The organism is Maricaulis sp. (genome assembly GCF_015665295.1).
GTDB lineage: Bacteria > Pseudomonadota > Alphaproteobacteria > Caulobacterales > Maricaulaceae > Maricaulis.
The window spans coordinates 112,692-228,034 of the sequence record NZ_JADFAJ010000003.1 but is presented as its reverse complement, the minus strand read 5'-3'; the positions used below and the strand labels follow the sequence as shown (position 1 = coordinate 228,034).

Genomic DNA, 115,343 nt, shown 5'->3' with positions numbered 1-115,343 from the left:
GGGCGCCGAACACCTCCTTGATCTTGCGGACCAGTTCCGGAGCCGACGGTGCGCCGCCATAGGCGATCGCCTCGAGCGAGGAGAGATCATACTTGGTGCGATCCGGGTGCTCGATGAGCTGCCAGGCGATGGTCGGCACTCCGCCGGTCGTGTTGACCTTCTCGCGCTCGATGATCCGGAAAGCCTTCACGACATCCCATTTCGGCATGAAGACCATGGCGTGCCCGGCAAAGACCGCGCCCATCAGGCCGGCATTGCAGGCGGTGACGTGAAACAGCGGGATCACCGTCAGCATGACTTTCGGGGAGGGCGCAGGCGGCATCTCGCCGCGTCGCAGGCAGGCGCGCGCGCCCGAGAAGGCCGAGGACAGGATATTGGTCAGGATGTTGCGGTGGGTGCCCAGCGCGCCCTTCGGGTTGCCGGTGGTTCCACTGGTGTAGAAAATCGTCGCCGGGTCGTCGGGCGCAATATCGGCATCCGGCAGGTCGCCTTCGGGCAGGCCGGCATAGCGGTCCGGCGTGCCGATCAGGTCTTCCAGCCGGCGCGCCGGCGTGTCCGGAGCGGTGTCGCCGCGGCTGACGAGGACGTGTTTCAGGTCGGGCAGGCTATCGGCCTCCGGGCTGATCCGCTGCCAGCGCTCTGCATCGCAGACAAGCGCCTTGGCACCGGAATCCTTCAGCCCGTAGGCGAGTTCGGACCCGGTCCACCAGGCATTCAGCGGAACAATGATCGCGCCCAGGCTGGTGACCGCAAAAAAGGCGACCGGCCATTCCGGCAGGTTTCGCATGGCCAGACCGACGCGGTCGCCCTTGCCGATGCCCATCGCCGCGAGTTCGGCGGCGAGGGCGCGGGTGGCGCGGAACCAGGCCTCATAGCTGACCCGCTCGTCCTCATGGATGGTGAAGAGCTGGTCGCCATGCTTGCGGGCGTGCCGCGCCAGCTCGGCCAGGCTGCCCAGCGCGTGTTTCCAGACCCGGGTCGGGACCCCGCGAATGGTCAGGGTCTCCATTTCGAACCCGGCGTCCGGTGCGCATAACAGGGCTTGTGCCTGCTCGATCGTGCAGGCGGGCCAGTCGCCCGGCAGCGGGAGGCCGGCAACCGTTTCGCTTGCCTGAGTCTGATTTTCCATACCCAACGAAATCCTGTTTCGGGTTTGCTGATATAATTGTTGGATCGACGATAAGGTCGAACAATATTTATCACAAGGCCTCACTATAAGGCCCGGCCACCCTGCCTGGTTGCCTAATATATCGAATGCAGGGTATGCAGCATTGCAAAGGTGTCTATCGACCGCTAGCGGTTATCAGACGATGGGATCAATGGCCCCGCAGCGGGCCCGGAAACAGGAGACGGGGATGTCGGTCATCAGCACGCGCAAGGACGGGGACGTACTCGTCGTCACCTCGAACAATCCGCCGGTCAACGCACTCGGCCAGGCGGTGCGCGCCGGGCTCGCCGCCGCGATGGCAGAGGCGGCTGCGGACGATGCCATCAAGGCCGTTGTCATCACCTGCGAAGGTCGCACCTTCTTCGCCGGGGCCGACATTACCGAATTCGGCAAGCCGCCGGTCGGGCCCTCCCTGCCTGAAGTGATCGACGCCATTGAGGCGAGCCCGAAACCGGTGGTCGCTGCAATTCATGGTACGGCGCTGGGCGGTGGGCTGGAAGTCGCGCTGGGTTGCCACTACCGCATTGCGGCGGCTTCCGCGAAACTGGGTCTGCCGGAAGTGAAACTCGGCATCCTGCCAGGCGCGGGCGGCACGCAGCGCCTGCCGCGCGTGGTCGGCGTCGAGGCGGCCCTGCCTATGATCGTGAAGGGCGATCCGATCCCGGCTGCCGCAGCCGAACGGATCGGCCTGGTCGACAAGCTGGTTGCCGATGACGGTCTCGCCGAGAGCGGCGTGGAGTTTGCCCGCAGCGTTATCGGTGCGGCCAGCCACCCGGTGTCCAGTGCCCGCACCGACAAGCTCGATACCAGCCTGGGTGACGCCTTCTTTGACGAATTCCGCAAGACCGAACTGCGTCGCCTGAAAGGCTTTGAAGCGCCGGAGGCCTGTATCCAGGCCGTCCGCGCAGCCATCGAGCTGCCTTTTGCCGAAGGCGTGAAGAAGGAGCGCGAACTGTTCGGCAAGCTGGTCAGCGGCACCCAGTCGCGTGCCCTGCGTCATGTCTTCTTTGCCGAGCGCGCGGCCAGCAAGATCGATGATATTCCCGCCGACACGCCGGTTCTGCCGATCGCCAAGGTCGGCATTCTGGGTGCCGGCACGATGGGCGGCGGCATTGCAATGAATTTCCTGACGGCCGGCATCCCGGTCACGATCCTCGAGCGCGAACAGGCCGCGCTGGATCGCGGCGTCGCGATCATCCGCAAGAATTACGAGCGCTCCGCCGCGCGCGGCAAATTCACCGCCGAACAGGTCGAGCAATGCATGGCGCGCCTGACGCCGACGCTGGAGATGACCGATCTCGCCGATTGTGATCTGGTGATCGAGGCCGTGTTCGAGAATATGGAGGTGAAGAAAGAGGTCTTCACCAAGCTCGACGCGATCGTGAAGCCGGGCGCCATTCTCGCCTCCAATACTTCCTATCTCAATATCGACGAGATGGCGGCCGTGACCAAGCGCCCGGAAGCCGTGCTCGGCCTGCATTTCTTCTCGCCGGCCAATGTGATGCGCCTGCTGGAAATCGTGCGCGCCGCCAGGACTGCACCGGCCGTGCTGAAAACCGCGATGGCCCTGTCGAAGAAGATCGGCAAGGTCGCGGTGGTCTCCGGGGTCTGCCACGGCTTTATCGGAAACCGCATGCTGTCGCCACGCCAGCAGGCTGCCAATGCCATGTTGATGCAGGGGATTACCCCGTGGGCCATTGATGACGCGCTCACCGATTTCGGCATGCCGATGGGGCCGTTCCAGATGTCGGACCTCGCCGGGCTGGATCTCGGCTGGGACAAGGACAGTTCGAAGGGCGAGACCATTCGAGACGTGCTCTGCGAGCGCGATCGTCGTGGCCAGAAGACCGGCAAGGGCTTCTATGATTACGACGAGAACCGGCGCCGGACCCCGTCCGCCGAGGTCGAGGCGATCATCGCCGGCTTCGTCGCCAAATCTGGTCAGGCCGCGCAATCCTTCTCATCCGAGGAAATCCGCAACCGCCTGCTTTTCCCGATGGTGAAAGAGGGCGCGAAGATTCTCGCTGAGGGCATGGCGCAGCGGGCGTCCGACATCGATACGGTCTGGATCAACGGCTATGGCTGGCCAGCCTACACCGGCGGTCCCATGTTCTGGGCGGACACGATCGGACTGGATGTCGTGGTCGAGGGGCTGAAGGCTTTCGGACATGAGGTTTCGCCCTATCTCGCCGACAAGGCCGCCAAGGGCGAGCGTTTCAACGGATAGGATTGGCGCCGCCAGCCCGCTGACCAGGGCGAGCGGGCCCTATGCCGCCCCGGGCCCGTTCCACCCCTTTGCACGCAGTTCCGCTTTCACGGCTTCGGTGTGCTCGCCATGCCCCGGCGCCCGTGTGGTAGCCCCGGTCTCGCTGTCCGACATGCGGATCGGTGAACGCAGGCCCGCAATGCCGTCCGAGGAAATCGCCAGACCCCGCTCGATCACCTGCGGGTCGGCGAAGGCTTCCGCGATCGTGTTGATGGCACTGCCCGGCACGCCGTTGGCTTCCAGCATGGCCAGCGCGTCCGCGCGGGTCATCGCGGCCAGTCGCTCCGACATCAGGCCGGCCAGCTCGCCACGATTGCCGACACGCCGGGCATTGGTACGGTTGGCGTCCAGCACGGCGTCGCCGAGGTCGAGCGCGTGGGCGAGACGCGCAAACTGGCCGTCATTGCCGCAGGCAATGATGATGTGGCCGTCGATGCAGGCGAATTCCTGGTAGGGCACGATCGAGGGATGGGCATTGCCGATCCGGCGCGGCGGCGTCCCGGTGGCGAAGAAATTCATCGCCTGATTGCCCAGCACGCCGATCATCGAGTCGAGCAGGGCCATGTCGATATGCTGGCCGCGTCCGGTCCGCTCGCGCTGGGCGAGGGCGGCCTGGATGGCGATGGTCGCGTAGAGCCCGGTGAAGACATCCGCGAAGGCGACGCCGAGGCGCTGCGGCGGGCCATCGGCCTCGCCGGTGATATCCATAACCCCGCTCATGCCCTGGATGGCCAGGTCATAGCCGGCGCGGTGGGCATAGGGACCGGTCTGCCCGAAACCGGTAATCGAGCAATAGACAAGGCGCGGATGATCAGCGGCGAGGCTGGCATGATCGAGCCCGTATTTGGCGAGGCCGCCAACCTTGAAATTCTCGATCACCACATCGGCGTCGGCGATCAGGGCGCGAACGAAGTCGAGATCCTCCGGCTTGCGGAAATCTGCGGTCACCGAACGCTTGCCGCGATTGCAGGAATGGTAATAGGCGGCCGCGCGACCGCTTTCATGCTCGACCCAGGGCGGGCCCCAGCTCCGGGTGTCGTCGCCGGCCGGGCTTTCCACCTTGATCACATCGGCGCCAAGATCGGCGAGTGTCTGGCCGACCCAGGGACCGGCCAGGATGCGCGCCAGCTCGACGACTTTCAGCCCCGTCAGGGCGCGTGTCGCCGGTTCGGTCATTCGGTGATTTCGCCGGTATCGAGGAAGGGGGAGGCGTCCAGCTTCTCGGCGTCCATCAGCTCGGCGATACGCTGCAGCGAGGCGATCAGCATGTTCTGCTCCCAGGACTGAAGTTCGCGAAAGGCGCGCAGGAAACCGGCCTGCAGGAGTTCCGGCGCATTCTCGCCGGCCGCCCGGCCTGTGTCGGTGAGGCGCGCCATGATCACGCGCTTGTCTGTGTCGCTCTTGACCCGTTCAACCAGGCCGGCCTGGGTGAGGCGGTCGAGGATGGAGGTGATCGTCGCCTGGCTGAGCGACACGGCGCGGGCAATCGCGCTGGGCGACAGGTCGCCCTGCTTGCGCAGCGTGTCGATGACGACCAGCTGGGGGGCGGTGAGGCCGGTCGCTTTGACCAGGCGTTTGGATTGGAGGTCGATGGCCCGGGTAATACGCCGCAGGGCAACAAGGATTTCGTCGTGATCGCTCATTCGGCTCGCCGATTCAGGGTGCCAGACTCATGTACCCGCAGCCTTCGGGCATTCCAAATGGATTCGGCGGACGGTCGGACGTCACTTTTTTTTCGATTTCGAAGAATATTGTGCTGCCACCTTGTCTGTTGTGCGAATGATAACTTCATCAACATCTGTCACATTCATGTAACGGTGCTGATTTTAACTCTATTTTACAGCTACTAACATGAATTTTAGTCGATCGCGCAGCGCGCGACTCGCTTCGTGCTGAAAGTTTCAACTCAAAGCATGCTGGTCAGCGCGTACCGGAAACTCTACACAGCCCTTTGAACCGTAACGCCACAAGGGACTGTCACCACGTCATGCTGAAGCAACGGGCACTTTCAACGACCATTCTGACCGCCGCCACCCTGTCGCTCGCCGGCGCCGGCCTCGCCGCCGCCCAGGTCGACGTCATCACCGTGACCGCGACCAAGCGCGAGCAAAGCACCCAGGATATTCCGCTTGCCGTGAATGCGATGAATGAAGAGACGCTGGACGAGCTCGGCGTCGATGTCTTCACCGACTATCTGCAACAGCTGCCGGGGGTCACCGCCGGTGGTTCCGGGCCCGGGCAGGCGACGATCTATATCCGCGGCCTCGCCTCGACGACTCCGAACCTCACCACCGCGGGTGTGGCCGGCCTGGCGCCCAACGTCGCCCTTTATCTCGACGAGCAGCCGGTGTCGCAGCCGGGCCGTAACCTGGACGTTTACGCAGCCGACCTGGCGCGGGTCGAGGTTCTGCCGGGGCCGCAGGGTACGCTGTACGGCGCTTCCTCTCAGGCCGGTACGGTCCGTCTGATCACCAACCGCCCGGACCCGTCCGGCTTCTCCGCCTCGTCGAATTTCGCGGTCTCCTTCACCGAGGGCGGCGAGATGTCCAACAAGGTCGAAGCCGTCGTCAACGTGCCCGTGGCCGACAATTTCGCCATCCGAGGCGTGGTCTATGTCGACCAGCAGGGCGGCTATATCGACAATGTGCCGGGCACGCGCAACGCGTCGGAATCGGCGCGCTTCCGCCCCGCCGGCACGATGCGTGACAATGGCGTTCCGGTCAGCACGACGCGCGAGGGTTTCCAGGCCACGGACGATCTCTCGAACGTCAATTTCCTCGACGCCAACAATTCGGACCTGCTGGAAAAGGACTTCAACGACACGACCTATTCCGGTTTCCGTCTGAGCGCCCTGTATGATTTCAATGCGGACTGGTCGCTGACCGTCATGCACATGCAGCAGCAGCTCGACTCCGAAGGCGTGTTCTTCATGGACCCGAGCCTCGACGATCTGGAAATCCAGCGCTTCGAGGAAGACGAGCTGGATGATTATTTCCACAATACGAGCTGGACGCTGGAAGGCCGTCTCGGCGCCCTGGAAATGGTCTATACTGGCGCTTACACGGATCGGAACACCGATCAGCGCGTCGACTATTCCGACTATCTCTTCGTCGGCCAGTACCTGCCCAATTATATCTGTGACGGTTCCGTGTCCTATCCGGGTGCGGGTGGCCCGAGCGGAACCTGCCAGCCGCCCAACCTGTTCGTGCAGTCGAATACACGCACCAAGGTCTTCACCCAGGAATTGCGCTTCAACACGCCCGAAGATCGCCGCATCCGCGCGACCTTTGGTGGCTTCTATTCCGATATGGAAGTCGCCGAGCGCAATGACTTCACCTATCCGGGCTCGGTCAATGCGATCTCCTTTGACGGTGTAACCACCGGCTTTGCCCCGAATTACCCGCTGACCAATACGGCAGTCACGGGAGAGATCGGTGCCGCCTCGCCGGGCTATTTTTCCGATCCGGGGCCTTTCCCGACCGGCGTCATCTTCCGCAATGACGTCCTGCGCACCGACGAGCAATATGGTATTTTCGGTGAGACGACCTTCGATCTGACCGAGCAGTTCTCGATCACGCTGGGCGCTCGCTATTACGATATCGAAGTCGACCTGGTGGGCAGTGCGAACGGCTCCTTCTTCAATTTCGGCCAGACCGATGATGCCCAGGTCTTCGGTACCAATATCTCGGCTCTCTATGCACCGGATAACCCGTTCGGGAATCCGGATGTCGCCGCAACAGACGGGTTCATTTTCAAGGGGACGCTGGAATGGCGTCCGACCGCCGGCGCGCTCTTCTATGCGACCGTTTCGGAAGGTTTCCGTCCGGGTCTCCTGAACCGTCCGGGCGGCGCAGCCGGCCCTGGTGGCTACACCGTGCCCTTCGCCCTCGATACCGATGAAGTGGTCAATTACGAGTTCGGCTGGAAAACCGATCTTTTTGACAACCAGGTCCGCTTCAACGGCAACGCCTTCATGGTCGAGATCGAGAATCTCCAGACGACGATCTTCGACCCGTCCATCACCAATCTCTTCTTCTCGGACAACGCCGCCAACGCGGAAATCCGCGGCATCGAGGGCGAGGTCACCTGGGCGCCGGCTGATATCCAGGGCCTGACTGTTGTCGGCGCCTTCTCGCTGCTCGATACCGAAATCACGGAAGTGCTGGTTCCGACCAATGATGTCCTCGTCGGTTCCGAACTGGCCTTCGCGCCCAGCTATCAGGCCAATCTCCGTGCCCGCTACGAGTGGCCCTTGGATAACGGCATGATGGCGCATGTCATGCCGCAGCTCACGATCACCGATGACAGCGTTTCCGACGTCATCGAGATCAACAAGGCGGACGTCGAGGGTTATGCCTCGCTGAACTTCACGACCGGTCTGACCGGTGAGAGCTGGTCGGTCGAACTGTTTGCCAACAATCTCACCGATGAACGCGGTGAGATTGCGAACAACTTCGTCTTCGACCGCGAGCGCGTGACGGTGATCCGTCCGCGTACGATCGGCGTTCGGGTCGGGGTGCAGTACTAGGCTCCGACATGGCGTTGGTCCGAGACCACTATGGAAAGCGTCCCCCGCGGGGGACGCTTTCTGCGTTCTGAAAGACTGCTGGAGGCCCTTGCGTGGCGGAAGAGACGGACATCCATGTCCAGGCGCTGACCACAGCGCAGAAGCAGATGTATGACAGCCGTTTCGATGCGGCTCTGGCGACGATACAGCCCGTTCTGGATGCGGCGCCGGAGCATACCGATGCGCTCTACGTGCAGGCGGTCTGCGCCCGTTATCTCAAGCGCCATGACCAAGCGCGCGAGGCGCTGGAGCGGATCAAGCGCACCGCGCCGGATTTCGGTCGTGCCTTCCAGGAGGAGGGGCATCTCCTGCGTGCACGCGGTGACAACGACCGCGCGCTGCTCGCCTATCAGCGCGCCTGCCGGTTCAATCCGGCCCTGCTTGCCAGCTGGCAGGCCCAGGCGGAATTGCTGCAGGCGGCCGGGCGGCCGGCAGAGGCGCGCAATGCGACCGCCCAGGCGGAGCGGATCCGCGCCTTGCCGCGCGACCTGGTTTCGGTCACGCATCTCCTGCACGAGGGCAAGCTCCTCAAGGCCGAGCAATTGTGCCGGGCCTTCCTCCGGAAGGCGCCCCACCATGTCGAGGCGATGCGGCTTCTGGCCGAACTGGGCAATCGTTTCGGGGTTCTCGAAGACGCGGAATTCCTGCTTGAGAGCGCGATCGAGTTCGAGCCCGACAATACGCAATTGCGTCTCGATCATATCCAGGTCCTGCGCAAGCGGCAGAAATTCACGGCGGCGCTCGAACAGGCAAGATTCCTGCACGAAGGTGATCCCGACAATCCGGTGTTCAAATCGCACTATGCGATCGAGTGCATGCAGACCGGCAGCTATGACGAAGCGCTGCGCCTGTTCGATGAAATTCTCGACCGGCTTCCCGACGATCCGGCGACCCTGACTTCGCGGGGGCACGCGCTCAAGACGCTGGGCCGCCAGGATGAGGCGATAGCCAGCTATCGGGCCGCCTTCGCCAGCAAGCCGGATCATGGCGATGCCTGGTATGGCCTGGCCAATCTGAAGACCTACCGCTTCACCGATGACGAGATCGCCGCCATGCAGGCGCTGGACGCCGGGCCGGATCTCGCCTTCCAGGACCGGGTCCATATCAGTTTCGCCCTGGCCAAGGCCTTCGAGGATCGTGACGCGATCGCGCAATCCTTCGGCTTTTACGAAAAGGGCAATACGCTCAAGCGGATCCAGACGCGCTACACGACCGCGCAGATGGAAGAAGAGTTGCAGGCCCAGGCGGAGATTTGCACCGCCGAGCTGTTCGGGGCGCAGGCCGGGAAAGGCTGCGATGCGGCCGATCCGATCTTCATTGTCGGCCTGCCGCGCGCCGGATCGACCCTGCTGGAACAGATCCTCGCCTCGCACAGCCAGGTCGACGGCACGCTGGAACTGCCCAATATCCTCGCCCTGTCACACCGGCTTCGCGGCCGCCAGCGGCTGTCCGACAAGACCCGCTATCCGCGCATCCTGCATGAGCTGACCGCCGACCAGCTGCAGGCGCTGGGCCAGGACTATATCGACAATACCCGCATCCATCGCGCCGGTGCGCCGCGCTTCACTGACAAGATGCCCAACAATTTCAGGCATATCGGCCTGATCAAACTGATCCTGCCGAATGCTCGCATCATCGATGCGCGGCGGCACCCGCTGGCCTGCTGCTTCTCGGGCTTCAAGCAACTCTTCGCCGAAGGCCAGGAGTTTACTTATGGCCTTGAAGAGATCGGGCACTACTATCGAAACTATGTCGCGCTGATGAAGCATTGGGACCAGGTTCTGCCCGGTCAGATCCTGCGCGTGAACTATGAGGACGTGGTTGCTGATCTCGACGGTCAGGTGCGCCGCCTTCTCGATTTTTGCGGTCTGCCCTTCGAGCCGGCCTGCCTCGACTTCCATGCCACCGAGCGTGCGGTTCGCACCGCAAGCTCGGAACAGGTCCGCCAGCCGATTTTCGACAGCGGCGTGGCCCAGTGGAAGAAATTCGAACCCCATCTCGCCCCGCTCAAGCAGGCGCTCGGCGAGGAACTCCTGGCCGAAGCCAGACAAGGGACATCATGACCAGACGCTTTTACAAGACCGACTATGAGACCGGGCAGGACAATATCTCCTTGCTCGGACTGGATGTTCACAATCCGGTTTTCTTTATTTCCGCGGTAGCGATGGTGGCATTCGTCTCGACCGCGCTGATTGCGCCGGAAACGGTCGCGAACGCGATGTTCGCGGCCCGGGACTGGGTCCTTGACACGTTTGACTGGTTCTTTGTGCTTGGCGTCAATCTGGTCTTCGTTTTCTGCCTCGTGGTGATGGTCTCGCCGCTGGGCCGCCTGCGCATCGGCGGCAGCGACGCCAAGCCGGATTTCTCGACCAAATCCTGGCTTGCCATGCTGTTCTCCGCCGGGATCGGGATCGGGCTGATGTTCTGGGGGGCAGCCGAGCCGCTGGCCTATCACACCGACTGGTTCGGCACGCCACTCGGCGTCGAGCCGGGCACACCGGAATCGGCCCGTCTGGCGATGAGTGCAACCATGTTCCACTGGGGTCTCAATGCCTGGTCAATCTATGCCGTACTCGGATTGGCGCTGGCCTATTTCACCTTCTCCAAGGGCCTGCCGCTCACGGTCCGGTCGGCCTTCTATCCCCTGCTGGGCGAGCGCATCTGGGGGTGGCCGGGGCATCTCATCGATCTGCTGGCGGTCGTGGCGACCCTTTTCGGCCTGGCGACATCACTCGGGCTGGGCGCCCAGCAAGTCGCCAGCGGCCTGGACTTCCTGTTCGGTATCGATCCCGGCATCGTCACCCAGATCATTGTCATTGCCTGCATCACCTCGGTCGCCATCATCTCGGTGGTGCGCGGGCTGGATGGCGGGGTGAAGGTCCTCTCCAACATCAACATGATCATGGCCGGCGTCTTCTTGCTGTTTGTCTTCATCGTTGGGCCGACTTTGATCATTGCCAACGGCTTCTGGGACAATACGGTTAATTATTTCAGGAACTTCCTGCCCCTGTCCAACTGGGTCGGGCGCGATGATACCGCGTGGTTCCACGGCTGGACGGTCTTCTACTGGGCCTGGTGGATATCCTGGTCGCCGTTTGTCGGCATGTTCATCGCACGCGTGTCCAAGGGGCGCACGGTGCGCGAATTCCTCGTGGCCGTGATCTTCGTCCCGATGCTGATCACAATCGCCTGGTTCTCGACTTTCGGCGAGACAGCGATTTTCCAGCACGAGACCGGCATTGGCGAGCTGGCGGACGGGGTCGGCGAGGTGTCGCTGGTGCTGTTCCAGATGCTCGACCATCTGCCCTTCGCTGCGATCACGTCCGGTATCGCGATTGTCTTGGTCTTCGTGTTCTTCGTTACCTCCTCGGATTCAGGCTCGCTGGTCATCGACTCGATCACCGCCGGCGGCAAGCTGCACGCGCCGGTCCCGCAGCGGATATTCTGGGCCTCGATCGAGGGTCTCGTGGCCGCCGTCCTGCTCTACGGCGGCGGTGCCCAGGCGCTGCAGGGCCTGCAGGCGGGTGCCATCACCGTGGGATTGCCGTTTACCGTGGTCCTGCTGGTGTGTTGCTACAGCCTGTGGAAGGGGTTGTGGTCGGATCTGCGCGCCCTGCGCGCTATCGAGGCCGCCCGCGCTATCGCGCTCAGCGCCGCGAAGGTCGACTGACCCGGCTTGCCCTGTCCGGGTCGGCTAGAGCCATTTCATCAGCCGGAAAATCCAGATCTGGAGGGCGCTGATGCCGGCCAGAAGGACGAGGAATATCCAGAAGGCGCTGGGCAGGTCCGCGCCGGGTATGCCGCCGACATTGATCCCGAGCAGCCCGGTCAGGAAGCCGAGCGGCAGGAAGATCGCGGCGACCAGCGACAATACGTAGAGATTCTTGTTCATCCGGTCGGCCAGCGCATTGGCCAGCTCGTCCTTCACGATCTGGGCCCGCTCGCGAATGGCGTCGAGGTCTTCCAGATAGCGCGTGATGCGGTCGAGATTTTCCTGCAGGCGACGGCGATGACCGGTGTTGAGCCAGTCCAGCTCGCTTGTGCGCAGATAGGCGATCACGTCACGCTGGGGCGCGAAATAGCGCCGGAAGATGATGGCCTGTTTACGCAGGGCCGTGATCTCCTGGCGCTCGGCGATTGACGGAACTTCCATGACCCGTTCCTCGACCTCGTCGAGCCGCTCATGCAGTTCGGTCATGACCGGTTCCATGCGTTCGAACAGGCGGGCGGAGAGCTGGCCGATGAACTCGCCGGCATCCTTGGGACCATTGCCGGCCGCCAGCTTGTCCTGGATGTCGCGCACCGCTTTGAGGGGCCGGCGCTGGACCGAGATGATGCGGGACGGATCGACCCAGACGCGCACCGAGACCATGTCCTCGGGCTGCGCATCCGCATTCAGATTGACCCCGCGCAGGATCATCATGGCGCCGTTCTCGAATTCCAGCAGGCGCGGCCGGGTCTCGTCCGCGAGCAGGGCGTCGATGATCAGCGGGTCGAGGTAATCGAGCTCGTTCTCGAGCCATTCGCGGCTGGCCTCGTGGCGGCCATCGAGATGGACCCAGGCCAGGGCGTCATCCTCGATCTCATGCGCGACCGCCTCTCCGCTCAGTGTGACGGCGCGGCCGTCGCCTGTGATCGAGGCGGCGTAGAGAATGCCGGCGGTATCGTCCATTTAGCCCTCCGTGGGAGATGGCGATGACTTGATGTGCAGGTCGCGTTGCGGGAAGGGGATCTCGATCCCGGCCGCGCGGAATTTGCGCCAGATCGAGAACATGACCTCGCTTTGCGGTGCCCAGCGTCCCTTCACCACATCGGCGATCCAGAACAGCAGGGTGAAATCGACCGAGCTGTCGCCAAAATTGCGCAGGAAGCATTGCGGCGCCGGGTCCTCGATTGTGGACGGGTGTTCGCGCGCGGCTTCCAGGATCAGAGCCTGGGCCTGTTCCAGGTCGGCCCCGTAGGACACGCCAATGCCGATCTCGATCCGGCCACGCGTATTGGTCAGGGTCCAGTTGGTGACCCGGTTGGTGATCAGGTCCTCATTGGGAACCAGGATTTCCTTGCCGTCGAGCGTCTCGATCAGCGTGTAGCGTGCGCTCGAGCGGCGCACGAAACCGGACACCCCGTCCGGCAGCTCGATCAGGTCGTCCTGCTCGACCGACCGCTCGAGAAGAAGGATCAGGCCGGAGATGAAGTTTGACGAGATTTTCTGCAGGCCGAAACCGAGTCCGATACCGAGCGCCCCCGAGAAGACGGTCAGCGTCGTCAGGTCGAGGCCCATCAGGTCCATCGTGACCAGGAAGGCCGCGACGTAGAGCGCAATCTGGAACACTTTGGTGATCAGGATGCGGGTCGTCGAACGCAGGCCCGTCAGCTTGCGGAGTCGCCCCTCGACCAGCGCCGAGATGATCGCCGTGGACCAGAATACCAGGGCCAGGACCAGAATGCCGCGAACCAGGTCGTAGGCGGTGATCGCAAGGTTGCCGACAGCAAAGGTCAGCATGGGCGTGCTGAGATAGTCGCGGATCATGTCGAGATGCCCGCTAGTACCGGCGACGACGACAGCCACCAGGGTCGCGAACAGCAAAATGCCGGCCCAGGCGCCGTTTGGCTTGATCAGCGACAACAGGAAAGACTTCATTCTGGCGAGACCCCGTTTCCTAGCGTGCGTGGCCGCACATGCGATCAGGCGTACTCCGCGTCCCGCCAGGAGGCAAGCGCTTGTCCAGGCTCAATAATCGCGTCGCCAGCGGATGGCGACGCTGGCATCGGTGTCGGCTGAGACCCGGGACAGCACGCTGAGATCGGGTGTCAGCGACCACTCGATCAGGGCTTCGTTGATCGCTGCGGCGCCCGTGCTGCCAATCTCGACATACACATTGTCGCCAAAGCGGCGGCCACCCACGACGGACAACTCGCCATTCGCGTCGGTCGAGATGTCGAGCCGGTCGATCCCGGCCAGGTTGCGCAACTGCCCCACCACATCGAGCAGGCTCTGGCCCGAGAGCTGGGCGGCCAGCTGGGCGGCCTCGAACGCACCCAGCTCATTGACCGACTGGTCGAAGAGGAGCCGCGCAATGATCTCGTCCTCCGGCAGGGACGGGTCACTGCTGAGCGTGATCCTCGGTTCCTGGATCGAGCCCTCGACCCGGGCCGCAGCCCGGAAACCGGTTCGGCTGTGGATGGCGGTCAGATCAACCCGGGCATCGTCCGGCGCACCGTCGAAGGTCACGGTACCATCGGCCAGGGTGAAGCGGCGATTGAACACGAAAGCCGAGCCGCCTGCCAGAGTCGCGGTTCCATAGAGCGACGGCTTGGCTTCCGGGCCCGTGACGTGCAGGTCGACGCCCCATTCGGAGGTGAAGGCGCGGGACGAGACATATATCCCGTTCTGCGCCCGGACCCGATAGTCAAGCCGGACGGGTATGCGGGCTTCGCCGGCAGCGCGCCGATCCTTGGGAAGATTGATTTCGATTACCTGCAGCTGCGGGATGGATGCGGCGCCATTGAGGGTCGGCTCGGTCCGCAACTGGTCGATCCGCGATTCACCGCCGACCAGGAGCCCGTCAGGATCGAGGATCAGGTCGACATCGCCGCTCGCCTGCAGCGTCAGGGCCGGGCGGCGCACGGCGACGAAGCGCTGGAACTCGATGTGTCCCGAGCCCGATGGCGTCCCGCCCCCGTCGAGCTCGACCCGGCCACTGCCCGACATCCGGCCTTCCCGACCATCGCTCGCAGACAGGCGGGTCAGGGCGAGGCTGGTCTCGGTCAGGGCAAGGTCTAGCTCGATATCGGTCACGAGGCTGCCGGCGGTGGTCGCGTTCAACCGACCTTCGCGCAGCGAGACCGTACCGTTGAGACGCGGCGTGCCGACCGTGCCCGACACATTGACGCGGCTGTCGACACGGCCGGCCTCCAGCAGAATGTCAGAGGGCAGGAGCAGGGCGGCCAGGGCGGCCAGTTCACCGCGTGCTTCGATCAGCCCGGTCAACGCCGCGTCAGTATCGCCGTGGGGACGTGCGATGTTGGTCGTCGGCCCGGTCCGGTGGACTTCACCGCGTGCCTCCAGCCCGCCGCCCGTGAGCTGCAGGGTGGCATTGGCATTGTCGTCCAGGGACGCCGTGGCATGAAGATCAAGCTCGGGCATGTCGGGCAGGTCGCCGGCCAGCAGCCCGGTCGCGTCGAGCCGGGCGGCGCCGCGCCAGACCCCTTCGCTTTCGCGCAGCTCGGCAGACCCCGACACCGTTCCCCGGGTGGCCGGCATGGCCGTGATGTCGGCGAGCACTCCGACGGGCAGACTGTCGATTGTGAGGTTGGCGACGGGGCTGAGGCCGGAGGTTCTCAGGTCGAGATCGAGACGGCCGCCACCGAGTGTGAACTCGGCCGAGGCCGTCACACCGTCAGGCCCGGTGGCGAAACGGATCGGCGACTGGGTCGCCCAGTTGTGCGCCGCCCACTTGCCGGATGGCGACAGGCTGATCTCGACGCCACTCTGCGTCAGCGCGAACGCCCCGGTTGCGGCGAGGTCGAAATTGCTGCGCATACGCCCTTCGACACGCGTGGTCAGGGCCAGGCCGGACAGCGGTCCTGCCAAAGTCAGGCTGCCCATGTTGAGGTCGGCGCCACCGAGGCGTTGCGGTTCCAGCGTCAGCTCGGCGTCGAGGGTTCCGCCGCGTACATCATCCATCCCGGCCACAAAACCGGCCGTCAAGGTCATCAGCTCGTCGCGTTCCGCTTCGAGCGCGATGGTCACCCGGTCATCAAACAGTCGGGCCGAACCCGACAATGTGATGTCGCTGACCTGGCCATGGGCAATGGTCAGTTCGGTGTCCCCGCCGGCGCTGTGCAAGGCGCCGTCCAGCGCTATCCCGCCGTTTTCGCGCGCAGCCGTGAATACCCATTCCAGGGCAATGCCCTCGCGCTCGCCGGAGCCTGCCAACTGCCCGCGCACGCCGAGGCGGGGCGCCGCCAGCCGGATCGGCCCGGCCTGCAATTGCCGCGTCGTTGTCACGGCGCGGAGCCGCAGCGCTTCGTGATCCCGGACCAGCCGGAAGGCCGTGGCCAGACCTCCGTCGACTTCCAGCGACGCGACCGGCAGCGCCCCTGACAGGGCGAGGTCTCCGCCCGCCTGCCAGTCATGCGTGCCGTCGAAATAGCCGCTCAGGCTGAGATCGACCGCCGGGCTGCGGGCATTCATCGTGATGATATCCCAGCCTGTCGCGGACGGGGCCAGCCGGGCCGTCGCGGTCAGCCCGTCGAGCAGGCCCTGGACGTCTGCGGGCCAGCGGGCCTCGCTTGCATCGGCGTCAAGGCGAATGCCCCGGTCGGCGGCGAGTTCAATATTGGCGGAGGCCGGACCGGCAAGCCCGGCGTGGATGAGCGAGAGCTCGGCGAGTTCTATCGAGGCTGAACCAACGGGCCAGTCCGCGCCCGGCGGCAGGTGTGCCTCTGCCATCACGCGCACGGCGTCCGAGCGGACTGTGAAACCGGGCTCAATCACCCACCCGGCCACCTCACCGCCATCGGACAGCGTGCCGATGATCCTCACCCGTTCGCCAGCAAGCGCGTCGGCCATGTCGGTGCCGGTGCGAAGACCGTCGAGGTTCAGGTCCATGGCGAGGCGGGGACGTGCCAGCAGAAAGGTCAGGTCGAGCGTGCCGCTCACCGCTTCCACCCGCCCGCCGGGCAGGATGAGGCCGGTGATGACCGGCTCGATCTGCGCGGCCATGCCGGACGACCGGTCAATCCGGGCACGACCTGTCAGGCTGTCGACGCGTGCATTTTGCCCGGACAGCCGGTTGAGCATTGGCGGGCTGATGTCGAAATCAGCGGTCAGGGTCGAGCCGGTGATATCAGTGAGGACGAGGTGGCTGCCAGCTGTTTCGAGCCGCACCGTGCCGATACCCGGTCCGTCGGTGCGCATACCGTCGATGCGGGCGTGCACGTTGGTGAATTCCGCAGCCAGAGGATCAGGCAGCAATTGCCACCGGTCCAGCTCGATGTCGGCCACGGCCTGCCAGCTGGACAGGTCCCAGCTCAGCGCGGCCACGGCCCAGCTCTCGCTGTCACCGGTCAGGTCGAGCTGGCCGGTGCCGGCCGACATGTCGCCATTGACCTGCCCGTCCAGTCGCACAGCCCGGCCCGGCATGCGCAGGAGGTTTGCCAGAACACTGTCGGGCTCGCCGATGGCAGAGAGGCTGCCACTGACGCCGGCCGGGTCGAGAACCAGCTCGGCGATGAGCCGGTCGCCCGGCGCGTCGAGTCGCTGTGCATTCAGGCTGAGCCGGCTGGCGGCCCGCCGAAGTCGCGCGTCGGCATCCAGCGACAAGGCGGCTTGCGGTCCGGCCAGGCCCTCGGCGAGGTCGAGGCGGGTGATCAGGAGACGACCGATATCGATGGCCGGCAGGTTTGGCGGGCTGGCCCGTCCGGATGTCGCGGGCCTGTCGGCCTCGGCTGCCAGTACCGGACGGCGCGCAATGCTGATCTCCTCCACCAGCGCCGCGTCGATCCGGATCGGCCGCGCCAGCAGGCTGCGGCCGTGCCAGTCCAGGCGAAGTTGATGGGCCGCCAGCCACACGCCCTGATCATCGCTCAGGGTAAGCCGGTCGATACGCAGGCTGGACAGCGGATCACCCTGCACGCCCGAGATCCCGATCCGGCCGAGGCCGGGTATGGTGCGACCGTCGAGCTGGCTCGCGACAATCCAGCGCCCGGGCGCCTGTCCGGCTGCCAGCCGCAGGCCGCCTGCGAGCAGGATCAGGACGGCAGCGAGGATGCCTGTCCAGATCGCAAGGCGGCGGATGAGGGGGAGGGTCGCCATGCTCAGAAGGCCTGGCCGAGGCTGAGGTAAATCTGCACGGCCGGCTCGCCCGCGCGGCGATCAACCGGGGTGGCAATATCGATGCGGACCGGCGCGAAATCGAAGTAATAGCGGGCACCGACGCCGATCGCCGTCCGCATCCCGCTGAATTCCGGCGCGTGCTGGTCCGAGGCTATGGCATTGTCGATGAAGGCGACCGCGCCCCATTGCGGTGTCACCCGCCAGCGCAGCTCGGTCGAGACTTCCAACACGGACAGCCCTCCAAAGGGCCGGCCGTCGCTGCCGACCGGGCTGAGCGACTGGTATTCGAAGCCGCGCGCCGATCCGCCGCCGCCGGCGAAGAAGCGCTGGTCGGCAGCGAGGCTGGTTGCCGAGGTGCCGAGCACCGAGCCGATCCGCAGCCGGGTCGCCGCCACAATCGTCTCGCTGAGGCGGTGATAGGCTGACGCACGGGCCTCAACGCTGACATAGCGTCCATCTTCATCGCCAAAGGTCAGGGCCGGTGTGACCCGCAAGGTGGCGCGCAGGCCTTCGGTCGGGTCGAGCGGGTCATTGCGGCTGTCATAGCCCCCGGACAGGTCGAGGGCGGTCGTCACGATGTCCCGCTCACCGGTGACGTCCGTGACTTGCGAGCTGTCGAGCGTGATGCCGGCGCCATAGGTCCGGCGCTGGCCGGACCGGCGGATAATCTCGACACCTGCCTCGACCTCGTCCTGGTCATAGGCGTCGGTGGTTTCGCGGGCCAGGCCGGAATGCAGGAAAAGCGTCTGGGCATGGCGCCGCCAGTGCGGTCGTTCCAGGCGTGCGGTCGCGGACTGGTTCAGTGTCGCGAGCGTGGCCGACAGGGTCAGCGTCTCGTCGCGGCCGAACATGTTGCGCCGGGTCCAGCGGACATCGCCGCCGGCACCCTCGCTGGTGGAATAGCTCAACCCGGTTTCCACGGTGTGACGCTCGGCTTCGGTCAGTGTGACCGCGATGCCGCGCTCCTCGCTGCCTTCGACAACAGGACCAAGGGTGACACGGGCCGAGCGGACACTGGCCAGGCTGTCGAGCCGGCGCTGATAGGCCAGCATTTCCGCGCGGCTGGCCACGCCGCCGCGGGGCAGGGGCGAGATGCGGGCGATGAATTGCGGATCCCAGTTGCCGGTGTCGCGGCTGACCTCGCCGTAGCGCGAGAACGGGCCGGGTTGGAAACGGAAGGTGATCAGCCCGTCCCGGCCGGCATGGTCGATCACGACTTCGCGTTCGAGCAGCTCGGCGTCGGGCCAGCCCTCATTCTGCAGGGTGCGCAAGGCTCGCGCCTCGGCATCAATGACCGGCTGGGCGAGCAAGGGCGCTCCCCGGTCCAGTGGAATGGCGGCGAGCGCGTGGTCGCGGGCCTGCGCATCGCCGGCGGCATTCACATCAATCCGGCCGAGCGTGAATTGGGGGCCCGGCAGGATGCGCAGACGGGCCCCGCCGGTCTCATCGACAAAAGTGTCGACCCGGGCGGCGTAATAGCCGCGTGAACGCAGCAATCGACGAGCCCGGTCGGCGGCCGTCCGGGCATCGCGCATGGCGCTGGTCGCCGGAGCGTCGGCCGACGTGTCGCGCTCTCCGATCGCGATTTCGAGCGCGGCCAGCAATCCGGCATCGCGAACGCCTTGCACCCGCGCCAGGGGTTCGGCGTGGGCCGCTGCGCAGGAAAGCAGGACGAGAGCTGTCAGAAGGGCGGTTCTCAAACCGGGTCACCTTGGAACGCGATCCGGTTTTATAGGGCGAGGGCCGCCGACTGTCCTCCCCTTTTATGGCGTCAGACCGCGAGGCTGTGGCGATCCGCAGCCAGTCTGAAAGCCGGATCCAGACGGGCGGCGACGTTGCGGACATACGGCTTGCCCGCCGGGGTGACGAGCAGGCGGTTCTCCTCGATCCGGACCAGCCCGTCAGCGATCATGTCGTCCAGCGGGTCGAGGCGGTCCTGCCCGTTCAGCGGCAGCGAGAACCGGCAAAGAAGGGTTGCGAGCCGGGCCCCGGTGGCGCGTGCCTCGTGCGACCGCGACACGCCCCGGACCAGCATGTCACGGCCTTCCATGACGGCACCCGCATAGCGCACCGGATCGGCTTCGGTCTGGACATAGCCCTGGGCGCATTCGCTGATCGCCGAGGCCCCCAGTCCGAGCATGAGATCGGACGGGTCGGTGGTATAGCCCTGGAAATTCCGGCGCAGGGAGCCTTGCCGGGCTGCTGTCGCAAGCGGGTCGTCCGGTCGTGCGAAGTGGTCAAAGCCGATGGCCTCATAGCCGAGCTCGCCGAGCGTTCGGGCCGCCATGATCATCTGCTCGAAGCGTTCCGCAGCCCCGGGCAGGCGTGTCTCGGGTATGGCGCGCTGGTGTTTCTTGAACCAGGGCACATGGGCGTAACCGAACACCGAGACCCGGTCGGCTCGCATGTCGGCGATGGCCTGCGCCGTCGCCACAATCCGCTCACCTGTCTGGCCGGGCAGACCGTACATCATGTCCATATTGATCGCCGTGATTCCGGCCGCGTGCAGCCGTCCGACCGCGGTTTCAATCGTGCCGCGCGGCTGGATGCGGTGGATCAGCAATTGTACCTCCTCCGACAGGTCCTGCACCCCGAGGCTGGCGCGGTTTACACCGGCCTCTGCCATCGCGTGGCAGAGCGGTTCGCTCACCCCGCGCGGGTCGAGCTCGACGGCGATTTCAGCATCCGGCGCAAGGTCGAAACACGTGCGCAGCCGGGTCATGATGCGGCGGAACTCGTCCGGTTTGAGCATGTCCGGGGAGCCGCCACCGAAATGGACATGGCGGACCCGGGCGTCTCCCGGCATCAGCGCCGCCCGGCGCAAGATGTCGGTGTCAAGCGCTTCAAGATATCGCGCCACCCGGTCGTGGCGGTTGGGGATGGTGGTATGACAGCCGCAATACCAGCACATCGAGCGGCAGAACGGGATGTGGACATAGATCGACAGGTTCGGCGCCGCCGGCTGCGCGTCCATCCAGGCGGTCCAGTCCGCCAAGCCCACCGTGTCCACAAAGCCGGTTGCCGGCGGGTAGGAGGTGTAGCGCGGCACGGATTCAAGCGCATATTTTGCCATGAAACGCGGCGCGTCGGCAGTGCGGGCGGCGGGCATGATCGGGGTCTCCATAATTTTCTTGTGAGATTATCCCCGGCCCCGTCGCAGGGGCATGCGCCCAAAGCGCGCAGCTGGACCATTGATCTGATCGTGACAATATGGAGTTGGAGGTCGACCGGGTGAAGCCCCTATGTTAGGGGTAACATGATCGCAGGATTAAGGCGCTCCATCGCCTGAAAACGTCAAGCAGGAAGCCGGACATGGCCGAACTCGTACCCGTTGAACCCTTTGATATCGTAGTCTTTGGTGCCACCGGAGATCTTGCTCTGCGCAAGCTCATCCCGGCCCTGTTTCACCGCTGGTGCGATGGCCAGATCACGGAGGACAGCCGGATCATCTGCGCCTCGCGCGACTCGATGGAATCGCGTGCCTTCCAGGAAATGGCTGCGACCCATGTGATCAGTGGCAAAACCTCCGCCGAACGTCGTGCCAAATGGGCGCAGTTCGCCGGGCGGCTGACCTATGTCTCGGTTGATGCGACCAGCGAGACGGCGGGCTGGAGCGATTTGGCCGCTGCGCTGGATCCCGACGAGAACAAGATCCGGCTCTACTATCTCGCCCTGCCGCCCTCGATCTATGGCGCGATCTGTGCCGGCCTCGCCGCGCACCGCCTCAACACACCGAATGCGCGCATCGTGCTGGAGAAGCCGATCGGCTCGAACTATCACACGGCCCGGGCGATCAATGACAAGGTCGGCGAGGTCTTCCTGGAGAATAATATCTTCCGGATCGACCATTATCTCGGCAAGGAGACGGTCCAGAACCTTCTCATCCTGCGCTTTGCCAATTATCTGTTCGAACCGATCTGGAATGCCAACGGGATCGACCACGTCCAGATCACGGTTGCGGAATCGCTGGGGGCGGGCAAGCGGGCGAGCTATTACGACCGCTCCGGCGCGCTGCGCGACATGGTCCAGAACCACCTTCTGCAACTGGCCTGCCTGGTCGCCATGGAACCGCCGGCCTCGCTCGACCCGGATGCGGTTCGCACCGAGAAGCTGAAGGTCCTCAAGGCTCTGCGGCCGGTCACAGCAGCCAATGTGATGCAGGATGTGGTGCGTGGCCAATACCAGGCCGGTGCCGTCGATGGCGAGACCGTGCCCGGCTATGCCGAGGAAGTCGGTCATGCCACCCAGACCGAGACCTTTGTCGGCGTGCGGGCCCATGTCGATAACTGGCGCTGGGCCGGCGTGCCATTTTACCTGCGCACCGGCAAGCGCATGGCGTCGCGGCGCTCGGAAATCATCGTCCAGTTCAAGCCGATCCCGCATGATGTGGTCGGCGCCGCCGAAGGGGCGATGCATCCCAACCGGCTGGTGATCCGCCTTCAGCCCGACGAGGGCGTCAAGCTGATGCTGATGACCAAGGATCCGGGGCCGGGTGGTCTGCGCCTGCGCTATGTGCCGCTCAATCTCGCTTATGCCGAACATTTTGATCACGACTATCCCGATGCCTATGAGCGTCTGCTGATGGCCGTTGTCCGCGGCAATCTCAGCCTGTTCATGCGGCGCGACGAGGTCGAGGCGGCCTGGCGCTGGGTCGACGGCATCATCCAGTCCTGGGAAGACAGCCAGGCCAAGCTCTATGGCTACCAGGCCGGCACGGACGGTCCGACCCAGTCGGCCCTGCTGCTCGCGCGTGAGGAAAGGGAGTGGTTTGATGCCCTTGGCAACTAGCACCTTGCCCGACCTCACCGAGCATGCCGACAAGGCCGCCATGGCGCAGGCGCTTGCCGGGCCGATCACGCGAGCCCTGTCCGCGGCGATCGCAGCGCGTGGCAAGGCGGTCTTCGCCGTGTCCGGCGGATCGACCCCGGAAGCCCTTTACAAGACGCTCGCCGATACCGATCTGGACTGGTCGAAGGTAACGGTGGTGCTGGTCGATGAACGCTGGGTCGAGCCCGGCACGCCGGGCTCGAACGAGAGCTTTCTGGCGTCGACGCTGATGACCGGGAAAGCGGCGGCAGCACGCCTGGTCGGGCTCAAGGCGCCGGGTGATACGCCAATTGATGGCCTGGCCGATATCACCGACCGTCTTGCCGACATCGCCTTCCCGCCGGATGTTGTCATTCTCGGCATGGGAGAGGACGGGCATACGGCGTCCTGGTTCCCGCGCGCCGACGGGCTTGATGCGGCGCTGGCCGAAAGCGGTCCGCCGGTGGCCGCCATTCGGGCCAAGCAGACCGCCGTCACCGGCGCCCTGACCGACCGCATCACCCTGACCCGCGCGGCCCTGGCCGGCGCCGGGATGAGCCTGCTGCTGCTGGCCGGCGAAAGCAAGAAAAGGGCGCTCGAAGCCGCGCTGGCCGATGGCCCGGTCGCCGACATGCCGGTGCGCGCCCTGCTGCGCTCGGACCAGGACCGGCCGGATATTCACTGGACGCGCTGACCGCGTCCGAAGCGAAAGATGACGAGCATGACCCAGACGATCAATGCGACCCTTCGCGACGTCACCGACCGGATCCGCCAGCGCAGCGCCGCGACGCGCGCCGCCTATCTCGCCCAGGTCGCCGGGGCCCGGGAGAGCGGTCGCAATCGCTCGACCCTGTCCTGTGGCAATCTGGCCCACGGGTTTGCGGCTTGCGGCGGCGATGACAAGCGGGCGCTGAAAGATGGCGGCTGGGTCAATGTCGGCATCGTCACCGCGTATAATGACATGCTGTCGGCACACCAGCCGTTCGAACCCTATCCCGGCCTGATCAAGAAGGCGCTCAACCAGGTTGGTGCCGTCGGTCAGGTCGCCGGCGGGGTGCCGGCGATGTGTGACGGCGTCACCCAGGGCCAGCCGGGCATGGAGTTGTCGCTCTTCTCGCGTGACGTGATTGCCATGTCGACGGCGGTCGCCCTGTCCCACAACATGTTCGACGCGGCGCTTTGCCTCGGCGTTTGCGACAAGATCGTGCCGGGTCTCCTGATTGGCGCGTTGCGCTTCGGTCATCTGCCGGTGATCTTCGTGCCCGCGGGGCCGATGCGGTCCGGCCTTCCCAATCCGGAAAAGGCCAAGATCCGCCAGCTCTATGCCGAGGGCAAGGTCGGGCGTGACGCCCTGCTCGAGGCCGAGAGCAAGAGCTATCACTCGCCGGGCACCTGCACTTTCTACGGCACCGCAAACTCCAACCAGATGCTGATGGAGATCATGGGGCTGCACATTCCCGGCGCCGCCTTTGTCAATCCGGCCGACCCGATGCGCGAAGCCTTCACCCGGGCCGCGGCCCAGCGCGCTGCCGCGATCACCGCCGACAAGGCCGACTATGCGCCGATGGGCGAGATCGTCGACGAGCGGGCCATTGTGAACGCGATCGTCGGCCTGCATGCGACCGGCGGATCGACCAATCACACCATTCACCTGATCGCGATCGCCCGTGCTGCCGGAATCCTGATTGACTGGAGCGATTTCGACGCGCTGGCGGGCATTACGCCGCTGTTGTGCCGCGTCTATCCCAACGGCCCGGCCGATGTGAACCATTTCCACGCAGCCGGCGGGCTGGGCTATGTGATCCGCGAGCTGCTCGATGCCGGTCTTCTGCACGAGGATGTCAAGACGGTGATGGGCCAGGGCCTGCGCGCCTATGCCACCGATGCCTTCCCGGATGGTGACGGCCTCATGTGGAAGCCGTCACCGGCCGATTCGGCTGATCTGGAGATTGTCCGGCCGGTCGCCGAACCCTTCTCCGCCGATGGCGGGCTGAAACTGCTCGACGGCCAGCTCGGCCGTGCCGTGATCAAGGTGTCCGCCGTCAAGCAAGAGCACCGCGTGGTCGAGGCGCCGGCGATTGTATTCGAGAGCCAGGACAGTTTTCTCGACCGGTTCAAGGCCGGCGAGCTTGATCGCGACTTCATCGCCGTGCTGCGCTTTCAGGGCCCGCGGGCCAATGGCATGCCGGAGCTGCACAAGCTGACCCCGGCGCTCGGGTCCTTGCAGGATCGCGGTTTCAAGGTGGCGCTGGTCACCGATGGTCGCATGTCCGGCGCGTCCGGCAAGGTGCCCGCCGCCATCCATCTCAGCCCGGAAGCCGCCCTCGGTGGCCCGCTGGCCAAAGTCCGGGACGGCGATGTGATCCGGCTCGATGCGCTGACCGGAGAGCTGCTGATCACCGCCGACGGCTTCGACGCCAGGCCGCTTGCCGAGGCGCCGTCGGTCGTACAGGCCGGCATGGGACGCGAACTCTTCTCCGGCTTCCGACAGCTCGCCGGTCCGGCCGAGGAGGGCGCGCTGGCCATCCCTGATCTGATTACCGCCTCGCAAACCGAAGACGCATTGATCTCGGCCTGACACGCCATCATTCTGCCGCAGCAGCGGATCAGTCTGGGTCCGGTGCGGACCTGAACGGGTGACAGGATGCAGGTGCAGGGATTTTTTGTGACGGTGGCGCTCGGGCTCGGCCTTGCCGTCGGCGTGGCGGGCGGCGTGGCGGGCGGCCTCGCGATGCCGGACGAGGCGGCCTTTCCGGCCGATGCCCCGCCCGGCGAGACGCGCATTGAGGCGCGCTATGCCTCGTCAGTCCTGTTCTTCCGCGTCGGCCAGATCACCCTGAATGCGCGCTTCGGTGCGCAGGCCTATTCGGCAGACAGCCAGATCGAGGCTGCGGGACTGGCTGCCCTGTTCACCGATTTCGACATTCATGCCGAGGTCGCCGGCGCGGGGCGGGCCGGCGCCCGAGACCCGGCCCGCTATGCCCATGTCGAACGCACCGGCAGCAAGGTGCGCGCTGTGGAAGTCGATTTCGGCGGCCCGGTCGCGCAGTCCGAAGTCGAACCGCCTTTCGGATCCTGGGGCGTGCCGCCGGCCAGCGAGAGCGACCGGACCAGTGTCATCGATCCGATGACGGCCTTCTTCGAATTGTCTCGCCGGCTGGAAGGCGGTGAGGGGTGCGACGGCCGTTTGCCGGTCTTTGACGGCAAGGCACGTTATGATTTGCGGCTGGAGACGGTCGGCCGCGATGAGGTCCGGACCCGCGGCTGGCGCGGCGATGCCCTGGTCTGCCATGCTTGGTACGAACCGATTTCGGGTTATGATCCGGAAGACTATCCCAGTGAGCGCGAGCTCCGGCATCCGCTGGTTCTGTGGCTGGCGCCGATCGCCGGCGAGGGTGCCTATCTGCCGGTTCGCCTGCACACCCGAGCCGGGTTTGGCGGGGTCACTATCGAATTGCTGCACCTGTCGGTTCAGTGACGCCAGCCTTCATGGATTGAAATTCATGTTCGAGCGTGACCGGCATCACATGTTGCAGGGCAGCGTGTCGCTAGCTTCGGGGTACCGCTCGATGAGCGGCCCCAGACTCCTGTGTGCAGCTCGCTGTCGCAGGATCGGCGGGGCGCAAGTCCTTGCCCATGCGAAGCCCCAACTTCGCCTTGCGCCCCGCCGCAATTGCACCCCCGCCGCCGGGGCTCCCGCAGCCGCTCCCGAGGCCCGGCTCAGCCAGGCGCGCGAAGCCCGCTGACGCGGAACAGGCAGGCGAGTGAGACCTGCTGATACGGAACAAGCAGGCGGGCGAAGCCCGCTGACACGGAACAAGCAGGCGGGCGACGCCCGCTGACAAGGAAAACGTGTTGAAAGCTGTGTTTGCCGGCGCGCGCATCGACGGCCACCGGTTGCACCTGACCCCCGAAGCGCCAATTATAGCTGGCGGCGGTTCGGGGACAGGTCATGAGTGTGGGCACGCGCTACAGGGCATTCATCAGCTACAGTCATCGCGACCAACAATTTGCCCGCTGGCTGCACCGCCAGCTGGAGACCTATAATGTGCCGGCGCGCCTGGTGGGACGTGAGACCGCGCAAGGCACGGTGCCGCGGCGCCTGACCCCGATCTTCCGGGACCGCGAGGATCTTGCGGCGACCGGCGACCTGACCGCATCGGTCCGCAGCGCCCTGGCCAACTCCGATGCCCTCATCGTTGTCTGCTCGCCCGACGCGGTTGAATCGCGATGGGTCAATGAGGAGATCCGCGCCTACCGCCAGCTCAATCCGGATGGTGTTGTGCTGGCCGCAGTGCTGGCCGGCAATCCTGACGCAGACCCCAATGCCGAACCAGGCGAAACCTGTTTTCCGCCAGCCCTGCTGGAGCCGGCGGCGGACGGATCGGCGGTGGCCGAACCGGTGGCGGCCGACATGCGCCGCAGTGCTGACGGACGCCGCATGGCACTGCTCAAACTGGTCGCGGGCCTGCTTGATATCAGTCTCGATCAACTGATCCAGCGCGACCTTCAGCGACGCCAGCGCCGCGTGACCGCGATCACAGGCGCATCCGTGTTGCTTTCGGCTATCATGGCGACACTGACGCTGCTGGCTGTCTCGGCCCAGTCCGAGGCGGTCCGGCGCAAGGCCGAGGCCGAGGACCTCATTGAGTTCATGCTGAATGATCTGCGAGACAATCTTGAACCGGTCGGTCGACTCGATGCGCTGGACGCAGTCGGGGCGAAGGTGATCGAATATTATGACGGTCAGAGCGACGGTGAGATGACCACTGACGAGCTCGGCCGGCGGGCAAGGGCCTTCCATCTCCTCGGTGAGATCGACAGCGCCCAGGGCGATCTTGACAATGCCTACCACCATTTCCGCATTGCCTATGACTCGACCAGCCGGATTCTCGCCGTCGAGCCGACGATGGCGGAACGTATCTATGAACATGCCCAGAGCAGTTACTGGGTCGGGTATTTCGCCTGGCGCCGCGGGGATCTGGATGTCGCTGAGCAGCGCTTCGTCGAATACCGCGAGCTGGCCCATCGCCTGATCGCGATCGATCCCGACAATGCGGAATGGCAGGCGGAAGTCGCCTACGCGCAATCGAATATCGGGACACTGCAGGTCGCTCAGCGGCGCTGGGGTGACGCGCTGGTAGCGGCCAATGCCGCGCTCGAGCAGTTCAGGGCGCTGGCCGAAGGTCGGCCCGACAATGACCCGGCCTGGATGGAAGTCGCTGAAACCCTGGCCTGGGTGGCCTCGATTTCGGAAATCACCGATGGCCGGGAGGCCGCGATCGCGGCGATCGAGGAACAGCTGGCCTTGTATGAGAGCGGCCGGGTGGATCCGACAGATGACTGGCGCGTGCGCCGCGCGGTCATCGCGGCCGAGTACGCATTGGCCCGGCTGTTGATCGCGCCGGGCTGGCGAACGCCGGCTGCGGACCTTGAGCGGGCGCTGCAAATCCTTGAGCCCGCCTCCTTCGAGGCGGCGGCGCTTATCGCGCATGAGCCGGACAATCTGGAATGGCGCCTGATCGGCGTGCGCGAGCGGCTCTGGCTAGCCCAGGCGGAATTGTTCAACGGCCGGATCGAAGGGGCCCGCAATGCCTATGTGACCGCGACCGGCTTCATGGCGCACGAGGCCTGGGGCGCAGCCGAAGGCGCGCGCTTCGCCGTGACGCGCCTGCATGCCAGCCTGATCGAGGCGCGTATCTTTGCCGCCCGTGGGGAATATGCCGCGGCCCAGACATCGGTCGAGCACATGCTGACCACGCTTGGCCAGGTTGACGACTGGTCGGGTGCACTGGAACGGGCGCCCTACTACTATGCAGCCGGGGCCAATACGCTGGCCGATGTGCTCGAGGCGCAAGGGCAGGTCGGCGAGGCGCGTCGTGTCCGGGAGGGCGTCGTGCGCCGGCTTGATCCCATTCGCGACCGAATTCGGACCGATTCCGCCGCCGAGCTGGAATATGCTCGGGAATCGCTCGAACGCGCGCTCATGACCGCGCAATAAGTACTGCCGGCCTGGCGCGCGGGTCGGCGTTCGCGAAATGCCAGAGGGGGACATCCGAATGGCTGTGATCGACAGGGACGCGTTTGACGGGTCCATTGTTCAGGAAGAATTGTTGGGCAAATGCGGCCTGACACCAACGCAGACGCAGATCAGCCTGATCGCGCAGGCCAGTGACGGGTTTACCGTCATGAATGGTAGCGATGTCGGACGTGAGATGTTTGACGATGCCGAGATTGCCCAGATCTTCGTGATCTTTGCGGAAACCGTGAATGATTTCGCCAATGCCGACAGTTCCACCCTGCGAACCGCGCTCGCCGCGGCGCTGGCTGGCATGTGGACGCCCTGTTCGGCGGAAAATCCGTGCCCGTTCGACCAGAGTGTGCATGGCCGGACCCGGATGATTTTCAACATCCATGTCCCGGGCTGGGGATTCGAGAATGCCCGCATCAAGTTCAAGGGTTCCGATCCGTCGGGCCAGTTCTGCGGGCTGGACTGGCTGACCCTGAATGGTGAAAACTGCAAGCCATACAGCTTCCAGATCCAGACCAAGCCGGTCGAGGCGCCCGCCGTTTATGAATTCGCGCTCTTCATCAATTCGTCGCAGGACGCAGGTGAGCAGAATACCCGGGTCATCATTGACCCGGCCATTCGTCTCACGCCGCCCTGACCGGTTGCCCGGCTATCGGGCAGGTCCGCGACAGGGCGCAGTCGGCCGGGAGCAGGCGCGTGCGTGAGCGGATCATTGATCGATTCAACCAGGGCGACCTCGCCCGGGCCTATGATCTTTGTCAGGACGGTCTTCGCGACCGTCCTGATGATTTCTGGCTCAGGCATCGCGCCGTGCTGTGCCTGATCCGGTCCGGTGCGCTGGAGCGGGCATCCGCGGCCTACCATGATTACCGACTTTCGGAAGTCCGGCATGACGAGGATTGTCTCGCGGTCGGGGCCCGTTTGCTCAAGGCACTGGCGCTTGAATCATCGGGCCGCGAATTCGCCCGCCTGGCGCGCGAAAGTGCCCTTAAATATGCCGAGGTGCATGCCCGGACCGGTGGCCATTACCCGGCGATCAATGCGGCCAGCATGTACATGCTGGCCGGCGAGCCCGGACCGGCGGAGACCTACGCCCGCCAGGTGCTCTATGGCGGCTATGAGGTCGGTAGCGTTTCCGCGGAGCAGTCCTACTACCGCCATGCCTCCCGCGCCGAGGCCTATCTACTGCTCGGGAACCTGCCGACGGCGCGGTCGATGCTGCGCGAAGCGTTCCGGCAGGATCCCGACAATCATCTCGCGCATGCCACGACGCTGCGCCAGCTGCGCCTGCTGGTTGCCGTGCTTGGCCTCGATTCAGACTGGCTGGCGCCCTTGGAGCCGCCACGACCGGCGCATTTTGCCGGTCATATCTTTGGTCTGGGAGACGGCGAGGCCCAGCTCGACCGCCGGCAGGAGGGGCGGCTGCGCGATGCGGTCGAACTGATGCTGGCCCGGCATCGTGTGGGGCCGGTTCATGGCGCGCTGGCCGCCGGCTCCGACATCGTCATCGCCGAGGCGGCACTGGCTCGGGGATGCGAGCTCAATGTGATCCTGCCGGCGCCGGTGCCCGCCTTTCTCGACGCCTCCGTCCGGCCGTTTGGAGAGGCCTGGATCCGCCGCTTCGAGACCTGCCTTGACCAGGCCGAGCAAGTCGTCGAATTGACCTCGGATCGCCGGATCGTGTCCGCGCAGAGTCTCAATTTCGCCAGTCTCGTTTCGATGGGCATGGCGCGCATGCGGGCCCATGTCCTGGCAACCGAGCCTGTGCAGATTCTGGTCTGTGAACCGGGCTGTGACGACGCGCGGGCTGCGTTCGGAACCCTGCACGACCGCGACGTCTGGAGAGCCTGCGGGCTTGAGCAGGTGCGTATCGCCTATCCCGGCCAGCGCCAGCCGGGAGGTACGGAGGCCACGGCCGGCGAGCGTCTCGAACCCGGCTTCACGCCGGCCATGCGGGCCATGCTGTTCCTCGACATTGCCGGATCATCCTCGGTTCCCGATGACCGGGTGCCGTATTTTGTCCAGACCGTGCTCAAGCCCCTGGCCGCCTGTTGCGAAGCGCTGCCCGACCGACCGATTCACGCCGACAGCTGGGGTGACGGCATGTTCCTGGCTTTCGACAGGGTGGAACAGGCCGCCGCGGCCGCCCATGCCCTGCGCCAGGCTTTCGCAGAAATCGACATGCGCGAACACGATCTTCCTGCTTCGCTCGGACTGCGCATTGCCGGGCATTTCGGGCCGGTGCATGAAGGCGAAGATCCGCTGCAAAAGCGTCCCTCCCTGTTTGGTGGACAGGTCGCCGTGGCAGCCCGGATCGAGGCCGTTACCGTGCCGGGATCAATCTTTGTCAGCGAGGCTTTTGCCGCGGTCCTGGCGATGTCGTCCTACGCATTTCGCAGCGAGTATGTGGGGCAGATCCGGATTGACCCGGTGATGCCCGATCAGCGCCTCTATGCCCTGCGGGCCCTGCCAGCCAATGCCGCGGCCAATCTGCGCCGCAGCCGGTCAGCTCGAGCCGCGCAGCCGGGCTAGCTGGTCGGGATCGACCAGTTCGATGCGGTCGCGCAGCTTCTCGAGCAATCCCTTGCGCTGCAGGTCATTGATTGTGCGAGACGCGGTTTCGCGGGTCGAGTTCACCCGCAAGGCCAATTCCTTCATCGATGGCGCCGGTTCGATCACGCGGGCGCTGCGGTCGGATCCGACCGGTCTGGACATGCGCAGCAGCTCGGCATAGATGCGGCCCGGCGCAGACAGGGCGGAAAGCTCGAACATGCGCTGTGTCGTGTGCTGGACGCGGCGGGCGAGCAGGCGAGACAGGGCGAGGCCGATTTCGCCGTGGTGACGGATCAGGTCAAAAAAGGCATCGCCGGTGTAGACCGCGAGATCGCATTCGGTTTCCGCGATGATGCCGGATATCCGGGGCTGGCCGGTCAGCGAGGCGAGCTCGCCGAACACCGCGCCGGATTCAAATCCGTCCAGCCAGATTTCCTGCCCGTCCTCCGACAGCAGCACGACCCGGGCGCGACCTTCGAGCAGCAGGAAGACGCGATCATCGGCCTCGTCCTGGGCGATGATGACCGTGCCTGCGCGCGCGCCCATTCGCTCGGCCTCGCGGGCCATTGCCTGGCGTGCCGCCTCATCACGGATGTCGAGATCCGTCAAAGCATGGGTCCAGGCGGTGTCGAGCTTCATGGGTCCTCAGCGGGCCGACGCCGGGAGCGCGTCGTGATGCCTGACAGGCAAAGCTAGTTGTCTCTCAAAAAAAAGCCAGCGAATTCGGTTGTTTGCCCTGTCCATCCCTACATCTGGCATCGCCAATTCCCGAAATGGCCGCTAGCCTGCGGTGAACACTGTTCTCCGGGAGGCATCAATGCGGCAAATATCGGGTGTGGTGATGGGGCTCGGCCTTGTGCTGGCAGGCTGTGGCGAGCGCCCGGCAGTGGTGAGTGAGCCGGGCGGTGCGGATGCAGCCGGATTTCATCCGGCTTCCGCTACGACCGAACAGGCCAATGCCCGTCTTGCCCGCCAGGTCGATGCCCTGCCATCAGATGACTATGTCCTGGCCATGCGCGGTTTCGTCGGCCGGGATGAAGATCTGGAAATCACCGACCCGACCGGCGCGGTTATCTGGCGTCCGGCCGATTATGATTTCCTCGCCCCGGAGCCTCAGCCCAGCGTGCATCCCGGCCTGTGGCGGCAGGCCCGGCTCAACCAGATCCACGGCCTGTTCGAGGTCGCGCCCGGCATCTACCAGGTGCGCGGCTATGACCTGGCGAACATGTCGATCATCGAGGGTGAGACCGGCCGAATCATCATTGATCCGCTGACATCTGTCGAGACGGCCGAGGCGGCGCTCGCCCTGGTCAATCGGGAGCTTGGTGAGCGTCCGGTCAGCGCGGTCATCCTGACCCATTCCCATATTGATCATTTCGGTGGTGTCGGCGCGGTTGCGGGGCCGGACACGCCCATCATCGCCCCGGCGGGATTCCTTGCGGCGGCGGTCAGCGAGAATGTCATGGCCGGCATCGTGATGGGCCGACGCGCCGGCTACATGTATGGCACCCGCCTGCCACGCACGTCGCGCGGTCATGTCGGCTCCGGCCTGGGCAAGCACCCGGCATTGGGCACGCATACAATCGCCCCACCGACCCATGTCATCGATGCGACCGGCCAGACGCTCGAGATCGACGGGGTGCGCATGGAATTCCAGTATGCGCCGGAGACAGAGGCGCCGGCCGAACTGACGGTCTTCTTTCCCGATCTGGATGCCTGGTGTGGTGCCGAGCTGGTCTCGCGGACCATGCACAATCTCTACACGCTGCGTGGCGCCCAGGTGCGCGATGCGCTGGCCTGGTCGGGCGCGATCGATGACGCGCTGGCGCGTTTCGGCTCTCGCACCACCGTCATCTTCAACAGTCATCACTGGCCGGTCTGGGGTGGCGAGGAAAGCCGGGATTTCCTGACCGCCCAGCGCGATGTCTACAAATATATCCATGACCAGACCCTGCGCCTGGCCGCACGAGGGCTCGGCCCGGACGAGATCGCGGAGACGATCACCCTGCCGGACAGGCTGGCCGGCGTATTCGCTGTCCAGGGCTATTACGGCACGCTGAAGCACAATGCCCGGGCCGTCTATCAGCGCTATTTCGGCTGGTATGACGGCGTGCCGGCCCATCTCGACCCCTTGCCGCGTGTCGAGGCAGCGCAGCGCTATGTCGAGGCCTTGGGCGGCGTGGCGGCGGTCGTCGAGCAAGCCCGGATCGCGTTTGAGTCCGGCGAGTATCGCTGGGCCGCCGAACTGGCGCAGCACGCCGTCTTTGCCGCGCCGCGCGATGACGCGGCCCGCGAGTTGCTGGCCCGCGCCTATGAACAGCTGGGCTATGCGGCGGAATCGGCACCCTGGCGTGATGTCTATCTGACCGGAGCATACGAATTGCGCCACGGGGTCGATGCGCTGGACGCGACGGCGGCCGGCTCGGCCATCCTGCAATCCATTCCGCTGGACATGTTCTTTTCCGCCATGGCGACACGGCTTGATGGCGAGCGCGCGGCGCAGCGGAACCGGGTCTTCAATTTCGTCTTTTCCGATGTCGGGGAAACCCATGTCATCCGCCTGTCCAACGGGGTGATGCATCACCGTCAGGCCGAAGCCGTGGCCGATGCCGATGCCACCGTCACCCTGACCCGCGCCTTCTGGCTCCGCCTGCTGCAGCAGGAGGCCGGGCTTGTGCAGATGATCGGGTCGGACGAGTTTGTGGTCGCCGGTGACCGGCTGGCACTGCTCGGATTTTTCGCGATGCTGGAACAGCCACAGCCCGATTTCGCGATTGTGACGCCCTGAGTGTGGTCTGCGGGCTTTCCCACGGGCGGGAAAACCTGATTTAGTGGAACGCCAATGATCCCGGGGGGTTTCCATGTTTCGTGCCATTCTCGCCGCCAGCCTTGCTGTCGTCGCCGCAACCGCGAGCGCTCTGGCACAAGCCTCGCCCTTCGAGGTGCGCTACGACCCGGCGATCCCGGATGCCCGGGCGGCCTTTGGCTATGAGTTTGGTGAGGAGATCACCCCGCCGCAGGACGCGATCGATTATCTCTACACGCTCGAGGCCGCCGCGCCGGATCGGGTCGAGGTGGTCGAATATGCCCGCAGCTGGGAAGGTCGCCCGCTTGCCTATGCCGTGATCGCGGCGCCGGATGTGCTGGCACGGGCCGACGAGATCCGCGCCGGACTGGCCAGCCTGGCCGATCCGCGCGGCCTCGATGCGGCCAGCCGGGCAGCCCTGATCGCCGACCTCCCGGCGGTGGTCTGGCTGTCCTATGGCGTCCATGGCAACGAGATTTCCTCGACCGATGCCGGTCTGCGCACCGCCTATCACCTGCTGGCCGCGCAGGATGATCCGATGGTCGAGAGCATCCTTGCCAACACGATCGTGGTCATCGACCCGACCCAGAATCCCGATGGCCGCAACCGGTTCATCCAGTCCTTCCGCGCCGCACGAGGTCTGGAATTCAGCGGTGACCGCTATACCGCCGAGCATGACGAGCCGTGGCCGGGCGGGCGTTACAATCATTATCTCTTCGACCTCAACCGCGACTGGTTCGCCCGCACCCAGCCGGAAACCCGCGGCCGCACCGACGCCATCCTCGACTGGCGCCCGGTCGTGGTCGTCGATGCGCATGAGATGAGCGGCGACAGCACGTATTTCTTTGCGCCCTCGGCCGAGCCTTTCAATCCCGAGATCGTGCAGTCGCAGCGCGACGCCCAGTCGTTGATCGGCCGCAATCACGGCACATGGTTCGACCGTCTGGGCTATGCCTTCTTCACCCGCGAGGTCTATGACGCCTTCTATCCCGGCTATGGCGATATGTGGCCGACCCTGCAGGGTGCCGTTGCCATGACCTATGAGCAGGCCTCTGCCCGCGGCCTCGCCTGGCGCCGCCGGGACGGGACCACGCTGACCTATGCAGACGGCGTCAATCATCACTTCGTGGCCTCCCTCTCGACCGCCCAGGTCGTGGCCGAGAACCGCGAACGCTTCCTCACCGATTTTGTTGAGTTCCGCGCCAGCGCCGCGGCCTCGGCAGATGATCCGCAAGCCATGATCTTCTCGATCAGCGGCAATCGCTGGGGCGCCGAGCGTATGGCGCGCAATCTGGCCGCCCAGGGCATTGAGGTCGGCCGGGTCGCGCCCGGCGCATCCGCCTGTGGTGCCCGTTTTGCCGAGGGCGGTTTCCTGGTCCGTTTCGACCAGCCGGCCGGCCGTCTCGCGCGTACCTTGATGGAGCCGACCACGGACCTGCCCGCCGACTTCATGGCCGAGCAGGAGCGACGCCGTGCCGAAGGCCTGGGTCACGAGCTCTATGACGTGACGGCCTGGTCGCTGCCCTTGATGAACAATGTCGATGCCACGACCTGCCGCCGCTCGCCGTCCATCACGACCGAACCGGTCGAACCGGAAATGCCGATCGAGCGTGTCACCACCGCCGACAGCGCGGCATGGGGCTATGTCATTCCGTGGAGCGATGCCGGTCAGGCCCGTCTTGTCGCCGCTCTCGGCCAGGCCGGCATTGCCATGCGCACGTCCGGTGAACCCTTCCGGATCGGCGAGCGTCGTTTCCCGAGCGGGTCGGTCGTTGTGCCGCGCCATGGGGCTCCGGCCGATCTCGACGCGCTGATCAATCGCCTCGCCGCCGAGAGCGGCGCCCGTTTCGAGGGCATGGCGTCGAGCTGGGTGGATGACGGTCCCAATCCGGGCAGCGCCAATTTCCTCGCCCTGCGCGCGCCGCGCGTCGCCATGCTGTGGGATGAAGGCACCGACCCGACCTCGGCCGGTTCGACCCGCTATGTGCTGGAACGGCGCTATAATATTCCCGTTTCGGTGATCCGGACCGGCACCGTCGGCCGCGCCCGGCTGGACCTGTATGACGTCCTCATCTTGCCCGAGCAGGGCTATGGCGGCCTGTCCGGCGCGCTGGGCAATTCCGGTGAGTCCGCAATCCGCGACTTCGTCAGCGAGGGCGGCGTCGTCGTCGGCCTCGGCGATGCCACGCGCTGGCTGGCCTCGAGCGATGTCGGCCTGATCCCGGCACAACGCGAACGCGCGGCTGACACGCCGCGTGACGGATCGGCCGGAACAGGCCCGGTCGTCGACGGCACGGTCCTGGCCAATGTGGGCGAATTGCGCGTGCTCGAAGCGGAAGCCGGCGCCCTGCCGGATTCCTCGCCCGGCGCCCTGGTCCAGGTCACGGCAAATCCGGATGCCTGGATGGCATCTGGCTATGGCCGCGGCGCGGCCGCGCTGGTGACCGGGTCGGACATCTATGCCCCGGTCTCGCTGGATGATGCCACGACGGCCCTGCGTTTCGCCCCCCGCGACGACCTCATCGCCGGCGGCTATCTGTGGGACGAGTATGCCGACCAGCTGGCGCTCAAACCCTTCGTGCTCTCGACCAGTCACGGCTCCGGCCAGGTCGTCGCCATCACCCAGTCGCCGACCACCCGCGCCTATCTGGAAGGGCTGGACCTTCTCCTGCTGAATGCGGTACTGCTCGGACCGGCACACTCTCGCGCGCTGCGCTGAGACCTTCGGGCAGATATGGGTGAAACCGGCCGCCACACCAGGGCGTGGGCGGCCCGCGTCGGAGTGTGACATGAAACGAATGATGGCGGGCCTTGCCGGCCTGGTCCTGGGCGCGGCCGCATCGGCTGCGTCGGCGCAGGACGCGGTCGGATTTTCCGTGATGGCATTGTCGGACCGTCTGGATTTCCTGCGGGCCAATACGCCGGTCGGCAATCCCTCGACCCTGCTCTATCGCGGCGAGGGTTTTGTGCTGGTTGTGGATCCCGGGCTGGAGCATACCTCGGGCATCCTCGCGGAGCGTGTCGCCGAAGCGCTCGCCGGCGGCCAGCTTTACACCGTCACCACCCACGCCCATCGCGATCACATGGAGGCCAGCCCGGCCCTGCCACGGCCGCTCACGCAGATCGCCACCACCTATCAGTTCAATGGTCTGGCGCCGGAAACCGGCATGACCCGACTGAGCGTGGACGGTGAGATCGTGCTGGGCGAGGGTGCCGTTCGCATCGGCAGTTTCCCGTTGCATTCCTCGCATACCGGCGGCGATCTCTGGGTCCATTTCCCGCAATCGGGTGTCCTGGCCGTCGGCGATCATTTTTTCCTCGACCGCTACCCGATCATCGACGTTGATGGCGGTGGCGATCCGGCCGGTTACTTCGCCAATATCGATTGGCTGGTCGCGACTTTCCCCGCCGATACCCGCGTCGTGCCCGGCCATTCGACCTTTGGTCCGGACGAACCGCGCATTGCCAGCCTCGATGATCTCGCAGACTGGGCCGGCGAACTGCGCAACTCCGTCTCCGTCATCCGCGAGATGTCCGCGCAGGGCCTCAGCGAGGCCGAGATCGTCGAAGCCGGTCTCGGCCCGCGCTTCGCCGCACTGAACGAGCGCCCCCGCTTCGTCTCGGAAGAGCGCTGGATCGGCTTCGTGCTGGCCAATCCGCCACCGGGGTAGGGTCTGAATGACGGCAGGCTATCCATGGGGTGTCGCGCGGGGGGCGCGCGATGCGCCGATACGCCGATACGCCGATGTGCCCCGTCGCCGCAGGATGTCTCGGACCTACCCCTCGCCCTCGATTTCCTCGCGCAGGGCTTCCAGTTCCAGCCAGCGGTCTTCCTTGTCGGCGCGCTCCTGCATGGCGGCGCCGAGGCGTTCGGAGACCTTGGTGAAGCGGGCGCTGTCGGCGAAGAGCTTCGGGTCGGCCATTTCGGCTTCCAGTCGGGCGATTTCCTCGCCCAGCTTGTCGATCTCGGCGGGCAGGAGTTTGAGGGCGTAGCGGTCCTTGTTGGCCATGCGGCGGCGTTCGGGCCTGGCCTCGGCCGCCGGGGCAGGCCGGGCGGCGGTCTTGCCGGAGCCGGATGACTTGCCGCCGGACTTGTCGAGGGCCGACACGCCGGCGCCGCGCTGGGCGACCATGTCGGAATAGCCGCCGGCATATTCCTGCCAGACGCCATCGCCTTCGGCGATAAAGACGGCGCTGCAGCAGCGGTCGAGGAAGTCGCGATCGTGCGAGACCAGGAAGACCGTGCCGGCATAATCCGCGATCAGGCCCTGCAGCAGGTCGAGGGTTTCCAGGTCGAGATCATTGGTCGGCTCGTCGAGCACGAGGAGATTGGAAGGCAGGGCCAGCGCCCGAGCCAGCATGATCCGCGCCCGCTCGCCGCCCGACAATACATGGACCGGCGTGTTGGCCTGCTCCGGCGGGAAGAGGAAGTCCTTCATGTAGGCCATGACATGCTTGGTCTTGCCGCCAACCTCGATCTGGTTGCCCGAGCCCTGGGTGAGGGCCTCCGACAGCGTCCAGTCATCCTTGAGGGCAAGGCGCTTCTGGTCGAGCGAGGCAATTTCAAGCCGGGTGCCAAGCTTGACCGAGCCGGTATCCGGTTCCAGCTGACCGGTCAGGATGTTCAGGAGGGTCGTCTTGCCGGCGCCATTGGGACCGACGAGCCCGATGCGGGCATTGCGGGCGATCTTGGTCGAGAAGTCGCGCACGATGGCGCGGTCGCCATAGCTCAGCGAGACCGATTTGGCCTCGACCACCAGCTTGCCGCTGTCGCCCGCTTCCGAGGTTTCCAGCTTAACCGTGCCCTGCGGGCCGCGGTGGTCACGGCGCTGCTGCTTGAGCGCGTTGAGCTCGCCCAGGCGCCGGACATTGCGCTTGCGGCGGGCGGTGACGCCATAGCGCAGCCAGTCTTCCTCGCGCACGATCTTGCGGTCGAGCTTGTGCAACTCGTCCTGTTCCTGTTCCAGCACCGTGTCGCGCCAGCTCTCGAACTCGCCGAAGCCCTTGTCGAGCTGGCGGGTCTGGCCGCGGTCGAGCCAGACGGTCTTGCGGGTCAGGTTTTCCAGGAAGCGGCGGTCATGGCTGATCAGGACGAGGGCCGAGCGGCAATGGCGCAGCTCCTCTTCCAGCCATTCGATCGCCGGCAGGTCGAGATGGTTGGTCGGCTCGTCGAGCAGAAGAATGTCCGGGTCCGGCGCCAGGGCGCACACGAGGGCCGCTCGCCTTGCCTCGCCGCCGGACACCTCGCCCGGCTTTTCCTCGCCGGTGAGGCCCAGCCTTTCCAGGAGATAGTCGGCCCGGTAGTCGGCATCGCCCGGCGCGAGACCCGACATGACATAGTCGCGGATCGTCGCGTGGGCTGACAGGTCCGGGTCCTGCTCGAGATAGCGGACGGTGGCGGAAGGGTGGACGAAGCGGTCGCCCTCATCGGCTTCGACCAGCCCGGCGGCGACCTTCAGCAGGGTCGACTTGCCCGAGCCGTTGCGGCCGACCAGGCAGAGGCGCTCGCCTTCCTCGACCTGCAGGTCGGCGCCGGCGAGCAAGGGTGTGACCCCGAAGGTCAGGTGGATGTTCTGGAGTGTGAGAAGCGGTGGAGCCATTCGCCACCGCATACAGTTACGCGGCCGGCCGGTCACCCGTTTCCGGCAGGAATGCGCAAAGGGGGACGATCGCAGGCAAGCGTCCCTCTAGCGCAAACCCTGAACAAAGCCTCATTTGCGCCATGATGAGGCGAGGCCTAGGCTTGGCCCGAAGCGTTTACAGAGGGACGCCGGCGCGAGCGGGCGAGGGACAAATATGCTGACCATCAACAATCTCACCAAGACCTATGGCAATGGCGTGCGCGCCATGGACGGGGTCACGCTGGACATTCCCAAGGGCATGTTCGGCCTGCTCGGCCCCAATGGCGCCGGCAAGTCGACGCTGATGCGCACCCTGGCGACGCTGCAGGCGCCGGACTCGGGCACGGCGACCTTTGGTGAGATTGATATCGTCAAGAACCCCAAGGCATTGCGCGCCACGCTGGGCTATCTGCCGCAGGATTTCGGCGTCTATCCGCGGATGTCGGCGCGGGCCATGCTGGACCATCTCGCCGTGCTCAAGGGGCTGACCAACGCCAAGGAGCGCAAGGCGGTGGTCGAGGCCCTGCTGGAACAGACCAATCTCTCCCAGCACGCCAAGAAGTCCGTCGCCTCCTATTCCGGCGGCATGCGTCAGCGTTTCGGCATCGCCCAGGCGCTGCTGGGTGATCCGCAACTGATCATCGTCGACGAGCCGACCGCCGGTCTCGACCCGGAAGAGCGCAACCGCTTCCACAACCTGCTCTCGGAAATCGGCGAGAATGTTGTCGTCATCCTGTCGACCCATATCGTCGAGGATGTCGCCGATCTCTGCCCGAAAATGGCGATCATGAACCAGGGCAGGATTGTCGCCCAGGGGGTTCCGGCCGATCTGGTGAAATCGCTGGAGGGCAAGGTCTGGTCGAAGACCGCCGCCAAGTCCGATCTCGCCGAACTGCGCACCCGCCACAATGTCATCTCCGAACGCCTGACCATGGGCCAGGTCATGATCCGCGTGCTGGCCGACAGCCAGCCGGGCGATGATTTCGCCGCGGCGACGCCGGATCTGGAAGATGTGTATTTCTCGACCATCCGTGGCGGCCAGTCCGCCGCGGCGGCCGCGTAAGTCTCAACCCAGCTGAAAGGAGCACATCATGCTCTCCAAGATCGCCGGGTTCGAGATTCGCTACCAGCTTTTCTCCCCCGTTTTCATCGCGGTTTTCGCGATCTTCTTCCTCCTCGTCTTCGGCGGGGTCACCATTGATCAGATCCAGGTCGGTGGCGGCGGTGCGACCAATATCAACTCGCCCAACGCGCTGACGGTCAACGTCCTGATCTTTTCATTGTTTGGCGGACTGATCCCGGTGGCCTTCCTGTCCTCCGGGGTAATCCGGGACCGGAGCTTCAAGACCGAAGAGCTCTTCTTCTCGCGCCCGATCAAGGAAATGGACTTTGTCCTCGGCCGCTTCATCGGTGGTTTCCTGGCCACCGCCCTGTGCTTTGCCAGCGTTCCGCTGGCCTTCCTGCTCGGCTCGGTCATGCCCTGGCTTGACCAGGAATTGATCGGCCCGACGCGGCTGGACTGGTATGTCTATGTCTATCTGGCGTTTGGACTGGTGAATATGTGGGTGGTCGGGACCATCCTTTTCACCGTCGCAAACTTTACCCGTTCGACCATGCTGGTCTGGGCCGGCTTTGTCGGTCTCCTGGTGCTGTATTTCGTGGGCTCTGCCATCGCCGGCCAGGAACCGGCCCTGCGCGAAACCCTCGCCCTGATCGATCCGTTCGGTTTCAACACCTTCGGCGAGGCCACCCGTTACTGGACGGCGTTCGAGCAGAACAGCCAGGTCGTTCCCTTTGACGGGACCATGATGGCCAATCGCCTGCTCTGGATCGGGATTGGCCTGGCGCTGCTGGTTGTGAACCTGATCACGTTCCGGTTCCGCCGCGGCAATGCCAATGGCGCGTCGAAGCGCAAGTCGGCGGTTGCGACCGGTGGCGCGACCCATGCGATCATGGACATCAAGCTGCCACGGGCCACGCCCAATCTCGGCGGTTCGGCTTCGCGTCAGCAATTCGCGGCCCGCGTCGGCTTCGAGGTGAAGGGCGTTGTGCTCAACATTGCCTTCTGGATCATCCTGGCGCTGGGCCTGTTCAATACGATCCCGGGCTTCTTCTTCGCCAATGGCATTTACGGGACCGACAATTTCCCGGTCACACGTGTGATCATGAACACGATCAACGGGGCCTATTCGATCATCCCGATCGTAATCGTGATCTATTATGCAGCCGAGCTGATGTGGCGCGAGCGCCGCTTCGGGTTCAACGAGATCACTGACTCCACGCCGACGGAAAGCTGGGTCTTCATCACCGCGAAATTCGTCTCGATGGCGGTTGTGATCACGTCGCTGGCCGTGGTCGCGGTCATCGCCGGCATGCTGTCCCAGCTCGCCATGGGCTATACCGTCCTGGAGATCGGCCAATACGCCATTCGCGGTGTGATGGAGCTCATTCTCCCGTCCGTCCTGCTGTCAGCCCTGGCGATCTTCTTCCAGGTCGTGTTCAACAATCGCTGGCTCGGCATGGCCGCCATGCTGGTCTTCTTTGTGGCATCGCTGGTGATGGGCCAGGTCGGATTCGACCATAATCTCTATCAGTTCGGTGCCTCTCCCGGCGCGCCCTATTCCGACATGAATGGCTACGGCCATTTCCTCGGCATGTCGCTCTGGTTCACGGCGTACTGGGGTTTCTGGTCGCTGCTGCTGATGGTCTTTGCCTATCAGTTGTGGAGCCGCGGCGCGCTCAGCCCGATCCGGCAGCGGATCAGCCGCCTGGTGTCGGGTTACACACCCGCCACAGCTCTCGTCGCCCTCATCGCCCTCATCGGCGCCGGCGGCACGGGCGGCTGGATCTTCTACAACACCAATATCCTCAACACCTACATCTCGGGGCCGGATGCCCGGGGGCTGGCGGCGGAGTATGAGCGTCAGTATCTGCACCTGCAGGACGTGCCGCAGCCGACGATTGTCGAGACGGCCTACGACGTCGACATCTATCCGGCCGAGCGCCGCTACACGGCGACCGGTCATTATGTTCTGGAAAACAAGGAAGATACGGCGATCGATACGCTGTGGATTGCCTATGGCCAGGGCACGACCATCCTCTCGCAGGCGGTTGAAGGCGGCGAGCTGGCCTCGTCGGACGAGGGCTTCTACCTCTACTCCTTCGATCTCGGCACGCCGCTCGAGCCGGGCGAGACCCGGCGCTTCGATTTCTCGGTCGAGCGGGCCAATCCCGGTTTCCGCAATTCCGGGAATGTGGCCACCGTCAATTACAACGGCACCTTCTTCAACAATGGCGAGTCGATGCCCATCATCGGCTTCAACGGAAACTGGCGCCTGACCGACCGGCAGCAACGCCGTCGCGAGGGAATGGAGCCGATCGAGCGGGCCTTCCCGCTCGAGGATGAGAGCCACTGGTATGAGAACGGGATCACCAATTCCGACTATGTGACCTTCCGTTCGGAAGTCTGCACGTCGGCTGGTCAGACCGCGATCGCGCCGGGCTATCTGGAGCGGAGCTGGGAAGAGACGGGTGAGAATGGCGAGGCGCGTGCCTGCTTTGAATACATCATGGATCGCCCGATCCTGAACTTCTACTCCTGGCTCTCGGCCGACTATGCTGTCGCGGAGCGGGAGACGGACGGTATCCTCTACCAGGTCTTTTACCATCCAGATCACGCCTGGAATGTCGAACGCATGCTGGAGGCGGGTGAGGACTCGATCGGATATTTCTCCGAACATCACTCACCCTACCAGTATCGCCAGTACCGCATCCTTGAATTCCCGGCCTATGCGACTTTCGCCCAGGCCTTCCCGAACACGATCCCGTTCTCGGAAGGGATCGGCTTCATCGCCGACCTCTCGGACCCGCAGGACATTGACTATGTCTACTACGTGACCGCCCACGAAGCGGCGCACCAGTGGTGGGCCCACCAGGTCATGTCGGCGAACGTCCAGGGCGGCACGATGCTGATCGAGACCTTCGCCCAGTATTCGGCCCTGATGGTGATGCGCCAGGAATATGGCGAGGATCACATGCGTCGCTTCCTGAAGTTCGAGCTCGACAGCTATCTGTCGGGTCGGGGTTCCGAGGCGATCGAGGAGCAGCCGCTCTACCGGGTCGAGAACCAGCAATACATCCATTACCGCAAGGGCGCGGTGATCATGTATGCGTTGCAGGACTATCTCGGCGAGGAGACCGTCAACCGGGCCATGCAGCGCCTGATCGCCGAGCGGGCCTATTCGTCGGAACCCTATGCGACGACGCTGGATTTCCTGCGCATCCTTCGCGAGGAGGCCGGTCCGGAGCATGAGGCCATGATCCATGACTTCTTCGAGCGCATCGTTCTGTTTGATCTCAATGTGACCTCGGCCACGGCGAGCGAGCGCGAGGATGGTCGCTGGGATCTGGTGCTGGAGATCGAGGCTCACAAATACGAGGCCGATGGCGCCGGTGAGCAGACCGAGGAAGCCATCGACTACATGATCGATATCGGTGTCTTCACGGAAAATCTCGATGACGCCTATGAGGGCAATGATCACGTGCTCTACATGGACAAGCACCGCATCAATGAGACCACGATGCGCATCGAGCTGATCGTCGACGAAGAGCCGCGCTATGCCGGCATCGATCCCTACAACAAGCTCATCGACCGCAATTCGGATGACAATCTGATGCCGGTCACGATCGAGTAATTCGGTCCGATAACCGGACTGGAGAAGGCCGGCCCGCCAGGGTCGGCCTTTTTCGTTCGGGCCTGACTTGGCGGACACGCGGAGCCATGCAAAACATCGTCATGCTTCGTCTTCTGCTTGTGCTTCTGCTAGTGCTGGGCCCGCCCATCCTGCTCGCCCCCGGCGGCGCGGCAGCGCAGTCGGATGAAACGCCGGTTGTCTGGCGGGCCGGGGATGATCCTGGCTGGAGCCAGCCTGATCTCGACACGGGCGACTGGCAGGCCCTGGCGCATTTTGCCGGCGCGCAGGACGGCCGGTTCTGGATCCGCGCCCGCCTCGATGCACCCGGGCTGGAACGCCCGGTTCTCTCGATCCGCTCGAATGCCGCCTATGAGGTCTTTCTCGACGGGCAGAGGCTGGGCGGCAGCGGTCGTCCGGGCGTCCCCGGCAACAGGGCGCTGCCGGAGCTGGTCCGGGTCGGTGTGCCCGCCAGCCTGCTTGATCCGGGGCGGCATGTTCTCGCCTTCCGGATGGATGGCGCCAGCCTGGTCGATGGCGACTCAGCCTTCCTGCGCTTTCGGCTCGATGACGCTGCCGAGCTGGCGCGGGCGGATCGCCGGCGCGATGCCATGGACGGGGCGGCCGCCTTGCTGGCCGGCTTTCTTCTGCTGACCGCTGCCGGTATCTGGATCTGGGGCACGCGCCGGGTCGAGCTGGTCATGGTTGTTGGCCTGTGCGCAGGGGCGATCTTGATATTCCTGCTCGATACCGACGGGCGGGCCTTTGCCACGCCGCTGCTGCCGCGCTTCGCTGCCGCCATTCTCCTCACCCTCGCCAGCGCGGCGATCTACGCGCTCACCGCCGCCATCATACATCGCCGCCTTGGGCTGGGCCGACCGCGGTTCTGGGCTGTGCTGGCCGGGATGTGCCTGGTGGTGGCGCTCCTGCCCTTGCCCTTTGTTGGGATGGAGGGGGATCAGCGGGCCTTTATCCTGCTGGCGCTCCTGGCCGTTGGCATGAGCCTGTCCGCCTGGCCGCGGCGGCGGCTCCAGGCTGCGGTCTATGCCGGAGCGGCGCTGGTCTGCCTTGTCGCCATTCTGCTGTTCTCCGGGCAGTTGCGGATATTCCTCGCCCTGCTCGTCGTCCTGATCTCGGTGAGCATGATCGTCGATGTCGTGATGGGCGAGATCAATATGCGACGGGCCGAGCTGCGCGCTTCGCGCCTCCAGGCGGCGCTGGTGAAGCGCAATATCCAGCCACACTTCATCATGAACAGCCTGACCGTCGCGATGGAGTTGCAGGAAACCGATGCCGCCGCAGCCCGCGACTTCATCCGGGCGCTCTCCGAGGAGTTCCGCGCCCTCGCCAGCATGATCGACAAGCCTCGCGTCACCCTGCGCGAGGAACTCGACCTGTGCCGCAGCCATCTGGCGATGATGGCCTTGCGTCTGGAGGCGCAACTGACCCTGGAGACAAGCGGTCTGGATGAGGCGGCTGAATGCCCGCCGGGCCTGTTCCACACCCTGATCGAGAATGCGATCAGCCATAATCGCTATCAGGGGCAGAGCGTGACCCTGACCTTGTCGGCCAGCAGGGAGCGCACCGATCTCACCTACAGTCTGCGCGCACCGCTGCTGGGTCCCCGCGTCACAGCGCGACCAGGATCGGGTTCGGGGACACGCTATATCGAAGCGCGGCTCGAGGAATTTGCGCCGGGCCGATGGACATTCAGTTCAGCGCCCGAGGGCGATGTCTGGGTCAGCCGGGTCCGTATCGTCGGAGGGCTCGCATGAGCCGGATCAATGTCCTGATCGTCGAGGACGAGCCTGTCGTCGCGCGCCGGGTCGAGCGCCATTGTCGCGCGGCGCTGGGCGAGGCCGCCGGGCGCATCGAGCGGGTCGATGGCGTGGAGGCAGCCGTCGGGCAGTTGCAGACCGGCGCCTTCGGCCTGGTCATGCTGGATCTCAATCTGCACGGCGAGGACGGGTTTGATGTGCTTGATCGGATGACCAGTCATTCCGCCCACACCATCATCGTCTCGGCCTATGCCGACCAGGCTGCGCGCGCCTTTGATCACGGCGTGCTGGATTTCGTCACCAAGCCCTTCGAGGCCGAGCGGATCGCCCTGGCTATCGAGCGCTATCGTGGCAAGGCGGCGGCAAGACCGGAAAAGGCGCGCTATCTCAGCTTCCGCAGCGGGCGCCGCGTCGAGCGGGTTTCGCTGGACGAGGTCATCCTCGTGCGCGGCGCCGACAAATATGCCGAAGTGGTGCTGGGCGATGGCCGGGTGAAGCTGCACGACAAGTCGATCGGCAAGATCGCGCCGCTGATGCCGGACAGTTTCATGCGGGTTCACAAATCCTGGATCGTTCGGCTCGATTGCGTGGAAGGGCTGGAATCCTTTCCCGGCAATCGCCATGCGCTGGTCTTGAAAACGGGTGAGCGCGCGCCCGTGAGCCGATCCCTCATCAGCCAGGTGCGCGCGCTCTTCCAGTAGGTCGGCGGGTGTCAGAAAGAGACGCGGACGCCGGCCCCGAGCGTGTATCCGTCATACTTGAAGGATACGTCTGACGAGCCGAGCGGGGCCGTCAGGGCGTGATCGGTCTCCATCACGCGCAGGTATCGCAGGTCCGAGAACAATTCGATGCGCTCGGAAACCTGGACGCTTGCGCCGCCGATCAACTGGAATGAGACCGCGGAGGCGTCGCCGGAAACCGAGCCGCCCGCGCCGGTATAGTCGGCCGTCACCCTGGCCAGGCCCAGCCCGCCACCGAGATAGGGTGAAACCCGGCCTTCGGTATTGAAATCGACATAGGCATTGGCCATCAGGCTGGTCGCGGTCAGCCCCTCGCCGGACACGGCCTGCCCGGTGCCGCCGATCGCGAAACTATTGATTTCGCCACCGCGGCGCGCCAGCTCGAGTTCAAAGCGCATATTGTTGTGGCGGCGGCCGAAGGCGACCGAATAATAGGCGGCATTGCCCAGCTCGCTGTCGATATCGACAGCGCCGGCGCTGGAATCCGTCTGTTCCACCGCGCGCAGGCCGAACTGGCCGGCAACATAATTGTCCTGGGCATGGCTGATTGCGCTGAGGCAGAGCGCGGCTGTGGTAGCGATAAGGGTAGCGTATTTCATTGTCGTCATCCTGTGTTTGACCTTGAATGTTCGGCCAGCCACCGCGGGTCGGTGCCGGCTCGTCAGGTCTCCGGCTTAGGGCGTGAAACGGCAGCCGGGCAGGGGGTGGTTCGCCAAGTGCTCTGCTGACGGCGGGAACGGCTCGATACCTGTCAAGGCGACCGCAAAGACCGCCGCCGCCACCGGCGGCGCGGTGCTGTCGGACGGATTTGTGATGAACCGGCTGAAAGGCGGGATGGGCGCCGCGTGGTCGGGCTTGAGGCGCATGGCGCATTCATGCTGCTCTCGCATTCATCATGGGGAGTTGTGATGCGTCATCTTTTCAGGATCGGCCTGTTGGCCGCGGGTTTGGGTTTGAGCGTCCTGTTTTCCGAAGCGATGGCGCAGCAGAGCGACTTTGCGCCGCAGGTGTCGCCCGGCGGTCGCTGGCTGGTCTATTATTCCTATCGGAACGGCGCATCGCCGGACCTGTTCCTGATCGATGTTGAAACCGGGGACGAGCGGGCCCTGACAGAGACCGCGGATGTCTGGGAGATCGAACCGCACTGGAGCTGGGACGGGCGATATATCCTGTTCGGCGCCGGGGCGGGCATGCCGGACATCCGGCCTGCCTTCCTCGAATTGGAGCGCGGGCGGCCAGCCGGTCCGGTCCGCCGGTTTGACAGCGCACCGGCCGGCATGCGGCGCGTGACCGCGGTGGAGCCCGGGCAGAGCGTTCTCTATGTCCAGGAGTACGGGTTTCCCATTCGCCAGCGCTTCTCGATCTACCGCCCCGGCGATGGTGCAACGCCATGGCTTGACGCGATGCCCGAGGGCGAGTTCGCGGTACCGTTCCTGTCGCCCGACGGCAGTTTCCTCATCGCGGTCCGCGAGTTGGACGGGCAGACGGATATCGTTCGTGTCGATCACTCGACGGGTGCGGTGCTCGCCCTGACGGATACGCTGGAGGCAGAAGCCTATCTGGCATGGAGCGCCGGCGGCCGATGGTTGACCTGGTCCCAGGCTGATGCCTCCGGCGCGCGCCAGATATTCGGCCTCGAGCTCGACGAAGGCGGGCATCCCGTGGCCGACGCCCGATTGTTAACCCGTGGCGAGGCCGGTCAGGTTCACTTTTTCTCATCCGTGTCAGACGATAACGCCTGGCTCTACCATGACGCTTCCACCCCGCAGGGGTTTGAGCTGCGTCGGCGCCGCTTCGGTGATCCTGACGGGCCATACGAGACGTTGACCCGACGGGTCCCGGCCGGGGATTGACAGGTCAGGCCGCGCTGATCGCCTGCACGACCGGGTGCGGGATCGGCGAGTACATGCGGCGGCGGCGACTGTCATCGTGCAGGCCTTCGGTTCCCGGCGGGACCCGGGTGACGCTGGCGATGAAATCGGAGAACAGCATCATGGCCTCGCGGGCCTGGAGGAAGCCCTTGGCGTTCTGCCTGGCCCAATAGCTCCAGTATCCCGGCACGTGGCTGACAACGGACAGGTCGCTGCCGACATCATAGAACAGGTTCGGCGCCTTCATCAGGAAGTTGCGGAAGCCGTGGACGTCCTCGCCACGACAGAAACGGCCGAAGACGAGCTCGTACTCGTCCATCACCGAGGTCAGGTTTTTCCAGCGATGCCGCGTTTCCTCGATGATCGAGCGGCGCATATGCTGCAGTTCGTTATACTCATGATCCGAGGCGCCGACGATGCTCACCGCCTTGAGCTGGGTGATGAAGGATTTCAGCGCGCCCAGCGCCTCGCTCATGCACCAGCGATAATAGAGAATGCCCTTCCACCCGAAAATGCCGGCCTTGAACTCGATCTCGGTCATGTCGAGCGATTTGCGCAAGGCCTGCATGCGGCCGTCGAGATCGCCGGACAGGAGCTGGCGCGTGAAACGCATGGCGCGCTCATCATCGCGGCCGCCATCCTTCTCGCCGAACGCGAGGGCGACGACCGAGACAATCTGCTTGGCGACGGATTGCTCCATGCGTTCGACCTCGGCGTCGGTGATATTGAAATAGCATTCATCGATCGGGCGGACATGGTCGCGGAATCGCTCGGCGAGCAGGAAAGGGTCGAAGGAGGGCAGGGCTGCCAGTTCGCGCAGGCGGATGAGGTCGAGATCCAGAAGATGCGGTTCATCCTTGCGCTCGAAGAGTGTGCGCATCTTGCCGGCAAAGCCGATCTCCTCGACGAAGACGGCGTGCCCGCCCAGTGCCAGATCGGTGTGGGCAAGCGGGACCAGGACCTTGGTCACGACCGGCTGGTTCGACATCACATAGGGACGCTCATGGGCGCGCACCGTGTGCTTGACGATAAAACAGCGGTTGAGCCGGGAATGCAGGAAGAAGGGATTGTCGGCATGGGCATCGAATTCGCCATGGCGATTGGCGATTGAATGCAGGTCGAGAATGCGCGAAGTCGCGCCGCCCTTGACGATGTTTCGCAGGTCAGACCGGACCGTTTCGCGGATTCGTGTCATTGGCACCTCTCTTCCCAAAACGCAGGCTAGAGAGGCTGTTTTAAGGTTCGGTCTGCGCCTGTGCCGGTATTCGAAATTCAATTGAATTGAATGCCGGGCACTGCGGTTAACGCGCCGCCGGCTTGAGCGCGGCGAACAGCAGGCCGGCCAGCGCCCCTCCCGCGGACAGGGTCAGCAAGCCGGACAGCTCGCGGCTGGCAGCAACCGGCGTGATGAGCGAGTTCAGAACGGCGCGGTAATAGAGCGTGATGGTGGAGATCATCACGATGATGGCGACGGCGCCGGCGAGGGTGAAGCCAAACAGTCGCCAGGCCGGGCCGAGCCAGGCTGCAATCAGCCCGGCCACCGGAAATGCGATGGCAAAACCGATCGCACTCAATGCGCCGAGTGTGGGCCCGAAGCTGACCAGATCGCGGGTGATGGCATCCATGCGGACGGGTAGCGGTATCTCTGCGCCGATCCGGACCAGGGCCTGCAGGTCGACATGCGTATTGGCGAGGCTGACCAGGACCGTGCCGACCACCACCGCCGCCAGATAGCTTGCCCCCGTGCGCAGCCAGTTCATGATATCGGCCTCTCCGCCACTCTACAGCCCGGCCGCGAGCCTATAGTCTGGCATTCGACACGACAATTCGGGAGTGAGGCGATGCGGGCAGTTCTGGCCAGTCTGATAATGATGAGCCTTCTGGCAGCACCGGTACCGGCGCAGACGCGGGAAACCGTGGTCGAAGGTCTGGAATACCCCTGGAGCCTGGCCTTCCTGCCTGATGGGCGGATGCTGGTCACCGAAAAGCCGGGGCGCCTGCGCATCGTGACGCCGGAGGGCATGGTCTCCGATCCTGTCAGCGGGGTGCCCGACGTCTTGTGGTCCGGTCAGGGCGGCCTGCTGGACGTGGCGCTCTCGCCATACTTCGAGAATGACAGCGAGGTCTATCTCACCTGGTCGGCCGGCTCGCCTGACGACAACACGCTCTATCTGGGTCGGGGCCGTCTTGAAGGACAGGGTCTGGCCGGGTTCGAGATTCTGTTCGAAGCCACACCGCAGCGCAGCAGCAATGTCCATTATGGCGGCCGGATCGCCTTCCTGCCGGGGGATATCACCGATCACCGGCCGGGCAGCCATGCCCCGATCCCGGACACGCTCGTGCTCGGAATTGGCGACGGGTTCGACTTTCGCGAACAGGCCCAGAATCCGGCCACCCATCTGGGCAGTTTCGTCCGGCTGACGCTGGACGGCAGGCCGATGGACTCGCCCTTCGAGGGCGCTGCGCCGGGCGTCTTTTCCATCGGACACCGCAATCCGCAGGCTGTGCTCTATGATGCCCGGACCGGTACGCTCTATTCCAACGAGCACGGCCCGCGCGGCGGCGACGAGATCAATATTCTCGAGGCGGGGGCCAATTACGGGTGGCCGATCGTCAGCCGGGGCATTGATTATACCGGCGCCCTGGTGACCCCGTTCGAGACCTATGATGGCATGCGCGAACCGATCCATGCCTGGGTTCCGTCAATCGCACCGGCAGGCATGGCGCTCTATCGCGGTGACATGTTTCCCGAATGGGAAGGCGACCTCCTTGTGGCCGCCCTGATCGCCGGCGATGCCGATACGCCGTCCGGCCATGTCCGGCGCGTTGATCTGGAAGACGGGGATGTGGTTGGCGAGGACATCCTGTTCGGCGAACTCGAGGCGCGCATCCGTGACGTCCGGGTCGCGCCGGACGGGGCGATCTGGCTGCTGACCGACGAGGCCGAGGGCCGGCTGGTCCGCGTCGCGCGATAGGGTTTCTACTCGGCCGCGGCGGTTTCGCCGGGTGTCATGTCATCCTTGCGGGCAAAGCCGAAGAAGCGGGCCAGTCGCGACGGTGCGCCCAGCAGGACCGGCGTCAGAAGCAGGGTGAGCAGGGTCGAGAAGCCCAGGCCCCAGACCACGGCCGAGGATAATTGCACCCACCATTCGCTGGCCGGTCCGCCGATCGACAGCGTGCCGTGGGCGAAGTCCGCATTGAGCTGGAACACCATTGGCAACAGGCCGAATATCGTCGTGATCGTGGTCAGCATGACCGGGCGCAGGCGCTGGGCCGCCGTCCGGACAATCGCTTCATCGACCGCCATGCCCAGCCCGCGCAGGCGCTGGAAGGTGTCGATCAGCACGATGTTATTGTTCACGACAATGCCGGCCAGCGTCACCACCCCCGTCCCCAGGAAGAGGATGGAGATATAGGGGAAGGTCAGCATCACGCCGAGCAGCACGCCGACGACAGAAAGGATGACGGCCTGCAGGGTCAGCACAACGTGCCAGAAATTGTTGAACTGCCACAGAAGGATCACCGCCATCATGAAGAGCGAGGCGAGCATGGCGCTGCCGAAGAAGGCGCCGGCCTCGGCATTTTCCTCGTCCGCGCCGAGATAATTGACCTCCACCGAAGTGGGGATGGTCCCGTCGGCGATACGGTCATTGATCCAGCCGCGCAGCTCGGTCAGCAGCAAGTTGCCGGCATAGCCCTCATCAGCATTGGCACGCACGATCAGCACGCGCTTGCCGTCGCGGCGCGAGATCGAGTCGACGCGCTGGCGAGCTTCGCGGGTCACGAAGTTCGAGATCGGAACCGCACCGGTCTGGGTATTCACGCGCAGATCATCGAGCCGGGAGATATCACGATCCGCGGCCGGGAAGCGGACCCGGATATCAACCTCCTCGTCGGCATCGTCGGGGCGATAGCGTCCGACCAGCGTGCCGGTGGTGACCAGCTGCACGGCGGCGCCCAGCTGGGTCACATCGGCGCCATAGCGACCGGCTTCCTCGCGGTCGACATCAAGCCGCCATTCCACGCCCGGCAGCGGCAGCGTATCGTCGATATCGGTCACGCCTTCCATCTGGTCGAGGTATCCGCGGACCAGCCGGGTCGAGAGTTCGAGCGCGCCGGCATCATTCGAGCGCAGTTCGATCTGGATGTCCTTGCCGACCGGCGGGCCTTGCTGGAAGGGGCGGATCTCGATGATGACACCGGGAATTCCGGTCATCGCTTCGCGGATCTGGCGCTCGATCAGACGGCCGTTGGGACGCTGGCCGAAGGGTTCGAACTCCACGAAAATCCGGGCCACGCTGTCTGCCGGAGCGGCACCCACCCCGTCGAAGGGCGACCGCCCGGGCGGTGTGCCGGCAACGGTGTAATAGCCCTTGATCCCCTCGATCCCGGCCAGCCTCAGCTCGGCTTCAAGGGCCAGCTGATACTGTTCCGCCGGCGACAGGTTGCCGCGCGCGCGGACGAAGACATAGAGCTGTTCGGGTTCGGCATCGAGGAAGAACTCGGTCCGCATGTTCGACGCGGTGGCGCCAAAACTCACGACCACGCCAATGACAACCGCCAGGGCGCCGAGCGCGACGGCGAGCGGTCGTTTGACCAGCGCCGCGATCGTGCGGGCATAGACACCGGTCAGGCCTGGCAGGTCGGTCGGGTCGCTGTCTTCCTCGGCATTGAGATGGGCGACGGCGCTGCTGGCGTCGACAACCCCGCCCTTGCGCCCGAAGACCGACCCGAGCGTCGGCAGGAAGATCAGTGCCATCACCAGGGCCGAGCTCAGCACGAAGATCAGGGTCAGGGGCAGGAAGGCCATGTACTGGCCGGGAATTGAGTTCCAGAACAGGAAGGGCACGAAGGCCGCCAGCGTGGTCGCGGTCGAGGAGACGATCGGCCAGAACATGCGCTTGCCGGCGCTGGCATAGGCTTGTTTGCGGGTCTCGCCCTCGGCCAGCTTGCGGTCGGCATATTCGACCACAACGATGGCGCCATCGACCAGCAGGCCGACGGCAAGGACCATGGCGAACATGACCATGAAATTGACGGTCAGCCCGTACAGGTCGAGCAGGAGGAAGGAGAACAGGAAGCTTGACGGTATGGCGATGCCGACCAGCAGCGCCGAGCGCAGGCCGAGCGCGGCGACCACGATGATCAGCACCAGAATAATGGCGAGCATGATCGAGGAGGTCAGGCTCTGCAGGCTGTCGCGGACATAGGTCGACAGGTCGAGCGAGAAATCGTGGCGGATGGTTTCCGGCCAGCTTTCGGCGATCTCATTGGTCAGCGCGCGCACAGCGGCGGCCGTCTCCATGATGTTCTCCCCGGAGCGGCGGACAACCTGCAGCGTATAGGCCGGGGCGCCGTTATAGCGGGCGAAACTGTCGGCATCCTTGAAGGTCCGGCGCACGATGGCGACGTCCTGCAGGGTGACGACCGTATCGCCGGAGCGGGTCAGCGGCAGGTTGAGCGCGTCGTCGGCCTCCTCGAAGAGGCCCGGAACCTTGACCTGAAAACGCGCTTCGCCGCTGTCCAGCGAGCCGGCGGCGATCAGCCGGTTGTTCGACTGGACGGCATTGAACAGCTGGGCATAGGTGACGCCATAGGTTTCCAGCCGGGCCGGATCGATCACGATTTCCAGGACTTCCTCGCGCAGGCCCTGAATGTCGACCTGGAGGATTTGTGGCAGGGCTTCCAGCTCGTCCTCGAGGGCGCGGGCCGTGCGATAGAGCGCCCGTTCCGGGGCTTCGCCATAGATCTGCACGGCAATGGTCGGCGCGAGGGCGGAGTTGAACTCCTGGATGACCGGCTCGCGGACATCTTCGGGATATTCGCGGCGCGCCATGTCGACCGCTTCGCGGACGTCCAGCACCGACTGGTCGGCATCGAAGGGCACGTCGAATTCGGCGACCAGCGTTCCGGCGCCGAGGCTGGCTGTGCCATTGAGCTCTTCCAGCCCCTCGATGGCGCGCATCTCGGTCTCGGTCGGACGCACGATCAGGCGTTCGGCATCCTCCGGGGAAATCCCGTCCAGCGGCACGACCACGATCACGAAGGGAAAGGGGATGTCCGGGTCGGCCTCGCGGGGCAGGGTGACAAAGGCGATCAGTCCGGCCAGCAGGGCGCAGACGAAGATCGCCAGGATCATGCGGGCCCGGCCAATTGCGAAGTCGACAATGCCGGTCACCGGCTTGCTCCCTCCCGACGGACCTGGACATGCGTGCCGTCCGAGACGAAGTCCTGGCCCAGCACGATGATTTCCGCGACTTCCGGCAGGCCGCTGATCCAGACCTGCTCGCCATCATCGCTCAACAGCTCGATCGGCAGGAAACGGACCGTGTTGTCCCCCTCGATAATCCGCACGCCCAGCTCGCCGCTGGAATCGAGGGCGAGAATGGAGGCCGGGACGCGATGGGCGGGCTCGGGGGTCAGGTCGAGCCGGATCTCGGCGGTCACGCCGGAGCGGATCTCGCCGTCGGGATTGGGCACTTCCAGCTCGACACGGAAGGTTCGGGTTGCCGGATTGGCGCGGCGCTCGACAAAGCGGATCGTGCCGTCGACGGTTTGCCCGCTGAGCAGGCGCGCGGCTCCCGGCATGCCGGGCTGCAGGTCGGAGACATCGCGTTCGGCCACTTCCGCGACGATCAGGATCGGGTCGAGTTGCAGCACGGTGCCGCAAGGGTCACCGGTGCGCAGGAAGTCGCCGATTTCGGCATCGCGCCCGTCAAAATATCCGTCGAAGGGGACGCGCAATTCGATATTGGCCAATTCCTCGCGGGCGGCGCGGAGTTGCGCACGTGCGCCGTCGCGGGCGGCTTCCAGGGCAGCCACGCTGTTGGCCGAGCGATGGCCGCGCGCCAGCAATTCTGCGGCGGCGTCGTACTCCAGCTGGCGCGAACGCAGATCAGCCTCGGCCTGGTCCACGGCTGCGGCGCGTGCATCGACATCGAGACGGCAGACGACATCGCCGGCCGAAACCGGGCTGCCTTCCAGGATTGGTGCCTCGACAACACGGCCGCCGGTTTCGGCGCGGACGGTGACGGCGCGAATTGCCTCGGTGCGGCCGCGCAGGCGCAGCTCGGCCGGCCGCGGCGCGGCGGTGACCGTGCGGGTGACGACCTCAAACAGCGGGTGCTCGCCGGCGGGCGGGGAAGGCTGGGTGCCCGCATCGCTGCGGAATACCGTGCCGACGGTGAAAAGCAGGACCACCGCGACGAAAATGCCGATCGCGGACAGGTAGGAGGTATTCAATTTCATGGTCTAATTCATCTCGTCGGGTATCGGACGACGCAGTGCCGGTCCGGCGAACGCCGTTTACCCCTCAGAGATACCTCCCATACCGTTTTGTGGCGAGGACAAATCCGCGACCAAAATGTCGCGCTGTTCCCCTGCTCGCTTTTGTCAGGCAACCTGACCGGCGGACCAGCCGGACGACCATGCCCATTGAAAGTTGTATCCGCCAAGCCAACCCGTGACGTCAACAACTTCGCCGATGAAAAACAGCCCGGGGACTTTGCGGGCCTGCAGGGTGCGGCTGTCCAGGCCGGATGTGTCGACTCCACCCAGCGTGACTTCCGCCGTTCGATAGCCCTCCGACCCGGTCGGCGTCAGCGGCCAGGCGGCGAGCCGGTCGGCAAAGGCGCGCAGCTTCTTGTCCGACTGGTCGGCGAGATTGCCGGCGATCCCCGTCTCCTCGACCAGCATCTGGGCGAGGCGTTTGGGCATGTGTTCGGCCAGCGCTGTCTGCACGGCCTGGCGGCCATTTTCCTGGCGCGCAGCGCGCAGAAGCGCGAAGAAGTCGAGGTCCGGCCGGATGTGCAGCCGGATCTCGTCGCCCTCGCGCCAGTAGGACGAAATTTGCAGGATGGCGGGACCGGACAGGCCGCGATGGGTGAACAGCATTGCCTCCTCGAAGCGGGCCTTGCCATGGCAGGCCACCCCGTCGACGGCGACGCCGGCGAGCGGTTTGAAACGGGTCAGCGTGTCCGGGTCGAAGGTCAGCGGCACCAGGCCGGGCCGGGTCTCGACCCGGTCGAGGCCGAACTGGCGGGCGATCTCGTATCCAAAGCCGGTTGCGCCCATTTTCGGGATCGACTTGCCGCCCGAGGCGATGACCAGGGAGGACGTGTCCAGTTTCGAGCCATCGGACAGGATGAGGCTGAAGCCCTCACCCTTGCGCTCGACCGTGGTCACTGAGGTCGACAGCCGCAAGTCTCCACCGCTCTGGCGCAGGTCTTTCAAGAGGGCAGCGATGATGTCCTTGGCGGAATGGTCACAGAATAGCTGGCCCAGCGTCTTCTCGTGCCAGGCAATATTGTGGCTATTGACCCAGTCGATGAAATCCCACTGGGTGTAGCGCTTGAGCGCTGACTTGGCGAAATGCCGGTTCTGCGACAGGAAATTCTCGGCTGTCGCGTGCAGGTTCGTGAAATTGCAGCGCCCGCCGCCGGAGATGCGGATCTTCTCGGCCGGCGCCTTGGAATGCTCGATCAATGTGACCGAGCGTCCGCGCTTGCCCGCCTCGATGGCGCACATAAGGCCGGCCGCACCGGCACCGATGATGACGACATCTCGGGCGGGCATGGCTCAGCCGGTGACCTGGTCGAGCCAGTCGGCGAACGCCTCGATCTGGGCGTCGCGGCCAATCTCGTTCATCGTCTCGTGGCGGAAATCCTTGAGCACTTCCAGGCGGACCTCCGTGAGGCCGGCTTTCCTCAGGCGTCTGGCCAGCGCCTGCATCGACTTTCCGCCTTCCGTCGCCGGGTCCTTGGATCCGGCAATCAGGTGCATCGGCAGCGCCTTGGGCAGGGCGGCGAGGTTGTTGTCATCCTCGGCATAGGCGACGCCGTCGAGGAAGTCGCGCCACAGCGAGACGGTGGACGGCCAGCCGCTCAGCGGGTCGTTGACATAGGCGTCGACCTCGTCGGTATCGCGCGACAGCCAGTCGGCATCGCTGCGCCTCTCCGGAAAGCGCTTGTTCCAGGCCTTGAAAGTGAGATTGTCGAGCATGTGGCTGGTCGCCAGGGCGCCGCCCCCGAACAGGGCTTCAATGGCGAGTATGAGGCGCATCACGCCCTTCAGCCCGCCCAGCGCCATATTGCCATTCCAGATCGCTGCGGCGGTGACGCTGTCCGGGGCGCGAAGGATATGGTTGAAGGCGATCACCGAGCCCATGGAGTGGCCGAAAATCACCAGCGGAAGGCCGGGCCAGCGTCGGCGCGCCTCGGCGTGAACCGCGGCGACATCCTGCATCAGCTTGTTCCAGCCATCCTTGTCGGCGAAGCGTCGCGGACCGCCATCGGCGGCCTCGGTCTTGCCATGGCCGCGATGGTCGTGGGCGATGACGTGATAGCCGCGTGCCGCCAGCCGGGCCGCCATGCGGGCATACCGTCCGGCGTGCTCGGCGAGGCCGTGATTGATGTGGACGATGCCGCGCGGCGTGCCCTCGGCCTCATGCGTGTAGATCGCCAGGTCGGCACCGCTGGGGCTGGCCAGCCGGTCCTGCTTGTAAGCCGCGTCGCTCATGCTTCCTCCCGCTTTGTCCTGAACCTAACGCGTTTTCTCATGCGCCGTCATCGCTATAGTCACAGGACGGGCGGGACAGCCCGCGACCGGGGAGTATGCGATGTTTTCCAAACGCAGGGCGCTGCTGGCGATCGACCAGGGCACGACGAGCTCGCGGGCCGTGGTCTTCCAGCCTGATGATGATCCGGTCGCGATCGCCCAGCGCGAATTCCAGCAGATCTATCCAAGGCCGGGCTGGGTCGAGCATGATCCCGATGTGATCTGGGCGACAGTGCGAGCCACTGCGCGCGAAGCGCTGGCCGCCGCCGACAAGGCCGGCTGGCGGGCCGAGGCGATCGGCATCACCAATCAGCGCGAGACGACCCTGGTCTGGGACCGGGCCACCGGCGAGGCGATCCACAATGCCATCGTCTGGCAGGACCGCCGGACCGCCGAGCGCTGTGCTGCGCTGCGGGCCGAGGGGCATGAGGCAATGGTCACCGGGAAGACCGGGCTCGTGCTCGATCCCTATTTCTCGGCCACCAAGATTGCCTGGATCCTGGATCATGTGGAGGGGGCGAGGGCCCGGGCCGAGGCCGGCGAGCTGGCTTTCGGCACGGTCGACAGCTGGTTGATCTGGAAGCTGACCGGTGGCGCCGTCCATGCCACCGACGCCACCAATGCCAGCCGGACCGCGCTTTATGACATCACCGCCAATCGCTGGGATGAGGACCTGCTCGACCTGTTCGGTGTCCCCGCCGCGCTCCTGCCCGAGGTGCGTGACAGTGCCGGTGATTTCGGTGTTGCCGACAAGGCAGTGCTGGGCCGCGAGATCCCGATCACCGGGGTTGCCGGTGACCAGCAGGCCGCTGCCATCGGCCAGGTCTGCCTGGCGCCCGGCGAGATGAAATCGACCTATGGCACCGGCGCCTTCGTGCTGATCAATACCGGCGACAAACCGGTCCGCTCGAGCAAGAAACTGCTCGCCACCATCGCCTACCGCATCGGCGGAAAGACGACCTATGCGCTGGAAGGTTCGGTCCTGTCGGCCGGGGCGACCGTGCAATGGCTGCGCGACGGGCTCGGCCTGATCGCGAAGGCGTCCGAGATCGAGGCGCTGGCCAACAGTGCCGATCCTGACAGCGGCGTGTATCTCGTGCCGGCCTTCACCGGTCTGGGTGCGCCTTATTGGGATGCCGAGGCGCGCGGAGCCCTGATCGGCCTGACCCGTGGGTCCGGCCGGGCCGAGATTGCCCGTGCCGCCCTCGACAGCTCGGTCCACCAGACCTGCGACCTGCTGGATGCCATGGCGGCCGACGGGGTCGAGGCGCTCAGCCTGCGGGTTGATGGTGGCATGGCCGCCAACGACGCCTTCCTGCAGCGTCTCGCCGATCTGACCGGGATCGAGGTCGTGCGTCCGGTCAGCATCGAGGCGACCGCCTGGGGCGCCGCTTTTCTGGCCGGTCTGGGCTGCGGGATGTTCAAAAGCCTCGAAGCCGGCCGCGCGCTCTGGGTTGCTGACCGCCGTTTCGCGCCGACGACCGATACGGCCCGTCGCGAGGCAGATCGCAAGGGCTGGCATGCGGCCGTGGCGCGGGTCCGCTCGGACACGGTCTAACCGCCTGCCGACAGCGCCTTGTCGAGATCGGCGATCTGGTCGGCCGCGGCTTCCAGCCCGATGGAGAGCCGGATCAGGCTGTCGGCGATCCCGGCTTCGGCTCTCGCTTCCGGTGACATCGAGGCATGCGTCATCAGGGCCGGGATGCAGCACAGGCTTTCCACCCCGCCCAGTGACTGGGCCAGGGTGAAAATCTCCAGCGCCGAGACCACGTCGCGCGGATCGGGCGCGCCCTTGGCGAGTTCCAGGCTGATCAGCTGGCCGAACCCGTCCTGCTGGCGGGCCGCCAGTTCATGGCCGGGATGGCTTTCCAGGCCGGGATAATCGACCCGGGCGATGCGCGGATCGGCCTCCAGCCAGCGGGCAACTTCCAGGGCGCTGTCGCATTGCGCCCTGACCCGCAGCGGCAGGGTGCGAAGCCCGCGCAAGGCGAGATAGCTGTCGAAGGCGGCCGCGCCGGTGCCGACACAATTGGCCCACCAGGTCAGCTCGGCAACCCGTTCCGGGTCGGCGCAACACACCACGCCACCGACCATGTCGGAATGCCCGTTGAGGAGTTTGGTGACCGACTGGACCGAATAGTCCGCCCCCCAGTCGAGCGGGCGCTGCAGCACGGGTGACATCACCGTATTGTCGACCGCCAGCTCGGTCCCGGCGTCACGGGCGAGGCGCACCAGTCCCTTGAGGTCGGAAATCCGCAGGCGCGGATTGGACGGGGTCTCGGCGATGATCAGGGCGGCGTCCTCATTGAGGGCGTCGGCGACCGTGTCGAGATCGGAGGTGTCGACATAGACCGGCTTGAGGCGGCCGCCGCGACCGCGGGCATCGAGCAGGCGCCGCGTGCCGCCATAGGCGTCATGCGAGCAGATAACCCGGGCCCCGTGCGGCACATCGTGCAGCAGGAGATCAATCGCCGACATGCCTGATCCGGTGACGATGGCCCCGGCCGCGTTTTCCAGCTCGGCGATCGCATCGGCGAGCAGCGTGCGGCCCGGATTGGCGGTGCGGGCATAGTCGAAGGCCGGCTGGATCGACGGGTCCTCGCGCCGATAGGCGGTCGACAGGGAGAGCGGCGGTATGACGGCGTTCCAGCTCCGGTCGGTGTTCAGCCCCGCCCGGATGGCCTTGGTGCGTTGATCGCTCGACATGTCAGCTCCCGAAAATCCCGTTCAGTGTGGAGCCGATGATAGCGTCTTCCTTGAGGAAGGCATCATGGCCAAAGACAGAGCTGAGCGTGATCAGACGGCCGCGCGGGGTTCGTTCCGCCGCGGCGGCAATCTGGTCTGCGGGCACCAGCCGGTCCTCGATCGCGGCGATATAGGTGACCGGACATTTCACCACGCTGACATCGACCCGGTGTTCGTCCATCGAGCGGGACAGGGCGAGAAAGCGTTGCGGGTCGACGGTTTCGGCCCAGGCCTCGCCGCGGGCTGCAAGATAGCCGGCGACGCCGCCGGCATCGCGGCTGTCCGGCTCGGGATCGGCGAACCGGGCCTCGAATTCCTCCGGCGTGCGATAGGTGGTCATGGCGAGGCGGCGGGCGAGGTCAAGGCCGGCCCTGCCGTCACCCAGTCGCAACGCCATCTCGACCGTGTCGCGCTGGATCGAGCGCCAGGCGCGGGCCATTTCGCTCGACCGGTCGGCGGCCGAGATCACCACCAGGTCGCGCACACGCTCCGGCGCCATGGCGGCCAGCGCGAGGGCGATCATGCCGCCATAGGAGGAGCCGACAATCGCCATGTCGCGGATATCGGCGGCATCGGCGAGGGCGAGGATGGCGCGGGCCTGGTCCTGCGTGGTCGGGCAGGGGTGGATCTCGGCGCCGATGAAATCAAAGGACAGGATGCGATAGCGATTGGTGTCGATCGGCTTGCCGGGGCCGGCCTGCTGGCGCCACCAGCCCTCGCCCCGGGCGGTGTCGGAGACATGGCGTCCGGACGAGATGCCGCCCAGCACCAGCACGACCGGCGCGCCTTCCGGCCCGGTGATGCGCCCGGTGACCTGCGCCGGTGCGCCGGTCACGGTCAGCGCGATGGTCGAGATGTCGCGACATCGCAGGGCGGGCGGATTTACCACGGCCACGCTCATCCTGCCTTGATCCCGGCGAGCAGGGCGCGAACGTCCGACAGGACCGACCCGGCCGTCGGGGTCTGGCCGGCGCCCTTGCCGTTGAGCACGACCGAGGTGCCGCTGGCGCAGCGGATCTCGATGGCGTTCTCCTCGTTTTCCACCCGTGCGAGGGCATGGTCTTCAGGCAGGGCGATGAGGCGGACGCTGGCGCGCACCCCGTCCGCGCCGCTGGCCAGCTCGGCGACCTGGCGATAGCGCAGCCCGTTCTCGCGGGCGCCGAGGATCTGGCCGGTCGAGATATCGAACAGGCTGTCGGCCGGAATGGCATGGGCGTCGGGGGCGATGTCGAAGGCGGCGCGGGCGATCAGCGCCAGCTTGGCGGCGGCATCCAGCCCGTCGAGATCGGCGCCGGGGTCTTCCTCGGCAAAGCCGGCGGCCTGGGCTGCGGTGACCGCCTCGTCAAACCCGATCCCTTTTTCCAGCAGGCCGAGCACGAAATTGGAGGTGCCATTGAGTACGCCGCGAACATGGGTGATCGTCTCGCCCGCGGCTTTCAGCCGGGCCACGGTTTCCAGCACCGGAACGCCGCCGCCAACCGCCGCCGAATAGGCAAAACCCGTCCCGGCCCGGCGGGCGCGGGCCTCGAGGTCCGGACGACGGGCGATGACGGCCTTGTTGGCCGAGATGACATGGATGCCGCGTTCAACCGCCAGGGCGAGGGCTTTCTCGGCCGCCGCGCAATCGGGCAGGCCGTCGATGACAAGGTCCGGACCGGTATCGAAAGCGGCGGTGATATCGGTCAGCCAGGCAAAGCGGTCATCACCCTTGCGTCGCGGCTTGCGGGTAACGATGGAGGCGATCTCGATCCGGCTTGCCATCGCATCCAGCCCGGCCAGCACGCCGGCATTCACCGTGCCGCAACCGAGCAGGACAACGCGCAGGCGCGGCGCCAGGGCCGCGGCAGGAAGCGTGTGGAGAGGGTAATCAAGCGCTGCAACCAGGGACATCGCGACACATTCCGTCTGGGCGGAAGGCGCGGCACGCCGATTGCGGGATACTGCCGAGGCGAAAGGGATGTGTGGCGATTGCCGCTGCCTCGTCCGATCCGCTTTAGCCGCACTTGTTCCGCGCCCGCAAGCTAGACATCAAATCGGCGCGACTTCACGTATAAAGATATGTTTATATGTGTCAAGCGGCGTGTTCGCCGGAACGGCCACAGACCCACGCCTTTGGCTCCGCACGCCGAAGCGCCGGAGGGAGGGAGCGGGATGCCGGGGGACACCGATGTGTCCGATGAGATTGTGTTGTCCAGGTGTCCTGGCATCCCGCTCGCGGAGTTTTCCCGGGCTGTCTCCACCCCGTTTCCAATGCGGCCGGTACATGGGGTCGGTCGTTTAGTGCCCCGGGACCGGTTCGCAGGCCCTGCCGGAGCTTCGGGCTGTCATCCCCGAGACGCGGACAGGCTCCGCTCGCTTCCGGGCACAAGTGACTGAGCTCGTGCCTCCCGTCCCGAAAACCGAAGCCATTATCGCCCGGCGTTGGAGGGGGGCGGATAAGTTTGGCAGATTTTCCTGTCGCAACCGCATTCCCTCTCCCTTGGGAGAGGGCCAGGGTGAGGGGTAAATCCCGGTGCCAGCAGGAGGAATCCCCCTCATCCGGCCTCCGGCCACCTTCTCCCAAGGGAGAAGGAAAGGCGCGTACAGTGTGGGACAAGCGCGTTTTTTCTCCTCCACAGAGTGGGGAAGTGGCCCGCGGCGAAGCCTCGGGTCGATGGGGTCCGAGCGGAGCGAGGGCGGACCACACGCGAGGAGGTCCAATGCCGCCTGCGGCGTCATCCCACCGTCTCATCGCTTCGCGCTGATCCCCCTCCCCACGATGTGGGGAGGAAAGGAAGTGCCAGCATTCCTGCCACACTCGTCATCCCCGCTGGACGTCCGGCGAAGGCTGAACCCAAGGTGGGTACCTGGCTCTCGGCCACCAGATAGGTCTTGGACTTTCGCCCCGCAGCTCGCATGGGCGCCGCGCATCTAGCAGCCGCTCCCCGCCCCCTGTCTCCCCGTCGCCCAGCCATCTATGAAATCGGTCGGGTTCAAGCGGGCTGCGCGTTGCCCGTCGGATGTCGCCGGCCGGATGACCAGTGGGCCTTGTTGCCGGACGAACCGCTCGATGTCCTGCTCCAAAATTTCCTTCCGACGACGATTGAAGTTGCCGATAACGACAACATCCGAGTTGAGGCGATGCGTCACGGCGTCGCCTTCAAGCGTCAGGGAGATCGGGATTCGTATCTGGAACTCCACCGGGTCGAGGCTGTCCCGGTTATAGAAATTCCCGCCACCGCGACGCCCTGCGTTGTTGTAAAAAACGGAGCGATTCCTGATATGGAAAATGCCCCGGAGAGTGTACTCCATCATCCCGTCTGAGTACCGGCAAAGCGAGACGCTAAGATTGCTAAAGCGTTCGTAATAGTCCTCGTAAAGGACGTAGCCTCCGGACACTTCCTGGCGGCTGGGTGCAGGATCCCAGATGGTGAGCCCACCAGCACTCCAAAACGAACCCGCCCAGTCAAGTATCGCTTGTTGATTGGATGACCGCCACCAAGCCCCGGAGATGAAAATCGAACTGCGAGCCTGCGTCGCAGCAGAGCCCGACGAAGCCGTTCCGAGCGCCGATGCGGGCGTGCCGCACAAGGCCAGCGCCAAGACTGACGCAGTAATTCGTGAAATCATGAATGTCTCCCCTTTGCGGGGAGGTTAGGCAGAGTTTCTGTCTGCCACAAGTCGAGCGCTTTTTATTTTGCCCATCAAGTTTGTCTATTCATGCAGGCGGGTGCCACCGACCGCTTCGCTTGCCTAGGTCGCCACAAACGCCTTCTCGACGACGAAATCCGCCGGGGCCGCATTCGAGCCTTCGACGAAATTGCGGTCGAGGCAGATCTGCTTGACGTCTTTCAGCAGGCCTTCAGAGCCGCAGATCATCACGCGATCAGTTTCCGGATTCAGGGGCGGCACGCCGAGGCGGTCGAAGAGTTCGCCGCTTTCGATCATGTCGGTGACGCGGCCCTTCACCGGGCCGTCCTCGCGGGTGACCGAGGTGAAATGGACGAGTTTTTCGCGCGCAAACTCGCCGATCAGCTCGTCATCCTTCACCGCCTCGACCAGCTCATTGCCATAGGTCAGCTCGGCCGCTTCGCGGCAGGTATGGGTGAGGATGACCTGGTCGAACTTCTCATAGGTCTCCGGATCGCGGATCAGGCTGGCAAAGGGGGCGATGCCGGTTCCGGTGGAGATCATGTAGAGACGCTTGCCCGGCTTGAGGGCATCGAGCACCAGCGTGCCGACCGGCTTGCGGCCCAGGAGGACTTCATCGCCTTGCCGGATGTGCTGGAGGCGCGAGGTCAGCGGCCCGTCGGGCACCTTGATCGAGTAGAAATCGAGCGCCTCGTCCCAGAAGGGGCTGGCCACCGAATAGGCGCGCAGGAGCGGTTTCCCGTCCTCCTTGGGCAGGCCGATCATGATGAACTCGCCCGAGCGGAAGCGGAATGTGTCCGGCCGCGTGATGCGGAAATGGAAGAGCCGGTCGGTGTAATGGGTCACCGACAGCACGGTCTCGACCGTATAGGGGCCCGGCTTGGCAGACACGGCATTCTTCTTGGCAGGCGCGGTCGCGGTCATCGTCATCATCTCGTGCTCGGTTTGTCGGTGAGGTCTGGCTGGTTGGACTGATCAGGCCGTCACGCGCGGCGCTTCGGTATCGGCCCAGGGCGGAACAGGCAAGCCCCGCGACGCCAGGAAATCCGGATTGAAGAGTTTGCCGGCATAGCGGGCACCGCTGTCGCACAGGATGGTGACGATGGTCCTGCCCGGACCCAGATCGCGCGCCAGCCGCATGGCGCCGGCGATATTGATCCCGGCCGATCCCCCCAGGGAGAGGCCTTCGCCCTTCACCAGGTCGAACAGGATGGGCAGCATTTCGGCGTCCTCGATGCGGTAGATATGGGAGACCTCCAGGCCTTCCAGATTGCCGGTGATGCGATTGACGCCGATGCCCTCGGTGATCGAGGAGCCTTCGCCCTTGAGCTCGCCCTTGGTGAAATAATTGAACAGCGCCGCGCCGGCCGGATCGGCGGCACCGATGGCGATATCGGTCTTGCGCGCGCGCAGGGCCTGCGCGACCCCGGCGAGCGTGCCGCCCGAGCCGACCGCGCAGATGAAGCCGTCGATCGCCCCGCCGGTCTGCTCCCAGATCTCCGGGCCGGTGGTGAGGGCATGGGCGCGCTTGTTGGCGAGATTGTCGAACTGGTTGGCCCAGATCGCCCCCTTCGGCTGGCTCTCATTGAGCTCCTCGGCCAGGCGGCGCGAATAATGGACAAAATGGTTGGGGCTGGAGAAGGGCGCGGCATCGACCTCGATCAGGCGCGCGCCAAAGGAGCGGATCGCGGCCTTCTTCTCGTCCGACTGGGTGCGCGGCATGACGATGATGACGTCATAGCCCAGCGCGCCGCCGACCAGGGCAAGCCCGATCCCGGTATTGCCGGCCGTGCCCTCGACAATCGTCCCGCCGGGCTTCAGCGTGCCGTCGGCTTCGGCCTCGCGCACGATATTGAGCGCGGCGCGGTCCTTCACGGAACCGCCCGGATTGAGGAATTCGGCCTTGCCGAGGATTTCGCAGCCGGTCGCATCGGACGGGCCATCGAGCCGGATCAGCGGCGTCTGGCCGATCAGGTCGAGCACATGTTGGGCAGACACGGGGCGTGTCCTTTCGTCAGTTTTCCAATTCAGCCGCAACTTGTTCGGCGGCGATTGGGGCCGGGGTGTGGATGCCGCACTCGGTCTTGGCCTGTCCGAGCCAGCGACCGGAGCGGATATCGCCATCGGCCTGGACCGGCGCGGTGCAGGTCCAGCACCCGATCGAGGCATACCCCATATCGCTCAGCGGGTGTCGCGGCAAATCGAAGCGCCGGAAATAATCCTCGATGGCGGCGGCATCCCAATTGGCCAGCGGATTGACCCGGACGCGGCCATTGATGCGCTCGACGACGGGCAGGGTCATGCGGCCACCGCCGTGGAAGCGTTTGCGGCCGGTGATCAGGGCATCGTACTCGCCGATGATCGCGTCCAGCGGACGCACCTTGCGCAGGGCGCAGCAGGCATCGGGATCGCGGCGCCAGAGACGGTCATCACTGTCCTCGTCGGCGACTTCCCCGCTGTCCGGTGTGAGAACGCGGATATGGGTCAGGCCCAGGCGTTCGGTCAGCTGGCGCTGGTATTGTTCTGTCTGGGCAAAGAGGCGGCCGGTATCGAGAAAGATGACCGGGGTGTCCGGCGCGATCTGGGCGATCATGTGCAGGCCGACAGCCGCCTCGGCGCCAAAGGAGGAGAGAATGGCGGTCTTGCCGACCCATTCCCGCTCGATCGCATCGCGCAGGATGTCTTGCGGGCTCATCTCGCGATAGCGGGCATTGAGCGCAACGAGGTCGTCTTCCGGACGCTTGTGGCGATGGCGGAAGAGCGGTGTGACATTGTTGCGGCCCGGCTGGTAGGCGTGGGTGAAGCGCGTTCTGGCGCGGGCCCAGTCGGCCTCCAGACCCTTGCGGTCCGGATCGGCATCGTCAAAGCCGACGCGGATCAGGTGCTGGGCCTGGTCGGGAATGAGATCACCGACCGCGCGCAACTTGCCGGTATAGCCGGCCCGCTCGCGCAGCTGGGCGGCCAGCGTGAAGCCGCGGCCATCATTGAATCTGGCAAAGCGGATATCGACGCGCACGGCGCCGGCGATCTCGGCCTTCGCCTCGCGCCAGTCGGCATCACCGGGCAGTTCGACAATCCGTCCGCCACCGGCGGCCAGCTGGGCGTCGGCGACATTGCGGGTTTCAGGTCTGCGATCAAGCGTCAGCATAGATGGCCTCCTTGAAGGCGTCGGGACCGACACGGCGCAGCGTGTCGATGAAGCGCTCGTTTTCGGCGCGAATATCGAGATAGGTTTCCAGCAGGCGGGCGATGGCGGCGGGGACATCCTCGCCGGCCAGGCCCTTGCCGATGATCGAGCCGATCGCGGCATCGGAGCCGAAGGCGCCGCCCAGGGTGATCTGGTAGAATTCCTCGCCACGCTTGTCGACGCCCAGCACGCCGATATGGGCGACATGGTGGTGACCGCAGGCATTGATGCAGCCATCAATCTTGATGGTCACATCGCCGGCCTTGTCCGACAGGCCCGTCTCTTCCAGCAGGGTGGAGATCGCCTGGGCGATCGGGATGGAGCGGGCATTGGCGAGATTGCAGTAGTCCAGGCCCGGGCAGGCGACGATATCGGTCGCGAGGCCCGCATTGGCCGTCGCGAGGCCGGCGTCAACGAGACCGGTCCAGACTGCTTCCAGATCGCGATTGCGCACATGCGGCAGGATCAGGTTCTGGTCCGGCGTGGCGCGGATCTCGTCGAACCCGAAGCGCTCGGCGAGATCGGCGACCGCCTCCATCTGCGTGTCGGTGATGTCTCCGGGGGTGCCGCCGATCGGCTTCAGCGAGATGACCAGCGAGGACAGGCCGTCAACGGCATGGTCGCGGCGATTGCGGTCGAGCCAGCGGGCGAGGGCGCGGTTCTGCGTCACCGGCACCGGCGTCGCCTCGGCCTGTTTCGGCTGGTCAAAGAAGCGGCGGATGCGGGCGATCTCGGCGGCGGGGAGTTTCAGCTCACCCTCGCGGATCACGGCCCATTCGTCCGCGACCTGGCGGCCATACGCCTCGGCGCCCAGCGCCTCGACCAGGATCTTGATCCGGGCCTTGTAGAGATTGTCGCGGCGGCCGTGCTGATTGTACACGCGCAGGCAGGCGGTGAGGTAGGAGAGGAGGTCTTCCGGCGCCAGGAAGGGCTTGATCAGCTGGCCCAGGCGCGGCGTACGGCCCTGGCCGCCCCCGACCCAGACCTCAAAGCCTGTCTCGCCGGCGTCATTCCGGACGATCTGCAGGCCGATATCATGCACGCGGATGCCGGCGCGGTCGGCCTTGGCCCCGTTGACGGCAATCTTGAACTTGCGCGGCAGGAAGGTGAATTCCGGGTGGAAGCTCGACCATTGCCGGACGATCTCGGCCCAGGGGCGACCATCTTCCAGCTCGTCAGCCGCAGCGCCCGCAAACGGGTCGGCCGTGACATTGCGGATGCAATTGCCCGAGGTCTGGATGGCGTGCATTTCGACGGCGGCAAGCCGGTCGAGAATGTCGGGAATATCCACCAGGGCCGGCCAGTTATACTGCAGGTTCTGGCGCGTGGTGAAATGGCCATAGCCCTTGTCATAATCGCGCGCGATCCCGGCCAGGGTCCGCATCTGGGCGCTGTTCAGCGTGCCGTAGGGGATGGCCACCCGCAGCATGTAGGCGTGCAGCTGCAGATAGACGCCATTCATCAGGCGCAGCGGCTTGAACTGGTCCTCGGTCAGGCGACCATCGAGGCGGCGCGCGACCTGGTCGCGAAACTCTGCGATCCGGTCGGCCACCATGGCGTGATCATAGCTGTCATACTTGTACATGGGTCAGGCCGTCGCTTGCGCATGGGTGGAACCGGTCGTCGGACCGGAAAGCCGGATGCCCTCGCGGCGCCACTTCTGACCGCCGGGAAGGTCGTCCTGCAGTTCAATGAGATAGGCGCCGACCGCGATATGGCTCTCGTCCGAGGCGATTTCGAGCACGGCATCGGCCTGGTCATTGTCGAGGCGGGCGGCCTCGGCGAGTTCGCTCGTCCAATGGCCGGTCGTGGTGCGATAGATCACGCGGCCATCGGTGAGGCGGTTGGCGGTCACGGTTTTCATGCGAATTGCTCCTGGCCGATCGTTGTGGCGGCCTGGCTGATGGCGGTGCCGGCGACTTCGCCGACAATCATGATGGTGGGCCCGGAAATGGCTTCGCGCTTCACCAGGCCGGCGAGATCGCCGAGCGTGCCGAAAATGCGGCGCTCCGAGTCCAGCGTGCCGTTCTCGATCAGGGCAACCGGCGTCGCGGGATCCCGTCCGGCGGCGATCATCTTGGCCTGGATGTCCGTTGCGGCGCCGACGCCCATGTAGAAGACGGTCGTGGAGTTGGCGGCGGACAGGGCGCGGTAGTCGGCGTCCGGCCCGTCCTGCTTGACCACACCGGAGGCGAAGGTCACCGACTGGGCATGGTCGCGATGGGTCAGCGGGATGCCGGCCGAGGCCGCACAGGCCACGGCGGCGGTGATGCCCGGCGTGACCTCGACCGCGATGCCGGCGGCGCGGACCACGTCCAGCTCTTCGCCGCCGCGCCCGAAGACAAACGGGTCGCCGCCCTTGATGCGGACCACGCGCTGACCCTTGCGGGCCTCGCGTATAAGGATGGCGCCGATCTCCTCCTGCGGGACGGGGTGATGGCCCTTCGTCTTGCCGACATTGATGCGCAGGGCGTCGCGGCGGGCCAGATCCATCACGCCCTCGCTGACCAGGCGGTCATGGACGATGACATCGGCCTCGCGCAGCAGGCGGGCGGCCTTGAGGGTCAACAGGTCGGGGTCACCGGGACCGGCGCCGACCAGATGGACAATGCCGGTGCGGTCGGGCGTCTCGCCATTCAGTTCGCGCAGCATTTCGCGACGGGCACCGGCCTTGTCACCGGCGAGGGCGAGGTCGCGGGCCTTGCCGCGCAGGGCGCGTTCCCAGAAGGCGCGGCGGTCGTCGAATTTCGTGAGGACCGACTTCACCGTGCCGCGCAGCTCGCGGGCGAGATCGGCGATGACACCGATACGCGCTGGCAGGACCTGCTCGATCGCGGCACGGATATCGACGGAGAGGACCGGAGCGGCCCCGCCGGAGGCGATGGAGACGACGATGCCGTCGCGGTCGACAATGGCCGGGGTCTGGAAATCCGAGGCGGCCGGGCTGTCGACGATATTGACCATCGCGCCCTGGCTGCGACCCCAGCGGGCCAGCTTGTCGAGTTCGCGCTCTTCGCCACCGGCGAGGAAGATCAATGTCGCGCCACGAAAGTCCCGCCGTGTCGGCACGCGGCGGATAATCTTCGCATACTGGGCAATATCCGAAGCAACAGGATCGCTGGACTCACCGGTGAACCAGATCAACCGGGCTGGGGAAGCCGCAAACAGGCGTGCCTTCGGTTCGGCCATCGGGCCATGCCCGACAACGATCACCGTCTGTCCATCTAGGGGAATGGAGGCAGGAAAAACACGCATGGTCACTCGTCCGATCTTGCGCCTTCGTGGCGCGACGAGTTCAATATTTCTATTCGATGCAGCGATTACAAACGACGATTATTGGCTTTTGACGTTAGAAAAACTAAACTCAAGCCATGGCCCAGACCTCACGCCTGCCCCCGCTCAATGCCCTGCGCGCCTTCGAGGCCGCGGCGAGACTTGAGAGCTTCGCCCGAGCGGCGGACGAACTTGCGGTCACGCCGGGTGCGATCAGTCAGCAGATCCGCCAGCTGGAAGAGCATGTCGGCGCCCCGCTTTTCGTCCGCCAGGGACGGGGGCTGAGCCTGACCGAGGCAGGCCGGGCTGCTGCGGGCATTGCATCGGAAGCCTTCGAGACGCTCGAGCGCGCGGTCTCCCTGATGCGCCAGCCCGTCCATCGCCGCTCGCTGACGGTCTCGGTCGCGCCTTCCTTTGCCGGCAAATGGCTGGCACCGCGCCTGTTCCGCTTCCAGGACGAACATCCCGGCATCGAGGTCTGGATTGCCGCGACCTCCGAGCGCGTCGACCTGGCCGCCGGCGCCGCCGATCTGGGCATACGCTACGGACCGGGCGGCGACATGACCCTGAACGAGGAGGCCCTGCTGGCCGAGGAAGTCCTGCCGGTCTGCTCGCCCGACCTCCTGCGTGACGGCCCGCCGCTGACCCGCGCCCAGGATTTGCGCGGCCAGACCCTGTTGCACGATGCCTCACCGGAAACCGAGGTCGACGGTGCCGATTGGGCTTCCTGGCTCAAGGCGCGCGGTGCGCGCGGCGTCGATGTGGCCGGAGGCGTGCGCTTCAACCAGTCGGCCCTGGTGATCGATGCCGCCGTCGCCGGGCGCGGGGTCGCCCTCGCCAAGCGCGCCCTGGTCCAGAACGATCTGGCCAGTGGTCGCCTCGTCGCCCTCTTCCCCGACGGCACCACCCCGGTCCGCTCGGCCTATCATATCGTCACCGCGCGCAACCGCCCCCTCAGCCCGGACGCCCAGGCCTTCATCGCCTGGCTGAAGGCGGAAGCGCGGGTGCATGAGCATTCGGTGGATGAGTTGTAGGCGCCGCTTGTCCGACGCTCATTTTTCCCGGCCGGAGACCTGCGAAGGCAGGTCGCAGAGCCGGGACCAACTCGCCTTTCCGGTGATGATGAGTCTCCCGTTGGTCCCGGATCGCGCGATGCGCGTCCGGGAAAAATGGGAGGGGGTTATTCGGCGGCGTGGCACACCGGCACATAGCCCGCCGCAATCGTCTTCACCGTCGGCTCGGGCGTCAGCACCTCTACCCGCTCCGGCAAGGCATCCGGCCCGGCCGCATAGCCCTCGAACGACCAGGCCCAGACCTTGCCCCGCCATCGCACCAGCGGCTCCCCGTCGGGCGCGGCCCGAAAGAACACGCCCTCCGGCAGGCCTGCCAGTGCGGCCGCATAGGTCACCTGCTCCCGTGATCGCGAGACCACCCGGGCCTTGTGCAGCACCTTGTCCATGTCCGGTGCGCGATGCGGCAAGTCCGGATACGCCCTGGCAAAAGCATCCCGGAAGCGGTTGAAATCGTCGCGCCGGCACTCGGCGCAGGGGCGGTGACCGGCGGCGAGGGCGACGACCTCGTCGGTGAAGAAGAGCTCGGTGTAATTGCCCGGCGCCATCAGTTCGCGGCGGCGCGCCTTGAAGGCGAGCGTGCAGGTGACCCAGGCCTGGTGCTTCCAGCGGGCCGTGCCGAGCTGTTGCTGCGCGTCATGCAGGATTCCACGATTGCCCATCAGCGTGCCGCGGGCGGTATGGGCGCAGATCGCGCCGGTCGGCGCGACGCGGTTCCGGAGCGGGGAAGGGCGTGTCATGGGGTGAGGTTGGTGCGGGAGGGCGAAGCGCGCAATCCACTTCTTGTCCAACGCGTTGTCATCCCGGACGGAGGTCCCGCGGAAGCGGGACGCAGATCCGGGACCCATACCCACCAATGATTGCCACGCCGAGCGTATAGGTCCCGGCTCTGCAGCCTGCTTTCGCAGGCTTCCGGCCGGGATGACAAATGATGGTTCGAAATGCTCAACCCCCTCCGTTACCGCCACCATTTTGCACTTGCTTCGCACTAACAAACAAAGCCGTGCGCAATCGGTCGCTTAAAGGGGAAATCGCTTGACCCTTGCGGCGTTCACCATGTGAGAATGGACGCAATTCTGCGGCCCTCGACGGTCGCCGGCCCATAATACGGAACGGGTGCAAGCCCGGGGTGAGGAGCATGAAGCCGACCGATACGCGCGATCCCGACTATTATCACAAGGTCGTGGATTGCCAGTGGGCATGCCCGGCACACACGCCGGTGCCCGAGTATATCCGCCTGATTGCGCAAGGTGAATTCACCGAAGCCTATCTCGTCAATCGCCGTTCCAACGTCTTCCCGGGCATTCTCGGCCGGGTCTGCGACCGGCCCTGCGAGCCGGCCTGCCGGCGTGGCCGGGTCGAGGAAGAGCCAGTTGCGATCTGCCGCCTGAAGCGGGTTGCGGCCGATCATCGCGACGAGGTGAAGCATCTCCTGCCGCAAAAGCCGGCAACGACGAATGGCCGGAAGATTGCCTTGATCGGCGCCGGTCCGGCGTCCTTGACCGTGGCCAATGATCTCGCCCCGCTGGGCTATGAGTGCACGATCTTCGAAGCCCATCACCGGCCCGGCGGGCTGATGATCGCCAACATTCCCTCCTTCCGCCTGCCGGAAAAAGTGCTGGACGAGGAGATCGGCTATATTCTCGACCAGGGTGTCGAGCTGAAGACCGGCCACCGGATCGAGAGCCTCAAGGCCCTGAGCGAGAGCGGCTATGACGCTGTCTTCATCGGCACCGGTGCTCCCAAGGGCAAGGATCTGAAGATCGAGGGCCGCGACGAGGCGGCTGCCAACATCCATATCGGCATTGACTGGCTGGAAAGCGTCGCCTTCGAGCACACCGACAGGATCGGCAAGCAGGTCCTGATCATCGGGGTCGGCAATACGGCGATGGATTGCTGCCGGACCTCGCTGCGCCTCGGTGCGGATGATGTGAAGGTGATGGCCCGCAAGCCGCGGCAATTCTTCAAGGCCTCCCCCTGGGAGCTCGAGGATGCCGAGGACGAGAATGTCGAAATCCTGGTCAATCACTCGCCCAAGCGTTTCGTGGTCGAGAATGGCCGGCTGACCGGCATGGAATTCGAGCTGATGGAGTATCAGCTCGATGAGGACGGCCGGATCACCGACACCCGGATTGCCGGCACCAAGATCATCCCCTGCACGGATGTCATCCTCGCCATCGGCCAGGAAAACGCCTTCCCCTGGATCGAGCGCGATATCGGTATCGAGTTCGACAAATGGGGCGTGCCGGTCGTCGACGAGAAGACCCATGAGTCGACGCGGAAGGGTATTTTCTTCGGTGGCGACAGCGCCTTTGGCCCCAAGAACATCATCTGGGCGGTCGAGCATGGCCACCAGGCGGCGATCTCGATCCACAAGCATTGCGAGGGCACGGCACTCGACCAGCGCCTGCCGCGCGGCGTGAACCTTCAATCCGCCAAGATGGGCGTGAATGAGTGGATGTATTCCAACAGCTATACCGGCGAGCATCGCCGGCAGATGCCGTTGGCCGAACTCACGGCGCGCCTGTCCAATCGCAAGATGGAGGTCGAGACAGGCTACACCGCCGAGCAGATCGCGACCGAGGTCCAGCGCTGCCTGAACTGTGATGTCCAGACCGTGTTCGAGGCGCCTCTGTGCAAGGAATGTGATGCCTGCATGGATATCTGCCCGGTCGACTGCCTGTCGATCGTGCCGAATGCCGAAGAGGCCGAGCTGCGCCAGTCGCTGCGGGTGCCCGCCAGCAACAGGGACCAGGCGCTGTTTGTCTCCGAGCCGCTGAAAGATACCGGCCGGGTGATGATCAAGGATGAAAATCTCTGCCTGCATTGCGGCCTGTGCGCCGAGCGCTGCCCGACGGCGGCCTGGGACATGCAGGATGCCGACATCTTCATCCCGCATGTCGACGATGAAACGAGGAAAGTGGCTGCCGAATGAAGGATCTCGTGGACGTGTCAGGCGAAGTCCGGGTCAACGACTTCGTCATCAAGATCGGCAATGTGAACGGCACCGGCTCGGCCTCGGCCAATGGCCTGCTGATGAAGGCGATCTTCCGCATGGGCGTGCCGGTGGTGGGGAAAAACCTCTTTCCCTCCAATATCCAGGGGCTGCCGACCTGGTATGAGATCCGCCTCACCAGGGACGGTTACATGGCCCGCTCCGGGACGGCGGAATTCATCGTCGCGATGAATGCCGAGACCTACCGCCAAGACCTCGCCGAAGTCTCGCCGGGCGGTTTCCTCCTGTATGACTCGACCTGGCCGAGGCCGGACCTGCATGCCCGAGCGGATGTCACCGCGATCGGTGTGCCCCTGGCCCGCCTGGTCAATGCCGCCTTCGACAATGCCCGCACCCGCGTGCTGATGAAGAACATGGCCTATGTCGGCGCCGTGGCCGGTCTGACCGGGCTCGATGTCGAGGTCATCCGCGGCCTGGTCAAGGAGATGTTCGGCACCAAGGAACACCTCATCGACGCCAATATGAAGGCGATCGGGCTGGGTCTGGACTATGTGCGCGAGCATTTTCCCGACCCGCTGCCGCTGCGCATCGAGCCGATGGACAAGACCGCCGGCCACATCATGATCGATGGCAATACGGCCGCGGCGCTGGGCTGCGTCTATGCCGGGGCGACCTTTGGCGCCTGGTACCCGATCACGCCGTCGACCTCCCTGATGGATGGCTTCAAGAGCTTCTGCGAGAAATTCCGGGTCGATCCGGAGACCGGCGAGAAGAATTTCTGCATCATCCAGGGCGAGGACGAGCTGGCTTCGATCGGCATGGCGATCGGCGCCGGCTGGAATGGCGCGCGGTCCTTCACGCCGACCTCGGGTCCCGGCATCTCGCTGATGAGCGAGTTCATCGGCTTTGCCTATTATGGCGAAGTGCCGGTGGTGCTGTTCGACGTGCAGCGCGCCGGCCCCTCGACCGGCCTGCCGACGCGAACCCAGCAATGCGATCTCACCCTGGCGGCCTATGCCAGCCATGGCGATACCAAGCATATCCTTCTCTTCCCGGCCAATCCGAAGGAATGCTTCGAGATGGCGGTGCAGAGCTTCGATATTGCCGAGCGCTTCCAGACCCCGGTCTTCTTCATGACCGATCTCGATATCGGCATGAATGACTGGATGATCCCGGAACTGGAATGGGATGACAGCTACCAGCCCGATCGCGGCAAGGTTCTGACCGCCGCCCAGATCGAGACGCTCGAGAAATTCTACCGTTACGAAGACCGCGACGGTGATGCCATCGCCTGGCGGACCCTGCCGGGTACCCATCCCAAGGGCGCCTATTTCACCCGCGGTTCCGGGCATAACTGGAAGGGCGGCTATACCGAGGATGCCGAGGAGTACAAGGTCGTGCTCGATCGGCTGACGACCAAGTGGAAGAACGCCGCCAATGCTGTCCCAGCGCCGGTGATCACGCGCTGTGGCAAGGATGCCCGGCGGGCGATCATCTCGGTGGGCGGCTGCGATGGCGCTGTCCTTGAAGCGCTCGACCGCTTTACCGAAAATGGCGTGAACCTGGATTATCTGCGGGTGCGCGGCTTCCCCTTCAATGCCGAGGTCGACGCTTTCATCGACCAGTATGACGAGGTCTTCGTGGTCGAGCAGAACCGTGACGGCCAGTTGCGCTCGCTTCTGGTCAACGAGACCGATGCGCCCAAGCACAAGCTGGTCTCGATCCTCGATTACGCCGGCATGGCCGCCAATCCGAAATTCATCATCGAGGGCATTTCAGCCCATCTGGAAGCCCTGGGAGACGTCGCATGACCTCCATGAGCAAACCCTTCATCGACAAGCATCTGCCCAAGAACAAGCTGGGCCTGTCGGTGCGTAATTATGAAGGCGTGATGTCGACCCTGTGCGCCGGTTGCGGCCACGACTCGGTCACTGCCGCCCTGGTCCAGGCCTTCTGGGAGCTGGACCTGGCGCCGGAAAGCGCGGCCAAGGTCTCCGGCATCGGCTGTTCGTCCAAGACGACCGCCTATTTCATGGGCCAGTCGCACGGCATCAATTGCGTGCACGGGCGCATGCCTTCCGTGGCGACCGGCGCCAATGCGGCCAATGGCGATCTGCACTATATCGGCATTTCCGGTGACGGGGATTCCCTGTCGATCGGGTTCGGGCAGTTTGCCCACGCCATCCGGCGTAATCTCAACATGCTGTATATCCTGGAGAATAACGGCGTGTACGGGCTCACCAAGGGCCAGTTTTCGGCGGCCGCTGACTATGGCTCGAAGTCGAAGAAGGGCGTTTCCAACGACCAGATGCCGATCGATCCCTGCGTCCAGGCTTTGACGCTGGGTGCCGGTTTCGTGGCGCGCGCCTTCTCCGGTGACAAGTCGCAGCTCATCCCGCTGATCAAGGCCGGGCTGATGCACAAGGGTTTTGCCCTGATCGACGTGATCTCGCCCTGCGTGACCTTCAATGACCATGCCGGCTCGACCAAAAGCTATGCCCATACCTACAAATACTATCACCCGCTCGTGCACACCGACTTCGTCGCCCATGCCGACGAGGTCACCGGGTCCTATGACAAGGACGGGGCGATGCGGGTGGCGATGGCCGATGGCGGTGAGCTGTTCATGCGCAAGACGGCGGATGACTATGATCCGCGCGACCGGGCGCAGGCGATCGAGACCCTGTTGATGAACAAGACCGAAGGCGAGATCCGCACGGGCCTTTTGTATCTCAACAGCGATCTGCCGGACATGCAGGCCGCCAACAAGCTGCCGAAAATCCCGCTCAACCAGGTGCCCTATGAGCGCCTGACACCGGGCAAGGCGGCGCTGGCCAAGCTGCAGTCGCGCTATCGCTAGTTTCCGGTGAAGCGCTCGACCCGGGGTGTTGCGTCATTGGCGGCAGCCCGGGCGGCGGGACTGTCGGCAAGGCCGGCCAGGGTGACGTGCATGAAGCTGGCTCCGGTCTCGTCGCGGATCGGCGTGTAGCGCACCTGCCAGAACCGGTCGGACCGGTTGATGTCGATCCATACGGCCGAGGCCCCCAGAATGTTGCCGTCATGCAGGCCCTGACCCGCCATGGCGTCGAGATCACTGATCAGGCGGTCAAGCGCCGGGGCGTCATCAATCTGTCTGCGGCCAGCCAGAAAGTCGCGCGCCATGTCGGCGCTCGCCGCTTCGACGCTGCGGCCGCCGGGGCCGGTCTGCAGCAGCAGGCAGGGAAAGGGGCTGTGATGGACCGTCGCGCGCAGATCGTCGAACAGGGACCGGGTGCGCGGGTCTTCGGCCAGTCTGAGCACGGCCTCGGCGACTGCGGGCGGCGGCAGGACGAGACCGGTTTCCAGGCGTGAGACATAGGTCTGGCTGACGCCGATGAGCTCTGCCATCGCGCCCTGTTTGAGCCTCAGCCGCAGACGCAGCGAACGTACAGTCTTTGCCCAGTCAATTTCCAAGACGGAAATCTAACCCCTTTGAATTTAGAGGTTATCTTGGCGCCCATCCGGCATGAATCAGCACTCATATAATATGAATAACCCACACACGAACGGCTGATGGGCGGGGCTAGAGACCCAGTGCCCGCGCGACATAGCCGGGCAGGTCCGACATCAGTGCGCCAAGCTCGCCGCGCGCCCAGGCTGGCAGGAAGATGGCGAGCACGACGCTGATGATCAGGCCGAGGAAGGCGCGCAGCACGTCGGAGGTGACATCCCACAGGGCGGCCATTTTCGAGCGCAGTCCGGCGACATAGGCGATCGCGATTTCGCGGCCGGCCAACATGCCGAGGAAGACCCAGGTCGTGCTCATCGGCACGTCATTGAGTTCCTTGAAGATAAACAGGATCACGCCATAGATCAGATCGATGGCGGTTGCCGCCCGGATGTCGGTCGAGTTGGTCTTTGACAGGACGATTTTCTGGATCTCGCCACCGCGATTGCGGAAAATGATCGCGTGAAGCGCCAGCATCACCACGGTCGCGAAGACCAGCAGGACGGGCGAGAAGGTCACCTGCGTCTGCATCACCGCGACGCCTTCCTGCATCAGCGGCAAACCCTCGCCGTCGAGGACCGGGATGAGTTCCGTCGTGCGGGGCAGGAAGATGAAGATGTTGGCCAGGTCCTGCATCAGCCACTGCGCCCACAGGAAAGCGGTCGCGCACCATTGCGCGACGAACCAGAAGGGGTGATGCGGCTTGTCCCTCGTGCGATCGATCCAGCGTTCGAAGATGCGCGAAATGATCATGTAGACGAAGAAGGCGGCGCTGATCGCCACCAGATATCCCAGTGCCGACTTCATCAGCATCTTCGGCAGCACGCCTTCGGTATTGGCGCCGCCGGTCAGGGCGAAAATGGTCAGGACGAGGAAGGTGGTCGAAACCGGGATGCCATAGCGGGTCAGGATCAGGAGGAAGAGCGGCGGGATGGCATGCCACCACTGAACCCCGCCTTCCGGATAGGGCAGGGAGTTGAGCCGGTCGAAAGCGATATCGCCATCGCCGCCGAAATACCCCCACAACATGACCACGACAATGATCGAGCAGGCATAGGCCCACAGCACATACCAGGGGCGTTTGGCATTGGAGCTGAGAAAGGTACCCAGGGTCTGGATCGCGTCATTGGCGACGATGGAATAGGCGGCAATGAGGAAGCCGATAATCGAGAAGACCCAGACCGCAGTGTTCAGATCGGCCATGGCCGGCACCCCTTTGGAATTGAAACGCCGGGGCAGGTAGCAAACCCTTGACCCATCGATCAATCAGCGTCTCACCTCCACGCCGCATTTTCACACAAGTGTCGCAAATGGGCATGCATTTGCGTCCAACTGGTTGCTTTAAGCATCAGGCTTCACAGGGCCACCAAAGCAGGTTATTTAATATAGTCGCCGATGGCCGGCACCGGCGCGCCCTCTCGATCCGGAGAAGCGCTCATGACCGATACGAGTTTGAAACTCGACGTCCAGGCCATTCACTGGCCTTCCGTTATCCGACATTACCGCCTGTCCAAGGGGCTCAAGCAGGCCGCCCTCGCGCACGATCTTGGCGTGACCCAGACCATGGTGTCGCGTTGGGAGTCCGCCGCTGCCATACCCTCCGACCGGATCCAGGAACACATCGTCGATCTTTACTGGACCTCGCAGGCTTCGGTCTCGCGCGACGCCTGGATGGACCGGATCGGCCGCCACCCGGCGGTGGTGGGCGTGATCAACGCCGATGGCCGTATCCTGCGGGCCAGTCGCGGCTTTCAGCGCAGCCTGGATTGCAGCCGGCACGCGCTGGAGGGTCGCTACATACACGAAGCCTTTGACGGCGATTGGCCAGACCTGCATGGCGCCCTGGTGTCGTCCGGGTTTTTCGAGGGGCGCGTGGCTTCGGCGGAAAGCATTGATGCGATCACCTTCCTGGCCCCGGGCGGAGAGCGTCGCCGGCGCTTTGTGCACGGGCTGCACAGGCCGACTTTCCTGCCGGGTCCGGAGATCGTCTGGTTGTTGTCCGGCGCGGACGTGTCCGAGCGGGTCCATGCCGACGTGGTGGCGCGCCTCGGCGGGGCGAAAGTCATCCGGAAGGCGATCTAGCTGATGGCAATAGCCGGGCGACCTGCCCCGACCGATCCCCAGTTCTGGCGCAATCTGCTGCGTCGCTACCGCTTCACGAACAATGTGAAGCAGGCGGCGCTGGCGCATGATCTGGGCGTCACCCAGGCGATGGTGTCGCGTTGGGAATCCGGCGCCGTGCAACCGGCCGCTGATATGCAGGCGCGCATTCGGGCGCTCGCCGGAATGACCGGGGACATGGCGTCGCCGCTGGTCGGCTGGCGCAATCATGTCGCCTTCCAGCCGGGCATCGCCGCGGTGCTCAATCGCGACGGCGTGATCGAAACCGCGAGCCTCGGCCTCGCCCGGGATGCCAGCCTGGCGCGCCCGCAAATGGAAGGCGTCCGGCTTGAAGCGATGTTTGCGGGAGATCTGGTTGATCTGTTCAACACGCTGGCGGAAAGAGGCTTCTTTGAGGGCGCGATTGAAAGCGCTGAAAGTGCAGACCGGTATTGTTTTGCCTTTTCACATGGTAAACCCGATATTGGGCCGGTGCATGGACTGCACTGGCCGCATGAGGCAGAAGATGGATCGCTTCGGTGGATGCTGACCGGCGCACGCGTAAGCCTGCAGGAGTTTGAGGTGCTGCGCGGAGAATTGGGCGGACAGGTTGCGGTCACCGGACACGCGCACCGGTAAGCGCAAGGCCCGCAAGGGGGGGAGCGGAGTTGGTGGAAGACATCAAGCTGTCGATGACATCGAGCAAGGTCAACTGGCCCTCGGTCATTCGCAATTTCCGAATGTCGAAGCGGCTGAAACAGGCGGCACTGGCGGCCGATCTCGGTGTGACCCAGGCCATGATCTCGCGCTGGGAAAACGGCGACAGCGAACCGCCCGAACGTATCAAGCGCCGCATGGCGGAACTGGTCCAGGATGCCTTCGTCATCGCGCCGGCGCCTACCTGGGTCGATCTGGTCTCCCTCAATCCGTCCGTCGAATTCGTCACCGACTCCATGGGCATGATCAAGGCGATCTCGCTCGGCGCACTCGATCTGTTCGGCCTTCGTCGCAACGAGATCGAAGGCCGCAATATCCGCAACTTCCTCGGTGGCGACTTCACGGCCGCGCTCGAACAATTGCGCGCCGAAGGCATGTTCCAGAACAATCTCGCCTTCGCCCAGAGCCTTGGCACGCTGGAAGTGAATGTGTCCTCGGGCATGCAGTCGCTGTTGTGCGACTTCATCCACTGGCCGCGCATCTCCGAGGCCCGCACCGTCTATTGCATCCATTCCGGGGCCACGCTGGACGAGAAGCGCTATGCCAAACGGCTGGAAGAACGCGGTGACAAGGTCGTGGTGCGCCGGACCTTCTGAGGTCGTGGCGACAGGCGCCCTTCTCTGACATTTCGATCGGGTCTTATCGCCGGCCAGTCGCCGGGCCGGTTATTGCCGGCCGTGATAGGTCAATGTGTATTGACTGAATTGCTCCGGCAGCCAGCAGGCCCGCTCGGATGCCGTCGGAAGTGTTTCGCCGACTATGTAGTCCGGCCAGCGATCACACGTGCCGGCAAGCGAGTAGGGGTCGATGATTGGCACCGTGATTTCGCCGCTCTCATTGTCCACCGCCCAGAAGCCCGGAAAGTCGTCTGTCGTTCCGAATTGAACACTGCCGGAGCGGGGCCCCGGAGTGGGACTCATGCTCCCGCTCGGGCCACCAAACAGGAATTGCACGGTCGCGCCATCGGGCGATAGGGCGGTGAAGTAATCATCATCTTGCGGCATGCCGAAATCCTGGGCCTGGGCCGTGCCCGCAAGCGCGAGTACCAGCCCGGCCAGGCTCAATGCCGGTGTCGATCCGTCCATTCTGCCCTGTTTCCCCTGGCGGTTTTTCGGTGTGATCCTGACGCCCGGTGCTTGAGATTGTGTGCAATGGTCGGGACGGTCCTCCGGCTTGTCAGGCCAGACAAGAAGGGCGGCACCGCATGGCGGGCCGCCCTTCCTTCATCCGGATCCCCGGCGACCTACTCGCTGCGCTGCGCGTCACGCAGGGCGCGGAATTCATTGCCCTCATACCAGTTCGGCCAGGCGTCCGAATTGGCGAGGCGGGACCCGACATTGAAGAAAAGCGTGGTGTCCTCGACCATGCCATCCATGTTCCAGTCTTCGGAATACTCGTCCGCCGGCCCGTGATAGCGATTGGCGCGATAGTCAGCACCCATGGCCTCACCGGCTTCGCGGCCGCCCTCGACGAGGTCAAACCCGCCATCGGCGTAGAGCATCGGCACGCCCTTCTTGGCCAGCGAGATATGGTCCGAGCGGTAGAAGTATCCGGCTTCCGGATTGGGGTCCGGCACGATGTAACGGTCCTGTTCGGCGGCCGCCTCGGTCAGGATGTCCTCCAGCTGCGATGCGCCATGCCCGACCACGACCACGTCGCGCGCCCGGCCCGTGGGCAGGATGGCGTCGATATTGATGCCGCCCACGGTCTGGTCATAGGGCACGATCGGGTTTTCGCCGTAATAGGCCGAGCCGAGCAGGCCGGATTCCTCCGCTGTCACGGCCAGAATCATCACCGAGCGCTCCGGCGGATTGGCCACGAAGGCTTCGCCAATCTCCAGGATGGCGGCGGTACCCGTCGCATTGTCGACCGCGCCGTTATAGAGGCCGTCCTCGCCTTCGGGCACGTCCCGGATGCCGATATGGTCCCAGTGCGCCGTGTAGAGGACGTATTCGTCCGGACGCGCCGTACCCGGCACGACGCCGACGACATTGCGCGACTCCAGCGTCTCGGTTGAATTCACCAGATGGCCGGTGGCGGTCAGCCCGGCCATCGGGACCGGGACAAAGCCCGGCTCGGCGGCGGCCGCCGTCAGCGCGTCAAAATCGAGACCGGCGAGATCGAACATCTGGCGGGCGCGAGCCTCGGTGACCCAGCTCTCGACACTGGCGAACTGGCCTTCGCCCGGCGCGCGGGCGAGATCCAGCTGGGTGCCGGTCCAGGAGCCGGAAACCACGTTCCAGCCATAGGAGGCCGGGGCTGTCTGGTGGATCAGGATGACACCGGCTGCGCCCTGGCGCGCGGCTTCCTCATACTTGTAGGTCCAGCGGCCGTAATAGGTCATGGCATTGCCGTTGAAGAGGCCGCTGTCCGGATTGCCATAGCCGGGATCATTGACCAGCATGACCACGGTCCGGCCTTCCACGTCGAGGCCTTCATAATCATTCCAGCCATATTCCGGCGCCACGACGCCGTAGCCGACAAAGACCAGCTCGCTATTGTCCAGCGTGATGTCGCTGGAATTGAGCTTCGACCAGTAGACCACATCCTCGCTCATGGAGAGGCCCAGCGGTTCGCCGTTAAAGGCGATGTCGAAGCTGGACTGGTCGGTATCGAGTGTCACCGCCAGCAGGGCGACAGGCTGGAAATAGCTGTCGCCATGGCCCGGCTCGAGCCCGATGCGGGCCATCTCGTCGGCGATCCACTGGCTGGCGGCGATGCCGCCCAGCGTCGCCGGGGCGCGGCCCTCGAAGCTGTCATCGGCCAGCGTTGAAATGCGATAACGCAGGTCGGCCTCGCTGATCGCGGCGCTGGTCATGCTTTCGGTATGGGCCGCGTCAGCCTGATGGCCGGCATCGGCAACCGTTTCTGTGCCGGTCTCGGCAGCGGGCGAGCAGGCGGCGAGCATCAGCCCGACCAGCGCAGCGGGGAATCCGGTATGTTTCATCTCAACCCCCTATCAATTATTGGGCATGGCCCGGTTTCTGTGCAACATCGTGCACGCATCGTGGCTGTCTGCATTCTATCGCAGACAGGCACGGCATGGAAATCGGGTTTGACCAAACCTGAATGACCATTCATGTTTGCGTCGACGGAGAGAGACGCATTGCACGGTCGGACAACGACCGGCAGGCCTTGAGGGGAAAAGATCATGGCGAATGAAACCAGCGGCGGCGCGCCTGGCGCTGACCAGAAAGTCAGCCCGGGATATCGCAGCCTCGTCATGCTGCTCCTGTTCCTGGTCTATGCGTTCAACTTTCTTGATCGCCAGATCATTTCCATCCTCGCCATTCCGATCAAGGAAGATCTCGGCCTGACCGACGAGCAGCTTGGCCTGCTCGGCGGCATCGCCTTTGCCGTCCTCTATTCGACGCTCGGCGTGCCGATCGCCTGGTTTGCCGATCGCATGAGCCGGACCTGGATCATGACCGTGGCGCTGACCGTCTGGAGCGGTTTCACCGCCCTCAGCGGTTTCGCCCAGAATTTCACCCAGCTCTTCCTGGCGCGTGTCGGCGTCGGGATCGGGGAGGCGGGCGGCGTCGCCCCGGCCTATACCATCATCGCCGACTATCATCCGCCGGCCGAACGCTCGCGCGCCCTGGCGATCTACTCGCTGGGCATTCCCGTCGGTTCGGCCTTTGGTGTGATCGCCGGATCGCAGATCGCCGGCGGGGGCATCTCGGATGCGCTCGACTGGCGCTCAGCCTTCTTCATCGTCGGTATCGCCGGTGTCGTGCTCGCGCCGATTTTCAAGCTGATCGTCAAGGAACCCAAGCGCGGCCAGTTTGACAGCGTCCCGACCCAAAAGGCCGAGAACAAGCAGATGGTCGGCGTCTATACCGACCGCAAGGCGCGCATCCTGTCGATTGCCGGCGCGGTCATCTTTGCGCTGCCGAGCCTGTTGTCGATCTTCAACGTGCTGGTTTTCGGCGCGACCTCGATCCAGTCGGTTCCGCTGCTGGCGGTTGCGGCGGTGGTCGGTGCCCTGTCCGGCTGGATGGCTGGCCGCTGGGTCGCCCGCACGACCAGCCCGGCCATGCTGATGATCGGCCTTGCCGTGCTCATGCCGTTGTCCGCTTTGGTCGCATGGATGGTTCCGGCCCTCGGCGGGGCCGGCTTCGGTGGCGCGGCGATTGGCTGGCTGATCGGTCATATTGTGGTCGGCGGCCTGCTGGGCGCCTTCTTCGCCGCCTTCCGGGACTTCATGTCGCTGGCGCTCGAGAAGCCGAGCTTCTGGCTGATGATCCTGGGCGCCTCGGCATCCTCGATGATGGGCTATGGCGTCTTCTTCTGGCTGCCCTCTTTCTTCTCGCGCAGCTTTCAGCTCGGCCTCGTCGAGACCGGCTGGCTGTTCGGGGGCGTGCTCTTTGTCGCCGGTAGTCTCGGGATTTTCCTCGGTGGCGTGATGGGGGATGTCATGGGCAAGGCCAAGCGCTCGGCCTTCGCCATGGTGCCTGCCATCGCCTTCCTGCTGAGCGCGCCGCTCTACTGGGCCGGCATCATGGCACCCTCGCCGCTGCTGGCGGTGATCATCCTCTTCATCCCGACGGCGCTGGGTCTGGCCTGGCTCGGGCCGGTCCTGTCAGCCTTCCAGCACCTGATGCCGCCGCACATGCGAACCAGCGCGTCCTCGGTCTTCCTGCTGATCAACAATCTTCTGGGCATTGGCGGCGGGGTCTATGTGCTGGGCCGGGTCTCGACCGTCCTGCAGCCGACCTTCGGCGACGGGTCGCTGCGTATCTCGATCGTGATCGGGGCCTGCCTCTATCTTGTCGCTGCCTTCTTCATGTTCTGGGCCTCACGCTATCTGGCCAGGGACTGGGAGGGCGATGGCGAGGCCGTGCCTGTCCAGAAGGCCGAACCGCCGACGGAGGCCGAACCTGTCTGATGGCTGAACCGACCTTTACCGATCACCACTTCACCACGGCGGATGGTCCGCGCATTCACTGGCGCGACTATCCAGCCGTCGGCGAGACAACCGGCCTGCCGGTGATCTGCCTGCACGGGCTGACCCGCAATGTCCGCGATTTCGAGGACCTCGCCCCGATGATCGCGGCAACCGGGCGGCGGGTGATCGTCATTTCGGCGCGGGGTCGCGGCCAGTCCGATCCTGACCCGGTGGCCGAGCGATACCAGCCGCCGACCTATGCCGGTGATGTACTGGCCCTGATGGCCTCGATCGACCTGCCGCGCGCGGTCTTTGTCGGCACCTCGATGGGCGGGCTGATGACCTTCATCATCGCCGGCCTCCAGCCCGAGCGGATTGCCGCCGCGGTGATCAATGATATCGGCCCGGAGATCGCCCAGGCCGGGCTCGACCGCATCAAGTCGAATGTCGCCAGCCGGGACCCGGTGGAGAGCTGGGAAGAGGCAGCTGCCCGCACCCGCCAGTCCAATCTCGCCGCCTTCCCGAAACGGGCCGATGATGCGGCCTTCTGGGAGGATTTCGCGCGCAAGACCTGGGTCGAGCGCGAGGACGGCATGATCGCGCTGGCCTATGACGGCGCCCTGGTCGAGCAGATGGATGGCGATGCACCGCTGCCTGACCTGTGGGCGTTCTGGACACCCTTTGCCGACATCCCCACCCTGGTGGTGCGCGGCGGGATTTCCGACCTGCTGACCCCGCAGACCGTCGCCGAGATGAAGCGTCAGAAACCGGACCTGCGCATGGTGGAAGTGCCCGATGTCGGGCACGCGCCCTTCATGACCGAGCCGGAAGCCTGGGCCGCGATCAAGGCGCTCCTCGCTGATTGCGACTGATCAGCTGAAATAGCGGCCTATCACCGACGCGTTCGGCGCTTCATTCCAGCAGATGCGCGTGCCGGTCCCGTCATCAAAGCGGGCACCGCAGACATGCCCGGTCCTGACCTTGGCATTCGCGTCCTCACCGGCGAGCGCGGCGTGCATGTAGCGCAGAATGCCGTTCGAGGTGATGACCACGGCGAGGCCGTCCGTCTTCGCGGCGTCAGCGAGGGCGGCGAGCGCATTGGCCTTGAGCTCGTCGTCCGGGGGCGACCAGTCGACACCGTCCGGGCGGGTATGGCGCTTGTCCCAGCAGTCCAGTGTGTCCTGGCCGAATTCGGCGACGATCTCGTCATTGGTCTTGCCGCCCCAGGATCCGTAGTCGATCTCGGTCAGGCGCGTATCGATCTCGACCGGTCCGGCAAAACCGGTCAGTTCGGCAACAATCTCCGCGGCGCGGCGGGTACGCTTGAGCGGGCCGCAGATGAGGCGCGCCGGCGTCAAACCCTTTTCGGCGAGCGCCTCGCCCAGCGCGCGGGCCTGCGCTTCGCCGCTTTCGACGAGGGGCAGGTCTTCCTTTGCGCCCACCCAGACCGGGGTGTCGCCCGGGCCGAATGTATTGCCGTGGCGGGCCAGCAGGACGCGGCCCATCAGACCAGCTCGCCTTCACGTGCGATGATGTTCTCGACGCGCACGGCGTCCTCCGGCGAGTCCACCGACCAGGCCGAGCGGCCGCGATAATCGGTCAGCACCACGCGGATCGGGATGCCGTTCTCCAGCGCCCGCAATTGCTCCAGGCTTTCGGTCAGTTCGAAGGGTGTCGGCTCCAGGGCCACCAGTTGCTCCAGCGTGTCACGGCGATAGCCGTACAGGCCGATATGCTGGTAGGTCGGCGCGCCTTCGCCCGGCTTGCGGCGGAAGGGAATGACATTCTTCGAGAAATACATCGCATCCATGGCCTTGTTGAAGACAACGGTCGTGCCCGAGGCCGAGCCATTCGCCTTGTCGGTGCGCATGCGGGCCTCTGTCTCCGCCGGCAGGGCAATGGCGGGCGTTGCCATTTGCAGGGACGGGTCGGCACGCAAGGTTTCGGCCACGCCTCCGATCACCCAGGGCGGGATGAGCGGCGCATCGCCCTGGACGTTGATGATGATCCCGGCATCGCTCTCGAGCCGGCGCACCGCGTCGAGCGCGCGCTCGGTTCCATTGCGGCAGGCCGGATCCGTCATCACCGCTTCGCCGCCGGCGGCGGTCACGGCGTCCATGATCCGCGCGTCATCGGTGGCCACCACGACCCGGTCGACACCCTCGGCGGCGGCGGCGATGCGCCAGACCCGCTGGATCATCAGCTGCCCGGCAATCCTGGCCAGGGGCTTGCCGGGAAAACGGGTGGAGCCGTAACGGGCGGGAATGACGGCGAGAACGGACATGGATGATCCCCGGTTTTCACGATGAGCGGCTTGTTCCACATGATTGCGTCAAAGGCCATATCCGGCCAGCGGGGATTGCCGCCTCCGATTAATTACAAAACCGTAATAATCAGCGGGCTGGCTTGGCAGGGGTGAGCAAAGCTTAACGGTTCCGCGCTGTTTTGCCATGGGTCGCCGAAGGCGGCCGCATGGGTGGTCAGTCAGGGGTATTCCACATGAAGCGTCTCGGTTTGATTTGCCTGCTAGCTGTGATGGCAACGGGATGCGCGTCCTACGAAGGGACTGACGGGGAAGGCCAGTCTCCGCGAGAGCGTTTCCGTGAAACGCAGGCGCCGGATGGCATGCGCCGCGTGTGCACGACCGAGCCGGTGCTGGGCACGAATCGTCGCGAGCGGGTTTGCGAGAATGTTCCGGTCGATGAGGCCGACGAGACGAACTGAGCCTGATGCGAAGGCTCTTTTGCATCGTTGCAAGTTCGGGCATATGAGACGCAATGACACCCGGCCCATGGGCCGGGTGTTTGCAATTTCATGCCCGTCAGCCTCCGAAGAGACCTTGAGATGCGCCATTTTCTTTCGACCGCCGATTGGACCCGTGACGAACTTCAGGGTCTGCTCGACCGAGCCAGTGCCTTCAAGTCCGGTGTGGTCAGCCGATCGCTCGAAGGCAAGTCGGTCGCCCTTGTTTTCTTCAATCCGTCGCTGCGCACCCGCTCCTCCTTCGATATCGGCACCCATCGTCTCGGTGGGCATGCCATCGTGCTCGACGCCAAGGGCGCGACCTGGCCGCTGGAATTCGGCGACGGCGCCGTCATGGATGGCGATGAGGAAGAGCATGTGCGCGAGGCCGCGCGCGTCCTGTCCACCTATGTCGACCTGATCGCCATCCGCTGCTTCCCGCAATTCAAGGATTGGCAGTCCGAGCGCGAGGATCCGATGATCGAGGCCTTCGCCAGGCATGCGACGGTGCCGGTCATCAATATGGAGACGATTGTCCATCCCTGTCAGGAACTGGCCCACATGCTGGCCCTGCAGGAGCGCATGGGCCCGATCGCCGGCAAGACTTATCTTTTGACCTGGGTGCCGCATCCCAAGCCGCTCAATACGGCGGTGGCCAATTCCTCGCTCCTGATTGCCTCCAAATTCGGCGCCAATGTCCGCATCCTGGTGCCGGACGAGGTCTATCGCCTGGACGAGCGCTACATGTCGGCGGCCGAGCAATTCACCGCCGAGGGCGGCGGCTCGGTGAGCCTCACCACTGATGTCGAGGCTGCCTATGACGGCGCCGACATTGTCTATGCCAAGAGCTGGGGGGCGCTGCCCTTCTATGGCAATTGGGGCGCCGAAGCGCCCTTCCGCGCCAAGGGCGCCGACTTCATGATCACGCCGGAGAAGATGGCACTGACCAACAATGCCGCCGTCAGCCACTGCCTGCCGATGCGGCGCAATGTGAAGATCGCCGATGAAGTGGTCGACAGCCCGGCCTTCATGGGTATCGAGGAGGCGGCCAATCGCCTGCCGGTGCAGATGGCGGTGATGGAAGCCCTCGCCAAGCAGGCCGGAGGGGTGGAATGAGCACGAACGGGCCGGGCGTCCGGCAGACGATCGTCCAATTGTTGTCGCACATGCGCGACGGCAAGGAGATCCGCGAATATCTCCATCGCTTCTCCGGCATCGACCAGGAACGCTTTGCCGTCATCAAGGTTGGTGGCGCCGTCATCCAGGACGATCTGGAAGGCCTCGCGGCGGCGCTCGCCTTCCTGCAGACGGTCGGGCTGACGCCTGTCGTGGTGCATGGTGGCGGCCCGCAGCTCGATGCGGCGCTCGCGGCGGCCAATATCCCGACCGAGCGCGTCGACGGCTTGCGTGTGACCCGCGATGAGGCCATTCCGATCATCCGCGATACGCTGACCCAGGCCAACCTGACCCTGGTCGATGCGATCCGCGATGCCGGCGGCCGTGCCGCCGCCGTGCCGCGCGGTGTGTTCGAGGCGGATATTGTCGACGAGGCCCGCCTGGGCCGGGTCGGTGAACCCAGTCGCATCCATCTCGATCTGGTCGGGTCGGCCGCCCGCGCCGGTCAGGCAGCGATCCTCGCCTGCCTGGGCGAGACGGCGGACGGCAAGCTGGTCAATATCAATGCCGATGTCGCCGTGCGCGCGCTGGTGCATGCGCTGCAGCCCTACAAGGTTGTCTTCCTGACCGGGACCGGCGGCTTGCTGGACGCGGATGGCGACATCCTGTCCTCGATCAACCTGGCCACCGATTTCGCCGACCTGATGAAGGCCGACTGGGTGAATGGCGGGATGCGGCTCAAGCTGGAAGAGATCAAGCGCCTGCTCGACGACCTGCCGCTGTCCTCCTCGGTCTCGATCACGCGCCCGGCCGAGCTGGCCCGAGAGCTTTTCACCCATGCCGGCGCCGGGACCCTGATCCGGCGTGGCGAACGCATCATGTCAGCTGACAGCAAGGCCGAGCTCGATCTCGACCGGCTCGACTCGCTGGTGCGGGCCGCGTTCGGCCGCCCGACCGTCGCCGGCTATTGGGACGGGCTCGAGATTGATCGTGCCTTCGTCACCGAAAGCTATCGGGCGGCAGCCATCACCACGCGGCTCGATGGCTATGCCTATCTCGACAAGTTCGCCGTGCTCGACGAGGCGCGCGGTGAAGGTCTGGGACGCACGGTCTGGCACCGGCTGGTGGATTATGCGCCGGAGCTGATCTGGCGTTCGCGCACCAGCAATCCGGTCAATGGCTTCTATTTCGAGGAATGCGACGGCGCGATCCGGCGCGATGAGTGGACCGTGTTCTGGCGCGGCGACATGGATCCGGCCTCGATAACCGGTGTGGTCGAGAAGGCCTTTGCCCTGCCGCCAACCCTCAAGGCGCCGCAATGAGCGCCCGGCGGGTCGGCCTGGTCGGCGCGCGCGGCCATACCGGGCGGGAACTCCTGCGCCTGATTGGCGCGCGCGATGATCTCGAGCTTGCCTTTGCCAGCTCACGCGAACTGGCGGGGCAACGCGTCTCGGACATGGCGCCGGAACTCGTGACCGATCTGCGCTTTGAAGCGCTCGACCCGGAGGCCGTCGGCGCCGGCGATGTCGAGGCGGTCATCCTCGCTCTGCCCAATGGCGCTGCGGCGCCCTTCGTGGCGGCGATCAAACCGCAGACGGTGATCGTCGATCTGTCGGCCGACTATCGCTTCGACGATGCCTGGACTTATGGCCTGCCGGAAATCCTCGGCCGCGACCGCCTCGCCGGAGCCCTGCGCATCGCCAACCCGGGATGCTATGCGACCGCCGGACAGCTGGCCATCGCGCCCTTGCGCGGCCATCTGGCCGGCGACGCCCATGTCTTTGGTGTGTCGGGCTATTCCGGGGCCGGCACCACGCCGTCGCGCAAGAATGACACCGAGGCGCTGGCCGATAATCTCATGCCCTATGCGCTGTCCGGTCACCTGCACGAGCGGGAAATGGCCCGCCACATGGGCGAGGGTGTCCGCTTTACGCCGCATGTAGCCGCCTTCTTCCGGGGCATTGTCGCGACCACGCATCTGACGCTGGACATGCCGCGGACGCGGGCCGACATCGAGGCGCTCTATACCCGTTTCTATGCCGGCGAAGCCCTGGTCAGCGTGATCGATCGCATCCCGGAAGTGCGTGACGGGGCCCTTCAGCCGGGCGCCGTGATCGGCGGCTTTGCGCTGGATGACAGCGGCCGCAAACTGGTCGTGGTCTCGGCGCTCGACAATCTGCTCAAGGGAGCCGCGGTGCAGGCGATGCAGAATCTGGCCCTCGCATTGGGGCTGCCGGAAGGGACCTATTCGTCCTCGCCGCTATAGCCGCGCGGCGGGGTCGTGGTGTCGGCCTCGTCATGGGCATGCCAGCGGGTCTCGTAGGCCTCGTCACGCTCCACCCGCTGATGGCCTTCGGCCCGCCACAGCGTGAAGTCGCGCGTATAGCCGCCGTCGAGCGGGATGGCGAGTGTGCCGACCGGCTCGAAGCTGTTGAAGTCCTCGCGGATCCGGGCCACTTCGCGCGGCCGGTTCGAGACGATCAGCAGCCGGCCCGCCTGCTCTTCGGCCAGCGGCCAGACGTCCTCGGCATGATTGGTCGGGCCGGCATGGCGCAGCCACATCGCCATGCGACCCTCAAGTTCCGGCGCGTAACGCTGCATCTGGTGAAAGGCGTTGCGGTCGTCGAACACGATCATTGCGTAGTCATCGCCCTGGGCGGCTTCGGTGATCGCTTCGGCGGTGACATCCCAGGCGCGGATCCGCTTGGTGGCGTCGCCGGCGCCGATCGCCTCGACGAGGGCCGGGCTGGCGGCCAGGGCAACGACGAACAGGCCGATCACGCTGTGCAGGCCGATCGAGCCGAACAGGGCCCAGCGGCGCCATGCTGCACCGCGCAAGAGAAAGCCGATGACCAGCAGGGTTCCCGCGACATAGGTCGCGGCAGCCCAATTGGCATGGGCGCGTGAGATGAAGGCCTGGACCGCGACCACAGCGAGCGGCGGCAGGGCGTAGAGGACCAGCAGGCGCTGGTCGGGATCAAGTCTCAGGAAGCGGCCAAGGCTGAGGCCGAACACGGTCAGCAGGACCGCGAAGGTAACGGGGCCGAACACGCCGGGCTGGGCGAGCAGGAATTCGATCAGCTCGACGGGATGGAAGAGATCGCCACCCCAGTTCGCATTGGCGGCCGTATGGCTGACCGTGGCAAAGTCATTGGCGGCATTCCAGGCCAGGTTGGGTGCGAGGATGGCGATGAAAATCGCCAGGGCGGCACCCCCGCGCAGGCTCAGCAGGGCCGTCCGGATTGCCGGGTCGAAAACCAGGGCGAGACCGGTTGAAGCAAGAAAATAGATCATTGCGTATTTTGACAGGAAGCCGAAACCGAGCGCAGCGCCCAGTCCGACCGCCGCGCCCCAGCCGCCGCCCGCGCGCAGTTTGAGCAGGGCGAACAGGCCACCCGACCAGGCGCAGAACAGCACGGCATCCGTTGAGATCACGACCCCGGACAGCCAGACACCCGGCATGGTCAGGTACAGCGCAGCCGCCCAGAAACCGGCCCGCTCATCCCACAGCTGGCGGGCGCTGAGCATCAGGAAAGTCGCGGTTGCGGTATGCAGGAGCGGGGCGGGCAGGCGGATCGCGAAATCACTGTCGCCGAACAGCGAGGTCGAGAGGCTGATCAGCCAGGCGATCATCGGCGGTTTGGAGTAATAGCCCCAGTCGAAGACGCGCGACCAGACCCAGTATTGCGACTCGTCCTGGTAAAGCGAGACCGGGCTGAAGGCGAGGGCGAGGATTCGCAGGACCGCAAAGCCGGCGATCAGGAGCAGGGCGGCTGGCATCCAGGAGAATCGACTCGGCGAAGGCAGGGTGGGCGACTCGGTCATGACGGTCCGTCGGGCTGTCCAAAAGTGTTACATTTTCGCCGCAGCCTATGCGCTTTTCGACTCCGGCCGTAAAGGGCCGCGTGGATAAAAAAGCCGCGGGCGACAGGTCTCGAAGGGGCGGATTTTGAGGTTTTGTGCGGCTGCACACACATATGTTGCGGTTTGCTGCGGTCGCGAACGCCCGACAGTGCGCTGCGCGGGCCGTCGACTGTCACAAAAGCTTCGCCAAGGTGTCTTGGAAAGTTCGACCGCCCGGCGTAGACGGCCCCTGCTTCGTACGGGGACATGTGTCCCTGCTTTTCGGTTTATCGGGGGACATGTTCAATGTCTTTTACTAAGAAACTCTCTCTTGGCACGGCGGCCATCGCCCTGCTCGCCGCGGCTCCGGCTGCGGTCTACGCACAGCAGACATCGTCTCAGCTGCGCGGCGTCGTTCTCGACGCAAGCGGTTCGCCAATCTCGGACGCTTCGATCACGATCATCCATACGCCGTCCGGCACCGCGTCTGTCGCGTCGTCGAATGCCAGCGGCAGCTTCGTGCAGTCCGGCCTTCGCGTCGGTGGTCCTTACACCATCACGGTTTCCGCGCCCGGCTTCAATGGTCAGGCCCTTGACGGCATGTACCTGCAGCCTGGCCCGCAGGCGGCCCTGACGCTGACCCTCGACAGCAGCGTCGAGACGATCGTCATCACCGGCGCCGCGATCAACATGTTTGATCTGAACAATGGCGTTGGCTCGAACTACTCGGCTCGCGACATTGCGAACCAGCCGGCCGCGAACCGTGACGTGCTTGCCACGATCGCCCGCGACCCGCTCGCTTTCTCCGGCGCTGAAGGTCAGCTGACCGTCGCCGGTGTGAACCCGCGCTTCAACGGCCTGTCCATCGACGGCTCGCTGCAGCAGGACGATTTCGGCCTCGGCTCGAACACCTACGCGACCGCACGCTCGCCGATCTCCCTCGACGCTGTCGAGTCGGCCTCGCTGGCAGTGTCCGATTACTCGGTCACGGCGTCGGGCTTCACCGGCGGCCTCGTGAACATCACGACCCGTTCGGGTACGAACGAGTTTGACGGCTCGCTCTACTACTACCGCCAGAACGAAGAGTATTTCGGTGACGAAATCGACGGTACGCCGGTCACGATCGCACCGTTCGATGAAAAGGAATGGGGCGTCACGCTCGGCGGCCCGATCGTCGAAGATACGCTGTTCTTCTTCGTCTCCTACGACGAGTTCGAATCTGGCTCCGGATCTGATTTCACGGTCGCCGATGCCAATGATGACATCGACCTCGGCTTCTACTCGGCGCTGAACTCGCTGGTTCAGAACGAGCTCGGCTTCGACATGGGTGGTCGCCCGGATACGGTCTCCCTCCCGGTCACCTCCGAGCGTCTGCTCGGCAAGATCGACTGGAACATCAACGCCGATCACCGTGCGTCGTTCACCTACCAGTCGACCGAAGAGGGCGGCAGCTCGGTCAGCCGTCAGAACTTCACCACCGCTTGGTATGACGTCCCGGTTGAACTCACGGCCTACACCGGTCAGCTCTTCTCTGATTGGACGCCGGAGTTTTCGACGACCCTGCGCGTGAACTACAAGGAATTCACACGCGGCCAGATTTGTGGCGGTGGTGCCGGCGCTCCGCACCTGGAATTCCGTCTGTCGCAGGCCGACATTGCAGGTACCGCACTCGACGGTCTCCTGACGGCTCCGGGTGAAGAGACATTTGTCGGTGGTTGTGACCGCTTCCGTCACGCCAACGAATACAATGATGATCGTCTTCAGATCCTGGCCCAGGGTGACTACACCTTCGGTGACCACCTGATCACCTTCGGCGCCGAGTATGAGCAGTTCAACCTGTTCAACCTCTTCGTCGCCGGTTCGAATGGTCGTTTCATCTACAATGATGTCGACCAGATCCTGACGAACACGCCGCAGATCGATTATGTCAACGTGCCGAGCAATGTGGCCTCCGACGGCGCCGCCGCTTGGGGCTACGACCAGATGTCCCTGTTCCTTCAGGACACCTGGCAGTTCAACGCTGACCTCGAACTCGGCTTCGGCATCCGCTACGAGCGCTTCACGCAAGATGACCGTCCGGCCAATGACCCGTCCATCCTGACGACCTACGGCCAGTCCTCGACCGAGAATCTCGACGGCAAGGACCTGATCCTGCCGCGTGCCAGCTTCCGCTGGACCCCGAGCGAGCGCACCACGGTTACCGGTGGCTTCGGTCTGTTCGCGGGCGGTGAGCCGAATGTCTGGATTTCGAACGCGTTCCAGAGCCCGACCGGCTTTGCGCGCCAGAATGCCGGCACGGCAATCACCAGCTTCAACATCCCGCAGGCTCTCCTCGACTCTGTAGCTGCGTCGACCGGCAATGCCATCGACGTGATCTCTCCGGACTTCGAAATCCCGTCCGATTGGAAGGCTTCGATCCGTGTTGATCATGAGCTGAACCTGAACCGCTTCGGCATGAACCTGGGTGACGGCTACAACTTCTCGGCGCAGTACCTCTACACCGCGCCGCGCGATGCCTTCATCTGGACCAACCTGGCCCAGACCGATCTGGCGGCAGCCCTGCCGACGGGCGTGGCACCGGATGGTCGTACCATCTATGCCGACCTCGACGATCTCGGCATTCGTAACCTGACCGAGCTTGGCAATGCAGACGGCAGCGATAGCCACGTCTTCTCTGTCAGCCTCGCCAAGGATTACGACAACGGCTTCGGCTTCTACGTGTCCTACGCCTACCAGGACGTCCAGTACGTCTCCGAGGGCAGCTCTTCGCGCGGCATCTCGAACTGGCGCGGCATCACGGCGATCGACCGGAACAATCCGGAAGTTCGGACGTCTGCCTACCAGATCTCGGACGCCTTCAACGTCGCACTGTCCTACGAGCGTGATTTCGTCAGCGACCTGACCACGCGTTTTGACATCTTCGGCCAGATCACGTCGGGCTCGCCCTACACGCTGACCTATGACGTCAACAACGGCAACGCGCTCTTCGGCCGTGCCGGTGACGGCGAAGGTCCGTTCGACAACAACCCGCTCTACATCCCGCTGTCCGGCAATGATCCGCTTGTGGTTTATGCGAGCGGCTTTGATCAGACCTCGTTCTCGACCTTCGTCGATGCGATTGATGCCTCGCGTGGCAGCATTCACGAGGTCAACTCGGCTCAGTCTGCCTGGAACCAGCAGTGGGACTTCCGCGTCTCGCAAGAGCTGCCGGGCATCCCGGGTGTTGATCGTTGGGTTGGAGACAACAACTTCTCCTTCGTCCTCGACGTGATCAATTTCCCGAACCTGCTGAACAGCGACTGGGGCTCCCAGACCAATGGTCCGGGCAATGGTCAGCTGGGCGTTGTGCGTGCTGACCTCGTCAGCGCGGCCGACGTTGCAGCAAACGGTGTTGATGGTGCGACCGCTCTCACCGGCGACGCGCCGCGTACCACCTGCCTCTCGGCTGGTGACTGCGTGTATCGCTACAACTCCTATCGCGACAGCGACACGGCATTCCAGAGCAATGGCGCTTCGGTCTACCAGGTCCGCGTGGGTCTGCGTTACGAGTTCTAGTCACTCGAACGACTGTACGATCAGGAAGGGCGGCCCTCGGGCCGCCCTTCTTTTTTTGCGCGTCGCACGGGCTTTCTTGCGCGCCGTTTCGGCTCAATTGCTTCTCGCCAAGAATCCGGCTGCGTGATAATTGCGCGGCCATGACGATTGACCTGCCCCACGAAACCGCTCCCCAGTCCCGCCTCTTCACCTGCTGGCCCTCGGATGCCGAGCTGTGGGAGGAGAATCTCGAACCGGCCCAGGCCGAGTTTGCCGCCTTCCTGAAAGCGGTGATCACCCCGTCGGCAACGGGCCGGACGCTGGACCTCACCATCCTCGCCGCAACCGCCCGGGCCGAAGCCTCGGCCAAGCGGGCGCTCGGTCATCGCGCGACAGTGGTGCGGGCGCCTTTCGGCGATGTCTGGGCCCGTGATACCGGTCCGGTCTTCATTCGGGAAAACGGCGAGGCAATCGCCGTGCGTTTCCGCTTCAATGGCTGGGGCGGCAAGTATGACCTGCCCGGCGATGACACGATCGGCGGCGTGATCGCCCGTCTCGCGGGGGCAACCGAGCGGCCTGTCGACCTCGTGGCCGAAGGCGGTGCGCTCGAATTTGATGGCGAGGGCACGCTGATCACCACCCGGCAATGCCTGCTCAACCCCAATCGCAATCCCGATCTCGACGAAGCCGGGGTCGAGGCCCGTCTGAAGGCGGCGCTGGGGATCGAAAAAATCCTCTGGATCGATGAAGGCCTGATCGCCGACCACACGGACGGGCATATCGACAATATCGTGCGATTTGCCCGCCCCGGTGTCGTGGTGTGCCAGAGTGCGTGGGGCGAGGATGATCCCCAGGCCGTGGTGCTGGACGCCATCGCGGCCCAGCTGGAAACCATGACCGATGCCCGGGGGCGGCGCCTCGATGTGCGTCGTATTCCGTCACCGGGCCGCGTTGATCTCGGCGATGACGAGGTGGTTCCGGCCAGTCACATGAACTGGGTGATCGGGCCGCGCCATGTCGTCGTCCCGACCTACGGCACCGATGGCGGCGACGCGGCCGTTCAGGCCTTGCGCGGAATTTTTCCTGATCATGAGGTGGTCGCGGCCTCGGCGCGTGCCATACTCACAGGCGGGGGGGCATTTCACTGTGTGACCTGTCACCAAGCCGGAGAATAGGGATTGATCCGATCCGCCCTGACAGCGCTGGTCTGTCTCGCAAGCCTGCCCGTCATGACGGGTGTGTCGATTGCCCAGACGACAAGCCCGACTGACCCTGCCGCCGCGCAGATAACTTTCCCCTATCTGGAAATGCTTGAAGCCCGACTCGACCGGGCCTTGGCCGACCGGCGCGTTGTCGGCCTGGTTGCGGCCGTGATCGAAGGCGGCGAGCCGGTCTTCTACTACACCCACGGTGAAACCGCGGCCGGCAATGGCGAGACGGTGACGCCGCAGACCCTGTTCCGCGCCGCCTCGGTGTCCAAGACCTTCACCGGCACCTTGCTGGGCCTGCTGGAGGCCGATGGCCTGGTTGACCTTTCGCAACCGGTCCCGGGCGATGTGCTGCGCCTGCAGGGCGCACGGCAGCCGACGCTGGAGGAGATCGCCAGCCATCGCACCGGCCTGCCGCCCAATGCCTATGATCTCGACCTGGAGGCCGGCCAGGCGCCGACGCGCATCCGCGAACGGCTGGCACGGGTCGATCTGATGTGCCCGGTCGGTGATTGCTACACCTATCAGAATGTCGCCTTTTCGGCGCTTGAGAGCGTGGTGGCGCAAGCAACGGGCGGGGATTTCGCCTCGGCGCTTCGTGAGCGGCTGATCGAGCCGCTGGGCCTGCCCGCCGCTTCGGTCGGCACCGCGGCGCTGACCGCTTCACCGTCGTGGGCGCGGCCGCACTCCGGCTGGCGCCGCCTGACCAACAGGCCCGGCGACCCGACCTCGCCCTATGACAGCATCCCGTCGGCATCCGGCCTGAATCTGTCGCTGGATGACATGGTGGTCTGGGCCCAGCTGCAGCTGGGTTCGCGGCCCGGCCTGCCGGATGCGGTGCGCTCCCGCATCCATGCGCCGCTGACCGATACCCTGCGGGAGACGCGTCGCCTCGGCGAATTGCGGTCCCGGGTCGAGCAGACCTGGTATGGGCTGGGCTGGCGCATCTATGACTGGGAGGGCCGCACCTTGGTGCTGCATTCCGGCTATCTGTCGGGCTATGGAGCGCAAATTGTGCTTGAACCGGAGACCGGTTTCGCCTTTGTGGCGCTCTGGAATTCCGATAATCGGCCGGCCTGGTGGCTTTGGCCGACGGTGATGGATCTGCGAACGGGGAACGGCCCGGGCACCTGGCTCGACCGTTTCGAGGAGGACTGACCGCCATGGCGAGAACCATTAATGTTGCCGGCCTCCAGGCCGCCTTCGGCACCGATATGGACGCCAATATCGCCACGGTCAGCGCGCTGATCAGGGAGGCCGCCAGCAAGGGTGCCCAGGTCATCCTGCCGCCGGAACTCTTCCAGGGCCCCTATTTCTGCAAGGTCCAGGACGAGGCTCATTTCGCCAGCGCCTGGCCGGCAATGGAGCATCCTTGCGTCACCGCGCTGCAACCGCTGGCGGCCGAGCTGGGTGTGGTCATCCCGGTCTCGATCTATGAGCGCGACGGGCCGCACTACTATAACTCACTGGTCATGCTGGACGCGGATGGGTCTGCGCTGGGTGTCTACCGCAAGAGCCATATCCCGGACGGGCCGGGTTATATGGAGAAATTCTATTTCCGGCCGGGCAATACCGGTTTCAAGGTCTGGGATACCCGGTTCGGCAAGGTCGGGGTCGGTATCTGCTGGGACCAGTGGTTCCCGGAAGCGGCCCGCGCCATGACCATGCTGGGGGCGGAAGTCCTGCTTTATCCGACCGCGATCGGGTCCGAGCCGCATGATGACAGTCTCGATACCGCCGCACGCTGGCAGCGGGCCATGCAGGGGCATGCGGTGTCGAATGTGATCCCGGTGATTGCCGCCAACCGGATCGGTGACGAGGAGGGTCAGCTGTTCTATGGATCGTCCTTCGCCGCCAGTCATGCCGGCGAAAAGATTTCCGAGCTGGGTCGCAGCGAGACCGGAATCGTCTCGGCAACGTTTGATCTGGATTACCTGCAGCGCCATCGCGCGGCCTGGGGGTTTTTCCGCGACCGGCGTCCCGATCTCTACGAGCCCTATTTCACGCCGCGCTCGTCCTGATCGGCAGGCTCGCGCCGGGCACTCGCCCGGCGGCGGCCGGTCGGCAGAAGCATCACCACCACGAAGGCGACAGCAATGGCCGGCCAGCCAAAGGCGATGGCCTGGTCAGTCTGCCCCTGGGTCAGGCTGAGAGCTGAGGCGGTCAATCCGCCGGCGGTTACGGTTGCTGCCGTGAGCAGCATGGCAAGGCTGTAGCCCATGCATTCCTCCAACACCCCCGTGTGGTCGTTACGATCGACCCCTCTGTGGCACTACCATGGCAGAAATCGCCTAACACTTGGTTTCCGGATGCGCGGCGCTGTTGGACAGGGGCGGGCGTGAGGGTGGACAGGCGGCTTGTGAATCCCCGTTCTGAAAAGAACTTTGATATGTAAAGTCGAGCTGCATCAGTCAGAGGAGAACGACATGCAGACCGACATGCAGACAGACAGGCAGACCGACAGGCAGATCGGGATCAATGCGAATGGCAAAGCGACGCCGACCTTTTGGCGCTTGCACAAGACAGGTCGAAACCGGATGGCCGTTGCCGTCAGTCTGGCCTGTCTTGTCGTGACAGGTATGGGCGCCGGCGCCGCAGCGCAAGGGGCCGCTTCGCCTGCCTTGCCGGCCGACGCTCTGGCCAGCCTGATCGGGGAATGGCAGGGCACGGGCTGGTCGGCGATGCCGGATGGCAGTCGCGAGAATTTCGACATTTTCGAGCGTGTCGAGCGGGCCGCCGGCGGCCATGTCGTGATGATCCGAGGCGAGGGATTTGCCCCGGCCGGGTCCGGCCGCGACGGTCGCCCGGTTCACGATGCCGCCGGTTTTGTCAGCCTTGGGAGCGATGGCTACCGCATGTTCGCGGCCACTGCCCGGGGCGGGCCGGAAAGCCATGCCATGACGATCACCGAGACCGGCTATCACTGGGAAATCCCGCTGGGACCACAGGGCCGGGTTGTCTTTGACGCGGTGATCGACGGTCAGAGCTGGGTCGAGACGGGTCAGTATTGCGACCCGCAGGGCATGTGTTACCCGACCCTGGAAATGACGCTGACCCGTCGCCTCGACTAGCCGTGGCCGGTCACCAGGGCGCCCAGAATGCCGTCAATGATGAATTGTGCGGCGAGGGCGGCCAGGATGACACCGAGGATGCGCGTGATCATGGCGGCCATCGAGTCGCCGATCACCCGCATCACCGGGCCGATCAGCAGGAAGGTGACCAGGCAGAAGACCAGGATCACACCGGCTGAACCCAGTACCACCCATTTTTCCATCCAGCCGCCGGCATCCGACATGTAGAGCATGACGGTCGCGATCGCGCCGGGACCGGCCAGCATGGGGATCGCCATCGGGAAAACCGAGATATCTTCCCAGGTTTCCGGATGGGCATCGTGCTCGCCGATGATCCCCTCGGCCCGTTCCTCGCGGCGTTCGGTGCGTTTCTCGAAAATCATTTCCAGTGCCATCAGGAAAAGCAGGACGCCGCCGGCAATGCGGAAGGCGTCGAGGCTGATATGCATGGCGTCCAGAAGCCAGCCGCCGGCCAGGGCGAAGCCCAGCAGGACGCCGGCAGCGATGATCACCGACTTGATGGCCATGGCCCGGCGGTGGGCCTTGGGCGCGCCTTCGGTCAGCGCGGCGAAAATCGGCGCGACACCGGGCGGGTCGATGGCCACGAAGAAGGTGACCAGGGCGGAGGTGAAAATCTCGAGCATGGCAATCAGTCCTGTCTGAGCCGCCCGCATAACCGGGCCGACGGGCGAGGTCACGGAAAATCTGGTGCAGGGCGGCGCAGGCTTGCCATGCAATAAAGCAAAACGACCGGAAAGCGCCGAATTGTCTTGTCGCGACAGGGGGGGGCAGTCCACGCTTGAACAAACGGGGGAATTCTTCATGACTGGACTGACACGGCCGAGGCCTCTGGCCGGGCTGCTTCTGGCTGGCGGCATTTTTGCCGGACTGGCCGGTTGCGGGGCTCCGGCGGCCGAGGATGGCCTGACCCTGCATCGCGGCAATCGTCTCGAGCCGGGCAGTCTGGATCCGGCGATCGCCGTCATCATGGATGAGCGCACCATCGTCGCCGACATGTTTGTCGGCCTGTATGAAGCCGGTCCCGACGGCCTGCCGACCACAGGCCTGGCCGAACAGGTCCTTGTCTCGCCGGACGGGCTGGTCTGGACCTTCACCCTGCGCGAGGCGGTGTGGTCAGACGGGTTGCCGATCACTGCGGCGGATGTCGTCTTCGGCCTGCGCCGGACGCTCGATCCGGCCACGACCAACCAGTATGCCGCGCCGCTTTTCCCGATCGCCAATGCCGAGGCGGTCTATGCCGGCCGGATGACACCGGACGCGCTGGGCGCTGTCGCGCTGGACGATGCGACCGTCGAGCTCACGCTGGAATACCCGACGCCGTACTTGCCGAGTATCCTGATGTATTGGGGCCAGCCCATGCCGCGCCATGCGGTCGCCGAACACGGCCCGGCCTGGGTCCGTCCCGGGAATATCGTGACCAGCGGTCCCTTCACCCTGGCCGACTGGCGGACCGGGAATTTCATCCACCTTGCCGCCAACCCGGTCTATTACGCCGCCGACCAGGTCTGCCTCGACAATGTATATTTCTATCCGACCATCGACACGGCTGCCGCCGAACGCCGGGTCCGCAGCGGCGAGCTTGACCTGAACGTCGAATTCTCGGCCGCCAGTACCGACTTCCTGCGTGAGCGCAATCCCGAGATCGTGCAGACCGTGCCGGGCCTCTATATGCGCGGCATCGACTTCAATACCCGGGCCGCCCCGTTTGACGATCTGCGTGTGCGCCGGGCCCTCTCCCTGGCGATCGACCGCCGTTTCATTGCCAACGAAATCCTCGGCGGTGACGACATGCCGATCTGGCGCCAAGTGCCCGAGGGCATTCCCGGCCGGGCCGAGGGCGTTGGCCTGGATTATGCCGACACCGATATCGAGACCCGCCGTGCCGAGGCGCGGGACCTGCTGCAAGCCGCCGGTTTCGGACCGGACAATCCGCTGCGCTTCACCCTCTTCTACCAGCCCGCCGCCGGCTGGCCGCGCGTCGCCCCGGTGGTGCAGCAGGACTGGCGCCTGATCGCGCCCTGGGTCGAGGCCGAGGTGTCCTCACGCGACAGCCAGATCCATTATGCTGCCATGCGCGTCGGCGATTACCAGGCCGGGACCACGTCCTGGGTGCCGGACTTTCTCGACCCCTATGGCATTCTCCTGCAATGGGAGACGCGGGCCGGCGAGATCAATTATACCGGCTGGAATGACCCCGCCTATGACGCGCTGACCGAGGAAGCCCTGCACACGGTCGATCCGGTCCGCCGCTCGGCCCTGTTCGGCGAGGCCGAGCAGATGATGCTCGACGCCCACCCGACCACCCCCATCTTCATCGAAGCCACCCGCCGCCTCGTCTCCCCCCGCGTCACCGGCTGGGTGACCAATCCGGCGGGCATCAATCAGAGCCGCTGGCTGTGTGTGGCGGAGACGGAGTAGGGGAGTCATGCCAGCCGGGGGTGATCGCCTCACCCTCACGCCGGCCCTCGACCAGCAGCCAGCTCTCCTCCCAGCGCGGTTCCGGCACAGGCCCGCCGGCCTGCCGGGCCCGGCGGATGCGTTCGGCATCCTCCTCGATCTGCAGGTCGAGCTCGACCTCTTCGACGCTGGCGCCGACGGCCTTGTACCAGGCCGCCCTGGCGGCGCGCCGGGTTGGTCTGGTGGTGATGCCAGGCAACCGGACGAGCTCCGTCCTCCCAACGCCCCCGGATCACCAATCCGGGCCTCGAGTGACGCGGGACGGGAGGATTATGGGGCAGGCGAGAAGGGGGGCGGATAAGTTTTGTGAATCGGCGCGTTTTCCCTCTCCCCGGGGAGAGGGTGGCCGCAGGCCGGGTGAGGGGTAAATCCCTGTGACCGCAGGAGGAATCCCCCTCATCCGCCCTTCGGGCACCTTCTCCCAAGGGAGAAGGACGGGTGCGCAAGGCGGGGATAAGCTGCCTATCTTTCCGGTCAGGACGAAGCACCGCGTCGGACTTGCGCCGCCAAACTCACCCTCCATTTTTGCCGGGCGAAGACCCGGGGCCGACGGAGCGAGCTTTCAGGCGATGAGTCCCCCGTCGGTCCCGGATCGTGCTGACGCACGTCCGGGGAAAATGGCGTGGGCGTTCGCTGCAATACCAACTCCACCCTGTCATCCCGGACGCAGGCCCGGCCCTGAGCCGGGCGGAGATCCGGGACCCATTGTCGCGAAGGCTCGCCGCACCGGGCGTATGGGTCCCGGGTCTGCGGCCCGCTTTCGCGGGCCATTCGCCCGGGATGACAACAGGAAACTCGTGCGAGCACAAAAAAAGCCCCGGCGTTATCGCCGGGGCTTTCTCGTCAGGGCTGAGCCGAAGCCCTAGTCCTGGAACATGTCGCCATAGCGGTGACGCGGGCGCTTTTCCCAGTCGCGGCGGTGGTAGACGTCGGAGGCGATGACCGGGGCCACGGTGGACGCCTCGGCGAACACCATCTGTTCCAGGGCGACGTCGACCTTGCCCCAGGAGCAGGCTTCCTTGAGCGTGGAGGAGGAGCAGGCGCCGTCGCGGACGTCGGCGACGGTGATCTGGACGGCATAGGCGTGCATCGGGACTTCGACGCCGAGGATTTCGGCGCAGACGACCGTGTCCTGGGCGAAGTTTTTCGGCACGCCGCCACCGACCATGAAGAGGCCCGTCTTGCCGGCCTTGATCTTGATGTCGGTGAGTTCGCGGAAATCGGCGACGCTGTCGATCGAGAGATAGGGCTTGTTGGCCTTCATCCGCTCGACCTGGTGCTTGACCAGGCCGAAGCCGGCGGAACAGTCCGAGAAGGCCGGGCAGAAGATCGGCACGCCCTGCTCATAGCATTCCTGTACCAGCGAGCCCGGCTTCTTGGCATTGCCGTCGGCCAGCCATTTGCCCATCGCCTTGATATAGGAGCGCGAGGAGCGCGGGCCGGGCTCGAGCATGTCGGCGATCTCAAGCGTGGCATGGTCGCAGGCCTGCAGCTCTTCCTCGTCGATATAGGTGTCGTAGATACGGTCGATATAGAGGTCGCGCAGCTCGCGGTCGTCCGGGATCTCCTTCGCCTGGTAGTGCTTGAAGCCGAGGGCTTCGAAGAAGTCCATGTCGACGATGGAGGCACCGGTCGAGACGATGGCGTCGACCATGTTGTTGCGCACCATGTCCCGCCAGACATGCATGCAGCCGCCGGCCGAGGTCGAGCCGGCCAGGGTCAGGATGACCGAGCAGTCCGGATCGGCGACAGCCTGTTCCAGGATGCGCGCGGCGCGCGCGGCATCGCGCGAGGTGAAGGACATCTTCTCCCAGGCGTCAATCATGTGACGGCCGTCAAAGGCGGTGATGTCGATATGTTCGACCGGGCTGGAAAGCAGCTCGGCCTTGCGGTTTGAGTTCTCGCTCATGTGTAGCTCCTCGGGCCTGTCAGATCAGGCCGCAAATGGTCAGGCGCGGCGGCGCAGGCGCGGCCGACGACGGCGGGCGCGGGCGAAACTGATGACCTTGGCGTCGTCATCCTCGGCCAGGTCGGACTGGGCCTCGAACATAGACGGCCACGGCATATCCTCAACCGCGACGCGTTCGATCGCGCCGAAACCGTTGAAGTCGGTCGCCAGGGCGGTGCCATAGGCGCCGAGCATGCCGATCTCGATGACATCGCCTTCACGAATGTCGGCCGGCAGTTCGAACGGGCCGGGAATGGCATCCAGGCTGTCACAGGTCGGACCGAAGAAACGGAAGGAGGCGGTCGGCGCGTCGATATCCCCGCGCGGGCGGTGCAGGCGGACCGGGAAGGGCCATTTCGCATGCGCCGCGTCGAACAGGCGGCCATAGGCGCCGTCATTGAGGTAGAGGGCGTCACCCTTGCGCAGCTCGACCCGGGTCAGGACGGACTCGGCCTCGGCCACCAGGGCCCGGCCGGGTTCGCACCACAGGTCGGCATTCTCCAGCACCATCATCTCCTCGAAGGCGTCCTCGATCGCCGTGACATAATCGTCGAGCGGCGGCGGGGTCATGCCCGGATAGATGGAGGGGAAGCCGCCCCCGACATCGACAATGTCGACGGTGACACCGGCCTGCACGATCAGGCGCGAGGCTTCCAGCATGGCGGAACGATAGGCCGAAGGCTGCATGCACTGGCTGCCGACATGGAAGCTCACCCCCAGCTCGAAGGCATGGGCGCGCGCCTTGCGGATCAGCTCGGCCGCCTCATAGGCGGGCACGCCGAACTTGCCGGCGAGCGAGAACATCGCCCCGTCATTGGACACCGCCAGACGCACGATCAGCGTGACGTCATCAGCGTGATTGGTCTCCTCGACGATCTTGGCGAGCTCGGCTTCGCAATCGAGCGCGAAGATGCGCACGCCGAATTCATAATAGGCGCGACGAATGCTTTCGCGGCTCTTCACCGGATGCAGGAAAGCCATGCGGCTGTCCGGGCAATGCTCGGCGACAAGCTGGATTTCCGGAATCGAGGCGACGTCAAAGAAGCGCGTGCCGGCCTTGTGCAACGCCTGGAGAATCCAGGGTGCCGGGTTGGCTTTCACAGCGTAGAGGACTTCGCCCGGGAAATTGTCCTGGAACCAGCGCCCTGCTTCGGCAACGCGGTCCGGGCGTACACAGACGACCGGACTTTCTACGTGCCGCGAACGGACCAGGTCCAGGGGAGTATGGTACGTGTGCAATTCACGTGACCCCCTGCTCGTTGTTAACCCAATCCGGCATCGTCACCTCCGCCGGGAAGAGCGCGATTAAAGTCAAATTTCGGGTGTGTAAAGCGGGAAATTTGCGGCGACCGAATTTTGGCTTCGTCATGGCGTCCTCCGGGTCGGAGCGGGCAGGCTGCACGAGGCAGGGCGAGGCCGGACGACGGTCGCGCATTGCTCCCTGTAACGCAACCCGCAGGAATAAATCCGTACCCGGAACGAAGTACAGTTTGAGACTCGAAAGTCTCTTATTTCGCGTATAATCGTAATGACAGCAAAGAGCCTGTCACATTCCGCGATGTCACAAAAATTTCAAACGCGAATACTTCGGTTGTGGTGGTTTTGCCACCGCGTCGAATTTCCCTGTCAGGACAGCATCTAGCGGGTCAGAGCCCGCGGCCGCCCCAGTGCTGGTGGCAGCTCCGGCCAGCGTCCGGTTCGGAATCCGGCCTTCGTTGTCACGCGGCCGTAACAATGCTGATGTCTATCCGCCTCCCGAGCGAACGGGGCGGAACGGGTCCCCCCGATCAACGGTCTAATTCATTCCTTCCCGGGGGACTTTCATGTCGGTGACGAAAAACTTCCGCAAGCTTCTGCTTGTGTCCACCTCCTGCGCATTCTTCGCAGCCTGCGCGGACACCTCCATCTCTTCGCCTGGCAATACCAATGTCGGTACGCCTCCGGGCGGCGGCGGTGGTGGTGGCGGTGGCGGCAGCCAGACCACGATCGATCTGATCCCGGCCGGCGGCTGCGGTACCGGTTCGGTTCGCGAGACCTCGGTCACCAATAACGACATCACGATCAATGCCTGTGAGATCACCGGCAACATCACCCAGAACACGGTGATCGCCGCCAATGCCGGCGTGATCATCACCGGCCCGGTCTTCGTCGGTCTCGACGGCGGCACCTCGGTGACCCTGGAAATCGGCGCTGGCGCCACCCTGTTCGGTTCGGCCGGCTCGGACTACCTGGTCGTCACGCGCGGCTCGCAGATCGAAGCGGTCGGCACGGCTGACGCTCCGGTCGTCTTCACCTCGCGCTCGGACATTGAAGGCACGGCAGCGCCGCTCGATCGCGGCCTCTGGGGCGGCCTGATCATCAATGGTTTCGCGCCGATCAATGCCTGTATCGACGGCACGGCAGTTGGCGGTTCGGCCGATTGCGAAAAGTCCGGCGAAGGCTCGTCGGGCCTGTTCGGCGGCGACAATCCGGCCGACAATTCGGGCATCCTGCGCTATGTCCAGGTCCGCTATGCCGGCTTCCTGATCAACAATGAAGACGAGCTCAACGGCATCGCCTTCCAGGGTGTCGGCTCCGGCACCGAGGTCGACTACGTCCAGGTCTCCAACAATGCCGATGACGGCATCGAGATGTTCGGCGGTACGGTCGATGTCAGCCACCTCGTCCTGACCAATATCCGCGATGACAGCTTCGATTATACCGATGGCTGGATCGGCCGCGCCCAGTTCGTCCTCGTCCGCCAGTCCGGCGATGATGCCGACCAGGGTTTCGAGTTCGACAACCGCGGTTCCAACAACACGCTGCTGCCGCGCTCCAACCCGCGCATCTCCAACTTCACCCTGATCGGTGAGCGCAATGCCGCCGAGAGCGACCAGGGCATGCTGCTCCGCGCCGGTACCGCCGGTGAGCTCTACAACGGCATCGTGGTCGATTTCGGCGAGGATTGCCTCGACATCGACGACCAGGAAACCTTCGACCGTATCGGCGCCTCCGGCGCTGCCGGCGATGAAGACATCATCATGCAGTCGATCGTTCTCGATTGTACGACGAACTTCGACGAAAGCGCCGGCGACACCGTCGACGTTTCGACCTGGTTCCTGGGTCAGCCGAACAATGCCGAGATCGACAACTCGATGTCGGATGTCTTCCCGGGCCCGGTCGAACTGGCCGTCACGGCGTTTGACATCAATGGTCTCGACACCTGGTTCACCGATGTTGATTACATCGGCGCCTTCTCGGGTGCTGAAACGGCTGCCTCGAACTGGGCTGCCGGCTGGACGTTCAACCTGTTCGCCGATCCGGGCTGCCCGACGGGCACCACGGAATCTGCCGAGACGCTCAACGGCCAGCGCATCTGCCAGCTGACCGGCAATGTCACTTCCGACCTGCGCCTGACCCGTGGCTCGATCTACGAGCTGGCAGGGCCGGTCTTCGTCGGTGTTGACCGCGGTCCCGATCCGGCCAGCCCGCTGCCGTCCGGCATCGAAGTCGAGCTGACCATCGATCCGGGTGTGACCGTCTTCGGTTCGGCCGGTTCGGACTACATCGTCGTCACCCGCGGTTCCACGATCCGCTCGAACGGCACCCGCACCGCACCGGTCACGCTGACCTCGCGGTCCGACATCGAAGGTACCGTCGGCGCCAATGACCGCGGTCAGTGGGGCGGCCTGATCATCAATGGTCGCGCACCGATCAATGCCTGTATCGACGGCACGGCTGTCGGCGGCAGCGTGGATTGCGAAAAGTCGGGTGAGGGTTCCTCCGGTCTCTTCGGCGGCGCCACGCCGACCGACGACTCGGGCAATATCTTCTACACGCGCCTCCTATATGCCGGCTTCCTCATCAACAATGAGGACGAGCTGAACGGCATCGCCTTCCAGGGCGTCGGTTCGGCGACGGAAGTCGATTATGTCCAGGTTCACAACAATGCCGATGACGGCGTCGAGATGTTCGGCGGCGCGGTCGATGTGAGCCACCTGGTGCTGACCGGTATCCGTGATGACAGCTTCGACTACACCGATGGCTGGATCGGCCGGGCCCAGTTCGTGATCGTTGCCCAGGCTGGCGATGATGCCGACCAGGGTTTCGAGTTCGACAATCGCGGTTCCAACAACACGCTCCTGCCGCGCTCCAACCCGCGTATCTCCAACTTCACCCTGATCGGTGAACGCGGCGCGGCCGAAAGCGACCAGGGCATGCTGCTCCGCGCTGGTACTGCCGGTGAGCTCTACAACGGCATCGTGGTCGACTTTGGCGAGGATTGCCTCGACATCGACGACCAGGAAACCTTCGACCGTATCGGCGCCTCCGGCGCTGCCGGCGATGAAGACATCATCATGCAGTCCATCGTTCTGGATTGTACGACGAACTTCGACGAAAGCGCCGGCGACACCGTCGACGTTTCGACCTGGTTCCTGGGTCAGGCCAACAATGCCGAGATCACCCACACGATGACGGGCTTCGCCTTCATCCCGGGCAATACCGGTGTCGTGCCGGGCGCGACCGAACAAGCGGTCACCGCCTTCGACATCAATGGTCTCGACAGCTGGTTCGTCGACGTCGATTACATCGGCGCCGTCGAGGATGCCAACGACACCTGGTACCAGGGCTGGACCTTCCGCCGCACGCAGTAACGCAAAAGCCTGATCCGGTCGGCCTTCGGGCCGGCCGGGGATGGTGTCTGTCAATCGCAGTCACATGGTGATGAAGATGAAAACCACTCGATTTGCGCTCTCGGCTGCGTTGCTGGCGTCTACGACGCTCGTGCCGGTCGGCGCCCTCGCCCAGGACAATGATGAAGATGTCATCGAAGTCCGCTTCCAGTACATTCCTGACGATCGCCGGGTGACCTCGGAAGTCGCTGCCTCGCTCTCGATCGACGATCTCGAGACCACAGGCGACAGCGATCTCGCCTCGGCCCTGGTCCGCGTGACCGGCCTGTCCACCGTGGGCGGTCGCTTCGTGGTCGTTCGCGGCCTCAATGAGCGTTACTCCAACACCCTGCTCAACGGCTCGCCAATGCCGTCGCCGGAACCCTTCCGGCGTGCAGCCCCGCTCGACCTCCTGCCCACCAACGTGCTTTCCAACGTGCTGGTCCAGAAGACCTTCTCGCCGGAATTCCCGGGTGAGTTCGGTGGTGGCGTGATCGGTATCGAAACCGCAACCCTGCCGGATGACCGCTTCTTCAGCGTCTCGATCGGTGCCAGCGGCGATACGGTCACGACCGGCAATCACGGCCTGACCTATGCCGGTTCGGATACCGACTGGATGGGTTATGATGACGGTCTTCGCGACATGCCGGCCGAACTGGCCGCCGTGTTCAACACGACCCGCGTCGGCAACAACCTGCCCGCAACCCAGCAGCAGGCCATTGGTCGCTCGCTGGTCAATTCGGAACTCTGGGTCGTCCAGCAGATCGATACCGACGCCAATGGTTCGATCTCGCTCGAGGCCGGTGAGCGCTTCGACTTCGACAATTTCTCGCTCGGCATTCTCGCCTCGGCTTCCTACTCGAACGAGTGGGAAACCCGCGAAGGCCAGCGCGGCAAGGGCGCCATCGGTGCCGGCGGCGTGCTGATCTATGAAAACGGTCCGCCCAGCGAAGACCGTACGGGCCTTGCCCCGCTCGGCGAAGGCATCAACAACTTCTTCGGCACCGAGAATTCCATCGAAGCCTCGGGCCTGGTTTCGGTTGGCGTGGACTTCTACAACGACCACTCCATCTCCTTCCTCTCGATGGCGCTGCGCTCCACCTCGAAAGAGGCGCGGATCGAAGAGCAGTTCAACGCCGGCTCTTCGGCGGTCCTGCGTGGCGATTACACCGAGTGGTTCGAACGCCAAGTCATTTTCAACCAGCTGCGCGGCGAACACCTGTTCGACAGCCTTGGCGGCCTGGCGCTGGACTGGCGCCTGTCCGATGCGACCGCAACGCGCGACGCGCCCTATCAGCGTTTCGTGAACTACCAGTTCGAGGATTCTGTCGGCACCTATCGCTACGAGGGCGACATCAACGACAACTTCACGCGCTTCTCGGAGATCGAGGACAGCACGCAGGATGCCGGTTTCGACGTCACCCTGCCGGTGTCCTTCGGTGGTCTGGATGCCGAGCTGAAAGCCGGTTACGCCAATACCAGCCGCGAGCGTGATGCCTATACCCGCCAGTTCGCCTTCGAGCAGGGCTCGCAGGGGATCCCGGCCGACCTCCTGTTCTCGCGCATCGACTACATCTTTGCCGAGCAGAACATCGTCGACGAGCGTCTCCGTCTCGTCGAAACCGGCGGTCTGACCTTCCCGGAAGCCTATAACGGTACCCTGGATGTCGAGGCCTATTATGCCGGTATCGATGTCGGTCTGACCGACTTCGTTCGGGCGGCTGTGGGTGCACGCTTCGAAGAGGGCACCCAGGAAGTCGACACCTACGCCTTCCCGGCCAGTGCGGCTGACTCGGGCCTCGTCGAGACCCGGATCTCGGAAGACTATGTGCTTCCGGCCCTGACCCTGACCTGGACCTTTGCCGACAATCTCCAGCTCCGCACCGGTTACTCGCAATCGATCGCCCGCCCGCAGTTCCGCGAGCTTGCTTTCGCCGAGTTCTTCAACACCGATACGGATCAGCGCTTCCAGGGCAACCCGTTCCTCGTCAATACCGAGATCGAGAGCTATGACGCGCGTCTGGAATACTATTTTGGTCGCGACCAGTTCGTCACGGTCGGCGCCTTCTACAAGGTGCTGGACAACCCGGTCGAGGAATACATCATCCCGATCGGCGACGGTCTGAACACCTCCTTCATCAACGCGCCGGAAGCGACGTTGACGGGGGCCGAGTTCGAGTTCGAGAAGACCTTTGATTTCTCGGATCGCTTTGACGGTGCCTTCTTCAATGACCGCGAGTGGTTCATCAAGACGAACTACACCTACATCCAGTCGGACGTGTCCGCGGATGGCACGGTCACGATCGCCCAGGGTGCCTTCGGCAGCCCGTCCGCGATCGAGCTGAATGCTGCCGGTTTCGTGGACGATGGCCGTGCCCTGCAAGGCCAGTCGGAGCACCTGTTCAACCTGCAGGTCGGTTTCGAAACCTTCGACGGCCGGGCCCGCGGCGCACTGCTCTACAACTATACCGGAGAGCGTACCCGTGCCGTGGCCAACCTGTCTGATGATCTCCCCGAGATCGTCGAACAGCTGCCGTCCTCGCTCGACTTCGTCTACTCGCGCACCCTCGAACTGGGCGGAAATGACTGGGACTTCGGTTTCTCCGTCCGCAATATCCTGGGTAGCGATTATGAAGCCACCCAGTCCGCCGGCGGTGTCGAACTGCCGGTCGACACCTACGATATCGGGACCTCGCTGAGCCTTTCAGTGAGCCGCACCTGGTAGTCAATCAGAACGGGGCGAGCCGACCGGCTCGCCCCGTTTTCGACTTGATCCAAACAACCCGACGATAAACCGCGAAACGTCGTAAAACTAACGGCGAACCGTCGTAAAACTGACGTGCAGCGCGTGTATCCGAAACCGGTCCCTGTTCATGCAGCCGCCATCTGTGCGTCTGGCTCCGGGGCGTGCAGGCGGGCGCTGGAACTTATGACGCAAACACCGACATTGGGGCAGGCTCGGCGTGACCGGACACAAATGCCCATGCCGGTCCGCGTCGCGATCCGCCTCGCCGAACTGGGCCTTCTGATCGCCCTGACCTTCGTCGCCGCGCGCCTGATCTGGCTGATCGCCTTCGGGGCCAGTGCCAGTGATTTCCAGCAGGACAGCCTGGACCGCGCCATCGGAGCGCCGGCCGTCGGCAACTATGCCGCTGATCTGTCCCGCCTGCGCGATACCCGCCTGTTCAATGACCCGCGCGCAAGGCCGGCCGATGCCGGCGCACCCGCCGAGATTCCCGAAACCCGCCTGGCACTCGTCCTGCGCGGCGTCCGTCGCGGTGCAACCGCCGAGGCCGGCGGTGCGATCATCCAGACGCCGGACAACCGTCAGCGCTTCTTCCGGGTCGGGGCTGAAATCCTCGACGGGGTGACACTGGAGGCGGTGCTTGTCGACCACGTCCGGATCTCCCGCCGCGGTATTGCCGAGCATCTTTATCTGCGCCCCGAGGATGCCGCCGCTGCCCGCGCAGCGACCACACCGGACGCCGCAACCCCCCTATCGGGCCAGCCCGTCGCCGACCGGCGCGGTCAGCTGGAGGATGTCGGCGGCCTGTTCCAGGTCCGCGCGATCTACAGCGGTGACACGATGACCGGCTACCGCATCGAGAGCGGCAATGAGGCCATGCTGTCGGTCCTCGGCCTGCGCACCAGCGATGTCGTGACCGCGATTGAAGGCCGGCCTGTTGGCGCGATCACCGACCTGTCCGCCTTGCTGGACGGCGAGGACGGCCGTGAGGCGATCCGTTTTTCCATTTCCCGGGGCGGCCTGCCCCTGACCCTGTCGAGGACACTGCCGCAATGACCCTGTCTGCGAAACATGCCCTGACGGCGCTGTGCGCCCTTTTCGTCCTTGTCGCCGCGCCTGCGTCGCGCGCGCATGCCCAGGACCAGGTGGTCAATTTCAACCAGGCCGAGATCCAGGCCGTCATCGACGATGTATCTGCGGTGACCGGCTTTACCTTCATTGTCGATCCCAATGTGCGCGGACGGGTCACCATCACCTCGCAGGCGCCGCTGACCTCGGACCAGTATTTCCAGGTCTTCCTGTCGACCATGCGGGTGCATGGTTACACCGTCGTGCCGACGGCCTCGGGCGCTTACCAGATCGTGCCCGACCAGGCCGGCGCGCGTTCGGCCAACCCGGTCAATTCCAACCTGCGCGGCGACCAGTATGTCACCGCCGTGGTGCGTCTCAATCATGTCGCCTCGCGCGATGCCCTCGCCGTGGTCCGACCGCTGGTCGGGGCCCAGGGCAGCGTCAATGCAACCGAGACCGGCAATGTGCTGGTGATGGTTGATTATGCCGAGAACATCGCCCGCCTGCGCCAGGTGATCCGCGATCTCGATCGCGATACCTCGGTGGTGGAAATGGTCGAGCTGACCAATGTCTCGGCCGCCGACATG

Annotated in this window: 84 protein-coding genes (2 of these 84 cut by a window edge); 44 read left to right on the top strand and 40 right to left on the bottom strand. The window is 64.8% G+C overall.

All coding sequences use genetic code 11. The annotated features are described in order from the left end of the window. Positions 1-1,129, bottom strand: the 5' portion of a protein-coding gene (locus tag QZZ02_RS02470) for a class I adenylate-forming enzyme family protein (RefSeq protein ID WP_291841999.1). The gene continues 635 nt to the left of window position 1, outside the view; the window shows 1,129 of its 1,764 coding nt (coding positions 1-1,129); its start codon is at positions 1,127-1,129; the stop codon falls past the left edge of the window. A gap of 226 nt (positions 1,130-1,355) precedes the next feature. Between QZZ02_RS02470 and QZZ02_RS02465 the strand changes: the two genes are divergently transcribed. Beyond that, positions 1,356-3,395 (top strand): 3-hydroxyacyl-CoA dehydrogenase NAD-binding domain-containing protein, encoded by a 2,040-nt coding sequence (locus tag QZZ02_RS02465; protein ID WP_291841998.1) that lies wholly within the window; start codon positions 1,356-1,358, stop codon positions 3,393-3,395. 39 nt (positions 3,396-3,434) lie between these two features. Here QZZ02_RS02465 and QZZ02_RS02460 read toward each other — a convergent pair whose 3' ends face one another. After that, entirely contained in the window at positions 3,435-4,610 is a 1,176-nt protein-coding gene (locus tag QZZ02_RS02460) for a CaiB/BaiF CoA-transferase family protein (RefSeq protein WP_291841997.1), read from the bottom strand. Next, positions 4,607-5,077, bottom strand: coding sequence for a MarR family transcriptional regulator (locus QZZ02_RS02455; protein ID WP_291841996.1), 471 nt, complete (start codon positions 5,075-5,077; stop codon positions 4,607-4,609). The genes QZZ02_RS02460 and QZZ02_RS02455 overlap by 4 nt, the downstream gene beginning before the upstream one ends. Positions 5,078-5,421: 344 nt before the next feature. Between QZZ02_RS02455 and QZZ02_RS02450 the strand changes: the two genes are divergently transcribed. From QZZ02_RS02450 to QZZ02_RS02440, 3 genes are all read left to right on the top strand, one after another. Beyond that, a complete protein-coding gene (locus QZZ02_RS02450) occupies positions 5,422-7,962 on the top strand; it encodes a TonB-dependent receptor (protein ID WP_291841995.1) in 2,541 nt (846 codons plus the stop codon). A 146-nt stretch (positions 7,963-8,108) separates the two neighbouring features. After that, positions 8,109-10,064: a sulfotransferase gene (locus tag QZZ02_RS02445; RefSeq protein ID WP_366511485.1), complete on the top strand. Its 1,956-nt coding sequence runs from the start codon at positions 8,109-8,111 to the stop codon at positions 10,062-10,064. Next, on the top strand, positions 10,061-11,671 hold the full coding sequence (locus QZZ02_RS02440) for a BCCT family transporter (RefSeq protein WP_291841993.1): 1,611 nt from the start codon (positions 10,061-10,063) through the stop codon (positions 11,669-11,671). Before QZZ02_RS02445 ends, QZZ02_RS02440 begins: the two co-directional genes overlap by 4 nt. Positions 11,672-11,695: 24 nt before the next feature. On the opposite strand, the gene QZZ02_RS02435 is transcribed toward QZZ02_RS02440, so the two are convergent. From QZZ02_RS02435 to hemN, 5 genes are all read right to left on the bottom strand, one after another. Continuing rightward, a complete protein-coding gene (locus tag QZZ02_RS02435) occupies positions 11,696-12,673 on the bottom strand; it encodes a zinc transporter ZntB (protein ID WP_291841992.1) in 978 nt (325 codons plus the stop codon). Beyond that, positions 12,674-13,642: a mechanosensitive ion channel domain-containing protein gene (locus QZZ02_RS02430; RefSeq protein ID WP_291841991.1), complete on the bottom strand. Its 969-nt coding sequence runs from the start codon at positions 13,640-13,642 to the stop codon at positions 12,674-12,676. A 90-nt stretch (positions 13,643-13,732) separates the two neighbouring features. Beyond that, complete coding sequence (locus QZZ02_RS02425; RefSeq protein WP_291841990.1) at positions 13,733-17,821, bottom strand: translocation/assembly module TamB domain-containing protein; 4,089 nt, start codon at positions 17,819-17,821, stop codon at positions 13,733-13,735. Positions 17,822-17,823: 2 nt separating this feature from the next. Next, positions 17,824-19,542 carry a BamA/TamA family outer membrane protein gene (locus QZZ02_RS02420; RefSeq protein WP_291841989.1) on the bottom strand — a complete coding sequence of 573 codons (1,719 nt, stop codon included), beginning with the start codon at positions 19,540-19,542 and terminating at the stop codon, positions 17,824-17,826. A 71-nt stretch (positions 19,543-19,613) separates the two neighbouring features. After that, positions 19,614-20,951 (bottom strand): oxygen-independent coproporphyrinogen III oxidase, encoded by a 1,338-nt coding sequence (hemN, locus tag QZZ02_RS02415; RefSeq protein ID WP_291841987.1) that lies wholly within the window; start codon positions 20,949-20,951, stop codon positions 19,614-19,616. Between the two features lie 203 nt (positions 20,952-21,154). Between hemN and zwf the strand changes: the two genes are divergently transcribed. The 7 genes from zwf to QZZ02_RS02380 all read left to right on the top strand — a co-directional run bounded on the left by zwf (position 21,155) and on the right by QZZ02_RS02380 (position 31,211). Then, positions 21,155-22,630: a glucose-6-phosphate dehydrogenase gene (zwf, locus tag QZZ02_RS02410; RefSeq protein WP_291841986.1), complete on the top strand. Its 1,476-nt coding sequence runs from the start codon at positions 21,155-21,157 to the stop codon at positions 22,628-22,630. Next, on the top strand, positions 22,614-23,342 hold the full coding sequence (gene pgl / locus QZZ02_RS02405; RefSeq protein ID WP_291841985.1) for a 6-phosphogluconolactonase: 729 nt from the start codon (positions 22,614-22,616) through the stop codon (positions 23,340-23,342). Before zwf ends, pgl begins: the two co-directional genes overlap by 17 nt. A 27-nt stretch (positions 23,343-23,369) precedes the next feature. Further along, a complete protein-coding gene (gene edd, locus QZZ02_RS02400; protein WP_291841983.1) occupies positions 23,370-25,226 on the top strand; it encodes a phosphogluconate dehydratase in 1,857 nt (618 codons plus the stop codon). 72 nt (positions 25,227-25,298) lie between these two features. Beyond that, on the top strand, positions 25,299-26,126 hold the full coding sequence (locus QZZ02_RS02395) for a DUF3108 domain-containing protein (protein ID WP_291841982.1): 828 nt from the start codon (positions 25,299-25,301) through the stop codon (positions 26,124-26,126). Between the two features lie 474 nt (positions 26,127-26,600). Further along, positions 26,601-28,649, top strand: a complete 2,049-nt coding sequence (locus QZZ02_RS02390; RefSeq protein ID WP_291841981.1) for a toll/interleukin-1 receptor domain-containing protein — start codon at positions 26,601-26,603, stop codon at positions 28,647-28,649. 58 nt (positions 28,650-28,707) lie between these two features. Next, positions 28,708-29,316 carry a hypothetical protein gene (locus QZZ02_RS02385; protein WP_291841980.1) on the top strand — a complete coding sequence of 203 codons (609 nt, stop codon included), beginning with the start codon at positions 28,708-28,710 and terminating at the stop codon, positions 29,314-29,316. Between the two features lie 59 nt (positions 29,317-29,375). Next, positions 29,376-31,211: an adenylate/guanylate cyclase domain-containing protein gene (locus QZZ02_RS02380; RefSeq protein ID WP_291841979.1), complete on the top strand. Its 1,836-nt coding sequence runs from the start codon at positions 29,376-29,378 to the stop codon at positions 31,209-31,211. Here QZZ02_RS02380 and QZZ02_RS02375 read toward each other — a convergent pair. Further along, on the bottom strand, positions 31,185-31,871 hold the full coding sequence (locus tag QZZ02_RS02375; RefSeq protein ID WP_291841978.1) for a Crp/Fnr family transcriptional regulator: 687 nt from the start codon (positions 31,869-31,871) through the stop codon (positions 31,185-31,187). The two genes, QZZ02_RS02380 and QZZ02_RS02375, sit on opposite strands and share 27 nt — an antisense overlap. A 178-nt stretch (positions 31,872-32,049) precedes the next feature. On the opposite strand from QZZ02_RS02375, the gene QZZ02_RS02370 reads away from it, so the two are divergent. The 3 genes from QZZ02_RS02370 (at position 32,050) to QZZ02_RS02360 (ending at position 37,709) form a co-directional block, all read left to right on the top strand. After that, a complete protein-coding gene (locus tag QZZ02_RS02370; RefSeq protein ID WP_291841977.1) occupies positions 32,050-34,020 on the top strand; it encodes an alkyl sulfatase dimerization domain-containing protein in 1,971 nt (656 codons plus the stop codon). Positions 34,021-34,093: 73 nt separating this feature from the next. Continuing rightward, positions 34,094-36,757 carry a M14 metallopeptidase family protein gene (locus QZZ02_RS02365; protein WP_291841976.1) on the top strand — a complete coding sequence of 888 codons (2,664 nt, stop codon included), beginning with the start codon at positions 34,094-34,096 and terminating at the stop codon, positions 36,755-36,757. A 70-nt stretch (positions 36,758-36,827) separates the two neighbouring features. After that, positions 36,828-37,709, top strand: coding sequence for an MBL fold metallo-hydrolase (locus QZZ02_RS02360; RefSeq protein ID WP_291841975.1), 882 nt, complete (start codon positions 36,828-36,830; stop codon positions 37,707-37,709). A 105-nt stretch (positions 37,710-37,814) separates the two neighbouring features. On the opposite strand, the gene QZZ02_RS02355 is transcribed toward QZZ02_RS02360, so the two are convergent. Next, positions 37,815-39,638 (bottom strand): ATP-binding cassette domain-containing protein, encoded by a 1,824-nt coding sequence (locus QZZ02_RS02355; protein ID WP_291841974.1) that lies wholly within the window; start codon positions 39,636-39,638, stop codon positions 37,815-37,817. 196 nt (positions 39,639-39,834) lie between these two features. Between QZZ02_RS02355 and QZZ02_RS02350 the strand changes: the two genes are divergently transcribed. The 4 genes from QZZ02_RS02350 to QZZ02_RS02335 all read left to right on the top strand — a co-directional run bounded on the left by QZZ02_RS02350 (position 39,835) and on the right by QZZ02_RS02335 (position 46,829). Beyond that, on the top strand, positions 39,835-40,722 hold the full coding sequence (locus QZZ02_RS02350) for an ABC transporter ATP-binding protein (RefSeq protein WP_291841973.1): 888 nt from the start codon (positions 39,835-39,837) through the stop codon (positions 40,720-40,722). Between the two features lie 28 nt (positions 40,723-40,750). Beyond that, a complete protein-coding gene (locus tag QZZ02_RS02345) occupies positions 40,751-44,353 on the top strand; it encodes a M1 family aminopeptidase (RefSeq protein ID WP_291841972.1) in 3,603 nt (1,200 codons plus the stop codon). A gap of 101 nt (positions 44,354-44,454) precedes the next feature. Then, positions 44,455-46,125 (top strand): histidine kinase, encoded by a 1,671-nt coding sequence (locus QZZ02_RS02340; protein ID WP_291841971.1) that lies wholly within the window; start codon positions 44,455-44,457, stop codon positions 46,123-46,125. Then, positions 46,122-46,829, top strand: coding sequence for a LytTR family DNA-binding domain-containing protein (locus tag QZZ02_RS02335; RefSeq protein ID WP_291841970.1), 708 nt, complete (start codon positions 46,122-46,124; stop codon positions 46,827-46,829). The genes QZZ02_RS02340 and QZZ02_RS02335 overlap by 4 nt, the downstream gene beginning before the upstream one ends. An 11-nt stretch (positions 46,830-46,840) precedes the next feature. Here the strand turns inward: QZZ02_RS02335 and QZZ02_RS02330 are convergent, their stop codons facing one another. Beyond that, positions 46,841-47,467 carry an outer membrane beta-barrel protein gene (locus QZZ02_RS02330; protein ID WP_291841969.1) on the bottom strand — a complete coding sequence of 209 codons (627 nt, stop codon included), beginning with the start codon at positions 47,465-47,467 and terminating at the stop codon, positions 46,841-46,843. Positions 47,468-47,776: 309 nt separating this feature from the next. Here QZZ02_RS02330 and QZZ02_RS02325 point away from each other — a divergent pair, with 309 nt between their 5' ends. Continuing rightward, positions 47,777-48,721, top strand: coding sequence for a hypothetical protein (locus QZZ02_RS02325; protein WP_291841968.1), 945 nt, complete (start codon positions 47,777-47,779; stop codon positions 48,719-48,721). Positions 48,722-48,725: 4 nt separating this feature from the next. Here the strand turns inward: QZZ02_RS02325 and QZZ02_RS02320 are convergent, their stop codons facing one another. Next, entirely contained in the window at positions 48,726-49,934 is a 1,209-nt protein-coding gene (locus QZZ02_RS02320; protein WP_291841967.1) for a hypothetical protein, read from the bottom strand. 106 nt (positions 49,935-50,040) lie between these two features. Continuing rightward, a complete protein-coding gene (locus QZZ02_RS02315; RefSeq protein WP_291841966.1) occupies positions 50,041-50,499 on the bottom strand; it encodes a hypothetical protein in 459 nt (152 codons plus the stop codon). A gap of 81 nt (positions 50,500-50,580) precedes the next feature. Here QZZ02_RS02315 and QZZ02_RS02310 point away from each other — a divergent pair, with 81 nt between their 5' ends. Then, positions 50,581-51,714 carry a PQQ-dependent sugar dehydrogenase gene (locus tag QZZ02_RS02310; RefSeq protein ID WP_291841965.1) on the top strand — a complete coding sequence of 378 codons (1,134 nt, stop codon included), beginning with the start codon at positions 50,581-50,583 and terminating at the stop codon, positions 51,712-51,714. A 5-nt stretch (positions 51,715-51,719) separates the two neighbouring features. Here QZZ02_RS02310 and QZZ02_RS02305 read toward each other — a convergent pair whose 3' ends face one another. From QZZ02_RS02305 to QZZ02_RS02290, 4 genes are all read right to left on the bottom strand, one after another. Then, positions 51,720-54,917, bottom strand: a complete 3,198-nt coding sequence (locus QZZ02_RS02305) for an efflux RND transporter permease subunit (RefSeq protein WP_291841964.1) — start codon at positions 54,915-54,917, stop codon at positions 51,720-51,722. After that, positions 54,914-55,987 (bottom strand): efflux RND transporter periplasmic adaptor subunit, encoded by a 1,074-nt coding sequence (locus QZZ02_RS02300; RefSeq protein WP_291841963.1) that lies wholly within the window; start codon positions 55,985-55,987, stop codon positions 54,914-54,916. Before QZZ02_RS02300 ends, QZZ02_RS02305 begins: the two co-directional genes overlap by 4 nt. A gap of 144 nt (positions 55,988-56,131) precedes the next feature. Continuing rightward, positions 56,132-57,313, bottom strand: a complete 1,182-nt coding sequence (locus QZZ02_RS02295; protein WP_291841962.1) for an NAD(P)/FAD-dependent oxidoreductase — start codon at positions 57,311-57,313, stop codon at positions 56,132-56,134. Positions 57,314-57,316: 3 nt separating this feature from the next. Next, complete coding sequence (locus tag QZZ02_RS02290; protein WP_291841961.1) at positions 57,317-58,255, bottom strand: alpha/beta hydrolase; 939 nt, start codon at positions 58,253-58,255, stop codon at positions 57,317-57,319. 100 nt (positions 58,256-58,355) lie between these two features. Here QZZ02_RS02290 and glpK point away from each other — a divergent pair, with 100 nt between their 5' ends. Next, positions 58,356-59,852 carry a glycerol kinase GlpK gene (glpK, locus tag QZZ02_RS02285; protein WP_291841960.1) on the top strand — a complete coding sequence of 499 codons (1,497 nt, stop codon included), beginning with the start codon at positions 58,356-58,358 and terminating at the stop codon, positions 59,850-59,852. On the opposite strand, the gene QZZ02_RS02280 is transcribed toward glpK, so the two are convergent. The 10 genes from QZZ02_RS02280 to cysG all read right to left on the bottom strand — a co-directional run bounded on the left by QZZ02_RS02280 (position 59,849) and on the right by cysG (position 71,111). Further along, a complete protein-coding gene (locus tag QZZ02_RS02280) occupies positions 59,849-61,000 on the bottom strand; it encodes a PLP-dependent transferase (protein WP_291841959.1) in 1,152 nt (383 codons plus the stop codon). The two genes, glpK and QZZ02_RS02280, sit on opposite strands and share 4 nt — an antisense overlap. A 1-nt stretch (position 61,001) precedes the next feature. Further along, positions 61,002-61,940, bottom strand: a complete 939-nt coding sequence (locus QZZ02_RS02275; protein ID WP_291841958.1) for a homoserine O-succinyltransferase — start codon at positions 61,938-61,940, stop codon at positions 61,002-61,004. Further along, positions 61,937-62,929 (bottom strand): homoserine dehydrogenase, encoded by a 993-nt coding sequence (locus QZZ02_RS02270; RefSeq protein ID WP_291841957.1) that lies wholly within the window; start codon positions 62,927-62,929, stop codon positions 61,937-61,939. The genes QZZ02_RS02275 and QZZ02_RS02270 overlap by 4 nt, the downstream gene beginning before the upstream one ends. A 1,020-nt stretch (positions 62,930-63,949) precedes the next feature. Continuing rightward, on the bottom strand, positions 63,950-64,648 hold the full coding sequence (locus QZZ02_RS02265) for a hypothetical protein (protein WP_291841956.1): 699 nt from the start codon (positions 64,646-64,648) through the stop codon (positions 63,950-63,952). Between the two features lie 123 nt (positions 64,649-64,771). Further along, a complete protein-coding gene (locus QZZ02_RS02260; RefSeq protein ID WP_366511484.1) occupies positions 64,772-65,593 on the bottom strand; it encodes a ferredoxin--NADP reductase in 822 nt (273 codons plus the stop codon). Between the two features lie 51 nt (positions 65,594-65,644). Further along, complete coding sequence (locus QZZ02_RS02255) at positions 65,645-66,667, bottom strand: cysteine synthase A (RefSeq protein ID WP_291841954.1); 1,023 nt, start codon at positions 66,665-66,667, stop codon at positions 65,645-65,647. A 16-nt stretch (positions 66,668-66,683) separates the two neighbouring features. Next, a complete protein-coding gene (locus QZZ02_RS02250) occupies positions 66,684-67,817 on the bottom strand; it encodes a phosphoadenylyl-sulfate reductase (protein ID WP_291841952.1) in 1,134 nt (377 codons plus the stop codon). Next, positions 67,804-69,441 (bottom strand): nitrite/sulfite reductase, encoded by a 1,638-nt coding sequence (locus QZZ02_RS02245; RefSeq protein WP_291841951.1) that lies wholly within the window; start codon positions 69,439-69,441, stop codon positions 67,804-67,806. The genes QZZ02_RS02250 and QZZ02_RS02245 overlap by 14 nt, the downstream gene beginning before the upstream one ends. Before the next feature lie 3 nt (positions 69,442-69,444). After that, on the bottom strand, positions 69,445-69,720 hold the full coding sequence (locus QZZ02_RS02240; RefSeq protein ID WP_291841950.1) for a DUF2849 domain-containing protein: 276 nt from the start codon (positions 69,718-69,720) through the stop codon (positions 69,445-69,447). Continuing rightward, complete coding sequence (gene cysG, locus QZZ02_RS02235) at positions 69,717-71,111, bottom strand: siroheme synthase CysG (RefSeq protein WP_291841949.1); 1,395 nt, start codon at positions 71,109-71,111, stop codon at positions 69,717-69,719. Before cysG ends, QZZ02_RS02240 begins: the two co-directional genes overlap by 4 nt. A 116-nt stretch (positions 71,112-71,227) precedes the next feature. On the opposite strand from cysG, the gene gcvA reads away from it, so the two are divergent. Further along, positions 71,228-72,163: a transcriptional regulator GcvA gene (gene gcvA, locus QZZ02_RS02230; RefSeq protein ID WP_291841948.1), complete on the top strand. Its 936-nt coding sequence runs from the start codon at positions 71,228-71,230 to the stop codon at positions 72,161-72,163. Positions 72,164-72,309: 146 nt separating this feature from the next. On the opposite strand, the gene QZZ02_RS02225 is transcribed toward gcvA, so the two are convergent. Next, positions 72,310-72,939 (bottom strand): hypothetical protein, encoded by a 630-nt coding sequence (locus QZZ02_RS02225; protein ID WP_291841947.1) that lies wholly within the window; start codon positions 72,937-72,939, stop codon positions 72,310-72,312. A gap of 398 nt (positions 72,940-73,337) precedes the next feature. Between QZZ02_RS02225 and QZZ02_RS02220 the strand changes: the two genes are divergently transcribed. The 3 genes from QZZ02_RS02220 to QZZ02_RS02210 are packed head-to-tail and all read left to right on the top strand — an operon-like array spanning position 73,338 to position 78,015. Further along, entirely contained in the window at positions 73,338-75,134 is a 1,797-nt protein-coding gene (locus QZZ02_RS02220) for an FAD-dependent oxidoreductase (protein WP_291841946.1), read from the top strand. Further along, positions 75,131-76,966, top strand: a complete 1,836-nt coding sequence (locus QZZ02_RS02215; protein ID WP_291841945.1) for a 2-oxoacid:acceptor oxidoreductase subunit alpha — start codon at positions 75,131-75,133, stop codon at positions 76,964-76,966. The genes QZZ02_RS02220 and QZZ02_RS02215 overlap by 4 nt, the downstream gene beginning before the upstream one ends. Continuing rightward, positions 76,963-78,015 carry a 2-oxoacid:ferredoxin oxidoreductase subunit beta gene (locus QZZ02_RS02210; protein ID WP_291841944.1) on the top strand — a complete coding sequence of 351 codons (1,053 nt, stop codon included), beginning with the start codon at positions 76,963-76,965 and terminating at the stop codon, positions 78,013-78,015. Before QZZ02_RS02215 ends, QZZ02_RS02210 begins: the two co-directional genes overlap by 4 nt. On the opposite strand, the gene QZZ02_RS02205 is transcribed toward QZZ02_RS02210, so the two are convergent. Both QZZ02_RS02205 and QZZ02_RS02200 read right to left on the bottom strand, forming a co-directional pair. After that, positions 78,012-78,608: a helix-turn-helix transcriptional regulator gene (locus QZZ02_RS02205; RefSeq protein ID WP_291841943.1), complete on the bottom strand. Its 597-nt coding sequence runs from the start codon at positions 78,606-78,608 to the stop codon at positions 78,012-78,014. The genes QZZ02_RS02210 and QZZ02_RS02205 overlap by 4 nt on opposite strands. 109 nt (positions 78,609-78,717) lie before the next feature. Continuing rightward, positions 78,718-79,845: a hypothetical protein gene (locus tag QZZ02_RS02200; RefSeq protein WP_291841942.1), complete on the bottom strand. Its 1,128-nt coding sequence runs from the start codon at positions 79,843-79,845 to the stop codon at positions 78,718-78,720. A 234-nt stretch (positions 79,846-80,079) separates the two neighbouring features. Between QZZ02_RS02200 and QZZ02_RS02195 the strand changes: the two genes are divergently transcribed. From QZZ02_RS02195 to QZZ02_RS02185, 3 genes are read left to right on the top strand one after another with little or no spacing between them, the layout of a single operon-like run. After that, positions 80,080-80,724, top strand: a complete 645-nt coding sequence (locus tag QZZ02_RS02195; protein WP_291841941.1) for a helix-turn-helix domain-containing protein — start codon at positions 80,080-80,082, stop codon at positions 80,722-80,724. Positions 80,725-80,727: 3 nt separating this feature from the next. Next, complete coding sequence (locus QZZ02_RS02190; protein ID WP_291841940.1) at positions 80,728-81,381, top strand: helix-turn-helix transcriptional regulator; 654 nt, start codon at positions 80,728-80,730, stop codon at positions 81,379-81,381. Positions 81,382-81,413: 32 nt separating this feature from the next. Next, positions 81,414-82,055 (top strand): helix-turn-helix domain-containing protein, encoded by a 642-nt coding sequence (locus QZZ02_RS02185; RefSeq protein WP_291841939.1) that lies wholly within the window; start codon positions 81,414-81,416, stop codon positions 82,053-82,055. A 69-nt stretch (positions 82,056-82,124) separates the two neighbouring features. Here QZZ02_RS02185 and QZZ02_RS02180 read toward each other — a convergent pair whose 3' ends face one another. Together QZZ02_RS02180 and QZZ02_RS02175 are read right to left on the bottom strand one after the other, a co-directional pair. Next, the gene (locus tag QZZ02_RS02180; protein ID WP_291841938.1) at positions 82,125-82,544 is read right to left on the bottom strand and encodes a hypothetical protein; all 420 of its coding nucleotides are present in this window, start codon (positions 82,542-82,544) and stop codon (positions 82,125-82,127) included. Positions 82,545-82,702: 158 nt separating this feature from the next. After that, complete coding sequence (locus tag QZZ02_RS02175; RefSeq protein ID WP_291841937.1) at positions 82,703-84,406, bottom strand: M28 family metallopeptidase; 1,704 nt, start codon at positions 84,404-84,406, stop codon at positions 82,703-82,705. Between the two features lie 204 nt (positions 84,407-84,610). On the opposite strand from QZZ02_RS02175, the gene QZZ02_RS02170 reads away from it, so the two are divergent. Together QZZ02_RS02170 and QZZ02_RS02165 are read left to right on the top strand one after the other, a co-directional pair. After that, on the top strand, positions 84,611-86,347 hold the full coding sequence (locus QZZ02_RS02170) for an MFS transporter (RefSeq protein ID WP_291841936.1): 1,737 nt from the start codon (positions 84,611-84,613) through the stop codon (positions 86,345-86,347). Next, positions 86,347-87,219: an alpha/beta hydrolase gene (locus QZZ02_RS02165; RefSeq protein ID WP_291841935.1), complete on the top strand. Its 873-nt coding sequence runs from the start codon at positions 86,347-86,349 to the stop codon at positions 87,217-87,219. The genes QZZ02_RS02170 and QZZ02_RS02165 overlap by 1 nt, the downstream gene beginning before the upstream one ends. On the opposite strand, the gene QZZ02_RS02160 is transcribed toward QZZ02_RS02165, so the two are convergent. Then, positions 87,220-87,852, bottom strand: coding sequence for a histidine phosphatase family protein (locus tag QZZ02_RS02160; RefSeq protein WP_291841934.1), 633 nt, complete (start codon positions 87,850-87,852; stop codon positions 87,220-87,222). Next, positions 87,852-88,631, bottom strand: coding sequence for a 3-deoxy-manno-octulosonate cytidylyltransferase (kdsB, locus tag QZZ02_RS02155; RefSeq protein WP_291841932.1), 780 nt, complete (start codon positions 88,629-88,631; stop codon positions 87,852-87,854). The genes QZZ02_RS02160 and kdsB overlap by 1 nt, the downstream gene beginning before the upstream one ends. A gap of 215 nt (positions 88,632-88,846) precedes the next feature. Here kdsB and QZZ02_RS02150 point away from each other — a divergent pair, with 215 nt between their 5' ends. The 4 genes from QZZ02_RS02150 to argC all read left to right on the top strand — a co-directional run bounded on the left by QZZ02_RS02150 (position 88,847) and on the right by argC (position 92,471). Then, positions 88,847-89,071, top strand: a complete 225-nt coding sequence (locus QZZ02_RS02150; protein ID WP_291841931.1) for a hypothetical protein — start codon at positions 88,847-88,849, stop codon at positions 89,069-89,071. Positions 89,072-89,191: 120 nt separating this feature from the next. After that, positions 89,192-90,205, top strand: coding sequence for an N-acetylornithine carbamoyltransferase (locus tag QZZ02_RS02145; protein WP_291841930.1), 1,014 nt, complete (start codon positions 89,192-89,194; stop codon positions 90,203-90,205). After that, entirely contained in the window at positions 90,202-91,527 is a 1,326-nt protein-coding gene (locus QZZ02_RS02140) for an acetylglutamate kinase (RefSeq protein WP_291841929.1), read from the top strand. The genes QZZ02_RS02145 and QZZ02_RS02140 overlap by 4 nt, the downstream gene beginning before the upstream one ends. Continuing rightward, entirely contained in the window at positions 91,524-92,471 is a 948-nt protein-coding gene (argC, locus tag QZZ02_RS02135; protein WP_291841928.1) for an N-acetyl-gamma-glutamyl-phosphate reductase, read from the top strand. Before QZZ02_RS02140 ends, argC begins: the two co-directional genes overlap by 4 nt. Here the strand turns inward: argC and QZZ02_RS02130 are convergent. Continuing rightward, positions 92,450-93,985 (bottom strand): glycosyltransferase family 39 protein, encoded by a 1,536-nt coding sequence (locus QZZ02_RS02130; protein WP_291841927.1) that lies wholly within the window; start codon positions 93,983-93,985, stop codon positions 92,450-92,452. The genes argC and QZZ02_RS02130 overlap by 22 nt on opposite strands. A 369-nt stretch (positions 93,986-94,354) precedes the next feature. Here QZZ02_RS02130 and QZZ02_RS02125 point away from each other — a divergent pair, with 369 nt between their 5' ends. The 4 genes from QZZ02_RS02125 (at position 94,355) to aguB (ending at position 100,811) form a co-directional block, all read left to right on the top strand. Continuing rightward, a complete protein-coding gene (locus tag QZZ02_RS02125) occupies positions 94,355-97,603 on the top strand; it encodes a TonB-dependent receptor (RefSeq protein ID WP_291841926.1) in 3,249 nt (1,082 codons plus the stop codon). Between the two features lie 140 nt (positions 97,604-97,743). Then, the gene (locus tag QZZ02_RS02120; protein ID WP_291841925.1) at positions 97,744-98,757 is read left to right on the top strand and encodes an agmatine deiminase family protein; all 1,014 of its coding nucleotides are present in this window, start codon (positions 97,744-97,746) and stop codon (positions 98,755-98,757) included. 3 nt (positions 98,758-98,760) lie between these two features. Then, entirely contained in the window at positions 98,761-99,948 is a 1,188-nt protein-coding gene (locus QZZ02_RS02115; RefSeq protein ID WP_291841924.1) for a serine hydrolase domain-containing protein, read from the top strand. A 5-nt stretch (positions 99,949-99,953) separates the two neighbouring features. Continuing rightward, on the top strand, positions 99,954-100,811 hold the full coding sequence (aguB, locus tag QZZ02_RS02110) for an N-carbamoylputrescine amidase (RefSeq protein ID WP_291841923.1): 858 nt from the start codon (positions 99,954-99,956) through the stop codon (positions 100,809-100,811). Here aguB and QZZ02_RS02105 read toward each other — a convergent pair. Beyond that, a complete protein-coding gene (locus QZZ02_RS02105; protein ID WP_291841922.1) occupies positions 100,787-101,011 on the bottom strand; it encodes a hypothetical protein in 225 nt (74 codons plus the stop codon). The genes aguB and QZZ02_RS02105 overlap by 25 nt on opposite strands. 205 nt (positions 101,012-101,216) lie before the next feature. Between QZZ02_RS02105 and QZZ02_RS02100 the strand changes: the two genes are divergently transcribed. Next, the gene (locus QZZ02_RS02100; protein WP_291841921.1) at positions 101,217-101,861 is read left to right on the top strand and encodes a hypothetical protein; all 645 of its coding nucleotides are present in this window, start codon (positions 101,217-101,219) and stop codon (positions 101,859-101,861) included. On the opposite strand, the gene QZZ02_RS02095 is transcribed toward QZZ02_RS02100, so the two are convergent. Further along, on the bottom strand, positions 101,858-102,505 hold the full coding sequence (locus QZZ02_RS02095; RefSeq protein WP_291841920.1) for a MarC family protein: 648 nt from the start codon (positions 102,503-102,505) through the stop codon (positions 101,858-101,860). The genes QZZ02_RS02100 and QZZ02_RS02095 overlap by 4 nt on opposite strands. 178 nt (positions 102,506-102,683) lie before the next feature. Here QZZ02_RS02095 and QZZ02_RS02090 point away from each other — a divergent pair, with 178 nt between their 5' ends. Then, a complete protein-coding gene (locus QZZ02_RS02090; protein ID WP_291841919.1) occupies positions 102,684-104,300 on the top strand; it encodes a peptide ABC transporter substrate-binding protein in 1,617 nt (538 codons plus the stop codon). Here the strand turns inward: QZZ02_RS02090 and QZZ02_RS02085 are convergent. The 3 genes from QZZ02_RS02085 to QZZ02_RS02075 all read right to left on the bottom strand — a co-directional run bounded on the left by QZZ02_RS02085 (position 104,260) and on the right by QZZ02_RS02075 (position 107,526). Continuing rightward, on the bottom strand, positions 104,260-104,538 hold the full coding sequence (locus QZZ02_RS02085) for a hypothetical protein (protein WP_291841918.1): 279 nt from the start codon (positions 104,536-104,538) through the stop codon (positions 104,260-104,262). The two genes, QZZ02_RS02090 and QZZ02_RS02085, sit on opposite strands and share 41 nt — an antisense overlap. Before the next feature lie 663 nt (positions 104,539-105,201). Continuing rightward, positions 105,202-106,248, bottom strand: a complete 1,047-nt coding sequence (locus QZZ02_RS02080; protein ID WP_291841917.1) for a deoxyhypusine synthase — start codon at positions 106,246-106,248, stop codon at positions 105,202-105,204. A gap of 39 nt (positions 106,249-106,287) precedes the next feature. Further along, positions 106,288-107,526 carry a type III PLP-dependent enzyme gene (locus tag QZZ02_RS02075; RefSeq protein WP_291841916.1) on the bottom strand — a complete coding sequence of 413 codons (1,239 nt, stop codon included), beginning with the start codon at positions 107,524-107,526 and terminating at the stop codon, positions 106,288-106,290. A gap of 584 nt (positions 107,527-108,110) precedes the next feature. Between QZZ02_RS02075 and QZZ02_RS02070 the strand changes: the two genes are divergently transcribed. The 4 genes from QZZ02_RS02070 to gspD all read left to right on the top strand — a co-directional run. Further along, positions 108,111-110,921 carry a hypothetical protein gene (locus QZZ02_RS02070; RefSeq protein ID WP_291841915.1) on the top strand — a complete coding sequence of 937 codons (2,811 nt, stop codon included), beginning with the start codon at positions 108,111-108,113 and terminating at the stop codon, positions 110,919-110,921. 76 nt (positions 110,922-110,997) lie between these two features. Continuing rightward, a complete protein-coding gene (locus QZZ02_RS02065; RefSeq protein WP_291841914.1) occupies positions 110,998-113,664 on the top strand; it encodes a TonB-dependent receptor in 2,667 nt (888 codons plus the stop codon). 258 nt (positions 113,665-113,922) lie between these two features. Beyond that, the gene (locus QZZ02_RS02060; protein ID WP_291841913.1) at positions 113,923-114,741 is read left to right on the top strand and encodes a type II secretion system protein N; all 819 of its coding nucleotides are present in this window, start codon (positions 113,923-113,925) and stop codon (positions 114,739-114,741) included. Then, positions 114,738-115,343, top strand: partial view of a type II secretion system secretin GspD gene (gspD, locus tag QZZ02_RS02055; RefSeq protein WP_291841912.1) — the 5' end (the start) only. It continues 1,356 nt past the right edge of the window; the window shows 606 of its 1,962 coding nt (coding positions 1-606); it begins with the start codon at positions 114,738-114,740; the stop codon falls past the right edge of the window. The genes QZZ02_RS02060 and gspD overlap by 4 nt, the downstream gene beginning before the upstream one ends.

Coding starts and splice junctions, on each gene's coding strand:
- QZZ02_RS02465 (WP_291841998.1), top strand. CDS start 1,356: ATGTCGGTCATCAGCACGCGCAAGGACGGGGACGTACTCGTCGTCACC.
- QZZ02_RS02460 (WP_291841997.1), bottom strand. CDS start 4,610: ATGACCGAACCGGCGACACGCGCCCTGACGGGGCTGAAAGTCGTCGAG.
- QZZ02_RS02455 (WP_291841996.1), bottom strand. CDS start 5,077: ATGAGCGATCACGACGAAATCCTTGTTGCCCTGCGGCGTATTACCCGG.
- QZZ02_RS02450 (WP_291841995.1), top strand. CDS start 5,422: ATGCTGAAGCAACGGGCACTTTCAACGACCATTCTGACCGCCGCCACC.
- QZZ02_RS02445 (WP_366511485.1), top strand. CDS start 8,109: ATGTATGACAGCCGTTTCGATGCGGCTCTGGCGACGATACAGCCCGTT.
- QZZ02_RS02440 (WP_291841993.1), top strand. CDS start 10,061: ATGACCAGACGCTTTTACAAGACCGACTATGAGACCGGGCAGGACAAT.
- QZZ02_RS02435 (WP_291841992.1), bottom strand. CDS start 12,673: ATGGACGATACCGCCGGCATTCTCTACGCCGCCTCGATCACAGGCGAC.
- QZZ02_RS02430 (WP_291841991.1), bottom strand. CDS start 13,642: ATGAAGTCTTTCCTGTTGTCGCTGATCAAGCCAAACGGCGCCTGGGCC.
- QZZ02_RS02425 (WP_291841990.1), bottom strand. CDS start 17,821: ATGGCGACCCTCCCCCTCATCCGCCGCCTTGCGATCTGGACAGGCATC.
- hemN (WP_291841987.1), bottom strand. CDS start 20,951: ATGCCCGCCGCCCGCACTGCCGACGCGCCGCGTTTCATGGCAAAATAT.
- zwf (WP_291841986.1), top strand. CDS start 21,155: ATGGCCGAACTCGTACCCGTTGAACCCTTTGATATCGTAGTCTTTGGT.
- pgl (WP_291841985.1), top strand. CDS start 22,614: ATGCCCTTGGCAACTAGCACCTTGCCCGACCTCACCGAGCATGCCGAC.
- edd (WP_291841983.1), top strand. CDS start 23,370: ATGACCCAGACGATCAATGCGACCCTTCGCGACGTCACCGACCGGATC.
- QZZ02_RS02390 (WP_291841981.1), top strand. CDS start 26,601: ATGAGTGTGGGCACGCGCTACAGGGCATTCATCAGCTACAGTCATCGC.
- QZZ02_RS02385 (WP_291841980.1), top strand. CDS start 28,708: ATGGCTGTGATCGACAGGGACGCGTTTGACGGGTCCATTGTTCAGGAA.
- QZZ02_RS02375 (WP_291841978.1), bottom strand. CDS start 31,871: ATGAAGCTCGACACCGCCTGGACCCATGCTTTGACGGATCTCGACATC.
- QZZ02_RS02370 (WP_291841977.1), top strand. CDS start 32,050: ATGCGGCAAATATCGGGTGTGGTGATGGGGCTCGGCCTTGTGCTGGCA.
- QZZ02_RS02365 (WP_291841976.1), top strand. CDS start 34,094: ATGTTTCGTGCCATTCTCGCCGCCAGCCTTGCTGTCGTCGCCGCAACC.
- QZZ02_RS02360 (WP_291841975.1), top strand. CDS start 36,828: ATGAAACGAATGATGGCGGGCCTTGCCGGCCTGGTCCTGGGCGCGGCC.
- QZZ02_RS02355 (WP_291841974.1), bottom strand. CDS start 39,638: ATGGCTCCACCGCTTCTCACACTCCAGAACATCCACCTGACCTTCGGG.
- QZZ02_RS02350 (WP_291841973.1), top strand. CDS start 39,835: ATGCTGACCATCAACAATCTCACCAAGACCTATGGCAATGGCGTGCGC.
- QZZ02_RS02345 (WP_291841972.1), top strand. CDS start 40,751: ATGCTCTCCAAGATCGCCGGGTTCGAGATTCGCTACCAGCTTTTCTCC.
- QZZ02_RS02340 (WP_291841971.1), top strand. CDS start 44,455: ATGCTTCGTCTTCTGCTTGTGCTTCTGCTAGTGCTGGGCCCGCCCATC.
- QZZ02_RS02335 (WP_291841970.1), top strand. CDS start 46,122: ATGAGCCGGATCAATGTCCTGATCGTCGAGGACGAGCCTGTCGTCGCG.
- QZZ02_RS02330 (WP_291841969.1), bottom strand. CDS start 47,467: ATGAAATACGCTACCCTTATCGCTACCACAGCCGCGCTCTGCCTCAGC.
- QZZ02_RS02325 (WP_291841968.1), top strand. CDS start 47,777: ATGCGTCATCTTTTCAGGATCGGCCTGTTGGCCGCGGGTTTGGGTTTG.
- QZZ02_RS02320 (WP_291841967.1), bottom strand. CDS start 49,934: ATGACACGAATCCGCGAAACGGTCCGGTCTGACCTGCGAAACATCGTC.
- QZZ02_RS02315 (WP_291841966.1), bottom strand. CDS start 50,499: ATGAACTGGCTGCGCACGGGGGCAAGCTATCTGGCGGCGGTGGTGGTC.
- QZZ02_RS02310 (WP_291841965.1), top strand. CDS start 50,581: ATGCGGGCAGTTCTGGCCAGTCTGATAATGATGAGCCTTCTGGCAGCA.
- QZZ02_RS02300 (WP_291841963.1), bottom strand. CDS start 55,987: ATGAAATTGAATACCTCCTACCTGTCCGCGATCGGCATTTTCGTCGCG.
- QZZ02_RS02295 (WP_291841962.1), bottom strand. CDS start 57,313: ATGCCCGCCCGAGATGTCGTCATCATCGGTGCCGGTGCGGCCGGCCTT.
- QZZ02_RS02290 (WP_291841961.1), bottom strand. CDS start 58,255: ATGAGCGACGCGGCTTACAAGCAGGACCGGCTGGCCAGCCCCAGCGGT.
- glpK (WP_291841960.1), top strand. CDS start 58,356: ATGTTTTCCAAACGCAGGGCGCTGCTGGCGATCGACCAGGGCACGACG.
- QZZ02_RS02280 (WP_291841959.1), bottom strand. CDS start 61,000: ATGTCGAGCGATCAACGCACCAAGGCCATCCGGGCGGGGCTGAACACC.
- QZZ02_RS02275 (WP_291841958.1), bottom strand. CDS start 61,940: ATGAGCGTGGCCGTGGTAAATCCGCCCGCCCTGCGATGTCGCGACATC.
- QZZ02_RS02270 (WP_291841957.1), bottom strand. CDS start 62,929: ATGTCCCTGGTTGCAGCGCTTGATTACCCTCTCCACACGCTTCCTGCC.
- QZZ02_RS02265 (WP_291841956.1), bottom strand. CDS start 64,648: ATGATTTCACGAATTACTGCGTCAGTCTTGGCGCTGGCCTTGTGCGGC.
- QZZ02_RS02260 (WP_366511484.1), bottom strand. CDS start 65,593: ATGACCGCGACCGCGCCTGCCAAGAAGAATGCCGTGTCTGCCAAGCCG.
- QZZ02_RS02250 (WP_291841952.1), bottom strand. CDS start 67,817: ATGCTGACGCTTGATCGCAGACCTGAAACCCGCAATGTCGCCGACGCC.
- QZZ02_RS02245 (WP_291841951.1), bottom strand. CDS start 69,441: ATGTACAAGTATGACAGCTATGATCACGCCATGGTGGCCGACCGGATC.
- QZZ02_RS02240 (WP_291841950.1), bottom strand. CDS start 69,720: ATGAAAACCGTGACCGCCAACCGCCTCACCGATGGCCGCGTGATCTAT.
- cysG (WP_291841949.1), bottom strand. CDS start 71,111: ATGCGTGTTTTTCCTGCCTCCATTCCCCTAGATGGACAGACGGTGATC.
- gcvA (WP_291841948.1), top strand. CDS start 71,228: ATGGCCCAGACCTCACGCCTGCCCCCGCTCAATGCCCTGCGCGCCTTC.
- QZZ02_RS02225 (WP_291841947.1), bottom strand. CDS start 72,939: ATGACACGCCCTTCCCCGCTCCGGAACCGCGTCGCGCCGACCGGCGCG.
- QZZ02_RS02220 (WP_291841946.1), top strand. CDS start 73,338: ATGAAGCCGACCGATACGCGCGATCCCGACTATTATCACAAGGTCGTG.
- QZZ02_RS02215 (WP_291841945.1), top strand. CDS start 75,131: ATGAAGGATCTCGTGGACGTGTCAGGCGAAGTCCGGGTCAACGACTTC.
- QZZ02_RS02210 (WP_291841944.1), top strand. CDS start 76,963: ATGACCTCCATGAGCAAACCCTTCATCGACAAGCATCTGCCCAAGAAC.
- QZZ02_RS02200 (WP_291841942.1), bottom strand. CDS start 79,845: ATGGCCGATCTGAACACTGCGGTCTGGGTCTTCTCGATTATCGGCTTC.
- QZZ02_RS02195 (WP_291841941.1), top strand. CDS start 80,080: ATGACCGATACGAGTTTGAAACTCGACGTCCAGGCCATTCACTGGCCT.
- QZZ02_RS02190 (WP_291841940.1), top strand. CDS start 80,728: ATGGCAATAGCCGGGCGACCTGCCCCGACCGATCCCCAGTTCTGGCGC.
- QZZ02_RS02180 (WP_291841938.1), bottom strand. CDS start 82,544: ATGGACGGATCGACACCGGCATTGAGCCTGGCCGGGCTGGTACTCGCG.
- QZZ02_RS02175 (WP_291841937.1), bottom strand. CDS start 84,406: ATGAAACATACCGGATTCCCCGCTGCGCTGGTCGGGCTGATGCTCGCC.
- QZZ02_RS02170 (WP_291841936.1), top strand. CDS start 84,611: ATGGCGAATGAAACCAGCGGCGGCGCGCCTGGCGCTGACCAGAAAGTC.
- QZZ02_RS02165 (WP_291841935.1), top strand. CDS start 86,347: ATGGCTGAACCGACCTTTACCGATCACCACTTCACCACGGCGGATGGT.
- QZZ02_RS02160 (WP_291841934.1), bottom strand. CDS start 87,852: ATGGGCCGCGTCCTGCTGGCCCGCCACGGCAATACATTCGGCCCGGGC.
- kdsB (WP_291841932.1), bottom strand. CDS start 88,631: ATGTCCGTTCTCGCCGTCATTCCCGCCCGTTACGGCTCCACCCGTTTT.
- QZZ02_RS02150 (WP_291841931.1), top strand. CDS start 88,847: ATGAAGCGTCTCGGTTTGATTTGCCTGCTAGCTGTGATGGCAACGGGA.
- QZZ02_RS02145 (WP_291841930.1), top strand. CDS start 89,192: ATGCGCCATTTTCTTTCGACCGCCGATTGGACCCGTGACGAACTTCAG.
- QZZ02_RS02140 (WP_291841929.1), top strand. CDS start 90,202: ATGAGCACGAACGGGCCGGGCGTCCGGCAGACGATCGTCCAATTGTTG.
- argC (WP_291841928.1), top strand. CDS start 91,524: ATGAGCGCCCGGCGGGTCGGCCTGGTCGGCGCGCGCGGCCATACCGGG.
- QZZ02_RS02130 (WP_291841927.1), bottom strand. CDS start 93,985: ATGCCAGCCGCCCTGCTCCTGATCGCCGGCTTTGCGGTCCTGCGAATC.
- QZZ02_RS02125 (WP_291841926.1), top strand. CDS start 94,355: ATGTCTTTTACTAAGAAACTCTCTCTTGGCACGGCGGCCATCGCCCTG.
- QZZ02_RS02120 (WP_291841925.1), top strand. CDS start 97,744: ATGACGATTGACCTGCCCCACGAAACCGCTCCCCAGTCCCGCCTCTTC.
- aguB (WP_291841923.1), top strand. CDS start 99,954: ATGGCGAGAACCATTAATGTTGCCGGCCTCCAGGCCGCCTTCGGCACC.
- QZZ02_RS02105 (WP_291841922.1), bottom strand. CDS start 101,011: ATGGGCTACAGCCTTGCCATGCTGCTCACGGCAGCAACCGTAACCGCC.
- QZZ02_RS02100 (WP_291841921.1), top strand. CDS start 101,217: ATGCAGACCGACATGCAGACAGACAGGCAGACCGACAGGCAGATCGGG.
- QZZ02_RS02095 (WP_291841920.1), bottom strand. CDS start 102,505: ATGCTCGAGATTTTCACCTCCGCCCTGGTCACCTTCTTCGTGGCCATC.
- QZZ02_RS02090 (WP_291841919.1), top strand. CDS start 102,684: ATGACTGGACTGACACGGCCGAGGCCTCTGGCCGGGCTGCTTCTGGCT.
- QZZ02_RS02080 (WP_291841917.1), bottom strand. CDS start 106,248: ATGAGCGAGAACTCAAACCGCAAGGCCGAGCTGCTTTCCAGCCCGGTC.
- QZZ02_RS02070 (WP_291841915.1), top strand. CDS start 108,111: ATGTCGGTGACGAAAAACTTCCGCAAGCTTCTGCTTGTGTCCACCTCC.
- QZZ02_RS02065 (WP_291841914.1), top strand. CDS start 110,998: ATGAAAACCACTCGATTTGCGCTCTCGGCTGCGTTGCTGGCGTCTACG.
- QZZ02_RS02060 (WP_291841913.1), top strand. CDS start 113,923: ATGCCGGTCCGCGTCGCGATCCGCCTCGCCGAACTGGGCCTTCTGATC.